Source organism: Marinospirillum minutulum DSM 6287 (assembly GCF_000422325.1).
GTDB lineage: Bacteria > Pseudomonadota > Gammaproteobacteria > Pseudomonadales > Halomonadaceae > Marinospirillum > Marinospirillum minutulum.
The window spans coordinates 57,672-173,014 of the sequence record NZ_AULO01000011.1 but is presented as its reverse complement, the minus strand read 5'-3'; the positions used below and the strand labels follow the sequence as shown (position 1 = coordinate 173,014).

Below are 115,343 nucleotides of genomic sequence, written 5' to 3'. Positions count from 1 at the left end.
TACTTATAGATGCCGCAAGTGCCGACTGGCGTTATGTTGAACCGGCTATATTTGGTACTTTACTAGAAAGGGCATTAGACCCAAGAGAACGCCATAAATTAGGCGCTCACTACACGCCCCGCGCCTATGTCGAACGCTTAGTAATGCCAACCCTAATTAACCCCTTGCGTGAACGCTGGGGCGATATTCGTGCCGCTGCTGAAACCCTGTTGCGCCAAGGCAAACAAGATAAAGCCCTAGAAGAAGTTCAAGCCTTTCATTTTAAGCTTTGCCAAACCCGAGTATTAGACCCAGCCTGCGGTAGCGCCAACTTTCTTTATGTTGCGTTAGAACACATGAAACGTTTAGAGGGTGAAGTGCTTGCCTTTATTGCTGAATTAAGTGGCGGACAAAGCGCCCTAGATGCCGAAGGCTTAACTGTTAGCCCCCACCAGTTTTTAGGTTTAGAAATTAACCCCCGAGCCGCACAAATTGCCGAGCTAGTGCTTTGGATAGGTTATTTGCAATGGCACTACCGTTTAAATGGCAACCTAAACATTCCTGAACCCATTCTTAAAGACTTTAAAAACATTGAATGCCGTGATGCGCTAATTGAATATGACAGCCGTGAACCCAAGCTAGATGCCCAAGGCAAAGTTGTCACTATTTGGGATGGTATAAGCATGAAAGTTAGCCCAACCACGGGTAACTTAATACCCGATGAAACTGGGCAAGCCACGGTTTATCAATACAAAAACCCACGCCAAACCGACTGGCCAAAAGCCGATTATATAATTGGTAATCCGCCTTTTATTGGTGCTTCCACCATGCGCCGGTCGCTAGGTGATGGTTATGTCGATGCTGTTCGAAAAGTGTATAAAAAAGTAGTACCTGAATCTGCCGACTTTGTAATGTTTTGGTGGCATATTGCCGCTGAAAAAGTACGTTTAGGTGAAGCTTTTAGGTTTGGCTTTATTACTACCAATAGTATTAAACAGACCTTTAATCGCCGTGTTATAGAAACGCACCTTAGCAATGCAAAAAAACCGCTGTCTATTTTATATGCAGTACCCGATCACCCTTGGGTAGATGGTAACGATGGTGCCGCAGTAAGAATTGCGATGACTGTAGGTGTTGCAGGTAATTATGCAGGTCAGCTTAATCTTCTAGTTAAAGAATCTTCAACTGAAGAAAAAGAAGCGCGTGATGTACAACTTACGCAGCGAACTGGTAAAACCTATTCAGACCTAACGATTGGTGCTGATGTTTCTAGTGCTTTAGCCTTAAAAGCAAATTTTGATATAAGTAATCGCGGTGTATCATTGTTTGGAAGTGGGTTTATTATTACTAAGCAAGAAGCAAACAACCTAGGACTAGGCATTAAACCTAAAATAGAAAAACATATAAGAGACTATAGAAATGGGCGAGACTTATTACAATCATCACGCAATGTAATGGTTATCGACTTATATGGTTTAGACTTAGATAAAGTAAGGAGTGAATTCCCAGACTTGTATCAGTGGGTTCTAGAAAGAGTCAAACCAGAAAGAGATAATAATAAAAGAGCTAGCCGCAGAAATAATTGGTGGTTATTTGGTGAAACAAACCCTAAATTAAGGAGTCAGCTGGGCGATTTACCACGCTATATAACTACAGTTGAAACAGCTAAGCACCGTATCTTTCAGTTCTTAGATTCATCAATCCTTCCTGATAATAAGCTTATCAATATTGCACTAGCTAAAGCTTATTATTTAGGATTTTTATCTAGTCGTATTCATACCTTATGGGCTTTAGCTAACGGCAGCTCACTTGGCGCAACACCTGTTTACCCTAAAACGCAATGCTTTGAAACCTTCCCCTTTCCTACAACGTCACCAGAACTTTCAGAAAAAATTTCAGAGCTAGCAGAAAGTATCGACAAACACCGTAAGCGCCAGCAAGCCGAATACCCTAATCTAACCATGACGGATATGTATAACGTCTTAGAAAAGCTTAGATTAGGCGAAGAACTAACAGCTAAAGAAAAAACCACCCATCAACAAGGCTTAATTGCTTTATTGGCTGAATACCACGATGAGCTGGATACCGCAGTTTTTGAAGCTTATGGCTGGACAGATTTAGTTGAAAAACTAGTCGGTAAACCTGGTGCAACAACGCCCTACCCCGACAAACCTACAGAGCAAGCTGAAGCAGAAGAAGAGCTGTTAATGCGCTTGGTAGCACTCAATAAACAACGTGCTGAAGAAGAAGCCAAGGGTGTTGTTCGCTGGTTACGCCCAGACTACCAAGCACCTGATGACGCTCAAGAGCAAACTGACCTTGCACTTGAAACGGTTGCAACCAGCAAACCAAAAATAGTTGCAGCCAAAGACAAAGCCACCTTCCCCAAAACCGTGCCAGAACAGTTAAAAGTGCTTAGAGAAACCTTAGCAGAAAGCTCTTATACTCTAGAAAGTTTAGCCGACATCTTTAAACGCAAACCCGTAAAAAGCATTGAAGAAGGCTTACAGTCCTTAGTCGCTGTAGGCTTAGCAGAATACGAAACAACCACCCAAACTTGGCATTTGGTTTAATAAAGCCAAAGTTTTTTAAAGCTCCACTCCCTTCTGCGCTATTACCCCAGCGTGGAAGGCGTGTTTAATTTCTTTATGTTCTGAAACTGTATCGGCAGCGGCGATTAATTCGTCTCTTGCACCACGGCCAGTAATGACTACATGCTGCATGGCTGGGCGATTAGCTAGGGCATCTAATATGTCTTGCATGGCAATGTAGTTATATTTTAAGGCGATATTCAGCTCATCTAACACCACTAAATCAACCTTCTCATCTTCTAAAAAAGCCTTAGCCTGCGCCCAACCTTTAGCAGCGGTGGCTATATCTTTTTCTAAATCTTGCGTATCCCAAGTGTAGCCTTGACCCATTACATGGTAGCTAACTTCGGGGAAACGGCGAAAAAAAGCTTCTTCTCCCGTACTAAAACTGCCTTTAATAAATTGCACTATGCCCACTTGCATACCATGACCTAGCGCACGGGCCGCCATACCAAAGCCTGCGGTACTTTTACCTTTACCATTGCCGGTATGCACCACCACTACACCGCGTTCTGTGGTGGCTTGAGCAATTTTACTATCGACTACTTCCTTGTGGCGTTCCATACGCTTTTTATGGCGCTCGGGTTTGTTTGAATCGGTCATACTCACCTCTGTTAAAAAGCCCTTAACTACTGAGTAATTAAGGGCTTATTTATTTAAGCTTAGAAGTCTAAACGCGCACCTAACTGCCAAGTACGAGTGAAATTAACTGGGTAGATAGCATCATCTTTAACCCAGATACCATTAGCTTTGTCAAAAACATTGTCTACTTGAGCAAACAAAGTAACTTGCTCTAGCTTATGACTATAACCTAGGTTGGTTAGGTTATAAGCTTTTTGCTTCTGACTGAAATTATTAGCAAAGTCTTCTGCAGCATAAGCCTTGCTACGCCAAACTTGCGTTAACATCACAGTAGACTTGTCAGTAATCGCATAGTCTAGGCTTAAAGAAATGTTGTGTTCTGAAACACCTGGTAGGTCTTTACCGTTATAAGCACCAGCAGCTTCATTTTCTTTATCAATTATAGCCTTTAACCAAGTATAGTTAACTGAACCGCTTAATTGACTGGTGAGCTTAAACTTGTCTTGAACTTCAACACCATACTTATAAGATTTATCAATATTAGTATTTTTATCGGCAAAACTTACATTATAGTAATAAATCTCATTTTCTAGCTGGGTGTAAAAAGCAGTAGCTTTTAACTTATTATTTTCTTGCACATGATTAACACCAAGATTAATTGTTTTAGTTTCTGCTGGCTCTATAAAGTCGTTAAAACCACCACCAAATTTAAAGAACCTATCTATATCTGGTGCCTGAAAGGCTTGATTTAAGTTGATAAAACCACTAACTGCTTTACTAAATTGCTGATTAAAACCAACATCCCAAGCGGTTAACTTATGATCATCTTTTAATTGAGTTCCTGTGGTGGGCTTGTATTCATAGGTCACTTTTTCATGGCGCACACCTACACTAACAAGGCTAGAGCCAAACTTATATTGGCTTTGTAAAAAAGCACCTAAATTATCTTTGGTGGTTTCACTACCAAAGGCATCACGCTCACCATCAAAAGCTTGGGCACCAGCAATTAAACTAAAACCATTAGCTGTGTATTTTAATGATAAATCGGTGGAGTTATACTCATAATCTGCACCTTTTGACCCTTTATACTGAGACATTTTATCTTCTCTAGCATGGTCTACAGCTAGTGTTAGAGTGTCTGTTAAATTAACACTTGCACCTAAAGACAGTACATCAGACTCTAAACGCTGTAAGGTAAAAGCATCATCTTCACCGCCCCAAGATGGGTAAGTCATTTGTTCTGGCTTAGCATTAAATTCAGCTTTAGTCATAGGGCTACCATAAGCCGTATCAATTCTAGTTACTGCAGCACCAACTCTTAACTCAAGTATTTCTGTTGGAAAAACCTGTAAGTCGGCCTTTAAATTGTTAGCAGTACTAGCATCTTTTTGACCTTTAGAATTTGCATCACGAAAACCATCATAGCTAGCGTTATCGGCACTTAAATTAAGAGCGTACTTATCTTTAACTACACCTAGGTTAACGCTGCTCGCTAGCTTTCCTTGACTACCAGCAAATACTGATGCGCTACCACCACTGCGTTTACGGGTAACTATATTTAAAGTACCAGCAGTTGCACCATCACCTTGCGCCACTGAACCACTACCCTTAATAATTTCAATTCGTTCAATATTGATTAACGGAATACTGGTTAAAAGCTGTGGTTGCATATCAATATTATTCATACGACGACCATCAATCGTTACAATAATATTTTGATAGCCATCACCTACACCAAAGCCACGCATATCAATTTTTTGAGCAAAAGGATTACCAGAACCAGGCGTAACCATCATAGAGGTATGGCGACCTAGAAAATCATAAATATTGGTTGAGCCTGTTTTCTGTATTTGATCCCAAGTATAAATTTCTGTTGCGTAGGGTGCTTCAGTATCTAGCAGATCAATACGGTTGGCAGTTACTACCACTGGCTCTAGGTTGTTAGCTTTTGTCTCTGCCAAAACTTGGCTGATAGGGCTAAGTACAAATAATCCAAGCGCGGCTGTGCCTAGCCACTTAGAAGAAGTGTGTTTTTTCATGATATTTTCCTGCACGCCGCCCGCATGCATTGGGCTTAGTAATGCTACTCAGTAGCTACTAAGTAATAATTAATTTGGTTTTCTTCTAGGCCGGTCTCCGGGCTTAACTGTGGTCTAATGCACTTTCCTGATTAGACAACCCCTTCTGCCTTCCCATGCGTTAGCACAGTGACTTATATGAAGGTGTTTTGCTTCTTGCTGAAGCAGCACATGAATTACCGTTGCGGGGGCAGCGTCAGACTTACTAGGCTTTACCAAGCTTTAGTGCACTGACTTCCCAAGTACCTCGAAGGTCGCAAAGAATACACGTATAATGCGCGTTTTTCCAATGCGCCAACTTAATAAAGGCTTTTTTATGCATCAATCAAGGTTTTGGGTGGTATTGCCGTTATTAGCTCTACAGCTAGCCCTTGCAGCTAGTGCTTTGGCTGCACCTTTAAAAACTGCTGCTGTAGAAATTACTGATGATACCGGACAGGTTTTACAGCTAGCCAAAACCGCTCAGCGCATGATTAGCCTTTCACCACACATTACTGAAAACCTCTTTGCAATCGGTGCTGGCAATTTAATTGTTGGTGCGGTGGAATACAGCGACTACCCAGAAGCAGCCAAGCAAATTCCATTAATTGGTGGCTATAATCAGTTGGATATTGAAGGCCTAGTAGCGCTAGAACCGGATTTAATTATTGCTTGGCACAGTGGCAATCCCGTTGCTCAGTTAGAACGCTTAGCCGGTTTAGGTATTCCTATTTATTACACAGAACCCCGCAGCTTTGCCGCTGTTAGTCATGAACTACGCCAATTAGGTCGTTTAACGGGCAAAGAAGCCCAAGCAGAAGCAGCAGCCTTGGCTTTTGAAGAAGGTGCGGAACAGCTTAAAGCTGAATATGCCCAGCAGCGTCCGGTTAGGGTGTTTTATCAAGTTTGGGAACAGCCTTTAATGACTTTAAACGGTGAGCATTTAATTAGTGAAGGGCTTAGCTTGTGTGGTGGCGTGAATATTTTTGCTGACTTAAACCAGCTAGTGCCGGTGATTAGCCGTGAAGTGGTCTTAGCCCAAAACCCAGAAGTGATTATGGGCGGTGGCATGGGTGAAGCTACACCGGCTTGGTTAGAAAGCTGGAAGAAGTACAGATCCTTGCAAGCTGTTCAAGAAAAGAAACTGTATTTTATTCCCCCTTCCCTAGTACAGCGCCCAACACCGCGTTTTTTACAAGGTACAAAAATCATCTGCGATAAATTACAAGCGGCTAGAAACTTCTAATGGTTTTAAATTTACTGCCACGTTTAATGCTTTTAGCTTGCATTGCCCTTTTGGTGATGCTCTTGGGCTTGTTGCTGGGTAGCGTTAATTTGCCGCTGGAATCTATAACTGCAGTTTTAACAGGGCAAGGGTCGCCTTTACACAAAACCTTAATTTTAGACCTACGCTTGCCACGCGTTTTAGCGGCTTTTGCAACGGGCGGTTTATTAGCCATAGCTGGCGCTTTAATGCAGGTGTTATTGCGTAATCCTTTAGCAGACCCTTATGTATTAGGTTTATCCGGCGGTGCGGCAGTTGCGGCTTTGTTAGCTATGCTGGCTGGCGTGGGTGTGTTTTGGGTGTCTAGTGCAGCGTTTGGCGGTGCTTTATTTTCTACCTTTTTGGTCTTTGGTTTGGCTTATGGCAGTGGGCAGGCTTCGGCTACTCGCTTGTTGTTAACTGGCGTGGTGGTGGCTTCGGGCTGGGGCGCTTTAATTAGCTTTTTACTAGCCACCAGCCAAGCGCATCAACTCCCAGGCATGCTTTATTGGCTCATGGGTGATTTATCCCACGCCCCTAGCCCGGTGATTCCTTGGTTGGTGTTAGTGGTAGTTTTGTTGCTACTGATTCCTTTAGGGCGAACCTTAAATGTGCTGGCCAGAGGTGCGTTGCAAGCGGCAGCTTTGGGTGTGTCAGTTAAAAAAGTGGAATTAATGATTTTTGGCTTGGCGGCTTTGTTAACTGCCATAGCGGTGACTGTGGCAGGTAGCATAGGTTTTGTGGGTTTAATTGTGCCGCATTTAATGCGTATGGTGTTTGGTTACGACCAACGTATTTTATTGCCTGCCAGCGCTTTAGCTGGTGGTAGCCTGCTGGTGCTAGCCGATACCTTGGCACGCATTGTAATAGCACCCCAGCAACTCCCCGTTGGGGTAATTACCGCCCTGTTAGGTGTGCCGGTATTTTTGTTGCTGCTTTACAGGAACAACCGCTGATGATGCAAACAGACGATTTAATCATGCACATTCCTAGCCGCCCTAAGATGGATGCCTTGAACTGGCAAATAGAAGCGGGGCAAAGCTGGGGCATTTTAGGCCCCAATGGTGCAGGAAAAACCACTTTATTATTAACTTTGGCCGGTTTAAAAGCCCCTCGCAGTGGTCAAGTTTTATTAGCTAAGCAGCCAATTACCAGCTATACAATGCAGCAACGTGCACAACAACTAGGCTTAGTTTTTCAACAGCAGCAAGATGATTTTCCTGCCACGGTATTAGCCACAGCTTTAATGGGTCGGCATCCTTATTTAAGAAGCTGGCAAACCGAAAGCCAAGCCGATATTGATTTAGCTAAACAAGCCTTAGCGCAAATGGAATTAACTGAATTAGAAAACCGTAGCATTCAAACCTTATCCGGCGGTGAAAGGCAGCGTTTAGCCTTGGCTGTGTTGCTTACCCAAAACCCTGCTTTACTGCTGCTTGATGAACCCACCAACCATTTAGACCTGCATCACCAAATGGCGGTGTTAGAAATTATTCACCAACAAGTACAAGCCGGTAAAAGTGCGGTGATGGCCTTGCATGATATTAACCTTGCCGCTCGGTTTTGTAGCCATATTTTGTTGCTCTACCCAGATGGGCAAGCCTGTTGGGGCGAAAAAACTATTATGCTGCAACTGCCCGCCTTAGAAAAACTCTATCGCCAGCGTTTAATCACTACTCAGATAGCAGGCCAAACGCTATTTTTTCCCTATTCATCTATTGGATAAGCCATGTTTACTGCACGTCACCGCCTTGAATTACCCAGCCTACCTACACTGGCTAACCCTAAATTGGAAGCTGAACTAAAAGAACGTATTGACCAAAAAACTAAGCCGCCCGGTTCTTTAGGCCGATTAGAAAGCTTAGCGATACAGCTAGGGTTAATTTTAAATTCCACCAACCCACAAATTGTAGACCCACAAATACGTGTGTTTGCTGCCGACCATGGTTTAACCGATGAAGGCGTTTCAGCCTTTCCTAAAGCCGTTACCCAACAAATGGTGTTGAATTTTTTAGCCGGTGGTGCGGCAATTAATGTGTTTGCTCGCCAGCATGGTATTAGCTTAAAAGTAGTGGATGCCGGTGTAGATGGCGATTTTACAGCCCACCCAGATTTAATTGCCTTAAAAGTAATGCGTGGTACTCGCAACAGCCTACAAACGGCTGCCATGAATGCTGATGAATGCATTCAAGCGGTAGTTTGTGGCATGGGTTTGGTAAGAGAAGCCCCTGGCAACCTGCTCATTGTGGGTGAAATGGGTATAGGCAACACTTCTGCCGCTAGCCTGTTATTAAGCAAACTGGGCGGTGTACCTATCGAAACCTGTGTTGGCCCTGGCACAGGATTACAAGATAACGGTATAAAACATAAAACACAGGTATTGGCTCAGGTTTTACACAAGCACCGCAACCTTAAAAATCCCCTTGAAGTATTAGCTGCCATGGGTGGTTTAGAAATCGCCATGATGGTCGGCGCACTACTGCAAGCTGCTAGCCAGCGACGTATTTTATTGATTGATGGTTTTATTGCCTCCAGCGCTTTGCTAGTGGCAGAAAAATTACAACCTGGCGTAAAAGACTTTGCAGTTTTCAGCCACCATTCAGCAGAGCCTGGGCATAGTCAATTATTGAAACTACTCGAAGCCACACCCCTGTTAGATTTACAAATGTGTTTAGGTGAAGGCACGGGTGCAGTAGTTGCCTTCCCCTTATTAAAATCGGCACTGGGCTTTTTAAATGAAATGGCCAGTTTTTCTACTGCTGGTGTGAGTAATAAAGCCTAATGCCTAGCCTAGTTCAACGCTTAGTTCATGAAGCAAAATTATTCAGCGTGGCAGTGCAGTTTTTAACCCGCTTACCTATGCCAACACTTAACAATTATCAGCCCCTTTGGTTACAGCAAAGTGCGCGGTATTTTCCGTTAACGGGTTTGTTGCTAGGTAGCTTAACCGCTTTGGTATTTGCGGCTTTATTCTGGCTTATTAACCCTTGGGTAGCAGCAATTGGTAGCACGGCTTTTAGTATTCGCTTAACTGGTGCTTTTCACGAAGATGGCCTAGCCGATAGCTGCGATGGTTTAGGTGGCAGCTTCACCCGTGAAGGCGCGTTAACTATAATGAAAGACTCCCGCCTTGGTACTTACGGCACTTTGGGTTTGGTGATGGCTTTAGCGTTAAAAGTTTCACTTCTAGCCAGTTTAAGCCTACCTTTAGCGGTGGTAGCTTTGGTGTTAGCCCAGGGTTTTTCACGCTTTTTTAGCATTCTACTATTAAGCTTTTTGCCCTATGCCGGTGATGTGGAACATGCCAAAGCTAAACCTATGGCACAAAGCCTAGATAAGCGCCAAGCGGCTTTTGCACTGCTTACCCTGTTACCAAGCTTTTTATTGCCTTGGTTATTACTAAACAGCTTTCCTACAGCCAGCTTGCTTTTGGCCTTGCTACTTATGCTGCTTGCTACCAGCTATATGGCTAGGTTACTTAACAGGCGCTTAGGCGGCTATACCGGCGATGGTTTGGGGGCGACCCAACAGTTAACTGAGCTAGCTGCTTACCTAGCTTTTGCAATTTTAGCTGGTGGTCAGTTTTAATTTTAACAAACAGCTAGAGGAATAAGGAAAGAAATAACTATGAGCGTTATTATTTGGCGGCACCCTAAACCCCTTAATGCAGCTGGCATTTGTTTAGGCCATACCGATTTAGCTGTAGACCCTAGGCGTACCAGAAACTTAGCGTATAAAGTGCAACAAGAAGCCAAACGATTAGAGTTAGCGCCTGTGCTGCACGTTAGCCCTTTGCAGCGTTCAAGAGGCGTGGGGGAATTTTTAGCCAAACAAGGCTGGCAGGTAAAAATAGACCCTTTGTTAATTGAGTTTAATTTTGGCACTTGGGATGGTTTACCTTGGGAACAAATTGACCGCCATGAAATGGATAGTTGGTGCAATAATTTTGCTGATTATGCCCCAGGTGGTGGGGAAAATTTAAAACAGCTGTTTAATCGTGTAGAAAGCTGGTTAAGCCGCACAACCACTGAAACACGCTTGGTTGTTGGTCATGCAGGCTGGATAAATGCAGCACGAATGTTAGCCGCTAAAAAACCCTTGCCTAGCGCACCAGAGCATTGGTCTTCAAGCGTTAATTATGGTAAAAAGAGCATCTTAAATCTTGCTTAGCTGGCTGAAAAAATGCCAATCGAGGAACCTATGTCTGAAGCGCCTGCATTACGTTTTTTAGTTGTTGATGACGAGCCTTTAATTCGTGAAATGCTTAACGACATCCTTGTTGATTTAGAATACGAAGTGGTTGGTCAAGCTAACTCAGGTAGTTCAGCAATTGAACTGGCTAACCAACTAAAGCCAGACGTCATTTGTCTTGATATCAACATGCCAGAAGTAAGTGGCCTAGATGCCTTAGCCAGCATAAAAACCAGTAATAAAAATATTATTGTTATTATGGTAACTGCCAATAGCGACACCAGCACCGTACAGCAAGCTATACGCACAGGTGCCGATGGCTATATTTTAAAACCCTTTAATGGTCAGCAAATAGTAAAGGCTGTAAATAAAGCTATAGCTAAACGCTCTAAAAGTTAGTTTATTCTAACAATTAACTGCGCCGCGCCAGCATCACAAACAAGGGGTATTCACGACCATTACGGTGCTGTAGCTGCATAATTTCAGCAAAGCTTACTTCTACAAAACCTATAGCTTCGGCTGTTGCTCTTAGTTCTTCTATATCAAAGCCATGGTGTTTCACGCCCTTGGCTTCGTTGTCACCATGAAAGCTACCATCTTCTGCGTATAAATCGACTAGCGCTAGTTGACCATCATTATTTAAATGCTGGTAGAACTGCTTTAATAACGCTTCGGTTGATTCAACATGGTGCAGCGCCATGCAGCTGACAACACCATCGTAATCACAAGGTAAGCCAGAAAAAACATTTTGGTTTAGCGTTTGAATATTAGCGACACCCTTCTCGGCTAACACTTCCAACATTTTTTCTGATGTATCTAAAGCCGTTACCTGCTCCACCCTTGCCGCAAGCGGCACACTCAATAATCCAGTGCCAGAACCAAAATCTAGCCAGTGCTGGCGGTCATTTAACACCAACTGAGGCAACAATAAATTTGCCACTTCTGCTAGCTGCACCGACATACGGCGTGTATCCCAGTTTTTAGCTGAATTATCGAAAGGGTTATTGGGTGAAGCTGACATAAAAACTCCTAGTCTGACTGTTTAGGTTTCATCTGGCCGGTTTCTTCATAACGCTGGTGCCAGCTTAGGGCTTCGCCTAAAAGGTGGGGTGTGTGCAAGCCACCACCATTGGCGCAGGCGCGTTCAAAGTAATCTAACAATTCGTCACGATAGTCTGGGTGGGCGCAGTTGTTGATGATTTCTAGTGCGCGTTTGCGGGGCGATAAACCACGTAAGTCGGCTAAACCTTGTTCAGTAACTATAATTTTCACATCGTGTTCTGTGTGGTCTACGTGTGAAACCATAGGAACGATGGATGAAATAGCACCGTCTTTAGCAATTGAAGGTGTCATAAAAATGGATAGGTAGCCATTGCGTGCAAAGTCGCCTGAACCCCCTATGCCATTCATCATGCGCGTACCCATAATGTGGGTTGAATTCACATTGCCGTAAATGTCCACTTCAATTAAACCGTTCATGGCAATAATGCCCATACGACGTGCTAACTCTGGGTGGTTGCTAAGGTCTTGCTGACGTAGAATAATTTTTTCGCGGTAAAGGTCTATATTGTCGTCGAATTCTTTTAACCCTTCAGGGCTTAATGAAAAAGCTGTTGCCGAAGCCACATCTAAAGTGCCAGACTTAAGCATTTTTAACATGCCGTCTTGAATTACTTCGGTAAAAGCGGTTAGGTTTTTAAAAGGGCCTGCATTTAAGCCTTCTAATACTGCATTAGCAATATTACCCACGCCTGACTGCAAGGGTAGTAGGTTCTTGGGTAAACGCCCTATTTCAATTTCTTTTTGAAAAAACGCTAGAATATGTTCAGCAATTTTAGTTGAGTCGGCATCAGGAGCTTTAAAAGCTGAATTGCGGTCGGTTGAGTTGGTTTCAACTACGGCAATAACCTTTTCTGCAGGGCAACGCAGGTAAGCTTCGCCAATACGGTCAGCCGGATGAGTCATCATAATGGGCTTGCGGTTAGGCGGCATGGCTGTGCCGTAATAAATATCGTGCATACCTTCTAGCTTAGCGTTTTGTTTAGAGTTCACCTCTAAAATTACCTTGTCTGCCTGCTCTATCCAGGTTTTATTATTACCCAAGGATGAAGACGGAATTAAACTGCCATCTTCTCGAATGCCTGCCACTTCTATTAGAGCAATGTTCATCTTGCCTAAAAAGCCAGACCAGGCATATTGAGAAACTTCAGACAGGTGTAGATCAACGTAATCCATCTTGCCGGTGTTAATACGTTCACGGCAGATGGGGTCACTTTGAAAAGGCAGGCGCATTTCTATGCCATCAACTTCGGCTAGCGTGCCATCTAGCTCAGGTGCTGTGGAAGCGCCTGTCCAAACATTAATACGAAAAGGTTTGTTACCTTCTTGTGCATTGTGCTTACGAATACGTTCAGCCAAGGCACCTGGAACGGCTTTAGGGTAGCCTGCACCAGTAAATCCACTCATACCCACATTAGCGCCAGCTGGTATTAGTTCAGCCGCTTCTTCTGCCGTCATTACTTTTTTTCGCAGCATTGGGCAGTGAATTCTTGTTGCATCAGACATTGTTCAATCTCGCTTAAGGATTTTAATAACCTTGCACTAGCGATCTTGTTATTATTGTTTCATGGCAAGCCAAAGGGCTGGATTATACCAGCAATTTCATAAAACTAGGGTCGTTTAATACTTTTGCCACCTGAGCCTTTTTTCTTCCCTACTAGCTTTTTACCTGAACGCTTGCTAGCCACGGGTTTAGCACCTTTAGAAGATTTGTTTTTTGCCCTTGGCGGTTTATCTACCTTATTTGCACTGGCTGGTTTAAAACGCTTTTTCTTCTGAGGCTCGGCATCAACGGTGGAGCTAGACTCTGCCAACATAGCGGTAATAATAGCCAGTTCTTTTTGATTCAATAACCGCCACTGCCCCACTTTTAAACTACCTAGACTAATATTCATAATACGTACCCGTTTAAGGCGGGTGACGTTATAGCCTAAATACTCTGTCATACGACGAATTTGGCGGTTTAAGCCTTGGTGCAAAATAATGTTAAAACTGGTGGGGGAAAGTTGCCGCACCTTACAGGGCTTGGTAACTGTACCCAAAATAGGAATACCCGATGACATACGGCGCACAAATTCTGCATCAAAGGGTTTATCAACTGAAACGATATATTCCTTATCGTGCGCATTGCCAGCACGCAAAATTTTATTAACGATATCGCCATCATTGGTTAGCAGAATTAAACCCTCGGACGGTTTATCTAACCGCCCTATAGGAAAAATACGCCCTTTTCTGTAATTGACTGCACTAACAATGTTTTCTGGTACTTCTGGGTCGGTCGTACAAGTAATACCCACTGGTTTGTTGTACACCAAGTACACAGGCGCAGGCTTAGCTTTTAAAGGTTTGCCACCCACGGCAATAAAGTCTGCATCGGTTACCCGCAAACCCATATCGGCCACCTTGCCGTTCACCTTTACTCGTCCTTCTTCAATTAAGCGATCGGCTTCCCTGCGCGAGCATATTCCTGTTTCACTGATGTATTTATTAAGGCGTGTACCACTAACTTCTTGAATCATTAAAATAATCTCGGGTCAACTTAAACACCACTGGGCTAAGTAGCGCTAAAGCAACTAGGTTGGGAATCGCCATCATAGCATTTAGGGTATCTGCTAAAAGCCAAATAAAATCTAAACTCACCATGGCGCCCATAGGAATAGCAAGCACCCATAAAACACGGTAAGGCTTAATGGCTTTAATGCCGAACAAAAACTCTGCACAGCGTTCACCGTAAAAAGACCAACCCAAAATTGTGGTAAAAGCAAAAATTGCTAAAGCAAAAGGTACAATGTATTCACCAACAACCGGTAAACTGGCACTAAAAGCCGCACTGGTTAAAGCTGCACCTGATTCACCACTTGTCCAAACGCCAGTTGTTACTATAACTAGGCCAGTAATAGTACAAATAACCAGCGTATCTATAAAAGTACCCAGCATGGCAATTAAACCTTGGCGCACTGGGTCTTTGGTTTGTGCTGCTGCATGAGCAATAGGTGCAGAACCCAAGCCTGCCTCGTTAGAAAAAATACCCCTAGCCACACCAAAACGTATAGCTGCCCACACCATAGCACCAGCAAAACCACCCTGAGCCGCAAGGGGTGTAAAAGCATATTCAACAATCATAGAAAAAGCGGCAGGAATAGCACCAGCATTAAGCACTAAAACAATTAGGCCAGCCGTTAGGTAAGAAACTGCCATAAAAGGAACAAGTGCAGCTGCAACTCGGCCAATTCTGCGAATACCGCCAATTAACACTAGGCCAACCAATAGCATAATAATAAAGCCAGTTACCCAGGTTGGAATTTGAAAGTTAGCATGCAGTACATCTGCCATAGAGTTGGCTTGAACCGTATTACCTATACCAAAGGCAGCCACACCACCAAAAATGGCAAAGGTTGTACCTAGCCAAGCCCACTTAGACCCTAAGCCGTTTTTAATGTAATACATAGGGCCGCCCACATGGTTGCCTCTTGCATCCACTTCACGAAATTTTACTGCTAACACAGCTTCTGAATACTTGGTAGCCATACCAACCAAGGCTGTCATCCACATCCAAAATAAAGCACCTGGTCCACCTAAGAAAATTGCCGTTGCAACACCTGCAATATTACCCGTACCTACGGTGGCAGAAAGCGCCGTCATTAATGCTTGAAAAGGAGGAATTTCACCTGAGTTTTCTTCACCTTGCTTAGCCTTAGTGCTAGCCAGCATTAGGCGAAAACCTGTGCCAATTTTTAAAATGGGCATTAGCTTTAATCCAATGGATAAAAACAAACCCACGCCTAGAATAAGCACCAGCATTAAAGGACCCCATACAACACCATTAATTGCTGTAACTAGGTTATTTAGTATTTCCATTGCTCGCTCTCGCTTTCTTATTATTGATTGATTACAACATCTAAGTAGAAAGTAACCTGTTCAACAGAGTTTTTCACCCTATTTTGTTGATTCACTAGTAATTTCTGCTTCTTCAGTGTGTTCAGTTGCTAATTCTTCTGCAACCACCCAAGGCTCTGCCAGGGGAGCCACCCTTTCACCCGAGCGAGGTGAAAAGCGTTCGCTACGAAGCTCTCTAAGCAAGCCAATAATCATACCTATCACTACCACAGAAAAAGGCAAGGCAGCCGCTATAACCATTGCCTGCAAGGTTTCTAAACCACCAGCCAAAAGTAAAACAGCCGTTAGTAACGCTAAGAAGATACCCCACAAAATACGATGAATAACAGGAGGATCAGCATCACCACCTGATAGCAAAGTATTAATAACCAAAGTACCGGCATTAGCAGAAGTGATTAAATAAGTGCCTAACAAGATTATTAGTAATCCTGAAACAATAGATGTAGCCATGTCTGGCAACTGCATACCAGCAATGGTAGCAAACAAGGCCGTGGCTATGTCTTTATCGACCGCTTCAACAACACCACCACCGGTAAATAATTCTTGATAAAGGGCTGTGCCACCAAACAAACCTATCCAAACAATAGTAATACCCGTAGGTACTAATAGCACCCCTGCAACGTATTCACGAAAAGTGCGACCGCGTGAAATTTGCGCAATAAATATACCTACAAAAGGTGACCAGGCTAACCACCAGCCCCAGAAAAACACTGTCCACTCTGCCTGCCAAGCACTGCCGTGGGTTACATTGGTATGAAAAGTCATGCGTAATAGGTTTTGAATGTAATCACCTGTCGCTTCAATGGTGATACCTATAAGGTACTGGGTAGGCCCTAAAAGCAAAATAAATAACACAGCCGCAATACTCATCCAGAAGTTCATTTCTGAAAGCAGCCTTACTCCGCGTGACAAACCCGAAGCCACGGATAAAGTGGCTATAAACATAATTACGCTAATAATCGTTAATTGCAGCCCGGTTGAATCTGCAAAGCCAAACACTTCTTTTAAACCCGCATTAAGCTGCTGAACACCCAAACCTAAGGTGGTGGCAATACCAAAGACCGTGCCAAAGACTGCTAATAAATCAACAAAATCACCTAAGCGCCCTCTTACCCTTTCACCAAAAAGGGGGTAGAGCACCGAGCGAATGGTTAAGGGTAAATTATGACGATATGAAAAATAGGCTAAAGCTAAACCCACAAAAGAAAAGATAGCCCAGCCATTTATGCCCCAGTGAAAAAATGACAGGCGCATAGCTATCACTGCTGCATCGGCATCACTGGCTGCTAAATCTAAAAAAGGGTTGTTTTGAAACTGCATAATGGGCTGGGCAACGGACCAGAAAAGAATACCGACACCCGTACCTGCAGCAAACAACATGGTGACCCAAGAAAAGAAGGTGAACTCTGGGCGTTCATGCTCCATACCCAAGCGCACGTTCTTATAGCGCCCTACACCTAGCCAAATCATAAAAAAAAGTAAGAAGGCAACGAGTAAAACGTAATACCATTCTAAAAAAGGTGTTAACCAATCCCTTAAAGCCGCTACCCAATAGGCACTTTCTTCAGCATAAAACACGCCTAAAAATACCGTACCCAGCACCATGAAAATGGACACTAGGGTCATAAAAGGGTTCATGCCTTTAAATAAGCCCTTTTGCGCCTGGTCGTAGAGGTAAACCTGCCCTTTCATATTTCACTTCCATAATCTTTTATTATCAATAACTTGGCATTCTTACAAAGAAAGTAATGCAAAGCTAGTGATGCCCCTAAACCCAGTGCTCTTAGCTAGACGCTTTGCCAAGGGTCAGCTAAAGTTGCAAACCTTATGAATTATTAATTACTTAGCTATTGCAAGGAGCTAGCTGAATGAACAAGCAGTTGGTTAAATTTAAGGATTAGTAACCATAAAAAAAGCCACTGAAATTTACTAACAGTGGCTTTTGTGGCTAGTGAGCTTTACAGCGGAATAAACTCTTTGTCATCGCCAGGAATAGTGGGAAAGCGGCCATTTTTCCAATCATCTTTAGGGAGTTACTGACAAATTTCAGCAAGCTTTGCATTTGTTAGTTGCGCTAAATCATCAGGACTCAGTTCTATTTCTAGCCCTCTACGGCCAGCACTAACGTAAATCGTAGAATATTTTTTTGCAGATGAATGAATAATGGTTTTAAGTCGCTTTTTTTGACCCAGTGGACTTACCCCACCTAGAACATAGCCTGTCGAACGCTCAACATCGGATTTGTCTGCCATTGCTGCCTTCTTTGCACCAGCAACCTTGGCGATAAGCTTCATACTTAGCTTAAATGAAACAGGGATTACGCCTACGGCTAATTCCTTGTTGTCCAGAGTTACTACCAAGGTCTTGAAAACCCTTTCTTCTGGTACGCCCATTTTCTCGGCAGCCTCAAGCCCATAGGATTCACTTGAATCATCATGAGTGTACTCATGTATCTTATGAGAAACTTTACTCTTCTTGGTTATATTGATTGCTGGTGTCATTTATATCTCGTATTTATTAATGCCAGTAACAAATTTTACCGCGCTTCATAGCTAAGGTGATGTTTTTACCTAGTGTTTGTAATATTCAAGGGCCCAGTCAAAGGCTCAGTCAAAGGCCCAGTATGAGGGCTGTCGTTAATATTTCTTATCAGTACTTTGTTCTTTTTCATGCTTTAATTTGGACTCAATATGCCCTGAACCTAGCTTTAAGTGCTTAGCACCAGAAACTGGGTTGTTTAAATAAAGCATTTCAGAAGTAAAAGTAAAGCCACCTTTTAGCTAGAAACACCTATTTACAAATAAACTGGGCAGGTTCTGTCCATGTGCGACAAGGCTTCCAGAGAACAAGACTGGCGTAAGGTCGCAAAACGGTCGGCATGGTGGGTAGTAACAGGTAATCGTGGATGCCGATAAAGTGAAGCACCATGAATACGGGTAAGCAGTAGCACTTGCTTAGCTAAATTATCTAACGTCTCATCGCCATAACGCTTACGCAAACGCAAGGGACGTACACTCACCTTTTCTCCCCAAGCCCCCAGTTCTTGACCACTATAAGTCGCTATAATTAATTCATCGAGCCCTAAGTAACGATAAACATCACCCACTTCTGGGTTCCTGTACTGCATCTTTCCTGCTTGTTGGTACTTACGAAACAAAATAGGCGCACCACTTTTAATGACTTCCAACACACTGATATTAATACCATATTGACGCTCTATGGCTTGCACAATATCCAAGCTTTCAAAAAACCGACCATCACGATGAACGACTAGCTTACGAGGCAAAGCACCTTCGTGGTTGCGTGCATACTCCTGAATACTTTTACTTAACAGGTTTTTTAAAGCTTCATCTTCTAGCCGCTCACCCTTTTGTAGATCAGCCAATTGCCAACCTAACTGAGCACCGTTACGAGTAAATAAAAATGCAGACCCTGGTGCTTTTTGAGTTACACCACCCATATCTAAACCAATAAACAAATCAACATCACCTGGCATTTCTTCTAGTCCACAAATCAGCCCACCACCTTTACTAAACACACCAGCTGCCAAATTATTGTAATAGCTGGGTTGATAAGTTTTAGGTTGATGATCTGTCAGCATAAACTGGCAGGCTAACTTATGACGAAAAGCCACATCACGAACTTCAGCTTTATTAACTGTTTTATCAATGGCAATCACTAACAAGGTATTTTTTTGTGGTTTTTTGCTCAGCCGTGCATCTAGCTCCATTGCATCTTTTAGTGGTTGAACTGATGTCACCCCTCGCCATTCTGGTAACGGCTCTCCACTAAGGCGCTGGCAAGCTGCTTGTAGTTTTATAAAATGATTGCTTAAGTTAGCTGGACTGGCTTGAGTGCCAACCGCCAAACAAACAACTTGGCTAAGTGTCATACCTTGAAATGCTTTTAAACGCAGTACATCTTTTTCAGAACTGCCAGGTCGTCCTTGATAAAAACTTAACTTAAAGTTAGGGCAAATATTTTCAACAGCTTGCTCTAAAGGTTTAGCCTGTATCACTTGAGCAGCAAAGCTAGGCAGCATTAAGCCTTTAACCATTTCTCCAGAAGTTCTTAAGCGTTCCATAACGGGCCATTTTAAGCCTTGAGCAATTCGATTAAGCAAAGGGCTATCAATTTTCTGCAAGGTTTCAAAATCAAACATAGGTTCTAGTAATGCTGCTAGGTGCTCATATTTATGTTTAGGTCCATAACCCACACTTACCACCTGGCTAGCACTTACACTCACTTGTTGCTCTGGAGAGAAGTTGTTTTTTGAGGCATGGTATTTATATAGACTTAACTCGGTTCCAGGTACTAATGATTCAGCAGTTTTATCTGCGACTAAGCCATAAAAATCTGCTACAGCAGGTGCTTGACCTTGGTTTGAATAGCGATGACGCACGCGTTTAATATTTGGAAGCCAACCTTTACGATTTTTAATAACCCAATCTAAAGTAATGCCATTACGAGCACATATTTTATGACCTAGTGATAAGCCTAAAATTACCTGACCATTAGGCAGTAATTCTGGAATTAGACGCAGAGTTTTAAATAAATCTAAGTAATCAGAATTAACTCGAATACGCTCTGATGGCTGTGTTTCTTCTATTTCTGCCCAACCAGCCCTATGCCGAATAGCCTTAAAAGGTTTTCCACCTTGTCTACCTCTATCAACTGATAAACGATAAACAGCCGAGTAAAGGTCTTGGTTCAACAAACGTTCAATAGCAGCACGCTCATTTTCTTTCTCTGCATTCAAGGCAAGCTGCCCATCCTGTTTTAACGTAAAATTCAAGCCAAAAGCTTGAATAGTTAGGAGTTTTAATGGCTGTAAGGAAATAATTGAAAAGCTACTTATATCTGTTACTGGTTGCCAACCATTTTTTGAAGCGGTAAGCCTTGCCACTTTTCGTGTTAGTTGTACGCTTGAATCTTTTTCATCAACAGCTGATTCAATAACTACTTGGTAACGGTAAACAGTGACCTGGTTTAGATTTTTATTCAGCCCCATTGCCGACAGACCAATTTGCATTTGTGAGTAAGCCATTCCAGAATATCCCTTTAAACTAACGTTACTAACGAGAATGCCTCAGCCTAGTTTATTGTGCGATACTGAATGAATTTACAATCTGCCTGATTTTCAACCAGACTCAGCTTTATTATGACTAGCAATACTAACTTTGTTCTCAGTTGGGAACGTGCAACACAGTTCCACCTAATGGAAGTTCTTTTACTTTGGGAAGGGCGCTTAACTAGCAATCATCTTCAAACGGCTTTTTCAATTGGTAGAAGTAAAGCCTCAGAGATTATAAGAAACTATCAACAGGTAATGCCTAACAACATATTTCATTGCAATCAAGCAAGGGGGTTCCTTCCAAGCAATACCTTTAAACCTAGCTTTAGTTACGGTGAAGTACATGAGTACCTTGACTTACTGCACAAGGAGAACTTACCAGCAAAACACCTCTACACTCTCCAAGCTAGTCAACCTCCCATAACTAAGCTACAAGCCCTTACTCGCCCAGTTAATCCAGAAGTAGTCCGAGTTATCCTCCGAGCAATAGCAGAAAAACAACGTATTTGTGCCTGTTATCGCTCACTGTCAAAACCTAATGGCGAAGAACGCTTAATCGCTCCACACAGTTTGGTATCAGCAGGCAGTCGTTGGCATGTAAGAGCTTTTTGTGAAAAAAGTCGAAAATTCAAAGACTTTATGTTGCACCGCTTCGAGTCTGTGCCCGAAATTGATAGCGAGCGATTAGCTATAGCAGAACCTAAACTAGATACCGAATGGGCTAAAAAGGTAGAGGTGATTTTAATTCCTAACCCTGCACTAAAAACTGAGCAACAACAGTTAGTAGCAGATGATTACGCCATGGGAGCAAGTAAAAGGCTGAAAGTTAAACTGCGTGCACCACTAGTAAAATATATGGTTGTTGAACTCAGAATTGGGACAGAAGAACAAAGCAAAAATAACCCTAAAGCACACCAAATTGACCTAGCTAACCGTGATCAACTAAGTGATTTTATTCTATAAAGTAAAGCGTTGCTGAAGAAGTTTAAAGGTTGAGTGGGTGCCAACATATGGTTATCACTCATTTACCCAAGCAAAACATCACATAGTGAAGTATTTAATCGGTTATTACAGCCAGTTAAGACCACATCAGCACAACGGCGGCATGAGTCCCAATCAGGCTGAAGAAAACTACTGGAATAACTATAAACCGGTGGCTAGTTTTACTTGACCACTACACTCCACCTAATAGCACCACCTAAAGTGGTTGATGCTATTCGCTCGTATACTGATCAAAGGCGAATTGATTACGATGTGTATTTACGTGATGCAAGAAAGAAAAAGGAAGAAGTACTACTAAGGAAAGAAGTTTATCTGTTAAGTACCACTAGGGACTGCCGCAACAATACAGCTAAAACAGTCGTTAGAGATGCGCTTGTGAACTTAAAAGAACAAGCTGGCCCAGAAGCAGACTTACACTTGCTACGCCACTCATTTGCATCTCACTTATTTCTTCGTTGGTACACTTGCCGCTATCCGGGTTTTAGTAAGCAACTTGCCGATCAATCGCATTGGTTTTTTAAGAAAGAAGGCATAGAAAATTTGCGTATTTTTTTTGGTGAAGCACCTAGAGAACCTGTTTCTGAGGCCAATATCACTGCTTTTATACACATAATCAAACTATTTGGTCATAAAACAACCAACACCTTGTTTCAGGTTTATATTCATTCATTTTATGAAGTAATGCAGCATGCTTTGAAAAGAGTACACAAAAAAGATGACGATGAAATTTTACGCGGCAAGCTTATTACTGAGCTTGTACCCAATATGCGCTCAAGGAAAAGTCAGTTGAAACTGAAAAGTAGAAAGGCAAAAGATTTAGTTAAGTTAATCAACCTATAAGTATAAATTTTAAACAGGGCAGTATTAGACATCATTTGTGTCGAAAACCCCTTAGCAGTATGGCATTATCCATACTCTTTTACCCAAGAATGAGATCCTTGTACTTACGACACCCTACTAAAAAGTGTTAAAAAACATGGAATATGAAATGACTACCACTAAACAGTTATTACAGCTGCCTGAAAGCAAAACGCTAGAATTTAAGCGCGATTTATCTTCACCGCGTAATGTACTAAAAACATTAGTAGGCTTTGCTAACTCTGCCGGTGGTCGTATCATTGTAGGTGTTAATGATGATAAGCAACTCGTGGGCGTTGATGATCCTTTGCTAGAAGAAGAGCGTATTTGTGGCTTAATCGCAGATTCAATTTCACCACGTTTAGTTCCTAATGTTGAGCTCATGAGCTATGACGGATACACACTATTAGCACTTGAAGTATTTCCTAGTGGTATGCGCCCCCATTACCTAACCAAATTAGGTTTAGAGAAAGGTGTATATGTTCGCTTAGGCTCTAGTAATCGTCAGGCGGGTAAAGATTTAGTAGCAGAGCTACAACGCTCAGCTGCTGGTTTAGTATTTGATGAGCTACCTATACCTGAGCTTAGCAAAGAAGATTTAGACCTAGTTGCAATACAAGAACAACTAGGTAAACGGCAACAGCTTAATGATGAAGCATTAATTACTCTTAAATTACTGCGTAAAGAACAAAACCGCTTAGTACCTACCCAAGGTGGGATACTGCTGTTTGGTAAAAATCGGGAAGGTTATTTTCCTGACGCTTGGATACAGTGTGGCCGTTTTCGTGGTGTAGATAAGGTACATATTTTTGATCAAGCTGAAATCCATGAACATTTACCTAATGCCGTTACTGAAATTGAACTTTTCTTAAAGAAACACGCTTTTAAAAGTGCCAAGTTTGGCGCGATGCAGCGTGAAGACGTGTGGAGTATTCCACTGGTGATTTTAAGGGAAGCCATTGTTAATGCCTTAGTCCATAGCGACTACTCGCAGCGTGGCTCACCTATCCGCATTGCTTTTTTTGATGACCGTATTGACATTGAAAGCCCTGGCTTGCTGCTATCGGGTATGACCATAGAAGATATGAAAAGTGGGGTGTCGAGAATTCGTAACCCTGTTATTGCTCGTGTATTTCGTGAGTTAGGTTTAATTGAGCAATGGGGAAGTGGCGTAAAACGTATTTTCTCTGAAGCAGTTACACTAGGTTTACCAGAGCCTACGATTACCGAAATTGCTACCGGTTTGCGTTTAAGAATCTGGCTACATGAACCCATATTGCTTGAATTAGATCAAGGGGCCCAGTCAAGGGCCCAGTCAAGGGCCCAGTCGGAAGTTCAGGCAAAAGCTATCTTACAATGCTTGATTAAAGAACCGTTATCAGCCAATGAGCTAGTTGGTGCTTTGCAGCTACAATCAAAAACAGGTGCATTTAAAAGAACAATTAAAGACTTATTAGATGGAGATTATGTGGAATACACCCTTCCTGATAAGCCAACTAGCCGTCTACAAAAATACCGTATTACTACCAAAGGCTATGAGTTATTCGAAGCAGAATAAATAATGATACCTTAGACTTAATTTTTTAAAGCTTCCAGCCTACTTAACCAAGCATCAAATAAAGTACATTTTTTACGCATTGTACTCAAGCCTACTTCTAGTGCTGTTAAAGTACCCATTAAAGGCTTTTCATAATCATTGATTAAAGCTTCTATACGTTTACTAGGTGCAGTATGAGGGCTGTCGTTAATATGTTCTGGGCTGGTAAATTGTTCAGCAAATCACATGCACACGAATCATCGTGAAGGTCTCCCACCTAAGATATTTTTCTGCCACAGCTCGCCAATAGTGTAATCCTCAAGCCAAGCTGTAAATTCTGCTTCATCAAGGCGCTTAAACACAGAACCACCATCTTCTCGGTCAACAACAATCAGATCATCAATTTCAAACTCATTCAGTAATGCAACGGACTGTGTTGATACTATAACTTGGGTTCGAGTAGAGGCAGAACGTAATAATGCACCCAGCAAGGTAATTGCATAAGGGTGAAGACCCAACTCTGGCTCATCAATAATAATCGTGCTGGGTGGGTTAGGCTGAAGTAAAACCGTGACTAAACATATAAAACGTAAAGAACCATCAGATAACTGGCTAGGCCAAAGCGCATAATCATTGTCTTTTTGCTTCCAAAGCAACCTTACCTGCTGTTCTTCCGTCGGTAAGGTTGTGGGTTTAAGCACAAAGTCATCAAAAAAAGGGACAGCTAGGCGTACCGTTTTACGGATCTGCTGATAAACAGTAGGAAACTCACCTTTTAAGCGCAACAAAAAAGCAGCTAAGTTAGAAGCATCCATCCGTAAAAAGTCATTATCATGCACTGAGCTTTGACGTTTCACCCCTGCTGTATCACTCGTATCGTGAAAGTGGTAAACCTTCCAGCCTAAGATTGCATCGTAACAAAAGCCCGCAATATTCTTATCAGTGCTTTGTTCTTTTTCATACTTTAATTTGGATTCAGTTTGTCCTGAACCTAGCTTTGAGTGCTTAGCACCAGAAGCCGGGTCGTTTAAATAAAGCATTTCAGAAGTAAAAGTAAAACCACCTTCTAGCGTTGGCTCTAATTCAATGGCGTAGCCATTAGTACCAAAACGGATCGAAGTACTTAAGCTGGAGGTTTCTTTAATGCCGTAACTCAATACTCTATCTGCCCCACCCTGCTTACTAACCCAAACTTGCAACCGCCCTTCAACTAATTCTGAAAGCATACGAAAGTAAGCTACAAAATTACTTTTACCCGAACCATTGGCACCAATCAGCACATTTAAGTTAGATAAACGCAGGTTTTCCAACTTACGAATGGACCTGAAACCTGCAATGGATAGTGTATTTATCGCACTCATGGTGTTTTAAGTAACCTATACTAAATTGTATTTAAGTAAGCTTAACATTGCCTAGTTTTGAATCCTAAGCGTATTAAATTAGCGTTAACCCTTCGGTTTCTTTTCAGGCTCTTCAATTTCTATACCACCACTAAAAATAAAGTTGCGCAGTAGGTCGGCTGCTTTAATATTCACTTTAAAAGGCGGAATAGCTTGCCCTTCTAGGAGTTCGAAGTAGGTTTTGGCTTTTTGCTTGTCGATTGTTTCTTTCAGCTCGTCAAAACGGCCATACGCATTCAGGTTTGCTTCTGAGATTTTGGTATTCATAAAGTCGGTAAGTTTATTGGCATCAATGCCCAAATATTCTACCACCGCTTCAACTTCTTTGTTTTTGGCCTTTGCTTGGTAGCTGGTTAGGTAATCTCGAAAGCTTTGCTGGGGGTTAACCTCAATATCGCCACGCTGTATATCGCGTATAAAAATCTCGGCAAACTTTTGTTCTTCTTGTGTCAGGGTTGCAAATGAACGTTGTAGCTCGCTGAGCGTTTCATCTAGCGCGTTTTGGTCACCCATCTGTAAGGCTTTAAGGTATTTCTCAAAATTTGAGTTCATATAGTCGGTATCAATCTTACCCGTATCTATCTCGGTAATATGGGTGGCAAGATCAAAAGCTATGTCTTCATTAGTTGACTCACTTTCGCTACGACGGCTACTAAGCTCTTTATATCGCAGTACTAAGGTTAGGTATTCTTGCTCGTTAGTATTCAGCGTAATTGTGCTTGTGGGGTCATCTTCTAGTGGGTATTCGGTTTGTTCCCAAGTGAAGCCCTGTATTTTGGCTGCTTCAAGGGCTGCATTAAACTCTTGGAAGTGTTTAGCAAACACTGCTGCCTCAGCTTGTTTGCTTGGCAGTTTTTTAAAGTCTTCAATACCTGCACTTTTGAATACAGCATTTATCTCGGCAAAGCTTGTATTTAAGCGCTGTACATTATCTGGTAAGCGGTCTACAAAAAGCCCTATGGGTCTATCACCAGAGTAAAGCTTTACCGCATCCGCCACATTGCGCTTCATGGTGTGCGGTTTACGATAGTAACGGATAGTACCAAAGGGTTTGTCTGGTCCAAACAGGCGGTTAGTACGGGAAAAGGCTTGAATAATATTCTCGTAGGTCAGCACCTTGTCTAAGTAAAGGGTGTTCACCCACTTAGAGTCAAAGCCAGTCAGCATTTGGTCGACCACTATCAATAAATCTAACTGTTTACTGGGTTCTGTTTCTATCCGTGTATAAGGCCGTTTGTGCGCAAGCCTAGCGGTAATGTCTTTTTTAAATTTGCCATGCGTACCTAAGTCAAAGTTTTGATCATAGGCTAAATTATAATCCTCCAGCAGCTCAACCAGTCCGTCAGTTTTTAATGCAACGCTGTCGGCACTGTCATCATCGTAGTCAACGTTAGGATCAAATAACGCGGTAATTTTTAAATCTGGGCACTGGGCTTTAATCAGTCGGTAATAGCGAATGGCTTCTGGAATGCTATGGGTGGCAAAAATTGCATGAAATTTATTGTTTTGGCTAAGGGTAAGCCAGTTATCGGCGATGTCTTTAACCACGGCATTGCGGTGCTTATCACAGCTGTATTGGCTGGCTGGTAAGTAATCTTCTATACCTTTTTGGTACTTGCCAAAAGCATCTTTAAAGCCTGCCATAGGTACTTCTTTCATATAATGGTTAAAAACTTTCTTTTTGCTAGGGTCATCAAAGGCTTCCTCTGCGCTGCTAGCTTTGGCTTTTTCTAACGCGACTGCCTCACGTACATCCCTATCTCGGTAGGTTGCCACCATATAAGGATCAAAACCCAATACGTTTTTATCACGAATACCATCGGCAATACTGTAACGGTGCAGCTCATCACCAAACACATCGGTTGTGGTGGAATCTTTACGGGTATTTTCTTCGTGTATGGGAGTACCACTAAAACCAAACAACACCGCGCCTTTAAAGCTTTGCTTAATGTCGGTCAACATATTGCCAAAGGTTGAGCGGTGGCATTCATCAATAATAAATACTAGGCGCTTGGCACGTATTTTTTCTAAATCATGGGTGTTTAAACCGCCCTCTTCATTTTTTAAGCGGCTCATTTTTTGGATAGAAGTAACAATCAAAGTATCGGCTGGGTTAGTGCTTTTAAGCTTACTCACTAGAATGCCGGTGTGCTCAGTGGCCTGTACGCTGTGGTTATCGCCGGCAAAGTCTCGGTAAGCTTCCAGTGTTTGTGTACCTAGCTCAACGCGATCAAGTAAAAAAATCACTTTATCTGCGTCATTTGAACTAGCAATAAGCTGAGCCGACTTAAAACTGGTCATGGTTTTACCAGAACCCGTGGTATGCCAAATATAACCACCTAAACGGTTTGGGTTTTGCCAATCAGTTTTTGCGATTTTATCGGAGATAGCGTGGGCTGCGTAGTATTGATAACTGCGTAATACTTTTAGTACACCGTCAGATTCATCGGCGACGGTATAAAAGCCGATTAACTGATGCGCCATAGGGATAGACAATAAACTAGAAACAATGGCTTTCCAGTCATTTATTGGTTCGTTGTTAAAGTCTGCCCAGTGAAAGGCGTAATCTTTGTTAAAAGCAGCGTCGGGGCCTGGGTTGGTAAAGTAGAGGGTTTCTTGCGGCTGCATGGCTACAAACAACTGCACTAAAGAAAATAAACCACTAAAAATGCCTTCTCGGGAATAGTTTTGAATTTGGTTATAGGCATGGCTTACCGGTACACCGCTTTTCTTTAATTCAATATGAATAACTGGCATACCGTTAATTAAAAGTAGCAAATCGCCTCGGCGATCATTCAGTAGTTTAGAGCCACGCTCAAATTGTGGTTGCTGAACTATTTGGTAACGACTTTGCCCGGCTGCTATCTCGTGGCGATCATAAATTTTTAAGCTAATCTCTTTACCAAAGTGCAGCTCGTCTGCTGGGTTATCACGGGTAATGGCTACGGTTTTTCCATTGATAAAGCCATTTAACTTCAGCGGTGTGCGCAGCTCGATTACCTGCTCCATAATCTGCTGCATTTCACTGTTGGTTAGGGGAATACCATTGAGGCGGTCTATGCCTTTATTATTCTCAAATAAAATGTTTGCCCAGTTAGTTAACAGGTCTTTTTCATTTGGGTTGGTTATTACTTCTTTTGCCCAGCCACGCTGCGTTAACTCTTTGATTACCGCACGTTCAAAGGTGGCTTCATCTGAAAAAGTAGTCATACCATCTGTCCTTGAATTAAGTTGATTGCACTGGTGTTAAACAAACATTTTTTCTAAGCAGGCTGCTTTAATCTGCTTTAGCTTTTTTAACTGGGTAGCTTGTTGTGAAATAAGTGTGTCTAGCTTACGGAAGTAATTACCGATTTTTTGTTGTTCTTCTGGCTCAGGTATTAGAACAGGTATTTCTATAAAGTCAGAAAAGCTAATATTTAGAAGCCCATCCATTCTTGCGCCAGAAGAAATAAGCTTACTTAACTCATTATCAGGTATTTTTGTATGAAAAAGGTATTCTATAAAAGAAGCTGAGTTATTGTGTAGTATTTTAAAACTGTGATACACCCTAGGAACAAGTGCTTCACTAAAGTTTGTTAACTCAAAAACCACACCAAACTTTGCAGTTTTTGAGTTCCCTTTGTTATATGAGAGCTCACCTTTTTTTAATAAAGTATAGTTTTTTTGCTCAGAACCAGCAATATTGTCAAAAAAGCGCTCACGTTGGTCTAACCACCCTCTAGCAGCTGAAATAGTAAGAGTTGGTAGGCTCATCCTTCCATCATTTCCTTGTGCTCGTTTACTTATATCCTTTAGTTTTTTTATTTTCCAACTATCTTCAAAACCTTTAAAGCGTATTTCAGGGCTAGTAGCACCATTTTGTGGAAACATCTTTTGCAGCATCGCTTTTTTCAGCGTTATCAGCTTTTTATGCTTTTGCTGGTGCAGCTCAATCACTTGATCTAGGTTTTTAAAATAGGTACCGATTTTTATTTCTTCTTTATCTTCCGTGAAATTAAAGCACATTTCTCGAAATGCACCAGTTGTAATTTGGTTAATAGTGGCTCCAAGATTTTTAGCAATCTCACTACTAAATTGAGCAGTATCAAGCAAGGCAGTAATAAAATCAGGCCGTTGTGACTTTATTCCAGTCATGAATGCGCCAATAACTGTGTCCACCATTTCTTTCTTTATTTGTGCATGCTTTCCAATGAGCGATCGCGAACCATTTCGGACAACAACTGCAATATCACCGACTTCAACCTTTTTACAATTAACTATCTCAGAGTCAACGTAAACATTATCAGCATCGATAATCTCACCATTCTTAACGTTAGACGAACGCAGAACAAATGTCCCTACACCTTTTTGTACGTTACTAGGTGAGTAAGTTAAACCACTAAAAAACTCTACTTTATTCTCTAGCTGCTCTTCCTTCCACTCATTAAAAAAACCATGAAATCTAATTTGTGGCACCTTTCTAGCTATTTGCTCCGTCATCTTAGTTACCCACCAACAAGTTCTTAAGCTCAGCCAAGCCTTTAAGGTCAAACTCATTAGCATCCAGTTCATCCATCATGCTGGCCAGTTCATTTTCTGTCTGTTGAATTTCACGGGCATTATCGGCAAAGGTGATTTGGTATTTTTCTGCCAGGGCCTGCAACTTAGTAGTAAAGGTAGCTAGTTGTTGAATCGGTAGTTGATGCAGGGCTTCAGTAAGTGGCGTAATCCATTTACCCTCTAAAAGCTGTTTAACTTGCTCATCATTCAAGGCTTCAATTGTTTCTTTAGTCTGCAAGTGCAGTGCGTCGGCTTCTTTTTTTATCGTGGCTTTAAGCGCTCTTTCTTCAAGAATCCAAGCAGCTAGTTGGATAACCCTTGCTTCGTAAGAGTCCTCCTCAAAGTTGCCAGACTTTTTAGCATCTAACTCGAGTTGTTTAGCTTCTTTAATAACGGCAGCATTTATAAACTTATCACCGGCTTCGTTGAGTATTTCTTGTGCTTGCGCATCTTCTTTTTCTTCTTCACTAAAGCTTTCAAGGGTTTCGTCAAAAGAAGCCGCTATTTCAGCCAAGCGTGTTTCATGGTTATTAAGTTCTGCTAGTTGATCTGCTAAAAGTGTTTTTTGTACTAGCTCAAAGGGTAAAACACGCCCCTTCCAGCCTTCTTGTACTTCAACATCTTTACCTTTTTGCTTTTTATTTACTAAATTAGGGTCGACTACTTTGGCAGCACTTAAACCTTCTGTTTGTAGAATCTCTAAATCAATCGCTATTTCTTGCCACTGGTCATCTAGTAGTTGATAAGCCTGATATTTATCAATCAAGGTAAAGGGTGCAAGGCGTTCAAAAATATTATCGCCTAGCAAAGGCTTTTGGCTAGCTAGGTGTAAAGTTTCTATCTGTTCAATTAGGTGGTTTTTTAAATAGCTTGGGAAGTCAGCAAAGGCTTGGGCAAACTGCTTTTTAAACCCCTGTACCTGATCGTGCTGTTTAATGGCTTGGGCAAGGTCTTCCACCTTAAGTGTTAGGTAAGGTGTATCTAGGTTATTAAAAAGCGCTTCACGCAAACTTGGGAAAGCTTGCCAATAGTGATCTAGTGCTGCTAATTCACTTTGTGGAATGCCACCAAACATAGAGGCGTAAAGATCCCAGCTTTCAGTGGGTTCAGATGAGTCAACGTAGCGCGGAATATTGAGGTTATAGTTGTTGTCTTGTATTTCGCTTTTAGAAACCACACGGCTGTACTGGGGTACATCTTGTCTGCCAATAACGGTATCGCAGATTTTTTTAATATCGCTAGCACGTAACTTGTTGCTCTTACCTTCTTTAGCGAAGCCTTTTGAAGCATCGACGATTAGAACATCATTGTTATTACGCTTTTGTTTAAGCACCAAAATAATGGTTGGGATACCTGTGCCAAAGAAAATATTGGCTGGCAGGCCTATGACGGTGTCTAGGTGATCGTTTTCTATCAGGTTTTTACGTATTTGACCTTCTTCACCACCACGAAAAAGTACACCATGCGGCAAAACAATGGCCATAATGCCATCGGGCTTTAAGTGGTAAAGATCGTGCAGCAAAAATGCATAGTCAGCTTTTGACTTAGGTGCCAGCCCAAAACGTGCATAACGTGGATCAGCTTCTTTATGCTCAGGATCCCACTTTTGTGAGTAAGGCGGATTAGAAACTACTGCATCAAGATAAAGTGGCTGGTAAGAGTTAACAGGGTCATTCTCGTCAAAAAATGGCCAGTCATCTTCTAGGGTGTCACCATTTCGGGTAAAAATATTGTCGGGAAGAATGCCACGCATTACCAAGTTCATGCGGGTAAGGTTGTAGGTGTTTTCTTTTAGTTCTTGAGCGTAGTATTTAATGTTGCCTTTATTGCCCATGTGCTTGGCAATGGACTCACCGATATTTAATAGTAACGAGCCAGAACCACTGGTTGAGTCATAGATATCAATGGTTTCTTTACCCTTTACATGATCGGCAATAATTTCAGATATAAGTACTGAAACTTCATGCGGGGTATAGAACTCACCTGCCTTTTTACCCGCATTAGCAGCGAACATGCTAATAAGGTATTCATAGATAAACCCAAGTACATCATAGCTTTGGCGGCCATCCATAGGGATAACTTTAATAAGCTGAATTAGCTCGCTGATCGCCTTGGTTTGCCTAGCTGCTGTATCACCTAGCTTACTTAACCCTGTTTCCAGCGTTCTGAAAATGCCTTCAAAAAGATTTTTATGACCTGAATGAATGTGACGATTAAAGGCTGATAGAGCATCGCGTACTTGGGAGACTTCAAAGTCACCGCCCTGCTCTATCCAAGTTGAAAAAAGGTTCTCGTGGGTAATGAAGTAACCTAGGTTGCGCTTAATAAAATCTACCGTTTCTGTGTCATCTTCAGAAAGCGCACGAATATCTTCATCACTAAAATCTTGGCTTTTAGCGAACTGTTCTAGCTTGTCTGAAAGGTACTTATAAAAGATAAAACCGAGAATGTAGTCCTTGTATTCATTCGCCTCTATCTTAGAGCGCATTTGGTTAGCAGATTCCCAGATTTTAGCGGCGAGTTGCTGTTTGTTCACGATAGATCCTTTTACTTAAAGCGACTAATTTCGAAGGAACATTGTAAGTGCAAGCCGAGAAAATCGCTAGTTAAGGAGCATTAGGCAAAGCTGTCGCCGTGCTTGGTCCTATAGCTGATAATTATACACAAATCTCAATTATCCGATTCTCACCTGTGGCGAGAGTTTCAGATTTAATATATCCTTTTTTCTCCATATCCTTAATAAGCTTCATAAAGGTTTTATATTCTGTATTTGTTATGCGAAAACTTGGATCAATGGCCTTCATCTTGTCATTTGCAACAGAAACATTATTTGGAAGTTTACTCTGATTCATGTTTCGTACAGCCTGAACAAAAAGCCTTTCTATTTTGCTTGTAATTTTAGGTGTTGTTTCAGGGCAGAAGTCTTCTAAGAAGAGAAGATTATCAAAGGACTTTGTAAGAATTGCACGGTCTTTGTCAGATTTCTTACAGACTAACCACACTTCCTTTCCAAACTTTCTCAATTTATCTGCAACAACAGTAAAGTCAGCATCACTTGTCATGAAGCAATAGCGATCAATTCGAGGGTTATTCAAATATAAAGTTTCAAAAGCATCCAAACTTAAAAGCAAATCTGCTCTATTTTTCTCGCTCCCAATCTTTGGCGTATCAATTATATTGAAATTATGCTCAACGATTTGGTTTTTGAGCGCTTTCTTTGCTGCGCTTTGATTCCCATACGCTGCTTTTATTGCAAATATGCAATTATAATCTTCATCTGTACTTAAAAATGAATTCATCACCTCCTCCAGAACAAAATCAGATGAGGCGACATTTTCCATGTCAATATAAACAGCGATATTCAAATTTTGTTTTCGCATACTGCTCCATTCTATTTTTTTCAGCTAACGCTCCACTCACCGGAACTTTGGGAGCGGAGCGAGTAAAATTCCCGAGTGCAGTGGCTTGTTAGCTCTGCTGCCATTCCTTAACAACTTTATCCCAATCAGCATTTCGCTCGACTACATTCCCATTTTCATCTTTTCTTGTCCAAACATCCCAGAAGTCAGGATCGTCTGAATGTGGTTGCTGCTCTTTTGTTAAGCTCTTCATTTTAACCAAAACAGGAAGCTCAGATGCCCAACCCATAAGTATTGCATGCTGAGATGGCAGAGAAGGCAACTCACGAAGTAGCCCACGTAAATTATCTGGTACCATTTTATGCACCTGTTCCTGATCTCTATCGTTACTAATCCTATGTAGTAAAAAAGTATTACATTGAGATAAAACCGTTGGTGATAACTCCGAAGGGCGCTGCGAAGAAACCACCATACCAAGACCAAACTTTCTCCCTTCACGTGCTATTTTTTCAAAGACTTGGCAACACACAGCTGCAACATCCTGATTTTCAGAATCATCTCGATAACGTTTAATAAATGTATGCGCTTCTTCAGCCACAAGAACTGTTGGTAAGGATTTATTATTTAGTCGTCTATAGCGTTGCAATGATTCAAATATAATCCTTGAAATAACAGCGGTTACAAGGTGGGTGATTTCATTTGGCACTAGAGAAAGATCAATAATTGACACACAACTGTCATCCTCTCCAGTTCCATCCTTACCTATGTAGTTTTCTAACCATTTAGCCAAATCTACTCTTTGTTCTGCATCGTTAGTGATAGGCTTCATTCTTGTATCAGATAGCATTGTCCGTATACGTGCCACTAAATATTCAACATATTGCTCACTGCCATTTTCTTGCGCCAATGCTTCTAAATAGGAAACTAAATTTTCACCTTCAAAGGGAACTGGTATATCTTCGCTTTTGGGAAATAAATCAGCTTCATTTCCTCCGAAAGATTCGAAAGCCAATTTAATAGATTGAATTAATAAATCAATTTCAGGGACGCTGGCTTGCATGGTCACATTTCTTTTAGTCTCAGTCTTAGTTCTCTCATCTATATATGACTGCATATTTAATATTGGATTACTTAATTGTGTAGCACCAGTAAGGTCGCGATAATGCTCTAAGCTTGCTTTCCACTTTTTTAGTAGCTCCCAAAATCCAATAGCAGGACCATATCCGCCAAATGGTTTTCCTGAGCTTTTATCATGTTTTAAAGTTACTAACACATTACCTAGAAATCGTTTTATCTCAATATTTGAATCTGCTTCAAGTTTAAAGTCTTCATTTCGCATTGCTCTTAAAGAGCGCTTTAGCAATGGTAATTGCGCTCTAGGACTTGCTTGCGTGAAAGACGCCCATTCAGCACTGTTCCAGAACCAAGAAGGTACTTGTAGTTGGTTTTCACCTTGCCCAGCTTCAACTTTAAATACTCGGCCTTTAAATTTTGTATCCGGGCCTAAAGCTCGTGTATATTCACCATTTGGATCAAGCACAATAAACCGAGCATTTGGTTTCGATTCTGATTCCATAGCGGCTTCTAACGACCATTGAATAAGACCGGCAACTGAACAAGATTTGCCACTACCTGTATTTCCTAGTACAGCAATATGGCGGCCAAATAAGCGGTCAGGATCGACTGCAACGTTAGCGTTATTCGCAAGCGGGCTTTGTCCGATGACAACTCTACGATTATTGCCAGATTCAACAATAGATCTAAGCTGTAAATCTGTTGGTAGTAAGATAGCAGAACCAATAGATGGAAATGATTCTGAACCTCGCTGAAACTTGAAAGTATCAATACCTTGCTTTGAAACTCGTTTTAAAGTTCCTACAGGATTTAGACTGATTTTTTTTTGTGGGAAAGGTAGATTCACTAAACCAAAATCTTGGATATCCCTTTGTTTAGGATAAGGTGAACGTTCAACGGCTAGCCACTCAATTTGTCCAACTAGATAACCATTATCACAAGATACTAAAACATAACTATTTACTCTTGGGAAGTTTCTCGGAGTTCCCGCATTTAAGGCGACAGAATCTGGTGAATCAATATCAAGGACAGCTCTTATTTCATTTGGTGATACAAAATCAACAGTACCGACTCTTAATTGTTCTCCTTGCTCAACTGGTAGCGAGCTCATGATTCACCACCAATTGTGTTTTGAATTGCAGCTGGATATAAGCCTCTTGATTTCAAAAGTTCAGCCATTCGAATTGAAGTGCGATCGATTGCGGCTTTAGGAAGGTAGTAATCAACTAATGTTTTTAAGTCTCCAAAATGACTGCCTAGTAATAAAGATATTTGAGCCTGACGCCCACTATCCTTTATAAAACTCATTATTCTTCCAAGTGGATCGCCATAGGCAATAATCACGATATGCGTTGAGGGTATTGTTAGCATATCTGTTAGAACTCGATTTATATGCTCGTCACCAAAGCTATAGCCATAGGTGACAAGGGTGCTATTTGGGCGGCATGTTGCTGATGCTAAATCTCTAAACAATTCTACATAGGGGTATTCTGATGTTTCACGATCTTTGACTGAATTTGGATAAATCATCAACTGTTGGTAGTTAGCTGTACCAGCACCTTCGACTTGTAAAAATGGCTCTACAGAAGCCGCTCCAAAAGGTAATCCAAAACGCCTTATAGCCCCTTCGTTTTCATACCAATCTAATGAACCGTGAAGTTTGGTAAAACGAGCTACACCTTCTAAATATCTTGGCTCACCACGTATACCTGGTGGGTTATAATGATAATCAACCTCCAAACGTGATGACCTGAAAATTGGCGCAATACTACCAACAAACCGATCAACCAACCTAAGGCCTGCCAATTCAGCACCCGTTTCAATTATGCGATCATAATTAGTCGTGAAAATATGCAATCTATCACGCGTTGCTATTCGGCTTGAAAAACTCATCAAAAAATTAACTAAATAATTAAACGTTTCAGTTTTTTGTTCACGCTCTGCATCGCGGATTGATTTTTCACCATTGCTAACCGATTGAGCAAACAACTGTAAACATCGTGAAAGCTCTTCTTTTAGCTGATTCAACTCAGTCGGAAAATATCTATAAGGTGGGTTTGGTGGTGGAGGTGGAACTATAGGAGCTGGATTTAACGCGACTAGTATTTCTAAACCTTTGATTAATTCATTAATTGAACGAATTTGGTCTTCAATATTTCCCTTCTCTCTACCCGCAGCTTTAGCGGTTTTTTCTACATAAGCGTCTATCTCTGACTTACAAACTTTAAGATCTTCTATCCACCCCATACCTTGTGGACTTTGCCCTGTTGCAGACTGCTGAACCGCAGTGCTAAGACCTGCACCAAGAAGTAAATTAAGGTGTTCAGATTGAAAAAGTGCAGTTAACCAAGGTTCGATTCTTGAGCGTAAAGAGTCTGGAGTAATTTCATCTTCAGCTTTTGCCCAAACGCAGCCACCTATAACTTTAAAAGCACCATTATCACCGTAAGGAGCTAACTCTACTGGCGATTGGTCATCGCCTAACTTTAAGTATTGAGACAATTTATATACATCCTTATTTATTGGTGACACCTGAATAGGAGCTAACGACCGTTTTCAGCGGCAGCTACGCAGTAGCTGTCCGATGGAGGCCCGCAGGGCCGTAATGTACTGCAAACGCTTGTTAGGCTTGATCTCTTGCAACCACTATTTATCAGCATGATCATTGACCTTAACCTTTTCATCGCGGCGAACTCGTGAACGTTTTACTTTCTCTGGCATAACAAATGTATACATAAAAAACTTCGCCAAAAAATCATGTACTTCTTCTGTATCTTCTGGTTCGACATTCTTCAATTGGTCCACATCCGGATGCGCGCCCCAGTTTCCAAATATTCTTATTTGATGTGCCCAGTCTTTGATATCCTCCGGCAAAGAAGGGAGTGAGTTAATCTGCTTAATAAGATCATCCTTAGGGTTTGCTCCGAGAATTACTAGCGATGACTGGAGCGCACGCCGAAACATAGAGCACGCGGCTCTGTCGGCTCCAATGCTCATACATTTCAATGCCTCTTTATAGTCCAGCAGAACTTCTGGATCAATAAATGCTAGTTCTTCCTCAGTCAATTGGTCATCTATAACAGCGGGGAATTTCTCATCCCACCCCTTAATTTCAAAGTTTTCATCTCTCGAATATTCATTTTGAAGAAGGAAAAAAGTTTTGAGAATTAACCTACGACATGGCTTACATCTAAAAATCACATAAAACTCTGCATTACGATTGGCCAGAATGTGACTGCCTGCCCACTGCCTTTCAATATGTGACTTTGCTCCACAATGTGGGCATATATCTATTAAGTCGTGTACGTGCTTATCTAAACCTTCTTCAGCTTCTGACAATTTCATATGATTCTCTGTATCCTTTTGCAGCCTAACGCCTCAAACACCGGCGCAGCTTACTGCGTCAGCGTGCTTTGACTTGTTATGTGCATGACTAATTTTAAGCGATACTGTTTCTTGTATATCTTGAACTACCCATGAGGGGGCAATGGCAAAAATAAACATCTCTAATAGGTATGGAGCTGTCTTATCTGATGATAGTTGTTTGATCAATTTACAGTATTCATGAAATGCTTCTTTGTGTGAATAATACTCGTAGTGCTTACCAGATAGCCTGAATATTGTTTGCATATCATATTTCGATAGAGCAGCGCTACGACCAACTGGTTGAGGAAAAAGCTTCTTACTATCTGAAAAATTAAATAGTAACCAATTTAAACCATATATTACTCTTGAATCATAAATGACATATTCTTCAGGATGCATGAATGATGCAACTTTTGAAAGAGATGAAATAGCGTCAAAATTTGCTTTAGTAAGCTTTCCATCTTTAAGCTCTTCAAGAAACTTAACGATCCTCTTGTCATTTCGCTCATTTTTCTTAAAAGACCCAATGCCACCCCAATCCTGAATAACCCAATAATGCGTAGATAATGTTTTATCATCGCTAATAATAGATTTTAGATTCTTCTTTAAATAAACATTTTTTTGAAAGCTACTAGCCCTTTTTTCCGGAATTGGCAGTGGACAGCTTCTAGGTATTTCCCATTCAAATTCAGATATGTCGTATATCTCTTTTAGCGCTTCAATTTTTTTTAATAATTCGATCATTGGGAATTCCTAAGTAAGCACATAACGCCAGCCAGCATGCGCGGCTACGGAATGAAGGCGAAGCCGCAATGTAGTAGACGTCGCCGTGACTGGCCTTGTTATGCATTTACCATTGGACCAAAACGTCTTGAACTTTCAGTGTCTCCGAGTCGAATCCAATCGCCCAAAACACTTTGATATCACTTTTGCTGTACTTCGCCTTCCACAACGTCAACTTGGACTCATTTCTCGGTAGGCAATCTATAGACTCGATGCTTTCCAACGCACCCATTTCGTTCTCTATATCCCGACACATATCCAGATACATGTCTTCAGTGATCTTCCCATCGTCATTCGGGTCTTTAGGCAGCGCCGACATTTCTTGGAGTTCCCGATAGCTCCTTCCGTCATGTAGCTTGATTAGTCGCTCAGCCAGTTCAGTTTCTCGGTCAGTGATCACGTAACTTGTCCTCCTTGATTGCATAACAGCGTATTAGTAGGCATGCTCGTTTTGTCGCTTTGGCTTGCTTACTAAAAATTAATGTATGGCTCTGAATACTAAAGGTTTAATCAGTAAAAACAAGCTAGCCATTGGTTACAATTCAAGCACGCCGCCTATCTTGCTAAGAGCAGGCACACTATCCTTCCTGTTTAATATGGAACCGATTGAATTATAAAGCTTAAATCTATTGGTAAGTTAATTAGTGTGCCAAGCCTAAAGGCTAAACGTGCCTTTTTTAGTCCAATAACAAAAATAGACTGTATAAGATCACAAAGGTTAAGTTCTTTAGGTTGCTGTCAAAACTAAAACGGCTTACCCTACTGTACAAACAACCAGCTATCTAGTGGTTAAATAGAGTACAGAGGCCTTTATGCGTGTGACTTACATGGGTGTTAGCGGTGATGCTGTTCAGTTGCAGCAGAATTACCTAGCCATTCCTTTATTTAGTGATGCAATTTCAGCGGGTTTTCCTTCGCCTGCGCAGGACTATATTGAGCAAACCCTTGATCTAAATGAGCTTTGCATTAAGCACCCTGCTGCAACGTTTTTTGTTCGGGTGGAAGGTGACTCGATGATTAATGCGGGTATTTTTCCGAACGATATTCTGGTGGTTGATCGCTCTATTCAGGCGGTTCAGGGCGATATTGTGGTGGCTAGTCTTTACGGCGAGTTTACGGTTAAAGAGTTAGTGCTGGGTGCTAAACCATATTTATTACCCCATAACCCTGCTTACCCACCGATTGATATTCCTGAAGGTGGTGATTTGGAGATTTTTGGTGTGGTGACTAATGTGGTTCGTAACCTGCGTAATCGCACCACTTGCCAACCATGAGCCAAATTTTTGCGCTGGTGGATTGCAATAATTTCTATGCCAGCTGTGAGAAGTTGTTTGCTCCACAACTTAAAAATGTACCGGTGCTGGTGCTTTCCAATAATGATGGTTGTGTTGTGGCAAGGTCTAGGGAAGCAAAAGCCTTAGGCATTAAGATGGGTGTGCCAGTTTTTAAGATTAAGCAGTTAATCGCTAAACATAAGATCCAGGTTTTTTCATCTAATTACCCGCTTTATGCTGATATGAGCAGCCGTGTGATGCGCACCTTAGAGGCTTTAGCACCTAGGGTTGAGGTCTATTCCATAGACGAGGCTTTTTTAGATTTATCAGGGCTTGATAAGCTTTTTGATTTAGAAAGTTTTGGTAAGCAGGTTAAAGCTAAGGTTGATAAAGACACCGGCATTCAAGTCTGTGTGGGTATTGCACCACTAAAACTTTAGCAAAGCTGGCTAATCATGGTGCCAAGCAATACCCAGCAACGGGTGGCGTCGTCGACTTAACTGCAAGAGTCAGGCAAGAAAAATTAATGGCGATTACCCCAGTTGAAGAAGTATGGGGTGTTGGCAGGCAACTGACTAAACGCTTGAATGCAATGGGTATTACAACAGCGTTAGATTTAGCGCAAACCGACCCTCAACAGATTAGAAACCAGTTTTCTATTGTGTTGGAAAGAACAGTCCATGAATTAAACGGCATTGCTTGCCTTGAATTAGAAGAAGTTCCTGCTAAGAGAAAACAGATTATCAGCAGCCGATCCTTTGGTCAGGTGGTTACTGAATTAGATAATATGCGCCAAGCCATAGCTCGGCACGCCGCCCGTGCAGCAGAAAAGCTAAGGGCTGAAGATCAACAAGCTAAGGTGCTGACAGTCTTTATTCAAACCAATCGATTTAAAACCGATCAACCCAGTTATAGCAACTCAGCCACAGGCCAACTCCCCGAGCCAAGTAATGATTCAAGGGCTTTAACGCGTTTAGCCATGCAACTGCTAGAAAGTATTTGGCGAGATGGATACCGCTATAACAAAGGTGGCGTGATGCTGGCTGATTTTTATGACCAGAATGCCAGCCAACCCAGCTTGTTTGAAGATATGACCAAGAAATACCGCAGTAAAAAGTTAATGGCAGCGGTCGATCAAATTAATGAAAGCGGTTTAGGTACAGTGACTTTAGCTAGCCAAGGAAACTGCAACACCAACACTTGGGCAATGAAAAGAGAACACCTCTCCCCAGCCTATACAACCCGTTGGAACGATTTGCCTAAGGTGAAGTGAGGTGATTCTGTAGTTAAAATCAGGTAACTACCCTATTAATTGTGGGCTACTCCAGCTTACTTAACTTTTACCTGACCTTTCATACCTGCTTCAAAATGCCCTGGTAGTAAGCAAGCAAAATCAACAACCCCAGCTTGATCAAACTTCCAGATTAACTCACCCTTTGCACCAGGCTTCAAAGTGATTGCATTAGGGTCGTCGTGCACCATATTAGGCATCATACGCATTTCTTTAGCATGTTCTAAAAGTGACTCCATCTCACCTATAACTAGCTCATGATCTATTCTACCTTCATTAACAACCTTTAAACGTACAGTTTCTCCAGCAGACACCTCTAGTTTCTCAGGTATGAAACGCATATTATCCTTCATCACTAGCTCAATAGTACGAGTCACTTCAGTCGCTAGACCTGGCTGCCCGATACCCTCCATCTTGTGATCATGGCTGCCCATATTATGATTTATGCCTGACATATTATTTTTATGATGATTTCTACGCATCATCTCGTGATTATGCTGTCCACCTTGGTTAGACATTTTATGCCTATGATCGCCGCCATGATGGTTAGTTTGTTCACTCGCTGCTATCGCAAGCATTGGCAATAAAGATAGCAATAAAACGGATAGTACTTTATTCATTTTCTTTCCTTAAAATTTAACAATGTGAATTAATTACTGATTAAATAGTAAACAATAGTCTCTGTCGGTAAGATGACGGCTGCATTACAAACTTGTCATCTATTGCTCCCCTAGATTGATGTAAACTAAGCTTTTATAAGAAGCCTTCGGTATTTAATTAAGGGGCAGCAATGAAAGTTTTAGTAATAGAAGATGAGCAAAAAACAGGTGACTACCTGCAAACAGGGCTTAGTGAAGCAGGCTTTGTGGTTGATCTTTCTAGAAATGGCCTCGATGGGCTTTATCAGGCTATCAACGAACCTTACGACCTTCTTATTGTTGATATCATGCTGCCTGATCTTGATGGTTGGCGTATTGTGGAAACCTTACGCAGCAAAGATAAACAAATACCCATCTTGTTTTTAACAGCAAAAGACAGTGTTGAAGATAGGGTTAAAGGATTAGAGCTTGGGGCTGATGATTATTTAGTTAAGCCCTTCGCTTTTTCTGAGTTACTGGCTCGGGTACGCTCTTTGTTGCGCCGTGGTACACCGCAAGTAGAAAACAACCAACTAGCAGTCGCTGATCTAAAATTAGACTTGCCTCGTCGCCAAGTTACTCGTGCTGGGGGGCTTATTCATCTGACCAATAAAGAATTTACTTTGTTAGAACTGCTGGTTCGTCGCCAGGATGAGGTGTTACCACGCTCTTTGATTGCTTCTTTAGTATGGGATATGAATTTTGACAGTGACACCAATGTTATTGATGTTGCTATTCGTCGCTTACGAGCCAAAATTGACGAGCCTTATGAACTTAAACTTATTAAGACCATAAGGGGTATGGGCTATACCTTAAACCAAGCTAACTAGTTGATAGGTAACACTAGCTCAAAAGTCATGATACCTTTGCTATTTTTAGCAGTAATAGTGCCGCCATGACTAGCAATAATTGACTGGGTTATTGCTAAACCTAGCCCTGTCCCTTCATTTTTACGTTGTCGAGAAGGATCAACACGATAAAAACGGTCAAATAATTTAGGTAAATGCTCTGAACTAACCGGTATCCCTTGGTTAGAAATGCAAATAATGACCTTTGTCTTCTTCTGTTCGAGGTGAACTTTTATTTCCTCGCCTTGAGTGGTATAGCGTATTGCATTAGATAAAATATTACTTAAAGCACGGCGAAGCATAAGACGATCCCCTACTATAAGGGGTACAACCCCTTCACAAGTCAGCGTTATTTGTTGCTCTTCTGCCCAAGCCTCAAAGTAATCAAAGAGTGCCTTTACTTCATCATTTAAACTTACCTTATCAAGCTCTTTTTTAAGTTGATTATTATCAGCTTGAGCTAAAAACAGCATATCGCCAACCATTTTAGCCATCCGCTCATATTCCTCTAGGCAGGAATACAAAACTTCTTGGTATTCTTCATTAGTACGTGGCTTTGAGAGAACGACTTCCGTCTGAGTTTTTAAATTAGTAATGGGTGTTCGCAATTCATGTGCTATATCAGCTGAAAAATTTGAAAGGCGCTGAAATCCTTCTTCAATGCGACTAAGCATGGCGTTAAAAGAGATAGCTAACTCAGTTAATTCTATTGGGACTGAATCAGGATCAAGTCGAATGAATAAATGATCAGACTTTATTTGTTGAATCTCTTGGCTAATACGCCTTAATGGCGCATGACCTAGATAAACAGCCAGCCAAGTTGCAAAAATAGCAATTAGGCTGGCTATTAAAGTTATCAGTTTTAGATAATTCCGAAAGCCCTCTAAATAATGCAGATGAAAATCAATGTCAGTCACCACCGTTAAAATAAGGGGTTGCCTAATTAAAAGAGTAGGAGACAGTAGCTGAACTGCAGCACCTCGATAGGTTTTACCTGCGTTTTGCCAAACTTCAACTGTTTCAGTAATGATATTTGAGTTAAAAAGAACGGCTGGCTGGAAATCATCAAGCTTTAAGTTAGAAGAAGTATAAATTTCCTTATAATTCGCATCGAGGAGACGAAATTGTGCATTATGATGACCTGAAACGGCACCTGCTAAGCGTTGACTTAGCTCTTCATCAAATTCATTGGGTGGTGCCTTCCTAAGCACTTCTGCTACCGCTTGTATAACAGCATTTAGCTCATCAACGTCCTGTTGAATAAAATGCGAATCAATTGAACGCTCGACCACCCAACCAAAAGCAAGTAACACACAAGTAATAACAGCGCCAATGGTAACCGTTAGGTGTAAAGCTAAAGATGCCGGTTTTCTTGCCACAAAATAAACCTCACTAAAAAGCCACTCAATATAACTGATTCAGTGGCTAGCTCACATTACAAAAATGTAATGATTCAGTCATCTAGCCGACAGTTGGGATCTCTACAATTAGTTTAACTTCTAAAAACTAGTCAAATAGAGAAAGCAAAATGGCGATGAGCTTAAAAAAAGTAGCAACACTAGCGGGAGTGTCTGGCGTTTTAATACTCGGGATCAGTGTATTAGTTGGTGGGTTCTCTTTAGGCTTTAAGTCCTCTTATATTAATCCTTCTAACCAAAAACTAGTGACAAAAGGTAAGCAGGTTTATGAGGCTAACTGTGCATCTTGCCATGGTAGAAAGCTAGAAGGAGAACCCAATTGGCAGTTACGTAAAGCTAACGGTCGCCTACCTGCTCCGCCACACGATGAAACGGGCCACACTTGGCATCATCCAGATTCAATGCTATTTGATATTACCAAAAATGGCTTAGTGCCTGGAGTCACCGCACCACCTGGTTATACAAGTGATATGCCAGCCTACAAAAACTTGCTGAGTGATGATGAAATACGCGCAAGCCTTGCCTATATAAAAAGCCACTGGCCAAAGCAGGCCTTAGCTAGACAGAAAGCTATCACTCAGCGGCAGTAGTAAGCAGAAAAGCTGTATTTTCAGGTCAAGTATTTGAAGAACTACAGGCTGTTGCACTAGCAAGTTAAGTTTAGGATATAAAAACACGTCTACTAGAATAGATAGGCATTGATCACTAACGCAACTCTTTGATTATAGAGTATTTTTAAAGATTGGTGGTAATAGCACAGAGGGTTGATTTGCGTTATTGGGCGTAGGCTTGTCTTTTAAGAACAAACCTAGTGTAAAAGAATTGAGAGTATTTGAATCCGTAATAAATTGGAGAGTACTGTCATGATGGACGGGAATATGTTTTTTAATACTATGTGGGTTGGACATTGGCTATGGATGTTGGTCATTGCCATTATTGTCATAATACCTACTTGGCGAATTAGTCAGCGCGCTGGTTATCCTGGCTGGATAGGAGTTCTGGTTATAATACCGATGGTGAACCTAGCATTCTTATACTTCATTGCATTTTCGAATTGGCCAGCAGACAAAGCAAAATCAGGAGTGCAAAATGAGTGAACATAAGCACGATCAAGGTAAGCATCACTCTGAACATGCAGTAAAAGACCCAGTCTGCGGGATGTCTGTAGACCCTCATACGGCAGAGTATCGCAGTCAACATGCTGGCAAAACTTGGTATTTCTGCTCTTCCCGATGCCAGTCAAAGTTTGAAGAGGCTCCAGAGAAGCACCTTGATAAGGCGCAAGTGCCCGCGGAGCCGGTTGCCCCCGGCACTATGTACACTTGCCCAATGCACCCAGAGATCCGTCAATTAGGGTTTGGTGATTGCCCAATTTGTGGTATGGGTCTGGAGCCGGAGCAAGTGAGCCTCGACGATGGCCCGTCGGCAGAGCTTACCGATATGACGCGTCGATTCTGGGTTGGCCTAGTTCTAGCGCTCCCCGTATTTCTGCTTGAAATGGGAGGCCACTTTACCGGCCTTGATCAAATCGTATCGCCACAAGTTTCTAACTGGCTTCAATTGGTACTGGCGACACCTGTGGTTGTCTGGTGTGGTTGGCCGTTCTTTGTTCGAGGCTGGAAATCAGTGCTCAGCCGTAATCTGAACATGTTCACGCTAATCGCTATGGGTACCGGCGTCGCGTTGATCTATAGCTTTGTCGCAACTTTAGCTCCACAAATTTTCCCCGATGCTTTCCGACAAGTGGACGGCTCTGTTGCTGTGTATTTTGAAGCGGCAGCCGTCATTGTGGTGTTGGTATTACTTGGACAAGTACTGGAACTTCGTGCTCGAGAAAAAACCTCGGGAGCGATAAAGGCTCTGTTGGATTTGGCGCCGTCCACCGCAAGAAAGCTAGATGATAATGGTGGAGAGTCTGATGTCTCTCTGGATCAGGTTAAGGTCGGTGACCGCTTGCGAGTCCGCCCAGGCGATAAAGTACCCTTGGATGGCGAGATTCTGGAAGGGCGCTCCAATGTCGACGAATCACTGGTGACGGGTGAACCCTTGGCGGTGAGTAAGCAGGTGGGTGACCAGGTAATCGGTGGTAGCATGAACCAACAGGGCAGCTTTATTATGCGAGCTGACAAGGTTGGGCGCGACACTATGTTGTCGCAAATTGTACAGATGGTAGCCAATGCACAACGCAGTCGTGCGCCGATTCAAGCTTTGGCAGACAAGGTGTCCGGCTGGTTTGTTCCGCTAGTCATAGTCATCGCCGTCATTGCCTTTATTGTATGGTCAGCTATTGGGCCAATACCACCCATGGCATATGGTCTTATAGCAGCGGTGAGTGTACTAATTATTGCTTGCCCATGTGCGCTGGGCTTGGCAACACCTATGTCAATTATGGTTGGTGTAGGGAGAGGCGCTCAGAATGGAGTGCTGATTCGCGATGCTGAGGCGCTGGAACGCATGGAAAAGGTCGATACGGTGGTGGTTGATAAAACCGGCACACTGACCGAAGGTAAACCTCAGGTGACTAAGCTAGTTCCTGCAAATGGTTTCAGTGAGAAAGACCTGATGCGATATGCCGGTGGATTGGAAAAAGGCAGTGAGCATCCACTGGCGCATGCAATTCTTGATAAAGCCAAAGCCATGAAAATCACCTTGCCGGATGCCGAAGATTTTGATTCGCCGAACGGTAAAGGTGTAACCGGCAAGATTGATGGGAAAAGTGTTCTGATTGGTAACCGATTGTTGATGGAGTTAGAAGGCGTTGATACCTCGGCCTATGACGAGGAAGCAGATCAACTTCGCGTGGATGGTGCAACGGTGATCTTCACTGCGGTGGAAAATCAGGTGTGTGGTTTGATTGCCATAGCAGATCCAATCAAAGAAACTACAAAGGCGGCTATTTCTGCGCTGCAAAAGGATGGCATCCGTGTAGTCATGCTGACTGGAGATAACCGGACTTCCGCCGAAGCCGTCGCCCGCAAGCTTCATATTGATGAAGTAGAAGCGGAAGTGCTACCAGAAGACAAAGCGAAGGTAGTAGAGCGCCTAAAAGACGAGGGCCGTATTGTAGTGATGGCCGGTGACGGCGTGAATGATGCCCCTGCGCTGGCTACGGCTGATGTGGGTGTTGCTATGGGCACCGGCACGGATGTGGCTATAGAAAGCGCAGGCATTACCCTTTTACGTGGGGACTTGATGGGTATTGTGGAAGCGCGTCACTTATCAATCGCCACCATGCGTAATATCCGGCAAAACCTATTTTTTGCCTTTATCTATAACGCAGCGGGTATGCCGATTGCCGCCGGCCTACTCTACCCATTTGCTGGGATACTTTTGTCTCCGATTTTTGCAGCTGCAGCTATGTCACTGTCTTCGGTGAGTGTTATTGCCAATGCTCTCCGTTTGAGGGTAATTAAATTGAATTAAGTCAGTTAAAACTTAGCGATTAAGATATAGCCTCGTTGATTAACTGAGCATAATACTCAGTTAATCAGCAGAGGCTAAGTAAGTTAATTTTACCAATCAGCTACTAATTAAAAGTGTCCTATCAAAATCCAAACCCCCACACCTATAAGGGTAAGGCCACCAAAAACCTCTGCACGGTTGCCTAATACCGAACTTACAGTTCCACCAATCATAGCGCCTAATGTCACCATTAATGTTGTTGCTAAGCCTATTAAGGGCTCTGCGCACCCAAAAGGTAACCCTCCTACCTTTTAATTACCTAGCTCTGTCAGCCTAAAACCCTTCACTTATCGGGCTTCTAGGCATTCTTACCTTTATTACCTATTCCCCGTTCCCTTTAGCTAGCTTTGCTTTAAGGGTTTATTTGTATTGGTTTAGCACACTGGCTACTTTTTCATTAAGCTCGGCTTGCATCTTATCTAGGTCGATGGGTTTTAGGCTGGAGGCTTCTACTTCACATAGCTCAAACAGCTCTTCATCAGTTAGCTGTTTGCCGCCCCCTAATTTTTTCATTAGCTCAGGGCTAATTTGCCCAACATTGGGGGCTACTAGGCCGGTCATTGCCCAAAGGGTGTAACGCTTCATTCTTGGGCAATCCAATACCAACTGCAGGTTTTCATAGCTGGTTAGCCCACGCTGTTCTAAATAGCGGTAGGTGCTGTGTGGTATGCCAGCAATGTCAGCTATTTCTACTTGGGTATAACCTTCAGCCTTTCTTGCTTGCTGTATTTTCTTGCCTAAATCATCGTCTTGATTGGACATGCTGCCTCTCTTTAACAGTGTTCAAACTGCTCAATAACCAACACTGAGCAACAATAAACGACAAAACTACTTGTATATTGTTAGTTTGCTGTTAGGATTCACATAAAGAACAACATGTTAGTAATTTTGTAGCTTTCTTCAAATATTGCTCAAATATTAACAATTTTATTAGGTGACTGCATGAAAAAGCCCGACAAAACGGTTAATACTTCATCCCTTGCTGATAACCCTATACCGGTAATGACTTTAAAAAAGTTTGCTGCTGAAACAGGCTTAGCTTTGGCTGGCCCGACGGTGGTGAATGGCATGGTGCAGCGTAAAGCTTTGCCTACAGTCAAAATTGGTAAGCACCGAATGATTGATATGGATGCTTTGCGCTTAATGCTTGAAAAACAGCGTGATTCATCATGTTAGATAAAGATTTAACGCTGGCCATTACTCAGCGCTTAGTCAGTGAGTATCAGTTTAAGCAGCAGGGCGACTATTTACGGGGGCTTTGTCCTTCCTGTGGTAAGGCGGAAGCTTTTACGAAGGTAGATCAACCCTACGTTATTTTCTGTGGTCGTTTAAATAACTGTGGTGCAAGTCATACTGCCCGTAGCTTGTTTGCTGATTTGTTTGCCAACTGGTCAGAACGCTTTCCTGCTTCAGCCAGTGACGCGCTTGCTACTGCCCGTGCTTACTTAAAATACGATCGACAGTTTAATTTAACGCTTTTGGGTAATGTGTGGCAGCAGGGTGCGCTTCCTTTAAAGAATGGCTCTTTTGCTGCCACGGTTAAGTTTCCTTTGTGGGGTAATCACTACTGGCAGCGAGTGCTAGATACCGACCTAATCCCTTTATTAGATGTACCTGAAGGTCAGGCTAAAAAAGCGCGTTTCAGTGCGGGGGTAAAATACTCGGGCAAGTGCTGGGTACCGCCTAATATGCAGCTTCAAAAAGGTGACAGTGTTTATATTGTTGAAGGCATTTTTGATGCGATTGCTTTGTGGATGTACGACATTAAAAGCATTGCTGCCTTTAGCTGTAACAACCTACCAACTGAATTTATTGAACAGCACCAAGCCTTAGACATTGAATGGGTGTTGGCTTATGACGCTGATGCAGCCGGTACTCGAGCAGCACTTAAATTTAAGCAGCAGTTAATTGAACTAGAGCAAAAGGTATCAATTGCCCTCACCCCGTCTAAAGATTTGGATTGGGATGACTGCCACCGTTTAGGCAAGCTTAATGATTCTAGCTTTTGGGAAGCTTGCCATTACCGTGGCAAGCTACTGCAGGCAGAGTCAGCCAGTGGTTATGCAAAAGTCATGTATGAGCATAAAAGCTTTAGCCGCTGTGTATTTGAGTATGCCAAGGCTACTTGGTCAATTAGTGTGGATAGCAATGAGTATGAAAAAGAGCTGCAAGAAAGCACCACCCCTAGCACGGCTTTTCATAAAGCCAGTAAAATTCGCAAAATCAGTAACTGCACTCAAGAGTTTTTGTACATTGAACGGGATGAACTGGCCGATGATCAAAACTATGTGCTTAAACTGCGTTACGAGAACGGCCACCCTGATCAAATCATTCTATTGCCCGGTAGCTGCATTGATTCCCCCAGTAGCCTAAATAAAGCCTTACTCCAAAGGGGTTCAGGTGCGTTATTTACCGGTAACACCCAAGACTTAAATACCCTGCAAAATCGCTGGTTTAAAACCATTCGCACCATTCAAAGCCTGCCTTTTATTGGTTATGACCGCCTTTCTAAAACCTACGTTTATCAAACCTTTGCGGTGCGTGATGGCCGGGTGATTGAACGCAATAACGATGGTTACTTTGAATTAGGTAAGCTAGGGCTAAAAACTAATCTAAAAAGCCCCCACATCAACTATGCCAGTGGTTTTAACCCTGCTTGGGTCAGTGATTTATGGGCGGCCTTTGGTGCTAAAGGACTGATTACTTTGGGCTTCTGGACTGCCACCCTCTTTGCGCAACAAATTCGCAGCCAGCACAAAAGCCTGCCTTTTTTTGAAGTCACGGGTGAGCCAGGGGCAGGTAAATCAACCTTAATCGAAATTCTTTGGGCGGCTTGTGGGCGCGATTATGAAGGTTTTGATCCTGCTAAAGCCAGACCCGCTGCCATTAGGCGTACCTTTAACCAAGTGGCTAACCTACCTGTGGTGTTGATTGAGTCGGATTACACCGAAGAAAAGAAACACTTAGCCCAATTTACCTTTGACTCGATTAAGCCCCTTTACGATGGTCGGGGAACCGGTGCTATCGGTATAGCTAACCGAGGTAATGATACTGAAGAAGCCATGTTCCAAGGAGCAATAGTTATCGCTCAAAACACTGAAGTACAAGGTGAACAGGCAACTTTAGAGCGTATTCTTGCCCTACGTTTTAACCGCGCCAAACGTGAAACCATACCTGCAGCCCAGCGATTAATTAATGCCTCTAAAGAAGATAACTTTGCTAGCTTCTTACCCCAAGTCATTAAACAAGAAAAAGCTTGGCTAGAATGCTTTGAAAAAGGCATGAAAGCCTATGAAGAGACTTTATGGAATGCACCGCTAACAGGACACAACAGCCAAGCCATTAAGAACAACCGCCTAGTACTTAACCATTTACAGCTAATGGCCGCTGTAGCCACGCTACCGATGATTTTTGGTAAGCAATACATCAGTGACGCTATGCTTCAAACCTGTGAAACAGAAGTGCTAACCATGTTAGCTGAACGGCATAAACGCATTGCGGGTGATAACCCTATAATTGAAGAATTTTGGGAAACCTACCATTACATTAACGACCAAGAAAACCAGCTTAACCATAGTAATAGTCCTGATACAGACATCGCCATTAACATTCCGCACTTTATGGATCTTTGCCGTACCTTCAACCAGCCCATGTTTGATCCTAAGGAATTAAAAAAATACCTGCCTAATTCCAGCCGTTACCCCTACAGGGAACAGAAGAAGGTTTGGAGCCGAATTAAAAAACGTACCCTGAGCTGCTGGGTATTCAACGTAAAGCAATAACACGCCTAAAATGCCAATTTTTAGCCCTGCCTAGCCACCTAGGGAAAAGGGTAATAAAGGTAATATCTATTCTAAACAGCCATAAAACAGGGCTTACAGCCTTATATGTATAGTAATAATTAGGTAAGGAAGAAGTAATAACCTTACCTAAACTCCCTTCTTACCCCAGTCCTTTTTTACAGCTTTCACCCCTCTTTTTCAGATTCAGCCAAAACTACCAATATATTATTAATTTGATTGACACTATCTATTTTATAGCTATAAACTAACTCTATATTGTTTATTTAATACAGGCTCAAGCAATACAAACAATATAAAGTCAGTCTATTTGAGCTAGCTATTTGCTAGACAAGAAGTGGACATCAGATAGATACCCAATAGGTATCCAATAGATACGAGGTCGATATGAGCAAGATAGCAGTGGGTTTAGACAGCGGTTGTGCTTTTAACAAAACGGCTTTTCTTAATGAAGAACAGCAATGGGTTGAGAGTTCAACTCCCTCCTTGGTTCGTTCCGGACGTGCCAATATCACGCTAAGTGGTTCTCAAGGTTATAGCTATACCTGCGAAGGTGAACAATGGACTGCCGATGAAAATGCCGTGGATGCAGAAGACACTCGTTTTGATTCTTTCTCCTACTCCACTTTAAATACGGTGCTTACCCATCACACCCTTAATAAGCTGGTAGCAGAGAACAGTTTAAACAATGAAGTCAGCATCAGTACCGGCTTGCCACTGAATCATTACTTCACTGAGCAAGGCATTAATAAAAGTGCCATTCAACGCAAACAAGCTGCACTTCTTAAGCCGGTACAAGGTTCTGGCGTTAATTTGGTTTGTCAGCAAGTCTGCCCTGAAGGTTTAGCCGGTTGGGTGGATGCAAGAATTGATCGCTTAGGTCATGAAAAAGCTTCACAAAGCCATGCTGTTGCCGTGGCTGATATCGGTGGCCGTACCACGGATATTTGTGTAGTGCTGCCGGATTACAGCTTAATAACCGAATACACCAGCACCTTAAACATTGGCTGTTTAGATATAGCTGCAGAAGCCAATCGCTTGATTAGCCAACGTTATGGGGTGGGCACTATCAATATGTTAGCTATGTACCAAGTGTTAGCCAGCGGTAAAATTGATTTAGGCAGGGGCAAGGTGCAGGAAGTCACTGAAGAAACCCAGCAAGCCACCCAAACTATTGCAGGCCGAATTACCCGTGAGATAGAACGTCGAACTGGCAAAGTGCCTCACCTAGAAGGCTTTTGTTATTTAGGCGGTGGTGCCGAACAGTTAAAGCAGTTTATTACTGGTCACAGCATTTTTATTCCCGAAAGACCGCGTTTTGCTAATGCGCGTGGTTTTCTAAAAATCATGCAGTACCTGAGCTGAGTCAGGAGCAAAGACCATGACAGTGACTAGAAACAAAAAAATCACCATTTACCTAGATAACAACATTACCCCTGAGTTAAGAGCATGGCTGGCCAAAAATGGCGATAGCTATGGCGGTCGTCGCTTGTTGCGTATGGGGTATTTACTGGAGCAATCGGGTTTAGCTGATCAAATTATGCTGCTAGCAACACAAAAAGGCATGGCACAAGCCAGTGAGTTTGATTTGGTGGCTAAGGCAGTTGAACTACTAGCACCCCTTCAAACCCCAGTACAGCCAGAACAACCCACTATTGAAGCAGCACCAGAAACAGCAACAACAATAACAGCAATTACAGAACAGGTTAACCAGCCTGAACCGGAAACCAAAATACCTAAAAAATCTTTGTTTGCAGCAGGAAGAAAAGATTAAGGAGACAAAATGCGTGTAACCACACCCACCAATTTAGTTTTTGATGACAGTGACCCACGTTGCTTTTTAAAGCTAGAAACCGGACAGCACGGCCAACACTACGCCTTTGTGCAATGTGTAGACGTTAATACCGGAGAGAAAAGCCGCTACTGGGGAATTTGGTGCCACCAAGAACAAGAAGCAGCCATGAAAGAAATACTTAACTGGGGCGGCAAATGGCCAAACCTACCCAAGTAAAATGCTAAAGCTATTAATAGGAATAAAAAAAGCCATCTAGCTAGAGTTAGGTGGCTTAGGGGGTTAAGTGCAATTAAATTATTTGTACATCCACGTAGATAGTTAAACGCCTAAACAACATCTAGACTTATACTTTACTTACTGCCAAGCCCAATAATTAAGCTTGGAGCATGCCTAAGTATAAAACGTGAAACTTCTACACCAGCAATAATATCAATTGGTTTTCCAAGCCTCTCACTAACAAGATGAGCATATTCCTCTAATTGCTCACTCGTATTACCGGTAGTAATTAATAACCCTCCATCACCATAATACTTGTCAATTCCTTCAGCTATCTGGTTAATAGCAGTCAATTCTGTATGTTCTCCAGCATAGGATTTAACTTGAACAATTAACTTACTAGACAAGCTTAAACATGAAAGTGGATTAAGAAACTCTACAATAAGGTCTGCGCCATGATCTGATTTCCAGCCAAATCCATTCATTGTAGACTCAACGTTGGGTATTGAATTAAAAACAGAATGAAGGAGCTTTTCTAGTTCTTTACTACGGTTCAACTCATGAATATATTTTGTAATTTTGGGAAGTAGGTCTGTATTAAACTTTGCTCTAAGGTGAAGGACTCCCCTCAACTCTCCTTCTAGAATCTCTGTATTTTTACACTTCAAATTTTCTAAGCTTTGTAAGAAGTCTTCAACCTGTTTAACTCGCTGACCACGACGCATGGGACGAAGGTTAACTGAAGGTAAAATCCTTTCATCATTTCGGTCGAACTCCACTATTGTCTCAGGGTTTATCGGTATAAAGTTACAGAAATCGATACCCCAAGAACACTTTAAACCTTCATCGTATTGATAAGTACCTGTCGCCTGTACTGCAACACAATGTCCATATTTTGGAGAGTTAACGTGAACTATCCAATCGCCCGCCTTGATTTTTAGAAGGAACCCGTTGCCACCATGATATTCATTAATAAGTGAAGTTTCTTGATCCCACATTCCAAAACGAGATTTACCTTTCATGATTTCTGCATAGACCATAGCTCTGGCAGAGTCATTATCGACTTTAGCAAAAGCAAAAACTTGTGGCTTCATATTATCCTCAATAAGCTTTATTACCTGTAAACGTATAAGGTCACTAAAAAAATATATGTATACCTAAAATTTATTCCTACTTACTAAACTAAGCCAGTTTTTATTCATTACCCTCCTCCTTAAAAGTTATTTTTTTGAGCGTACAGAAGTGATACTTCCGTCACTTCTGCTTCAGGCGAGTTAAAAAATGCGATATTGAGCAGAGTTTTTTTGTCAGCCTGATTTGATATAGCTTCTGCAATAGCCTGAAACTCTTCCAGTGAAATATCTGCTGCATTAGCTATATAAGCAAGAGTATTAGAGGTGCTAGCTACCCCTTCTAAAGCATTACTACCCTCAAGTATTTCTGAGGCAGCAATGGTTTTAAAGACAAATCGATGTTTTTTTTGTGACTTCAAGTGTTTCAACTAAATCATTAAAGTCTAATGAAATTAGACCCGAGTTGTTGGTGACGTTGAAGGTTTTAATGGCACGCTCAGCCCAGCTGTTAAATATTTTGTTGCTGCAAAGCTTATGGCATTGAATTTGATAGTTATTTTCAGCTAAGTCCCGCTCAACACCTTGCTTATCTAAAAACACACTGATTACTTCAGGATCAGTATTCTGGTAATCGGCTGGTGCAGCAACTAAAAACTCTAACCCAACAGTTTTTCGTTCTTCACCCTCCTGATTCAGTAAAGGCGAAACAAAAAGGTTATTGCCGGTTAAGAAGTTTTTAGTAATCAAGTAATACTCAGGTCTTACATATTTATTTGGGTATACGGATTTAATGGTTGATGGGGCACCTTCACCCCATCAATCTGATACCACCCTCAGATGGTTGATAGATCGACTCCGTAGTTGAGTTCCTCTGCGAAGTCCGGCAGTCCGTAACCGATGGATCAGCTTGATCAGAAAAATCGAGACCACTACCGCGATTCCGATAAAAAAGTAGCGCTGCCAGCCTCCACCATTCGCAAAAAGACTGAATGCGGCACCGGTGTTCCATAGGTGCACCCAGTTAAAGAACGGGGTCACCGAAACATACTCGCCATAGGCCATTGATTGCTGCACCAGCCACTTTACAGCCTGATCAGACGCTGCCAGCAGGCCCGATATGGACAATAGGGCATACGGCGAGAGCTTTTTGCCAATAATGAGCATTATTTAACCCTTCAACGCCAGAATGCGTCTGGCACCGTTAAGTACAATGCCCCCCGCGATGGTGCCGATAATCAGATCCGGATAATTGGACCCGGTCCACGCGACCAGGGCGCCGGCGGTGATGACCCCCAGGTTGATCACCACGTCGTTGGCCGAAAATATCCAGCTAGCCTTCATGTGCGCCCCGCCTTCCCGATGTTTGGATATGAGCAGCAGACAACTGGTATTGGCAATCAATGCGACGAATGCGATAGCCATCATCACCAGCGATTCAGGCTCACTACCGAATACAAAGCGTCTCACGACCTCTACGAGTACGCCAACAGCCAAAACCAGTTGGACCACACCAGCAACGTGCGCAACACGGACCTGCCTTTTCACGCTATGCCCAACCGCATAAAGAGCGAGTCCGTACACTGCCGCATCAGCAAAATTGTCCAGGGACTCTGCAATGAGGCCAGTTGACTGAGCCATCAGACCGGCAGTCATTTCCACCACGAACAGAAGTGCATTGATACCGAGCAACCAGCGCAGGGTCCCGGATTCTTGCTCAGCAGAAGCTGCCGAGAACTCGGCGGCCTTGATGGTCTCCGGATTTGCAGCAACGCTTTCCTGAAGCGCGGCGCCTAGCCCCAAGGTCTTCAGTTTCGATGTGACGGGCTCGACCTCGCCGTCATGCACGACCTTCAGCCGGCGGTTCGACAAGTCGAAGGACAGCGCTCGAATCTCCTCAAAGCCGCTCAGGGCTAGGCGAATCATTCGTTCTTCTGATGGACAGTCCATCTTCGGCACGGCATAAACACTGACCCATCTCCCTGGCGCCTCGGAGGAGGCCTGTATATCGGTATCCGCTGCGGACGTTGCATCACCGCCACAGGCGCCACCACAGGATTTGCTCATGATACGACTCCACTTGAACAATGTTGTGGTACCATTTTAAACTATAAAGCTACTATAAGGTCAATAGAGTAAAGAATCCGTTGGGGAGGAGGCTGATGCGCATTGGTCAGTTGGCGCAGTTGGTAGGGGTCGAAACACAGACGATCCGCTTCTATGAACAGCAGGGCTTGTTGCCGCCGCCTGATCGGCAGGACAACGGTTACCGTGTCTATACCGAGAAGCATGGTGAGGGGCTGGCCTTCATCCGTCGCTGCAGAATCCTGGGCCTGTCACTGGCTGAGATTCACGAACTACAGAGCTATCAGGACGACCCTCATCAGCCTTGTACCGCCGTCAACGCCTTGCTCGATGATCACATCTCTCATGTGCGGTCGCAGATAACCGCTCTGCAAGCGCTTGAGAAACAACTCGTTTCACTGAGAGCGAGTTGCAACGATGACCGGGAAGTTGAGGCGTGTGGGGTTCTTGCTGGAATTAGCGAAGGAAACATGCACCAGCAGTAGGTGAAGCATCAACCAGATAATCCGATGAGATGCCGGTCTGTCTCACTCTCATGCAAAGGTAAGATCAACCATTTAATCCGCTTACCCATTTATTTTTCATCAGGCACTTCCTTCCATAGTTTTAAGTACCCTAAAGGGTTTGAAATACTGGATGGGGGTGGTTCATTGTGTAGGATTTTTGTAACAGGGCGTAAGCTGGCTAGATAAAATACTCAACTTGCTTCAAATGGCGTTTGTACAACCACCAAGTAACTAACGTATCAACGAATATCCCTATACCGAAAAGTAGAACAATGCCAATCAGTGTTGGTTGGATAACCCCTTGAAGGTATAGAAAATAAGCGCTTCCATAAACAGTTACATTGGTAATCAGTGACTGTAAAGCGAGGTAGCTAGTTCTACCTTGGCCATAAAGTACGCTATCCATGGTGGTATTCAGCATGAAAAACAAATAAAAAGGTAAAAATAAAACCACTAATTTCACATGAACCTTAGATTCTACGTTTAGTACTTGCTCAAAAAACCAGCCAAAGCCAGGTATTAAAATTAACCAGCAACTAGCAATAAAAATACAGGCTGCAAAATAACCTAGCATTTTTTTCTGGTGAGGTAATCGCTGGCCTTGCGCCGTATCTTGTTTAACTAAATCAGCTAGCGGTAAGAAAGGTAAAAGCAACCAACCCCAAATAAAACCATTTACAACCCAGAAGGTGCCTTGCTCTTCTACTACATTAATCATCCGGATAATAAATACCAAGAAAAAAGCATTGCGAATCAATGAATCGACACCACTCCACTGGCCGACAGTCCACCACTCTCTTAACCAACTAAAATCAGGCTTTGCAAACCAAGCAGTTTTATTCAATCTATAGTGTTTATAGATGACTAATAATGAAAAAGCCAAAGTAGCGAGGCTTGCAACAATGTTGCTGTATGCAATCCCATTAACACCCATTTGATAGCTAAATTCAAACTTGCTGAGTAGCAAGGTATCAAGCGTAATACTTGTTATAACTTGAATGCCCAAAATAGAGTAAATGACCTTTTGCCAGCTCAGCAGAACAAAAAAAATCATCAAAAAACGAACCGAGTTAAAAAGGGTGGCGGCAATCATTTCAAGGCGGATATATTCAATGGTTGCTGGCACTTGCTCTGTGGCCTGTGCCATTGCATTAACAAGTAGCTCTGCAAAAATCACGATCAAACCTGCAGCTAAAGCAAAAACTATAAAAGTCACTAAGAGCCCAGTTTTAAGCTTATTAATCGTAGCTTTAGAGTCATGTATGCTTTTGCCTAGTAAGTAGAAAAGGGGCAATAAGATAGCTTCTTGAATTACTTCTAAACCTAAATTAACCCAAGCAAGCTGAGAGGCAATATTAAAACCCCACTCATTAGGTAGATCACCTAAAAAGTGGATTCTTGTTGTTGTATAAATGATCGGAAATGCTGCTGTTATTAAAAGGGTCAGATATAGACGCCAGTTGATCCGGCAAAATGAAGTTTTTGTTTCACCTAAAAGCTGCATCATCTATCTGAACCTCTCCTTGGCGTACTTAGCCTCACTCTTCAGGCTTTTCTCTAACCCTTTCGGCGATGTCCCCTACCTCGCAGTCAAAGTACTCACATAAAGCGCCCAACACATCTGTTGAAGTGCTATAGCCCTGTTTATTGGCAATTCTAGATAAGGTTGTTCTGTGTACATCAGTAGCGGCCGATATTTCATCCATAGTAATCCTACGGTTTTCTTTAAAGGCTTTATCAGCCATCAGCTCTTTTAGACGAAAACGAATCATAGCCACTCTCACATTAAATTTCGTTAATTATCCCTTATTTACCTCATTAGTAGCAAATATGCTAAAAACAAGTTGACTGACGTGTCATTTATGGCACTATAGAAGCATATTAAGCACCAGCGGAGGCAGCAAATGAGCACATATATCACAGCGAATCAATTAGCAGAGCGGTTGCACTATCACCCTCGTTACATCAACCAAGCCCTTAAAGATAAGGTTTTGTTTGAGGGTAAGCATTATATCCGTCCCTTTGGTGGACGCCGTGTTCTTTATATTTGGGAGGCTATTGAAGAAGAAATGATGCGTTATTCAGAAGAGGAAACTAGCACAGCTATTCCTATGAGCAACGGAGGTGTCTGCTATGGCTAGCATACGATCACGCCAAGATAATGATGCGTTATTTTTTGACTTTCGTTACCGAGGAGTTCGCTGCCGTGAACAAACTTTACTAAAAGACACGGTGGTAAACCGGCGCAAACTTCAAACTGTTTTGAATCGTATAGAGAAGGAAATTAACGAAGGCACTTTTAATTACCGCAATTTTTTTCCTAATAGCCCTATAGCTGAAAAATTTGAAGGAGTAGTTACCAGCATAGAAGAGCACGAAACACCCCTGTTTAAAGAATTTTGTGAGGAATGGTTTGATGAAAATACTATTCGCTGGAAGGAGTCTTACAGGAAGGTGGTTAGAATTACACTAGACAAATACCTGATCCCCAGTTTTGGAGATCAGGCAGTCAGCAAAATTACTAGAGCTAGCATTTTGAAATTCCGAGCCTCACTCGCCAAAGGTCAACTCGGAGATCAAGAAGTCACCATTTCAAACGATAGGGTTAATCATATAATGACGCCCTTACGAATGATTCTAGATGAAGCTGCCGACCGTTACGAATTTAACACGCCCTACAGAAACATCAAGGTATTGAAGGTTGTTCATAGGGATATTGAACCCTTCTCGTTTGCTGAAGTACATCAAATTTTAACAAATGTACGGCCTGATTACCGCGATTATTTTTTGGTGCGCTTTTTTACTGGTTTAAGAACAGCTGAAATAGATGGCTTACAGTGGAAGTACGTAGACTTAGCCAATAAAGTGATATTAGTACGCGAAACAGTGGTTGAAGGTAAGGTCACTACGACTAAAACGCCCGAATCACGTCGTGGCGTGCAAATGTCACAGCCTGTTTATGATGCCTTTGTACGCCTTAATGCTAGCAAAAAAAGTAGCTGCAAATTTGTTTTCCCTAATTTAAAGGGTAATCCACTTAATCACCGCAACGTAACTCAACGTGTGTGGTACCCGCTTCTTGATACCTTAGGACTAAAAAGAAGAAACCCCTACCAAACTCGGCATACCGCTGCTTCTTTATGGCTAGCTGCAGGTGAAAACCCTGAGTGGATTGCACGACAAATGGGGCATACAACCACACGCATGCTGTTTACTGTTTATTCTAGGTATATACCTAACCTAACGCGTACCGATGGTGCCGCGATGAACTCTTTACTTACAACGCAGGGGTTTAGCGAAGATGAATAACGACAACAAGAATTTATGCCCTGTTTGTCAATACTTCAAAAGCTATGATTTAAGCCAATGGCAAACTTACCAGCTCAATAATTTTGCTAAGTGGTTTATTAAAGAAAATAAAATTGAATCTGGCTACGGCCTATCAAAATACCTAGATCTCTCAGTAGGCATAGATAATCATGCCAGTGTTGGTGAGTGGCTAAAGTTATTGATCAGGGAAAAAAGCTATACAATTAAAGAACTCAAAACAGAACTACAAAAAAAAGTACCATTACGTTTTTTTAGAAAGGCTATAAAAAACAGCAAGTAGCTGAAAACATTCGTTGAGTGCAAAATACAACTAAAAGTCTGTAGTATTGACAGCTTATCTACTATTTTAAACAATACACTCACTAAGCCTCTTCAAGAAAGAGGCTTAGTGTTTTTTAAACAGGAAGCTTGTTTATTTTGGCCCAACTCTAGAGTTAACCTATGCACTGTCTAAATTGTGATGAAGCTATTGTTTTTGACGACCAACTGGATAATAACGAACCTTTTCAGTGTGAGCATTGCGACCAGTGGATGGTTATTGAGCTAGATGAAGGGTCTTATGAAGGCGCAATTAAGCAAAACGTTATTATGCTCGATGAAAATAATTTAGAGGACTATTCTTGAGATCAAAAAAATCAACTACTAAGCAAGAAGCTAGCAATATAATCCAGCTAAACCTACCCGAACTTTTAGGTGAAGCGTTTCAAGACTTTATCCATATTGATAATGACTGGAGAACTGTACCCAAAACTGCGGCGAAAAAATGCCCGAAGTACAAGGTATGGATATCTAATACTTCATGGGATTTAGTTTTACCAGGTGTTAAAAGTGAATTGGAAGTATTTGGTAAAACTAAAGCCATATTGGAACACCTAGTTAGCTTTGGTGGAAATATTGCTGATATTCTTAAACCCGGCTGGGAAGTGTCAATCTTTGCAGGGTATTTAGATGGTGAACAGCTTTTCTTACGCTGCATGAGGGTTAAAGAAGGCTTTTACCTAGATCTCTAGCTACTCATCATCAAACCCTACCAATTGCCCTTTTATTTTTTGGTGTTGGCCTTGGCTGCCACAAACATAATAATTTTTTCCATCATAAGCTGAAATCTTGCGTACAAGGGTATCGGCATCCTGCGTATAAAACACTCCAGGCCTACCCAAATGCTTGGTTAAGGGTTGATTTAAGTATTTCTCTAATAAGCTGGCCATTTTTAAACTAGGTTCAGTTAGGGTGTAACGGTCGGCACATAAACGTTGATAATCATCACACATTAAGCTGCTAACATTTACTTGCATGTAAGTAGCATCAAACTCTGGAGGCAACTTTAGCCTTGCTGCTAATTCGGGTGACTCAATAATGACTGGTGAGTGAATAAAAAAATGACAATATTCAACCTTTAAACCCAGTTTACTAGCAACGGCTGGGGCATAGTATTCAATACCCCAAGTAATGGATTTACCCATATTTGAGCTAAGCCCTGTCAAAATAATAATTGAACCTAAATCCAGTGGTACATACCTAACCCACAAGGTGGCATTAAATGTTTCTTTATCTGGCATTTCATTCAAGGTGGTTGTTATCAGTTGCTGATTCATTGCTAGCCTTATTTTAATTAACTTAACCTAGCTCACTAAAAAGTAAGCTAGGTTAAAGACCTTATTTATTAAACGCTATTGATTAGTAAAGAAAATCATCTAAGGGTGGGTTTATAACTACCCTTTCAAATTGCCCATCTCGAGCAAGCACAATAGCTTCAGCAACTTGGGCAATGCTTAGATCACTAATGGATTCAACATTAAAGGCGGGTAAAACATAGTTGGCATTCATGTTGATAGCATCCATAATTTTATCAAACTTTATATTATTAATTGCTGATAAAATAACATCCATTTCGTGAATGACTTTCGTGTTCAAGTCTGGCTCCGTAGCTGGGTCTACTAGGCAAACAGGATTAATTGATTTCATTTTCATTCTCCGTTTCATTGTGTCGTCCTAAATTATTAACACAAAAAAACTTATGCGCAACTAGTAAAAATAAAACTATTTTATAGTTTTAAGAAAAAAATTCTATTTTGTTTACTCTGATATTCTAGCTATAAAAATAGAGCCGCTTCTAATTAGAGTTACGATTTACACTAGCAAGATAATAAGCTACTAATAGCGCTGTAATTTAAAAGCTTGAAGATAGGAGCCGTCTTTTATTAAAATAACTAAGGCGGACAATAAGTTACCTTTACTTCTTCCTGTAATTTACCGTTCTAAATCACAGAAAGAAAATCACTAAGAAATTCGGGTTAATATTTTAGAGAAAACTAAGGACAAAAAAATCAAAATAAAATATTTAAAACAGCTTTCTTAGACAAAAAAGATCTAAATGCTTGTAGGTAGTCCGCAAGAATCCATTAATTTAGGAAAAGATAGTACTCAGAAAATAAAGGTCAGACATGCAGGTTTTGGGCACAAAGTGGGCACAGAATGGGCACGGAGCCAAAAAAAGACCAAAAAAAACTCAACCTAGTTAGTTGAGCTTGACTGTAAGCACTTGATTTTACTGAAGAATTTCTTGGTAGAACTACCCGGACTCGAACCGGGGACCTCTACCATGTCAAGGTAGCGCTCTAACCAACTGAGCTATAGTCCTATTTAAGATGCGACATTATAGCCGCTGATTTTGTAAATGCAAGAATTTAGACGAGCCAGCATAGTTTTTCTTAGAGGCAGCGTAGAAAACTAAATTAGAGTTGTGAGCTTTTATTGAGTACCTTAGACTTATCTCATATTTTAAGTTTTATTTTGCTAAGGAAAAATAATGCAACCCATACGACTACCACTTAAAGATTACACCACAGAAAACCCTATTACTGTAACTGAAGATACCGCCATAGATGAGCTAATGATGCTTATGGAAGGTGCGGGTGTGCGCCATTTACCCGTTGTTGGTCAGGGTCAAGTGGTTGGCATTATTAGTGACCGTGATATCCGTCTTTTTGCTGGGCTGTCTGATGCTGAAAAATATCAGGTAAATGCGGGCGAAATCATGTCACCTAACCCTCTAACTTTAAGCAGCACTACGCCTCTAGAAGAAGTTGCGCTTATTATGTCTGAGAAAAAAGTAGGTAGCATTATAGTGGTAGAAGAAGATCAGCTTTACGGCATTTTTACAGCCACTGATGCCTTGAATGCACTCATTGAAGTTATTCGCAAAGATAAGTAAAACAGCCTAGCCAAACAAAAAGAGCGCCTAGTTTTGATTAACTCAAAATTAAGCGCTCTTTTTTTATTCAGCTAACTTTAGTTGTATAGCTCAAATACACCTAAAATATTACCTAACCAAAGGTGTACCAGCATACTCGCCACGTAACCTAAGAAAATAACAGGTGTCCAACGTAGATGGCTCATAAATGTATAGTGACCACGCGCCGCACCCATCAGTGCTACACCAGCCGCCGAACCAACTGAAAGCAAGCTACCGCCCACACCAGCAGCTAAGGTTACTAGCAACCAATGACCATGACTAATAGTAGGGTTCATTTCTAACACAGCAAACATTACCGGAATGTTATCAACAATTGCAGAAATAACGCCAACTCCAAAGGCTGCCCAGGTTGCACCTACATCTTCAAACAAGAAAACAGAAACCAATTGTAAGTAACCAAAGTAGCCCAAGCCACCTACACACATCACAACACCATAGAAGAATAAAAGCGTATCCCACTCAGCGCGAGCAACGTTTCTAAAAATATCAAAAGGTACAACGCCACCAAGGTAACGCAATTTTTCTCGGTCTGCTTTTTCTTCTGCAACGGTACGCTTTCTTTCTAACGACTTTGGCAAACTTACACGTAAGAAGTAACCAAAGAACTGTAAGTAACCTAAACCAACCATCATACCAAATACTGGGGGTAAGCCTAAGAATTGGTGACCACAAACTGCAGTAGCAATGGTTAATAAAAACAGAACCATAATTCGCTTAGAGCCACGTTTCAACTCAACTTCTTCTGAAATACTGGCAGGTTTTCCCTTGGGTAAAAATAGAGTCATGATTAAAGCAGGAACTGCAAAGTTAACAACCGAGGGTAAGAAAAGGTCAAAAAACTCTAAGAACTGTACCTTACCCGCCTGCCATACCATTAGTGTGGTTATATCACCAAAAGGACTAAAAGCACCGCCAGCGTTAGCTGCTACTACAATGTTTACACAGGCCATGGCTATAAAGCGCTTTTGACCTTCAGCCACTTTAAGAACCACTGCACACATTAAAAGCGCAGTTGTTAAGTTATCAGCGATGGGAGAAATTAAAAAAGCAAGAATACCGGTAATCCAAAACAAAGACTTATAGCTAAACCCTTTTTGTACCATCCAAGCTCGTAAGCCTTCAAAGATACGACGCTCTTCCATGGCACTTATATAGGTCATAGCAACTAATAAAAAGAGCATTAGCTCACTAAAATCTAAAAAGTTTCTACTAAAGGCTGCCTTGGTTGCCGTATGATCAGTACTGACTATTCCAACTAGAACCCAGATAATACCGGCGGCGATTAAGACTGGTTTTGACTTGCGAAGCTGGAGTTTTTCTTCACCTACAACAACTAGGTAAGCAATAGCAAAAACAAAAACTGCTAAATACCCTGCAAGGGTACCCGTGGCATTTAGATGATCCACCGCTTCAGTGGAACCACTAGCAAAAACTGGTGCAGAAACCAACATTGCAACAATCAATGCAAATAAAGTTCGTAGCATAGAGTTCTTCTCACAATTAGCTAAAAGAATGGAAAGCAGCAAGGGCAGCGCCTTCGCAGCCGACAGTAAACTTGCACATTGTACAGTGGCACAAGCATCCGCGTACAGAATTACAATTGCCTGTATAAGATGTAATTATTTCACCCACAACAAGGTTTGAATATCAGTGCTAAACTGGCACTTATTCGTCTAGTATTCACAGCAATGCCCTTTAAAGGAAAATTACATGACTAAGCCTGAAACCCTTAAAAACGTTGATCTAGGTGAAGTAGCTAAATTTGAAGCCCTAGCCTCGCGCTGGTGGGATCCAGAAAGTGAATTCAAGCCCTTACATGATATCAACCCACTAAGAGCTAACTGGATAGACAAACACGCTGCGGTTGCGGGTAAGCGTGTCGCCGATATTGGTTGTGGCGGTGGTTTGTTATCAGAAGCGCTGGCTCAGCGCGGTGCTGAAGTAACAGGTATAGATATGGGTGAAGCACCACTGGCTGTTGCGCGTTTACACCAGCTAGAATCTGGTTTGCAAGTTGATTACCGCCAAATGACTGCCGAGCAACTAGCCGAAGAAGCTCCCAATAGCTTTGATGTGGTTACTTGTTTAGAAATGCTTGAACACGTACCCGACCCAGCAGCCGTTATTCAAGCCTGTGCAACTTTAGTGAAGCCAGGTGGTCAAGTATTCTTCTCTACCCTTAACCGCAACCCTAAGTCTTATTTATTTGCGATTATTGGTGCAGAATATGTCATGCGTATGCTGCCTCGTGGCACGCACGAATACAGCAAATTTATTAAACCCTCCGAAATGGGGCAATGGGCGCGAGAAGCCGATTTGAATGTCGCAGAGTTAATGGGCATGACTTACAACCCTTTAACCAAACGCTACAAGTTAACGCCTAATGATGTACAGGTAAACTACCTAATGCGCTGCACTAAGCCTGAATAACTAACCGAACCTAAAGAAATATAAGTGAGTCAACTTTGTTGAAACAACTAATTGCACCCGTAACCGCTCTTATTACTGCTTTAAGCTTAGCTGGTTGTAGCGCCATGAATGATAAGCCAGCCGATTATGCTACTAGCGATATCATTAGCCCTAGCCTACCATTCAAAGCCCAAAGCAATGAACCTGCTTGGCAGCTAACAATTACGGCTTCTCACCTTGAATTAGTCCAAGGCTACGAACAAAAGTCTCAACAATTTACACTAGTTGAACAACGACAAGCTGGCAGGGTGGTTATAACAGCAGGCGATAAAAAAGAGTTAACTGCTGCCTTAACACCCAACATTTGTCATGATTCCATGACAGGTATGCCCTACCCTTGGCAAGCAGAAGTAACGGTTGCAGGTAAAACCTTACAAGGTTGTGGTGGTAACCCACTTGAATTATTGCTTGGCGAATGGCAAATAGAAGACATTAACGGTGAAGGCATTATTGACAGCTCTCACTTAACCATTACGTTTGATGATAAAGGCCAAGTGTATGGTAGTGCCACTTGTAACCGCTATGGCAGCAGCTATGAACTGACCAGCGAAGGTTTAACTTTTGGACAGAGCCTAGCCACTAAAATGGCTTGCCCAGAAGCCTTGATGAATCAAGAACAGAAGTTTTTAGAAACATTCAATGAAATCAGTCAGTTTGATATTAACGAAAACGGTGCTTTAATTCTTAAAAGCCATAATGGCAAAACACTTAGAGGTTATTTGCTTGGACAGTGATACTCAACAGCCGTCCGCAGTGCGGGCGGTGCTTTTTGATCTTGATGGAACCCTAGTCGATTCAGCCCCCGATTTAGCGGCAGCTTTAAACCGCTTATTAGTCGAAGAAGGCAAAGCAGAACTGCCTTATGCTGTTATTCGCGATCAAGTCTCTAACGGTGGCAATGCATTAGTCGAGCTAGGTTTTGGTGTCAAACTAGGCGAGCCTAATCAGCCAGAGCTGCGCCAGCGTTTACTCAACCTCTATCAAGAAAATGTTGCTGAACACAGCAGTATCTTTACTGGTTTAGAAGAACTTTTAAAAGAGTTCGATCGCCAGCCTGTGCCTTGGGGCATAGTGACTAACAAGCCGCGTATTTATACCGATTTACTACTGCGCGAATTACGCATCAACGCTGCTGCAGTGGTTTGCCCAGAGGACTTAGGTGTTAGCAAACCAGACCCAGCACCACTTTTACTAGCAGCTAGGCAGTTGGCAACACCGCCAGAGCAATGCCTTTATGTAGGCGACCATGTGCGTGATATAGAAGCAGGTCGCCGAGCCGGTATGCAAACGCTAGTAGCAGGCTTTGGTTACATAGGCATTCACGAACAGCCTAGTAGTTGGGGCGCAGATTTTATTGCTAATACTGTGCCCGAACTCAATGCTTGGATTAGGCAAAGAATCGCATAATCAAAGGTATTAAAAAAGCACTCAGTAACCCGGTTACGCCCATTGCTAAACCGGCAAAAGCGCCAGCAAGGTTGCTGAGACTAAAGCACTGGGCCGTACCAAACCCATGCGCCGCCAAACCCATCGCAAAGCCTTGCACAGCATGGTCTTTTATTTTTAATAGCTTAAAGATTGGCGGACCCAACAAACAACCTATAGCACCAGTAATTAATACGATGCCAGCAGCTAAGGCTGGAAAACCACCAATTTGTTCAGCAATACCCATGGCGATAGGTGTTGTTACTGATTTTGGCACTAAAGAAAGCATCGTATCTTCACGCCCACCCAACAGCCGCACCAGTACCACTGTGGAAATAACCGCAGTAAAAATTCCAGCCACACATGCCAGCATTAAAGGAATAAATTCACGCCTAATTCTTTCACGGTGTTCAAACAAGGGTACCGCCAAAGACACTATCGCCGGCCCCATTAAAAAGTGAATAAACTGCGCACCTTCAAAATAGGTAGCGTAAGGCGTGTTGGTTATAAGTAAGAAACCTACTAGAAGAGCAATGGCAACTAATACAGGGTGAAGCAAGGGCGAGCCACCCGCACGGCGATTAATCCACTGCGCCAAAAAGAAGGCCAACAAGGTTAAAAGTAGGTGTAGCAAAGGGCTAGCCGCCATATACACCCAAAGCTCAAAAATCACTTCAGGCATCTTTTTCTATCCCCCACAGCTTCTTTAAACCCTGTAAAACCAATACGGTTACTATTAGGGTTAAAATAGTACTCACCACCAAAGTAATACTAATTACCCAAATGTCTTGCTTTAACAGCAGGCCATGGTTAATTAGCCCTACCCCAGCCGGTACAAATAAAAGTGGTAGGTAGCGCAACAACCCTTCTGAAGCACTACGCACACCGCCTGGCACTTTCTTTAGTAGTAACACAGCTAAAAGTAACAGCGCCATACCCAAAACTGGGCCAGGTACAGGAATGCCAGATAAGCGAGTGATTAACTCACCGATTAACTGAAATAATAAAAGAACTGCAAAACCTTCTAACACGCCACTCCTCCCTAGTTATTTTGTTAAGGCCACTTAGTTAAACACGACCGTTTTGTTGCCATACACCAGCACTCGGTCTTGTAAATGCCAAACCAAGCCACGTGCTAATACACTTTTTTCAACATCACGCCCTAAGCGCACCATATCTTGTGCTGTTTGACGATGATTCACTCGCACTGTGTCTTGGTCAATAATGGGGCCTGCATCGAGTTCTTCGGTTACATAATGGCAGGTAGCACCAATGAGCTTCACCCCTCGCTCATAAGCTTGGTGATAAGGCTTAGCACCTGCAAAAGAAGGTAAAAAACTATGGTGAATATTAATAATTTGATGTTGGTATTTTTGGCATAAAGCTGGGGGAATAATCTGCATATAGCGGGCTAACACCACGCAATCGGCTTGGGCTTCATCAATTAGGCGTTCAACTTCTGCATAGGCTTCTGCTTTGTTTTCTTTATTTACGGGCACATGAACGTAAGGTATACCATGCCATTCAACTAGTTCACGTAAATCATTGTGGTTAGAAATAACCAAAGGAATATCACAAGCCAGCTCACCACTTTGCCAACGGTGCAATAAATCAACCATGCAATGCGAGTCTTTAGAACACATCAGCACCACACGTTTTTTAATTTCAGAGTCGCTAATATCCCAATCCATATCGTATTCACGGGCAATAGGGCTAAAAGCAGTACGAAATTCATCTAAACCAAAAGGTAGAGTAGTAGCACGTATTTCGTGGCGCATAAAAAAGCGATTTACGTCTAAATCGGAATGGTGGTTAGCTTCAGTGATCCAGCCACCATACATTGCTAAAAAGTTACTCACCTTGGCGACAATGCCTATTTTATCAGGGCAGGAAATAGTCAGAGTATAGGTATGTTCCATGGATTACTTAGCTACCTTCTTTATAATCAGGTTAAATGAAAAAAGTCATTCTAGGCTTAGAAGCGAGTTAGTGCCAATGTAATTGCTGCATCTGCGGTGTATTAATAACATAGAAAACGCCTTGCCACACCTAGTCAACTGCTTCTAATATAAATATAAGTTTTTGTTCAATAAGGATTTTACATGGTTGCTGCTTTAGCATCAGATGGTTTGGCTTATCCACTTAAAGCTGTACGTTTGGGTATAGATACCCACCAAGAGCTGGTTGTTTACCTGCGCCGCAATAGCCATGTATGCCGATCAGAAGGCTTTACCTCAAGTAATCGAGTTCATATTCGCATAGATGACCGCTGGATACTTGCCACGCTGTGCATTATTGATAATGACCAACTGCTTCAACCGGGTGAAATGGGTTTATCTGAGTCAGCCTGGAAAAAACTTAACCCAGCACCCACTAGTGAAGCGCAAATTAGCCACCCTAACCCTGTAGTTTCTTTAAGTCACCTAAGGCACAAAGTTTACGGCCACCGTTTAAATGAAGTTCAAACCCAAGCCATTATCGACGATATAGTGGCTGGTCGCTACGCCGATGTTCACCTCTCAAGCTTTGTTACTAGCTGTGCTGGTAATGCCATGAATTTAGATGAAATTATTGCATTAACCAAGGCCATGCTTAAATCGGGACAGCAACTAAAGTGGGATAAAAGCTGTGTGGTGGATAAGCACTGTGTTGGTGGTTTAGCCGGTAATCGCACCACACCTATAGTTGTTGCTCTAGTGACGGCTTGTGGTGGCGTTATGCCTAAAACCTCATCACGTGCCATTACTTCACCTGCAGGTACTGCCGATACCCTGGCAACCATGACGCAAGTAGATTTAAAGCTAACGACCTTGCAAAAGGTAGTCAAAGAACAAGGGGGCTGCCTTGCTTGGGGTGGTTCGATTAACCTGTCACCAGCCGATGACATTCTTATCCGTATAGAGCGGATGTTAGATTTAGACAGTGAGGGACAAATGGTTGCTTCAGTGCTCTCTAAAAAAGCTGCTGCAGGTTCGACGCATGTACTTATTGATATTCCCATTGGACCCACCGCCAAAGTGCGTTCACAAGAAGCAGCCGATCTCTTGAGTGAATACCTAATTAAAACGGGACAAGCCTTGAATTTAGATGTACGCATTCTGTACACCGATGGTACTCAACCTGTGGGTCGTGGCATTGGGCCGGCTTTAGAAGCACACGATTTATTGGCGGTGCTACGTAACCAAGCAGACGCACCTAAAGATTTACGCAACCGCTCGTTAACCCTAGCCGCAGAACTATTAGAAATGGCTAACCTAAGTGAACCTGGTCAAGGGTTAGCCCTAGCAACTGCAACCTTAGATTCTGGTTTAGCTTTAACAAAATTCATGGCAATTTGTGAAGCCCAGGGTGGCTTTAAAGAACCTGGTGTTGCGCCTTACAAGTACAATTGGGTTAGCAAAGTTGCTGGTAGAGTTGCCAGCATAGATAACCGCCAGCTTTCGCAGCTAGCAAAACTGGCTGGAGCACCTGAAGACCCAACAGCGGGTGTTACCTTGCACCTAGAGTTAAATCAAACCATTAAGCCTGGCCAGCTAATTCTAACCCTTCATGCTGAAAGCCCCGGTGAATTGCAGTACGCTATTAACTTTTTAGAAACTCAAGCCAAAATAATTGAGATTATTCATGAATAAACCCAACAACCCGCCACTGGTTTTTAATTTAGATGCGCTCTTTGAAGAAGCCAACACGCCCACTTCAAGCCTTGCACCTAAACTGGTTAGGCTACTTAATGCAGAGGCAGGAGCCTTGGAGTATCGCCAATTTCCAGACGGTGAAAGCTACCTACGTCTTCTTAGCCAAGCTGCAGGACGTGATTGCCTTCTTGTCTGTAGCCTTTACAATCCTAACCCACGTTTTCTACCGCTTATCTTTGTTGCCGAAACATTAAAAGAGCTAGGTGCTAAGCGGGTTGCTTTAGTTGCACCCTATTTAGGTTATATGCGCCAAGATAAACGCTTTAAAACCGGTGAAAGTATTACTTCACGGCATTTTGCTAGCCTTATTTCCCGCAGTTTTGACTTTTTAATTACTGCAGACCCTCACCTTCACCGCTATCAAAGCTTGGATGAAATCTATGGTATTCCTAGCAGGGTAATGAGCTCTGTCAGCAGCATTGCTCAGTGGCTAGAAGAAAATACCACTAAGCCTTTATTATTAGGCCCAGACAGTGAAAGTGAGCAATGGGTTGCTGAAGTGGCAGAGCTTGCCAAGGCACCTTTTGAAATACTCGAAAAAGTACGCAGTGGTGATTTAGACGTAGCAGTTTCCGTTCCTCAAGTAGACGCTTACAAGGAACATACACCCGTATTAATTGACGATATTATTTCTAGTGGGCGTACCCTGTTAAGCACCTTAGAGCACCTAAAGAAAGCAGGAATGAAACCTGCCGTTTGCATAGGTACTCATGGCTTATTTGCAGCCAAGGCTTGGGAGCTACTAAAAGAATCCCACACCAAGGCGGTAATCACTAGCAACTCCGTCCCCCATCCTTCCAACGCGCTAGACCTTTCGCCTACCTTGGCAAAAGGTTTACAAGAATGGTTAGCAACAAGTTAAACAAAAAGTGCAACAGCTGCTGCAAGAATAATAACCGGCCAAGCCATTAAAGTGACCCAGCCACCATTCACTAGCATGTCTTGCTGCTTAACCTTACCACTACCAAAAATAATGGCGTTGGGTGGTGTTGCAACAGGCAGCAAGAAAGCACAAGAAGCGGCAACCGCAACAATAACAGCAACAACACTTGGGTCTATATTGGGTGTCATACCAATAAACAAAGGCACTAACAAGGCTGCACTCGCAGTATTACTGGCTAGTTCGGTTAAGGCCATAGTAAAAAGCGCCATTAGCGCCAGCACGACTAAAGCAGGCATAATCGCAAAACCACCACCTACCAAAGCAGCTAACCACGCACCAGCGCCACTAGCAGAAAGCGCGGCACTCAGCGTAATGCCACCCCCAAATAAAAGTAATACACCCCAGTCTGCGCTTTTTTCTATCTCGCGCCAGCTTGCCAAATTAAAGGTGTGTAGAAGCAATAAAGCTAAGAGAGCAACCGCAGCATCATAACCTTTACTTATACCTAAAGCCGCACCCAAAGGCGCTCCAAAAACCCATAGCAAAACCGTTAATGAAAAAACCAACAGCATACCGGTATGTGAAGGCGTCCAAGCCATTTCTACATCAACAACGCTAACCTCTGCTGTCAATGCAGGCTTCAAAACCTTGCGTAAAACCCAATCCATAAGGGGCAAGAGCACAAGAACAAGTGGCACACCCCAAATTAACCATTGCCCAAAACTCAAACCTACAGCCGCAGCAGCAATCGCGTTTGGTGGGCTACCCACTAAAGTACCTATGCCACCAATATTGGCACTAAAAGCCACGCCTAAAAGCACGTAAACCCAAGTATTACGGAAGCGGTTATAATCCAAGGGTGCTAGCAAACCCAAAGCCAAAGGCAGCATCATAGCTGCTGTGGCAGTGTTGCTTATCCACATAGATAACACGGCAGTTAACGCAAATAGCCAACGTGCAGCACGACCTAACTCGCCACCAGCACGTTGCATTACCCAAGCGGCCATCCACCGATCAAGCTTTTGCTGCCTTAGGCCAGCGGCCAAGGCAAAACCACCTAAAAATAAGAAGATAATAGGATCAGAGAAATGGGATAAAGCTTTAGGTAGGGTAAAAATACCAGTTACTGTTGCTAAAAAAGGCACAAGTAAGGCAGTAACACTGACATGCAAGGCTTCGCTTAGCCATAACCAAGCGATAACAGCAACCAAGGCTAACCCAGCAGCAACCTCTGCTTCTAGGGGTAACCAAAAGCGTATAACTACAAAAGCTATAGCTGCTAACAGACAATGAACTAGGCGCACAAAAACTCCTGATTAAATAACACACACCAAAAACAGCGTGAATTCTAGCCTTTGGCTGCATTAAATACAGAGTTAAATTGTTTTTATTTATTACCTACAGCTGTTAGCAACGGCTAATGTTTTAAATCATTCAATAAATACGCTTAGGCTTTAGGCAGTGTCACACCCTGTTGCCCTTGATACTTACCGCCTCGGTCTTTATAAGACACATCACACACTTGATCACCACCAAAAAACAGCATTTGGGCAACACCTTCGTTAGCATAAATAACAGCGGGCAAGGTGGTGGTATTAGAAAACTCCAACGTCACATAACCTTCCCACTCTGGCTCTAGTGGTGTGACATTCACAATAATACCGCAACGGGCATAGGTGCTTTTACCCAAACAAACCACTAACACATCACGCGGAATTTTAAAGCGTTCCACCGTGCGAGCTAAAGCAAAAGAGTTGGGCGGAATAATGCAACGGTCGCCTTTGAAGTCGATAAAGTTTTTTTCATCAAAATTCTTTGGGTCAACTATGGTGGAGTTAATATTGGTAAAAATCTTAAACTCATCCGCACAGCGCACGTCATAACCATAGCTTGATGTGCCGTAAGAAATGATTTTCTCGCCTTCTGCTTCACGTACTTGCCCAGCTTCAAAAGGCTCAATCATGCCTGTTTCTTGTGACATACGGCGAATCCAGTGATCCGATTTGATACTCATAAAACGTCCCCAACTCAGCCGAAAAAAGTTTAAATAAAAACCTAGGCATTCTAACAGAACAAAGATGTTAAAATCTCTCTTATTCTATTTCCCCAGAAGGGGCAAATCTTATTTTAGAAGGAAGTTACCCTGTGATAAAAGTGGTTAGTTTTAATATCAATAGCCTACGTGCTCGCCCCCACCAAATGGAAGCACTGGTTGAGGCTCACCAGCCAGAAATTATTGCTCTGCAAGAAACCAAGGTGAATGACCCTGACTTTCCACATGCAATGATTGAAGACTTGGGTTATCACGTTGAATTTCACGGTCAAAAAACGCACTACGGTGTAGCTACCCTTTCAAAAAAGCCACCCTTAAGTGTGCAAAAAGGTTTTGTAACCGACGATGAAACTTCACAAAAACGCTTAATCATTACTAGCCATGAGTGTCCTGATGGTAAGCCTTTAACAGTGATTAACGGCTACTTTCCTCAAGGTGAAAACATTAAGCATGAAGTTAAGTTTCCTGCTAAACGTAAGTTTTATAACGATCTACAGCAGCTTTTAGAAAATAGTTACACGCCAGATCAGCGAGTATTAGTGGTGGGTGACTTTAATATTTCTAGTACAGACTTAGATATAGGCATAGGCGATAAAAACCGTAAGCGCTGGCTACAAACAGGTAAAACCAGCTTCCAACCCGAAGAACGTGAATGGATGGATCGCCTAATGGCTTGGGGGTTTACCGATAGTTACCGTGAACAAAACCCTACTTGCAATGAATTTTTTAGCTGGTTTGATTACCGTAGTAAAGGCTTTGAAGATGACCCTAAGCGTGGCCTTCGTATTGACCTACTCTTAGCAAGTAAGGGCTTAGCACCTTTTTGTGTGAATACCGGTATAGATTACGCAATACGGGGCATGGAAAAACCTTCTGACCATGCGCCCGTTTGGAGTGAGTTTAAGTTTTAAAAAAATTAAACTTGAAGAAAGTCAGTAATGGTTTTTAAGTGTCTATCAAAACCTATAAAACCATGATTCCCCCCTTCTTCAACTAGTTGCTTTGCCGCTGAGTAGTAGTCTACTGCTTGGCGGTAATCAAGTAGCTCATCACCTGTTTGCACCATTAACAAACAACCTTCCATGTTGGGCTTAGCGACCTTAAACTGCAACAAACTCTCAGTGTGCTGTGCATTCCATTCATAACTACTTTGGTCATGAAAGTTAACGCCCTGACCGATTGCCCGCTCCAAGGTGATATAAGGCTCTACAGAAGGGTTCACCAATACATAAGGCAAGTTGTAGTGGTTAGCCAGCCAGGTTGCATAAAAACCACCCAAAGATGAACCAACCAAACCGACTGGCTCATGCTTTTGTATGACTTCTATTATTTCCTGCAAAGTTTCTATGGCTAATTCAGGGATATTCGGTAAAGAAGGCGACATAAAATGAATGCCTTGTTCTTGGCACCAAGCTTTCAACATTTGCGCTTTATCACCCCGACCACTAGAACCAAAACCATGAATAAATAGCAGCACTTTTTAGTCTTCCATGCTTTGTGGGCGAATAAGCAGTTCGCTAACATCAACATGTGCAGGTTGAGAAACCGCATAAAAGATTGCTTCGGCTATATCTTCAGGTTGCAATAAAGCCTTAGGGTCTGCATAGAGATTAGCTTTTACCGCATTACGTATTTTGTCATGCTTAATTGAATCAGGCAGTTCGGTAGCAACCGAGCCAGGCTGAATATCGGTAACACGAATTCCATAGCGTAGTGCTTCTTTACGCAAGGTATCAGAAATGGCTCTAACTGCGTGTTTAGTGCCTGCATAAACGCCCGCACTTTGGAAGGTAATACGTGCCGCCACTGAGCTAATATTAACAATATGCCCTTGTTTGCGTTCAACCATGCCAGAATAAACCGCATGAATAGCGTAAAGAACGCCCTTAATATTCACATCAATCATCTGCTCCCACTCATCTACCCGACCCGAAAGAATGGGGCTAATGGGCATGGTTCCGGCATTGTTGATGAGTAGGTCGACACCACCCTGAGCAGCAAGGCGTTCACCCACTGCTGCCATGGCTACACGGTCCGACACATCGACCGGCTCTAGGGTTACTTCAACACCCTTGGCTTTTAATTCAGCCGCCAAGGCTTCTAAGCGTTCAATACGGCGGGCAGATAATACTAGATTCACGCCAGCAGAGGCTAAACGCCGAGCAGTAGCGGCACCGATGCCAGAACTAGCACCGGTAATCCAAGCTTTTTTACCTTGTAATATTTGAGTCATTAGAGCGCCAATTCACGATCGCTTGCATTAATAAAAGCTTTCTTTAAGTCTTCAAATGTTTGCACTGCTGGGAACTGTGGAAATTCTTCAATCACATTTTTGGGTGCGTGGAAAAGAATGCCCTGCTCCGCTTGTTTCAACATGGTAGTGTCGTTATAAGAGTCGCCTGCGGCAATTACACGGTAGTTCAATAGCTGCAAGGCTCTAACGCTTTGGCGCTTGGGATCACGCTGACGTAGTTTATAATCAACCACTCGACCTTCTTCATCTACTTCCAGCTTATGGCAAAGCAGGGTAGGAAAACCTAGCTGACGCATCAGGGGTTGTGAAAACTCATAAAAAGTGTCGGATAAAATAATGACTTGGAAGCGCTCTCTAAGCCAGTTGATAAACTCAACTGCTCCAGGTAGCGGCTCTAATTCAGCAATGACTGCTTGAATATCGGGCAGTTTTAAATTGTGTTCATCTAAAATGCGTAAACGCTGACGCATAAGCACATCATAATCAGGAATATCACGCGTGGTTGCTTTTAGTTCATCTATGCCAGTTTTTTCAGCAAAAGCAATCCAGATTTCGGGTACCAAAACCCCTTCTAGGTCTAAACAAGCCAGTTCCATAACAATCCTTAAACAGTAGCAGGGTTAAAAAATTAATTATAAAGGTTTATTAGCGTGTCGGCAGCTCTAGCTTTGTAAACAGCTGATCAACTTCTTGCTTATTGGCAGCCATTAAACCTTTATCTAGGGTTTCTTTATCTAAATGAGCAGCTAGCTTTTCAATAAAATGATAGAGGTAACCTCGCATAAACGTACCCCGGCGTATGCCTAAGCGCGTAATGCTTGGCTCAAATAAGTGGCTAGCATCAATTACTTCCAGGTCATCATCACGCTTATCAGCAGCCATGTGCGCCACTATACCCACGCCTACACCAAGACGCACATAGGTTTTAATAACGTCAGAGTCAGCGGCAGTAAAAACAATTTTTGGTTCTAACCCTGCTTTAACAAAAGCTTCATCTACCTTAGCGCGTCCAGTAAAACCATTAATATAAGTAACCAGTGGATAATCGGCTAGATTTTTGAGCGTCAGTTTTTTCACTTTTGCTAGGGGATGTTTTTTAGGTACTAGAATACAGCGGTTCCATTGGTAACAAGGAAAGGTTACTAGATCACTAGTATTGGCAATGGACTCGGTGGCCACGGCTAAATCAGCTTCCCCCTCTGCAACCATTTGCGCAATTTGTGGTGGTGTTCCTTGCTTTAAACTGAGTGTTACATCTGGGTACCTTTCCATAAACTGCTGAATAACTTCAGGAAGAATATAGCGAGCCTGAGTATGGGTGGTTGCTAAAACTAAACTTCCTCGTCGCTCATTACTAAAATCAAAAGCAACTTTTTTAATGTTCTCAGCTAGTTGTAAAATTTGCCCTGCCATATCAATGACAGCTTGGCCTGCAGGTGTTATTCGAGTGAGGTGTTTGCCACTTCGCACAAAAATCTCAATGCCTAACTCATCTTCTAGCAAACGGATTTGCTTACTAACACCTGGCTGAGAAGTAAATAGGTTTTGTGCTGTGGCGGACACATTTAAATTATTGTGTGCCACTTCCCAAATATACCGTAATTGCTGCAATTTCATGGCAAAGTCTCCAACAAGGAAAAGGTTATAAGAAAACCCCTATAAATTACCTTTAAGAATATAGAGAAATGCTTTTTAGGGCAAGCGTCCTTGTGCAATCATTTTTCGCCAATCTAAAACCCAAACATCTTGGGCTTGCAACTTACCTTTTAACTCTAGGCCAATTACCGGATAACAAGGCAACCTATCTTTAACTGCCGCAAAGGTTTTTTCGCCAATAATTATATCTACGGTTTCACAGGGCTTAACTTCACCTGCCTGCTTGCTAGCCTGCCAATTACAGTTAACTTCTTTGGTCATGCTTTCTAAGCGTGCTGCAGTATTTACCGCATCACCTATGGCAGTAAAATTAAAGCGGTTAGCAGCACCAATATTACCAACTACAGCCTCGCCGGTATTAATGCCTATACCCATTCTTAAGTAATGAGGATCATCCACCGAATAGGGTAGATTAAAAGCATCTAAAGCTTGCATCATTCCGGCAGCTGCTAAACAAGCGTGGTAGGCGTGGTCTTCATCAGCTAAGGGCGCATTAAATAGTGCCATAACAGCATCGCCCATTAGTTTGTCTAGAGTACCGTTATAGCGGTGCACTTCTTCAATCATTGATCCAAAGTAACGGTTAAGATGACTAACTAATTCCTCGGTTTCTAGTAACTCGGTGGTCGGTGTGAAGTCTCGTAAATCACTAAACAAAACGGTTAGCTGTTGGCGCTTACCACCCAACTGCAACTCATCACCTTGTTTAACCAACTTATCAACCAAGGCAGGTGCCACATAACTACTAAAAGCAGACCTTAGATAAGCAGTTTCTGCTCGGCTCATAACAAAGAACCATACCTCTCCAACTAGTACAGTAAGTAGTAAGAACACTAGTGGGTAAAAAATCTCTAGCCAAAGGTTAAAAAAAGCATAGCCAGCAACACCTATTCCAGCAATGCTTAAACCCAGCAAAAAAAACAAGAGCAAACGCAACCAAGGCTGGCTGAATTGCCAAATAAAAATTACAAAGATAAAGACAGCCAGTAGGACAGCTAATAACTCCCAACCGTTAATATCTGTTAGCAAACTGTTGTCCAAAAGATTGGAGACAAAAGTTAGATGTATCAGAGGACCGGGCAATTCTCCTAAAGGAGTCACACGCATATCGGTAACACCTGCCTCGCTTACCCCAACCAGTACCCAGCGCCCAGCCAAGCGCTGTGGATCCCAATCAGGCTGAAGCAGTTCAGTAAAAGCGATTCTTTGCCAAGTACCTACTGGATAGTAGTTAATTCGGGCACGTGTTTTTTTATCTACTGCAAGTGGCTGCTCACCTAATAAAGCTTGAGTGCCATTTAATTCTAAATCTACAAAGTGACCTAAACGCCACATTTGTACGCCCATATTAGGTATAGCCGCATCTTGCAACCAAAAAGCTAAAGGATAATGACGAATTTTTTGATCTGCATCTGGGCTGGTATTGAGTGCTGCCAATAAAGGAAAAGCTTCGCGTATTTTTGTTATAGGTATTTCTGCTCGTTGACTATCAATTAATTGAGCATTTTCTGTACGATTTAAAGATGAATAAAGTAAATGTTGATAGCCTGCATTATCTTTTGTGAGTGTTTCTGCTTGTGGGCCATTTAAAAACACACCACCTATAACTTTATTTTCTAAACGGCTAATTGCATTGGAAAGCGCTTGATCATGTGTAGCTACCGTAGGTTCAGAAAACAATATATCGAGACCTATTACTTCCGCAGTATTTAGCTGCGCAACCCCTTTGGCAACTAAATCACGTGACCAAGGCCAACGTCCATGAGCTCGAACACTGGTATTTTCTATATCAATAAACACTAGTTTTTCTGATGGCTTACGCTTATTCCAATGAAAGTAATCATCGGTTAGCGCACTTGCTAAAGATTGAATTATCAAAGGCGGGTGCAAAGCTAGCTGATAAGTTAGTAGCAATAAAATAAAACCTAATAGGTAAAACCCATGTTTTTTTAGCAGGCTAATCCCGTTCTTTTTAAATAAACCCAAGCTATTTATTACTCTAACCATAAATGTAGCTGTTTCTGTAGCTGTTCTACCGCCTTATTGACAGGAGCATCTATAGCTTCAGGTTTTTCACCATCACTATTAAGAGTTAACTGGCGACCTGTTTGTAGATCAACACCGCTGACATAAGCTTTAAATTCAGCCATTTGCTGCTCTTTATAGTCATTAAAAGCTTGATCTAAACTATTCTTATACTCTGAAAAAGATTTTTTTTGATACGCCTGATACTCCTCAAAACTCATTTCAGAAACTGGCTTGGTACGAAAGTAAGCCATCGCTTGACCATCTTGGCGCTCTACACCCACTGCACCTTTAAACAAAGCCACATCATTCCGTGCTGTTTGACTACTTACTAAAAATTCAGTGCCTTTAACGCCTATGACAATTAAAGGGGTTTTAGCAACAAACCTATGCCCTTCACGCTGAGCAATTTGAAATAAAGCAGCTCCTTCAGCTAAAGATAAGCTGTCGGCATCTAACACTTCTAAACGGCTGTTTTCTGCTAGCACCACTTCTCCACCCACATGACTAATAAGTGCTTGTGCTTTAGAAACAGTTTGTACTAGATCACCCGTGCAAAGTGCATAAGGTAATTCAGGGTTACGCACTGGAAAGGGCGAGTTAGCTTTAACCAGCTGCACCTGACCTTCCATACGCTTTAATGAAGCATAGGAGTCACAGGTTTGGGTGGTTGCTAAACCTAAGGATGAATAGGTAAAAACTGACAATAAAAAAGCTGCGGATAGAAAACGCTGATGTGTTTTCATTGATTATAACCCTGCTAGTATCATTTATTATTTGGCGTATGTTACTACATGCCGCGGTTGATGTGAGTATAAATAAAAAAGACCTGCCAGTTGCCTGGCAGGTCAAACAAGGGCACAGAGAGTGACCCACAGAGCTACATAAAAAAAGCTAGATGTTACTTAAAGTTCTTTTTAGCGAACTTTTGAAGCTCACCTACAATACCAGCACGGAAAGCCATAACACAGGCCACAAACACCACACCAAGAATGACGTTAACCCAATCACCCAAAGCACTTTGTGCTAATTGGTGAGTAAGTGTTAATACAAAGGTAGCACCAACAATGGGTCCAACCAAAGTACCTACACCACCTACCAAGGTCATTAGAATAACTTCACCTGACATGTGCCAATGTGCATCGTTTAAAGAAGCTAGCTGGAACACAACTGTTTTAGTGGAGCCAGCTAAACCCGCCAAACCTGCAGAAATAACAAAGGCAACCAACTTATAAGCATCTACGTTGTAACCTAGTGAAGTTGCACGTGGCTCATTTTCACGAATGGCTTTTAATACCTGCCCAAAAGGCGAGTGAATAGTCCGCTGAATAAGCATAAAGCCGATCAAGAAAACAGCCAGTACAAAGTAGTACATAGATAGGTTATTTTCTAAGTCAATAAAGCCAAATAGGTAGCCACGAGGTACACCCTGCATTCCATCTTCACCACCAGTAAAGTCAGCCTGGAGATAGAAGAAGAATACTAGCTGTGCCAAAGCTAGGGTAATCATTGCAAAATAAATACCCTGACGACGTATCGACAGCAAGCCAAAGAAAGTACCTAAAATAATTGCCGCTAGTGTACCTACAAGAATACCTACTTCAGGCGTTACAGCATGTTGGCTAAGCAGGTAGCCAGTGAAGTAACCACCGGTTGCTAAAAAGGCAGCATGGCCAAAAGACAGCAACCCTGTATAGCCAAGCACTAAATTAAAAGCACAGGCAAAGAGTGCAAAACACAGTATTTTCATTAAAAAAACTGGGTAAGCAAGAAAAGGCGCAATCAATGCAACAGCTAGTAGAGCAAGGTAAATCATTATGCGTCTGCGGTTAGCAGCCTTTTTAGACTCCTGCACAGCACTCACTCTAGCTTTTGTAGTTTCGGTCATAGCCATGATCTATGCCTCCTTACCAAATAGTCCTGCTGGACGAAGCAGCAGTACAAATATCATTACAAGGAAAATTACCGTATTTGAAGCCTCTGGGTAATAAACCTTGGTTAAACCTTCAACTATACCCATGGCTAGGCCAGTCACTATGGCACCCATAATGGAACCCATACCACCAATAACAACCACGGCAAACACCACTATAAGTAGGTTAGCACCCATACCCGGAGCAACTGAGTAGATAGGAGCGGCTAACACACCTGCAAAAGCGGCCAAGGCAACACCAAAACCATAAGTTAGGGTTACAAGGAGCGGTACGTTGATACCAAAGGCCTGCATTAAGGCAGGGTTTTCAGTACCCGCTCTTAAATAACCACCGAGTTTAGTTTTTTCAATTAAGAACCAAACCGCAATACAAACCACCACAGCAATAGCTACTATCCAGCCACGGTAGAAGGGCAAGAACATAAACCCAAGATTAATACCACCACTTAGCTCGCTAGGAACTGGGTAACGGTTACCAGAAACCCCAAACAAATTGGTAAACAAACCTTGAATAATTAGCGCTAGACCAAAGGTAAGTAGCAGGCCATAAATATGGTCAATGTGTGTAATACGGCGTAGTAGGTAGCGTTCGATTAGTGCGCCAATAATACCCACTATAAGCGGTGCTAAAAACAAGGCAGCCCAATAGTTGATACCCAGTAAATTTAGCAACAGATAAGCTGCAAAAGCCCCCAGCATGTACTGGGCACCATGCGCAAAATTGATTATCTTGAGTAGGCCAAAAATAATTGCCAACCCTAGGCTCAGGAGAGCGTAAAAAGCGCCGTTGATCAGACCTAGCAGCAACTGACCGAAAAATGCGGCTGCAGGCACTCCAAATATCATGGTCATCTGCGTACCATCCTTTAACAAAATTCTTATTTATAAAGCGGGATCAGAAGGATCCCGCTAGTCTGTAGCTTAATGACTTACTTCTTTACTAAAGAGCACTTACTCTCAGACAAAGGACGGAAAGCGCCATCGGCTGGAATAGTACGTACGATCTTGTAAAGGTCCCACTCATTTTTAGACTCAGCAGGCGTTTTAACCTGGGCTAGGTACATATCGTGAACCATACGACCATCTTCACGGATGTAACCACCCTTGGTGAACATGTCGTTAACCTTGTTTTTAGCCATTTCAGCGCGTACTACCTTGGCATTATCACTACCTGTCGCTTCAACGGCTTTTAGGTAATGCATGGTGCTTGAGTAGATACCGGCATGAACCATGCTAGGACGTGCATTGGTACGCTTGTAAAACTTGTCTGACCAAGCGCGTGCATCTTTATCTTTATCCCAGTACCAACCAGTAACTAGCTGAATACCTTGGGCCGTTTGTACACCTAAGGCGTGAACGTCAGTCAAGAAGAAAAGTAGTGCAGCAACGGTTTGACCTGATTGCGCTAAACCAAACTCACCGGCAGTGATTACCGAGTTAACGGTATCGCCACCAGCGTTGGCAAAACCAACCACCTGAGCGCCAGAAGCTTGTGCCTGTAAAATATAAGAAGAGAAGTCACTTGTTGCTAGCGGGTGACGAACTGTATCAACAATTTTTCCACCTTCACGCTCAACAACCGTACGCACGTCATTTTCTAGCGAGTGGCCAAAAGCATAGTCAGCAGTCACTAGAAACCAGCTTTTACCGCCTTCAGCAACAATAGCTGATGCTGTTGAGTTAGCTAGTGGGTAGGTATCATAAGCCCAGTGAATATGGTTAGGGGTACAGTGTTCGTTAGTAATACTAGAAGCCGCAGAACCGTTTACCAGACCAATAGCATCTGAACCGTTCAACACCTTAGTAGCAGCAATAGTTACAGAGGAAGCAACCAAACCTGCAACCATGTCTACCTTGTCACTATCTAGCCACTGGCGAACAGTACTAGAAGCAACGTCTGGGCTGTTACGGTCATCAGCACTCATCACCACAACTTTTTTACCTTTAACCGTACCACCAAAGTCTTCAACCGCCATACGCAAGGCTTCTAAACCATTAGGACCTGCTAAATCACGGTAGGTACCTGACATATCTGCCAAATAACCAATACGCACTTCGTTATCGGTGATTGCTGCCTGAGCAGCCCCTGCGGTCATTGCTGTTGCAACTGCAGCTGTTAGTACTTTTTTTATTAGTTTCATTCGTCTACTCCGATGCCTTGCCGGCTTTTGTTGTTGTTTTGTTTATCATCCATGAATAGCTAAGTGCTAAGTGTTCCAGTCCAACTTTTTACAGCAACACCTAGGTAGTTAAACGCCTAAATAGGTGTTAAGTATTTCTTTCTTACTTTCTAATTCGTCTTTTTTAACTTCTTCTACAATTTGACCGTGTTCCATTAGGTAATGACGATCAGCAATCGGTGCTGCAAAGCGGAAGCTTTGCTCTACCAGCAAAATAGTTAACCCTTTTTCTTTAAGCTGGGTTAATACTTCGGCCAGTTTTTGTACAATAACGGGTGCCAAACCTTCGGTAATTTCATCTAGCAAAAGCATGTTTGCACCAGTACGTAAAATACGTGCTAAAGCCAACATCTGCTGTTCACCACCAGAAAGACGTGTACCTACACTCTTACGACGCTCATAAAGGTTAGGGAACATATCGTAGATTTCATCAAGTGACATACCACCACTACGTACCGTCGGTGGTAACAACAAGTTTTCTTCTACATTAAGGCTTGAAAAAATACCCCTTTCTTCTGGGCAGTAGCCCACACCTAAACGTGCAATATGGTGAGGAGCAGTTTCAATGGTTTCATTACCATTGATAACGATGGAACCAGTACGGCGACCCACCATATTCATAATGGATTTAAGCGTTGTACTACGTCCTGAACCATTGCGACCAAGCAGGGTAACTAGCTCACCTCGGTTTATTTGCAAGTCAATGCCATGCAAAATATGCGATTCACCGTAATAAGCATGTAACTCAGTAATATTTAACTGCTCGTAAGTTTTACTCATGATGCAGTCTCCTGCTCTTCATCGGCTTCTGAACCCATATAGGCCTCTTTAACCTGAGGGTTAGCAGAGACACTTGCATAATCACCCTCAGCAATAACCGTGCCGCGAGCTAATACAGTTACCTGGTTACAAAGTTTGCTAACCACACGCAGGTTATGTTCTACCATCAAGATAGTACGACCCACGGCTGCTTTACGAATAAGCTCCGTTACGCGATCAACATCTTCCAAACCCATACCCTGCGTTGGCTCATCTAACAACATAATGGTGGGTTCCATTGCCAAGGTGGTTGCTAGTTCCAAAGCACGCTTACGACCATAGGGTAATTCAACCGTAATATTGTCGGCATACTCTTCTAAGCCTACGGACTCAAGTAAGTCCATCGCACGATCATTTAACTGATTTAGAACTTTTTCATGTTTCCAAAAGTGGAAAGAGTTGCCCATAGGACGCTGTAGAGCTACACGCACGTTTTCCAATACAGTCATGTGTGGGAAAACAGCCGAAATCTGAAAAGAACGTACCACGCCTAAACGCGCTATCTCGCTGGACTTCATCTTAGCTATGGACTTACCACGGTATAAGATATCGCCACGTGTAATAGGTAGGTATTTAGTTAGAAGGTTAAAAAGTGTTGTCTTACCTGCACCGTTAGGGCCGATAAGCGCATGAATATTCCCTTCTTTCACTTGCAGGTTAACCGAGTCAACAGCAGTGAAGCCGCGAAACTCTTTAGTCAGACCTCGCGTTTCTAACACGAACTCCTGGCTCATTGTAAATCCTCTTGCTGTGGGCTTAGCCCTGTTGTTTTTATACCAGCTTGTCGTTGACCTTGTAGAACCTGTCTTTCTTCAAGATCTTTTTTGTGACCTTGACGTAAACGTAAACCAAAAAGACACATCCTACAAGCTCTGATTTAGATTATTTTGCGTTTTTTAACTTATATCAAGTTTTTGTTATACCTGCTGCCTTTAATGACTCACCTATTTCAGGAAGAATGGATAAATCATCAATGGTTGAGGGGGGCGCATAATCTTCACCTTCAGCAATCTTACGCAAAATAGCACGCAAAATTTTGCCTGAACGTGTTTTTGGTAAACGCTTAACGATTAACGCTTTTTGGAAGCAAGCCAACGCACCAATTTTTTGCCTAACTAAAGCAACCAGCTCTTTTTCTAAGGCATCTTGCTCAATGGTCACACCATCTTTTAGAAGAATCAGTCCAATAGGTAACTGACCCTTAACCTCGTCAGAAACGGCAATCACAGCACATTCAGCTACCGCCGGGTGAGTGGCTACCACTTCTTCCATTTCGCCCGTAGACAAGCGGTGACCAGAGACGTTAATAACATCATCTGTACGGCCCATAATGTAAACAAAGCCGTCTTTATCGATGTAACCACCATCACCCGTGTGGTAATACCCCTTAAAGGTTTGTAGGTAAGAGCTTAGGTAACGCTGGTGGTCACCCCAAAGTGTTTGCGCAACACCGGGTGGTAAAGGCAGCTTAATAACAATTGAGCCCATTTCATCGGCATCAGCCAAAGAGCCATCGGGGCGCAAAACTTGCACGTTATAACCTGGCACACCACGGTTGGTTGAGCCGATACGTAAATCACTTTCACCCATACCCGTTAAGGGTGCCGTTACAGGCCAGCCAGTTTCTGTTTGCCACCAGTGATCAAATACTGGCTTCTGTGACATTTCACGCAGCCAATGGTAGGTCGGTGAATCAAGCTTTTCACCGGCCACAAAAATGTGTTTGAGTGAAGAAACATCGTATTTGCGGAATAACTCACCTTCTGGGTCTTCTTTACGAATTGCACGGAAAGCAGTAGGCGCACAGAAGATACCGTTCACACCATATTCCTGAATAACACGCCACAAAGCGCCAGCATCAGGTGTACGAACAGGCTTACCCTCATAGAAAACGGTTGTACAGCCACCCATTAAAGGCCCATACATAATAAAGGAATGACCCACAACCCAACCGATATCAGAAATACCCCACCAAACATCGCCTTCTTGCATGTTGTATATATTGCGTAAGGCAAAGTTAAGTGCCACGGCATAGCTGCCATTATCACGCAGTACGCCCTTAGGTTTACCCGTAGTACCCGAGGTGTACATGATGTACAAAGGGTCGGTGGCGGTCATAGGCTCGCAAGCAGCAGGCGCTACACCTTGTTGAATTTCATACCAGTCTAAATCACGACCAGCAATCATTTCTGCTTTAGCTTCTGGGCGTTGCAGCATAATGACCTTTTCAGGTTTGTGCGTCGCCTGTTCTATAGCTGAATCGACCAGCGGCTTGTATTCAATGATTTTAGTGAACTCAATACCACAAGAGGCAGACAAAACAATTTTTGGTTTAGAGTCATCAATACGCACACCCAGCTCGTGGGCTGCAAAACCACCAAACACAACTGAATGAACTGCACCTATGCGAGAACAAGCCAGCATCGCTATGCCCGCCTCTGGTACCATTGGCATATAAATAACCACACCATCGCCCTTGCCTACTCCCTGTGCTTTAAGTGCGCCAGCAAACAAGGCAACGGCATCTAAAAGCGCTTTGTAGGTGTAGGTTTTTTTAGTATTGGTAACCGGTGAATCGTAAATTAAGGCAATACGATCACCTTTACCGGCGGCAACATGGCGATCTAAGGCTAAAAAACAAGAATTCAGTTCACCATCAGCATACCAAGTATGCGTACCATCAGCGTTTTCTTGCAGAATTTGAGTCGGTTTTTTAAACCAGTCAATCTGATCAGCCTGCTCGGCCCAAAAGGCGCTAGGATTTTGAAGTGCACGCGCACGTGCGTCCTTTGCTTGCATAATAAAACCCCATATCTGTTTATTTTTGTATAGAGGCAAAGCGAGGCAAACTACTTTGCCTCTTTCTAAAATTTTAATTTCTAACTTTAACCACCACTAGTCAGCAAACATTTGCTGAATACTAGAAAAATCTAGTGCGCCATTACCTTTTTGGGCATGAAGTGCAAACAGGTTACGCGCCAAAGAACCCATAGGAATAGACGACTTGCTGTTTAGTGCTGTTTCCCAAGCTAAACCTAAGTCTTTAGTCATTAGATCAACCTGAAAACCACCCTGATAATTATTAGAGGCAGGAACACCCTCCATCACACCAGGCCAAGGGTTGTAAACATTCAGTGCCCAGTTACCACCAGAGCTTTGCTTCATAATTTCAGATAAAACAGCAGGGTCTAAACCATTTTTTACACCTAAAGCCAACGCCTCAGTAGTACCTGCCATTAAAATAGATAGTAACATGTTGTTACAAACTTTCGCTACCTGACCTGCACCGGTTTCACCTGCATGGAAAATATTCTTACCCATGCTTTCTAGTAGGGGTTTTGCTTGAGCAAAGTCATCTGCGCTACCGCCTACAATAAAACTTAAAGTTCCGGCTTTAGCTCCACCCACACCACCAGAAACGGGCGCATCAATAAACTTAATACCCTTCTCTGCTGCTGCCTTTCCTACTTCACGAGAAGTGTCTGAAGCGATAGTAGAAGAGTCGATAACCAAAGTACCAGCAGGCATCTGGCTAAATAAGCCGTTTTCACCTAAATAAAGACCGGCAACATGATGGCTAGCAGGCAACATAGAAACCACAACTTCAACACCCGTAACGGCTTCAAGTGCAGAAGCAGCCGCTTTGCCACCTGCTTCTTCTAATGCCTTTAATGCATCAGCACTTAAATCGAAGCCAGTCACTGTATGGCCTGCTTTAACTAGGTTGTGCGCCATAGGGCCGCCCATGTTACCTAAACCTATAAATGCAATTTTACTCATAAACTAACTCCATCTTATTGTTTTACTTAGAAAGTTTGCAAAGGACTAACCGACCAAAGCGGCTCAAAAAAACTATCAATCCACTGCTGTTCAACCGCATCAATAGTAGGATAATTCCAACGAGGGTTTTTATCCTTATCAATTAGCAAGGCACGGATACCTTCAGCAAACTCACCCTTTAAACTTGCTTGGACGGAAAGATTAAGTTCTTGCTGAAATACTTCCTGCAAAGAGGCATGGCGAGTGCGGCGTAATTGTTCTTGAATTAGCAACCTGGCCGTAGGTGATCCAGCAGCAAGGCTGGCAGCAGCACGCTTTAACCACTTATCTTCACCAGCATAAGCCGCTATTTTTTTGGCTCGCTCTAAGTCAGAATCAGCATCTGTTAACTGTTGAATTTCAGCAAAGTTAGTCTCAACCTGAGCAGCCGGTAATTCAGTAAGGCTTTCTGCTTCAAATTTACGCAGCACTTGGCTAACAGTACGGAAATGATCTTTACGCCAAGGTGCTTCTTCTAAAGCGGCAAGCACCTTATTACGTTTGTCATTAGTAATAAAACGGTCTGCTAAGCCTACAAACAAAGCATCAGTCGCATTAAAGTGCGCACCAGTTAAGCCTAAAAATAAACCACAACGCCCTGGCATACGGTTTAAGAACCAGCTACCACCCACATCGGGATAAAGACCGATAGTAACTTCTGGCATAGCTAAGCGTGAAGACTCAGTGACTACCCGGAAGGCCGCACCGGCAAAAAGCCCCATACCACCGCCCATCACTATGCCGTTACCCCAAACAATTAAGGGCTTAGGATAGGTATGAATTAAATAATCTAACTTATACTCAGTAGTAAAGAACCTTTCTGCATAAGGGTTTTCTTTTGCTGGGTCAGTACCACCTGTGTATTCAGTCATAGAGCGGTAAAGTGCAACTATATCGCCACCGGCACAAAAGGCTTTGTCGCCTGTACCCTCTAACCAAACGGCTGCAATTTGCTCGTCAACAGCCCAGTTTTCAAACTTAGCTAAAAGCTGGTCTATCATTTCTAAAGACAAGGCATTTAAAGCACGGGGGGCATTCAAGGTTGCCACCCCAATTTTCTGGCCATTGTTCAGCGGTAATTCGCTAAACAGCACGGGTAGATCACTCATACATCACCTCAGCGGTTTTTCCATTGGGCGGTACGCTTCTCTAGAAAAGCCTGTACACCTTCTTTTTGGTCTTCAGTATCGAAGAGGTCAACAAACAACTCACGCTCTAAACGCCAGCCTTGTTCGTGACTGCTAGACTCACGCGAATGCATTACTAATTGTTTACAAGAAGCAATGGAAGAAGGCGACTGCTGGCAAGCCATTTCGGCTAGCTCTAAGGCACGCTCTAAGGATTTACCCTGAGGCACTACTTCTTCAACTAAGCCAATTTCTAGGGCTTTATCGGCTTTAATACGCTCACCACATAGAATTAAACGCTTCGCCCAACCTTCACCCACTATCCAAGGCAGGTTTTGTGTACCACCAGCGCAGGGCAAGAGGCCTACTTTTGCTTCAGGCAAAGCCATTTGTGCTTGTTCTTCAGCAACACGCAGGTCGCAAGACAGAGCGCACTCCAAACCACCACCCATGGCATAGCCATTAATTGCTGCAATAGAAACACCACGGAAATTAGTAAGTGCTTCAAATGCTAAACCAAAATGACGCGCCATATCACGTGCCACGGCTTTATCGCCATCAGCAAACTTGTTTAAATCTGCACCAGCAGAGAAAAACTTTTCACCCTGACCAGTAATGACAAGTGCATAAATGTCACGGTCTTCATTCAAACCTTCTACTAAGCTTTTTAAGCCAGACAAAGATTCTTCATTCCAAGTATTAGCCGGTGGGTTGTTAATCGTAACAACAGCAATGTGGCCACGTTTTTCATACTTTAATAAAGGGGTCATTAGTAGATAGCCTCCAAAACACCTTCTTCAAGAACTCGACGCGCTACAATTAAGCGCATCACCTCATTTGTGCCTTCTAGAATGCGATGTACACGCGTATCACGCAAGTAACGCTCTAAAGGGTATTCACGAATATAACCATAACCACCATGCAATTGCAGGGCATCGTCTATTACTTGGAAGCAGGCATCGGTTGCAAAACGCTTGGCCATAGCACAGAAAAGCGTTGCTTCTGGGTCAGCTTCATCTAGTTTAAAGGCGGCTAAACGAACCATTTGTCTAGCTGCTGTAAGTTCAGTTGCCATATCTGCAATTTTGAATTGTAACGCTTGGAAGTCAGCTAACTCTTTACCAAACTGTTTGCGCTCATGCAGGTAGTTACGCGCTAAAGTAATGGCTGCTTGGGCTGCACCCAAAGAACAGGTAGCAATATTTAAGCGTCCACCATCTAAACCCTTCATTGCGAACTTAAAGCCTTCACCTTCTTTACCTAATAAATTTGCAGCAGGTACGCGAACTTTATCAAAGGTAATTAAACGCGTTGGCTGACTATTCCAACCTAATTTGTCTTCGCTCTTACCGTATTCAATACCAGCAGTTTTAGCATCCACAACAAAGGCAGAAATACCGCGAGCACCCTCTTCTTGGCTGCCAGTGCGTGCCATAACTACAAGAATATCGGTACTACCTGCACCTGAAATAAACATTTTCGAGCCTTCTAGCACATACTCGTCGCCTTCTTTTACGGCTTTAGTACGCAGGCTAGCAGCATCAGAGCCAGCACCAGGTTCGGTTAGGCAGTAGGAAGCTAGCAGCTCACCACTAGCTAGGCGCGGTACAATAGCCTTAGCTACTTCAGCTTGGGCAAAGCTAGCCACCATCCAGCACACCATATTATGAATGGTGAGATAAGCAGCTGTAGAAGGACAAGCCGCGGCTAGCTCTTCAACTATTACACTGGTATCTAGGCGAGATAAGCCCATACCACCTAAATCTTCAGGTGTGTACATACCACAAAAGCCCATTTCTCCGGCTTCACGAATAACATCAACAGGAAAAATATGCTCGGCATCCCATTCTGCTGCATGGGGCGCCATTTCATTCTGAGCAAAAGCTTTAGCTGCATCACGAAAAGCAACCTGGTCTTCTGTTAAGTTAAAATTCATTCGCCTTCCTCTTAGTTCTTTTTGTCAGTATCGACCCTATTTAAGGCCATTTAGCTTGGGTTATAAAACCAAGCATCTGCTAGGTTGTTTGAAAATTTAACAAGTCTTAACACTTAGGTAAATTGACTAAGTTGTGCAACAGATGGATTATATTGCGATCAAGGCAAAGGAACTCATCATGTCACAGACTTCTGATTGGCCGCTACCCGCTGGCAGTTTGCGCTACATTATTCCGCAGCGCCTAATAAAACTATTAGAAAAACACCCGCTTACCCGAGAGCTTTACCCTATTTCTTTTGGGCATTATCAAAGAGCCAAGGGACACACCATGCATAGAAGCCAGCATAAGGACGAGCTGCTTATCTACTGCACCGAAGGCGAGGCAGAGGTAACAACTGGTCAGCAAACACTCACTATCGTGGCAGGTGATCTACTTTATTTACCCGCTGGCGAAGCGCATCGTTACACTACGCTAGACAGCAACCCTTGGACTATTCACTGGGTACACTATTCAGGCCCTTTAGCGAGTTATTTCCGCCAATACTTAGGCTTTAGTGGCATGAACAGGCGCATTAGTCTAGGTCGTCAGCCACGCTTACTTGTTGATTTTAATGGGCTGTTATCTGTTCAAGACAGTGGCTTCCAAGAACAGCCTTTAATTCATGCTAGCAACCGCTTAAGGCAACTTTTAACCGCCCTGCCTTTATCACATAAAAGGCCACAAATTAAGCAACAAGCGGAATTAAACCTACCCCTACTACAAGAACAAATGCGAGATCATCTAAATTCACGATTAGACCTCGATAGCCTAGCTGCAACTGCTGGCCTATCAAGGTATCATTTCATCGCTCGCTATAAGCAAATAACGGGTGAAACACCCATACAGCACTACCTACACATGAAAATTGAACGTGCCTGCTACCTGCTAGATACTGGTGAATCCAGCATTAGCAGCATAGCTGAGCAACTAGGCTATGAAGACAGCTATTATTTCTCACGATTATTTAAAAAAGTTATGGGCGTTAGCCCCGGAAATTACCGACGTGTTAATCGTTATTAAAAATAATAGCACATTTTCCTTTACGTAAACGTCAACCTTGATTAGAGTTGATCTATAAGAATTTTGGAAATTACACATAATGAACAAACAGGTGAAGATTCGTACCTTTAGTATCAGTGATCTTGCTAAAGAATTTGATGTAACTACACGAACCATCCGCTTTTATGAACAGCAGGGTTTACTTAATCCTGCACGCCAAGGTCAAACACGCATTTACAGCCCCAAAGACCGGGTTAGGTTAATGCTAACTTTGCGTGGCAAGCGTTTAGGTTTTAGCCTGGCCGAAAGCAAAGAACTGTTTGATATGTATGATTCCACTACGCAAGGCAATGAAAAACAGCTGTTGTACATGCTCGATATTTTATCTAAAAAGCAAGCCGACATGCGCCAACAGCTAAGCGATATTCAACGTCTGCAAAAGGAACTCGATATTGCTGAATCGCGTTGCCAAGATGCACTAGTAAAAGTGCGCCAACGTGATAAGAAAAAGGCTTCATCACCAGAACGAAAAGTAGGGTAATACGTTTTTCTGCTTACCCTACTGTTCAAAACCAACACACAACAAAGACAATATTAAGAGGTGGGTTTATGAGCAAGCAGCTAAGCTACGTCAGTGGTACCAGTGAACGTCCTTTAATTGGAATGACCATTGGTGATCTTTTTGACCAAACAGTGGCCAGCTTCCCTAATAATGATGCGCTAATTTCGCGCCATCAAAACCTTCGTTATACCTATAAAGAGCTACAGGAAGAAGTTAATCGCTGTGCTCGTGGTTTATTAAAAATGGGGGTTACCAAGGGCGAGCGTGTTGGTATTTGGTCACCCAACAATGCCCAGTGGTGCATTACCCAGTTTGCCACAGCAAAAATTGGTGCCATTTTAGTTAACATTAATCCTAGCTACCGCACCCACGAGCTAGAATACGCCCTTAAACAGTCGGCAACTAACACCTTAATTCTTGAAGGTGAGTTTAAACAGTCTCAATACGCCAAAATTATTTGTGAGCTAGTACCTGAACTCCTGACTAGCACACCACAAAACCTAGTTAGCAAAAAACTACCTGAGCTTAAGCGGGTTGTTTGTTTGGATGAAGACCTAGCAACCGAAGGTATGTACACCTGGTCTGATTTAATGGCTATGCATGATCAGGTAACTGAAGCAGCCCTTGCCGATGTTCAAAAAACGCTCCAGTTTGATGACCCAATCAATATTCAGTACACCTCAGGTACCACTGGCGCACCTAAAGGCGCAACCCTTTCGCACCACAACATTTTAAATAATGGTTACTTTGTAGCCGAGGGCATGGACTTAACCGACCAAGATCGCGTTGTTATTCCTGTACCGCTTTATCACTGCTTTGGCATGGTGATGGGTAATTTGGGCTGCATTACGCACGGCGCAACCATGATCTACCCTTCGGATGGTTTTGACCCAGAAATTACCCTGCAAACGGTTGCAGAAGAAAAAGCCACGGCACTTTACGGCGTACCCACCATGTTTATTGCCGAACTGGAACACCCCAACTTTGCTAACTATGACCTTAGCCACCTACGCACAGGCATTATGGCTGGCTCTAACTGCCCGATAGAGGTGATGAAAAAAGTCATCGACCAGATGAATATGAAAGATGTCACCATCTGTTACGGCATGACGGAAACCAGCCCAGTAAGCTTCCAAACCCGTATGGATGCACCGCTTGAAAAACGTGTATCTACCGTTGGCACTATTCACCCTCACCTAGAAGTAAAACTGGTTGACCCTGAATCAGGTGCTGTAGTTGAACGGGGTGAAAAAGGCGAGCTATGCACGCGTGGTTACAGTGTGATGCTGGGTTATTGGAACAACGAACAAGCAACTCAGGAATCCATTGTTAATGGCTGGATGCACACAGGTGACCTAGCTGAAATGGATGAAGAAGGCTATGTTGCTATTACTGGACGCATTAAAGACTTAATTATACGTGGCGGTGAAAATATCTACCCACGTGAGCTAGAAGAGTTTTTCTACACCCACCCAGCAATTTCTGATGTACAGGTGATAGGTATTCCAGACCAGAAATACGGTGAAGAAGTCATGGCTTGGGTTAAAGTCCATGAAGGCAAATCGTTAGATGAAGAAGAGCTTAAAGCCTTCTGTAAAGGAAAAATTGCCCACTACAAAGTGCCGCGCTACTTTAAATTCACCCAGGAATTCCCTATGACAGTTACAGGTAAAATTCAGAAATTTAAAATGCGTGATTTAAGTATGGAAGAGCTAGGCATACGCTAAACCTTAAAAACAGAAAGCAAAAACGGGGCTAAAGCCCCGTTTTTTGTTTCTCTAGCCTAAAGCTTCGTTAACCCATGCCACGCATTAAATCCGCCTTAATATCGGCTACATCTTCTAAGCCGACCGATACACGAATAAGGCCTTCTGCAATGCCTACTTCAGCACGCGCCTCAGGTGTTAACTTACCATGAGTGGTCGTTGCAGGGTGAGTAATGGTTGTTTTTGCATCACCCAAATTACCAGTAATAGACAGCATTTGGGTGTTATCAATCACCTTCCAAGCCGCTTCTTTACCACCAACCATCTCAAACGATAACACGCCACCAAAACCACGCATTTGTTTTTTAGCCAGCTCATGCTGCGGGTGACTGGTTAAACCAGCATAGTGCACCTTAGCAACGCTTGGCTGCTGCTCTAACCAGATGGCTAGCTCTAAGGCACTAGCAGAGTGGGCATCCATACGTAGGCGTAAAGTTTCTAAACCTTTCAAAAATACCCAAGCATTAAAAGGACTCATGCAAGGGCCAGCGGTGCGGACCACACTAAATACTTCTGCCATGTCTTTATCACTGCCCACCACTGCACCACCTATCATCCGGCCTTGACCATCTAGGTATTTGGTCGCTGAATGAACGACGATATCGGCACCTAGCTGTAAAGGCAGTTGTAGCGCAGGCGTACAAAAGCAGTTATCGACGACTAAACGCAAGCCTTTGCGTTTTGCCAAAGCAGACAAAGCAGCTAAATCAGCAATTTCACTTAAAGGGTTAGAAGGTGTTTCAACAAAAAGCAGACGTGTTTTATCATTACAAGCCGCTTCCCAAGCAGCTAAGTTTTGCAGCTCAACAAAGTGGGTAGTAATGCCAAAGCGGTTCATCATGCGGCTAAACAAACCAATGGTTGAACCAAACACACTGCGTGAACAAACAATTTCATCGCCCTGCTGCAAAAAAGCCATACAAACTGACAAGATAGCCGCCATACCTGAACTAGTAGCTATCGCCCGTTCACCGCCTTCTAAAGCCGCTAAACGGTCTTCAAAGCAACGCACGGTTGGGTTAGTAAAGCGCGAATAAATGTTGTGCTCACCTGTTTCATTGGCAAAGCATTCAGCAGCATGAGCCGCTGATTCAAAAATATAGCTAGAGGTAGTAAAAATAGGTTCTGCATGTTCACGTTCTGCAGTGCGCTGCTGACCCGTACGCAAGGCAAGGGTGCTTAAACCCCAGGATGCTTTATCTGTCATGTTTTTATCGTTCATGGTTTTATCTTTTATAGCTTAATCTTCAGTTTCTGCAGAGTTATCGTTATGCAACTCAATGGCAGAGTCAGCAGAATCCTTTTCTTTATTAGCAGAATCGCTCCGCTGTTTTTCTAAGTTATTAAGGTAGGCTTGATCTATACCGCCGGTAATGTATTCACCATTAAAAACCGAACAATCAAACTGCTTAACTTCAGGATTTAGCTCTTTACAAGCATCAATCAAATCATCTAAATCTTGGTAAACCAACCAGTCAGCACCAATTAACTTACAAATTTCATCTTCCGTACGTCCATGAGCAATCAACTCTTTGGCCGCTGGCATATCAATACCATACACATTCGGATAGCGAACAGGCGGTGCTGCAGAAGCAAAATAAACCTTATTTGCACCCGCATCACGCGCCATCATAATAATTTCATTACAGGTGGTGCCGCGCACTATGGAGTCATCAACTAGTAAAACATTTTTGCCTTTAAACTCCATACCGATAGCGTTTAGCTTTTGGCGAACCGATTTTTTACGAAGGGTTTGCCCAGGCATAATAAAGGTACGGCCAATGTAACGGTTTTTAATAAAGCCTTCACGGTAGGTAACACCTAGGTGCTGAGCTAATTCTAAGGCAGAAGTACGGCTGGTATCTGGAATAGGAATAACCACGTCGATATCGTGGTTAGGCATGACACGCATAATTTTTTCAGCAAGCTTTTCACCCATCTGCATACGTGCATGGTAAATATTAATACCATCCATAATGGAGTCAGGACGAGCTAAATAAACATGCTCAAAAATACAAGGTGCTAGCTGAGTTTTGCTAGTACAAATACGCGTATGAAGTTGGCCTTGGGTATCTAAATAAACGGCTTCACCCGGCTGCACATCACGAATCAACTCAAAGCCCACTACGTCTAACGCAACGCTTTCCGAGGCAATCATATACTCCATGCCTTGCGCTGTTTCACGCTGACCTATGACTATAGGACGTATGGCGTTAGGGTCACGGAAACCAACCAAGCCATAACCACTAATCATGGCAACAGCGGCATAACCACCTTCACAACGCTCATAAAGACGACCAATAGCAGCAAAAATATCATCAGGTGTTAAGCTCATACCCTGTTTGCTTAGCTCGTGTGCAAACACATTCAGCAGCACTTCAGAATCTGAATTGGTATTAATGTGGCGAAGGTCGGCACGAAAAACTTCATCACTTAATGCTTCTGAATTGGTTAGGTTGCCATTGTGTGCTAGCGCAATACCATAGGGTGAGTTAACGTAAAAAGGCTGGGATTCAGCTTCTGTTGAAGAACCGGCAGTAGGATAGCGAACATGCCCTATTCCCATATTGCCTATTAGGTTTTTCATGTGACGTGTACGAAAAACGTCCCTAGCCAACCCATTGCTTTTACGCAGATAAAAACGCCCTTTATCACAGGTCATGATACCCGCGGCATCTTGGCCCCTATGCTGTAACACGGTCAGACTGTCAAACAATAACTGATTCACTGACTCATGAGCCATAATGCCTGCTATTCCACACATGAAGCTTTCACCTATCTCTTTGAATAATCGTCAAATTGCCCAGCAGTCCAATCGCGAATTTGCTCCATATAAGGCATTAGTTGTGATTCTTGCCATGCCGCACTTTCACGTAACCCCGTTAAACTAAACACAGCGACTAGCAGCACAACAATAATCACGCCACGCAAACCACCAAAGACAACGCCTAGCAGCCTGTCTAAATACCCCAAACCTATTTTTTGCACCAAGGTTCCAAAAGCACTAGAAACCACCTTAGTTGCAAGAAGAACAACCATCGTGATAACGACATAAGCAGCCGCTAACTGAAATTTTTGATCAGCAAAAATTGAAGCAAATAAGGGTGCTAGTTCTTTAGCTAATAAGCGAGCAGCTAATAAAGCAACGACCCAACCTGCTAAAGAAATGGCTTGTTGAACAAAGCCCTTCCAGAAAGCCAATAAGATTGAAGCAAAAACAATTACTAAAATACCTATATCTATCATATTCATTCTTCTGCTCCTTAAGAAGTTAGCTAGTCATCACTAGTAGGCAAACTGCCCTGAATTCTTGCTTCATACTCGGGTACATAGCTGGTTAAGAGTGTTTTTAGTCCTTGCTGCTGCAATAATTTATCTTGCACTTCTCGCCCTTCATTTTGACTGATATAAGGGCCAACAAACACCACCGCCATACCGTTTATTTTGCGCCAATAAGCGTGGTATTGCTTTTTCTCTAATTCGCTAAGCAAACGCTTAGCGTTGGTAGAATCACCAAAAGATGCTACCTGTATGGCCCAAGCATCAACACCGCCTTCAGGGTTAAGTGTTAAACCAGAGTTAGGTAACTGACTATTATTAGAAGCAATTTGCTGTTTTTGCTGCTCATTAAGACTAGGAGGTAATTTGGGTGCAACAGGCTTTTCTACGACAGATTTTACTGGTGCTGGTGGTTCTGGTGTGATGATTTTATCAGAAATTGGTGCAGAAGGACGCTTTTCTTCTAAAAGAAAAGGTACAAAAATAACTGCCAAAGCAATTAAAACCAATGCACCTAAGAGGCGTTCTTTTAAGCCATAACGCATACTAGGCCTCCGTCTTTTGTAACTGACGCAGCACCTGCGCTAGTGTAAAGAAAGAACCCATGACTAAAACCTCATCATAGCCTTCAAGCAGTTGTTGTTGAGCAGTAGCAAAAGCCAAGTTGCCTTGCTCATCTGAATCAGCTAATAGCACCCTAGCCCCTAGTTTGGCAATTAAAGCGGCTAGTTTTTCTGCCTTAATTGCTCTGGGTAAAGGCAAGCTAGTAACCACCCAAGCATCTATCAATGGCAACAAGGGTGACAGGGTTGCAGGAATATCTTTATCAGCCATCATCCCCACCAGCGCTAGGCGCTTTTTACCTGGCTGCTCTGCCAGCCTAGCAGCCAAATAACTTGCTGCTTCAGGGTTATGAGCAACATCTAAGAGCCAAGCACCTTCACGCTGCATACGACCCGTTAGCTTCGCTTGCGCTAATCCTTGTTTAATGGCCTGCTCACTTAATTGAGGATAGACCAGCAGCAAGGCTTGAACTGCTGTAGCAGCATTATTAGCAGGCAAGGCAGTAAGGGGTAGGTCTGTTAGATAAATAGCTTTTAACTGGTTAGTTAAACCCTGCCATGCCCATAAACCTTCTGCTTCAACACCACGCTGAAAATCTTTACCCAATTGAAATACAGGGCAATTCAATTGCTCAGCAGTTTTATAAACGCTAGCAGGAAGGTTGTTACTACCCAAAACCACAGGGCAGTTTTGACGAAAAGTACCGGCTTTCTCTTGCCCTATCACTTCTAAATCTGCACCTAAATACTCGGCATGGTCTTGGGCAACAGTCACAAGCACCGCAAGGTTTGCATCAACAATATTCACTGCATCTAGCCGACCACCTAAACCGACTTCTAGCAACCATAAATCAACCGCTGCTTCTTCAAAAATTAGCAAGCCAGCTAGGGTAGCAAATTCAAAATAACTCAGTGAAACAGGTTCGCTTTCCAACCTTGCCGCTTCAATACGAGTAAAGGCAGCAGTTATCGCTTCATCACTAACCGACCTGCCATTTATTTTAATGCGTTCATTAAAGTGCAAAAAATGCGGTGAAGTATAACTGCCAACCGTTAAACCTTGAGCAAGCGCCATAGATTCAGTCAGCGCAAGTGTGGAGCCTTTACCGTTAGTACCAGAAAAGACTATAACTTGCTGTTTACGTTGCTCAGACGTTAAGGGCAGCTTCAAGCGTTGCGCTACTGCGCTTACCCTGGCTAAACCCAAGTCTATTTCGCGGGAATGCAGGTTTTCTAAATGCTTAAGCCAGGTGTCCAAACTTGTGGAAGCACCCAGCTGTAATTTTGAGGTCACTAGTGTTTTCAGCAGGCTGTAGGTTGTTGGGTCATTTTACGTAATAAGCCACCGAGTTTTTCAGCTAGCTCATGACGATGAATAATCATATCAACCGTACCATGCGAGAGTAAAAACTCGGCACGCTGGAAGCCTTCAGGTAGTTTTTCACGCACGGTTTGCTCAATTACACGCGGGCCAGCAAAACCACACAAGGCATAAGGCTCAGAAACGTTCAGATCACCTAACATAGCTAAGGAAGCAGAAACACCGCCATAAACGGGATCAGTTAACACAGAGATATAAGGCACACCCGCTTGCTTCATGCGCTCTAGGGCTGCCGAGGTTTTTGCCATCTGCATTAGCGAGAAAAGTGCTTCTTGCATGCGTGCACCGCCAGAAGCAGAAAAACAAACTAAAGGAATGCGTTCTTTTAGTGCAAGCTCTGCAGCACGAACAAACTTCTCACCAACCACAGAACCCATAGAGCCGCCCATAAAGTTAAACTCAAAGGCAACCGCCACCACTGCTATACCCGTTAACTCGCCACGCATAGCAACCAATGCATCTTTTTCACCTGTTGCGCGTTGTGCAGCAGTTAAGCGGTCTTTGTATTTTTTTGAATCACGGAATTTCAAACGGTCTACTGGTTCTAAGTCAGCAAAAAGCTCACTACCCGTATCCTTATCTAAAAAACTTTCTAAGCGCTTGCGTGCTGAAATACGCATGTGGTGATCGCACTTAGGACAAACTAGCTGATTTTTTTCTAGTTCAGGACGGTAAATAGCTGAGATACATTTAGGGCAGTTGCGCCATAAACCCTCAGGTACATTCGCTTTACGGTCACTCGCTTCAGAACGGATGATGGATGGAACAATTCGGTTTAACCAGCTCATAATAAACTCTGTAATCTAAATTTAATAAGGACAGTTTAACCCAGACCTAAGACTGGGTTGTAATTTATTTAGCCTGGCAATTTATCCAAGGCTTGACGCATTTCATTCAGCACCTTACTCATGGCCGGTGCAATTTTTTCTGGTTCAGCTTCTAGTTCGGCAATTTTTCCAACTAGTGCGCTGCCAACTATGACTCCATCAGAGACTGCGCCTAAAGCAGCTGCTGTAGCACCATCACGAATACCAAAGCCTACTGCTAGAGGTAAATCGGTAATTCCAGCAAATACTTTTAATTTTTCTGCTACTGCAGCCACGTCTAGTGTAGCAGAACCAGTCACCCCTTTAAGAGAAACATAGTACAAATAGCCTGTGGTAGCAGCACAGATTTTCTTGGCTCTCTCTAAGGTTGTTGTTGGTGCTAATAAGAAAATTGAATCCATTTCTTGGGCGGTTAATAAAGCTGAAAACTCTGCTGCTTCTTCGGGTGGTAAGTCAACAATAAGCGCACCGTCTAAGCCTGCTTTTGCCGCTTCATTCACAAAGTTTTCATAACCTAGCGCTTCTACTGGGTTCAAATAACCCATTAAAACGACTGGCGTGGTATCGTTCGTTTTACGGAATTCAGCAACCATGCCTAGCACATCAATTAAGCGTGTACCGTGCAACAAGGCCCTTTCACAAGCTTTTTGAATAACCGGCCCATCAGCCATAGGGTCTGAAAAAGGGACACCCAGTTCAATAATATCTGCACCAGCTTCAACTAAAGCGTGCATGTAACCTAGAGTGGCATCGGGTTTAGGGTCGCCAGCGGTAATAAAAGGAATTAATGCTTTGCGTCCTTGCTGCTTTAACTTAGCAAAGGTGGTTTTAATACGGCTCATGCTTTTCTCCATCAGACGCAGTTAAAGGGTGATACCTTGCATTTTAGCAACGGTCATGATGTCTTTATCGCCACGGCCAGACAAGTTCACAATTAGGTGTTTGTCTGTACCTAAGGTGGGCGCTAAACGTTTAGCAAAAGCCAAAGCATGGCTAGATTCTAGCGCTGGAATAATGCCTTCAAAAGCACACAAGTCAGCAAAGGCTTCCATCACCTCAGCATCCGTAGCTACTTCATACTTAACACGACCAACATCTTTCAAATAAGCATGTTCAGGACCAACACCTGGGTAATCTAAGCCAGCAGAAATAGAGTGAGTTGGGGTAATTTGTCCTGCATCGTCTTCCATTAAATAAGTACGGTTGCCGTGCAATACACCGGGACGACCTGCATTTAAAGGCGCAGCATGACGACCCGAAGCGATACCTTCACCACCGGCTTCCACACCGTACATTTCTACGTCATCGTCGGTTAAAAAAGGATGGAACAAACCTAGAGCATTAGAACCGCCACCAATACAAGCAATAAGCGCATCGGGTAAACGGCCTATCTGCTTAAGTGATTGCTCACGTGCTTCACGCCCTGCCACTGAGTTAAAATCACGCACTAACATAGGGTAAGGGTGCGGACCGGCAACAGTGCCAATAATGTAGAAGGTATCATCTACGTTAGTTACCCAATCACGCATGGCTTCGTTCATGGCGTCTTTTAAGGTTTTAGAGCCTGATTCAACTGCAATAACTTCGGCGCCTAAAAGCTTCATACGGTAAACGTTAGGTGCTTGGCGTTTTACATCTTCTGCACCCATATAGACTTGGCATTTAAGGCCTAAACGCGCTGCAACCGTTGCTGTAGCCACACCATGCTGCCCTGCACCGGTTTCTGCAATAATGCGTTTTTTTCCAGAGTATTTGGCAAGTAAAGCCTGCCCCACAGTATTGTTAACCTTGTGAGCGCCCGTATGGTTTAAATCTTCACGCTTAAGCCAAATTTGCGCACCACCTAGGTGGTTAGACCAACGCTCAGCATGATAAAGCGGCGAAGGACGACCTACATATTGTGCTAGGTCTTTATCAAACTCGGCCTGAAAAGCAGGATCAGCACTTAAACGAGCATACTGCTCTTCTAACTGTTCCAAAGCATAGCTCAGGGTTTCTGATACAAAACGACCGCCATAAGGACCAAAGTGGCCTTTAGCATCTGGCAGGTTTAGCAAATCAGCATATTTAGACACGCTTTATACCCCTTAACTTCTAGCAGCCTTAATAAAGGCATGAATTTTTGTCGGACATTTTATACCCCGACTGCTTTCAACTCCACCGGAAACATCGACCGCATAAGGTTGGGTGATGCGGATTGCTTGGGCAACATTCGTTGGTGTTAGGCCTCCAGCAAGAATCCAACTGGGCGATTCACTTGCTGGAAAGCGCTGCCAATCAAAAACCTCACCTGTACCACCCGGAATACCGGGTGTGTAAGCATCAAGTAAAAAGCCTCTGGCACTAGGCCAACCTGCTGCTGCCTGTTCAGGGTCAAAATCAGGTTTCATTCGCAGTGCTTTTATATAAGGCCGACCAAAACTTTGACAAAAAGCTTCAGGTTCATCGCCATGAAACTGTAATAAATCTAAAGGTACTTGCTTAAGAACTTCCGTTACCCATTCTGGCTTAGGGTCTACAAATAGGCCGACCATCATCACAAAAGGGGGTAGCTGTTGAATAATTTTAGCGGCTTGTTCGGGTGTAATGGCTCTTGGGCTGGGTGGATAAAAAACAAAACCTAGGGCATCTGCACCTGCTTTAACAGCTATTTGAGCATCTTCTAACTGAGTTAAACCACAAATTTTAATTCGCACTTTAACCTACCTCTTTTTGTGGGTAGGTTATTTTTTGCTGCGAACGGGTTAAGTCACTTCGATACCATTCAGGCAAAAACTTAGGGTAAGGATCATCAGGGTGTTCAGCCGCTAACAAGTGCATAAAGTGCGGCCCTAGTGGTTCTAGCGGCAAACCAAACTTCTCTGGGTAGTGCACAGCTGTCATGTATAAGCCTTGGGCTGGTGCGGTTATACCGGCTGCGGCTCTTTGCTTTGCTTCTAACAATTCAGTTAACCATTCAGCGGGTTGCAAGCCTTCACCCACTTCCATTAAAGCACCGGCAAGGTTGCGTACCATGTGGTGTAAAAATGCATTGCCTTGAATATCAATTATAATTAGCTGACCACGGCGATACACACGTATAAAGTGTAGATGCCGCCAAGGTGTCGATGACTGACAGCGTACAGAACGAAAAGCAGAAAAGTCTTTTTCACCCACCAACAACTGAGCCGCCAAGTGCATTTTCTCAGCATCTAGGGGCTTCATGTGCCAAGTAAGCTGGTCGTGCATTTGTGCAAAAGGCACGGCGCTATTGTAAATAACATAACGGTAACGCCTAGCTAAAGCAGAGTGACGTGCATGAAAGTCATCAACTACTGGCTTAGACCAACGAATACGTATATCGGGTGGTAGGTTATTATTCGTACCTAATACCCAAGCTCGACTTGGGCGGGCGGCTGAAGTATCAAAATGAACCACCTGACAGCAAGCATGCACTTCGGCATCGGTACGGCCAGCACAATGCACTGTAATTGGCTCTAAGGCAATTTTTTGCAAAGCTTTTTCAACCAGCGGTTGAATACTGGGCACACCAGCCTGCTGCGTTTGCCAACCACGGTAGTTGCTGCCTAGGTACTCTACACCCAAGGCTATCCGCCCGGGTGTAGCATTATCAATAGCATATAAAGCAAAAGGATCAGACAAGCGCATGTTAGTTAGCTAAGGTCTCTAACATTTGTTGTGCCGTAGCTTTTAAATCTGCATCGCCCTCTTTTGCTACCTTTTCTAAAATTTCTCTAGCACCTTCTTTGTCACCCATTTCTATATAGGCCGTTGCTAGGTCTAACTGAGTGGTCATACTGCCTTCAACGTCATCTAAATCTAAGTCTTGGTCACCCAAATCACTTAAATCGTCTAGATCAGCTAAATCATCCAAGCCACCCAAGTCATCTAGGTCACTTAAGTCATCAGTAACAGCTGGCTGACTTTCTGTAAAGGCTTCTAGCTCGGCAAAATTTTCATTTAGCTCAGCGAGTTCTTCATCAACGCCAGGTGCTTGTTGAGGGTCTTGCTGTTCAGTTTCAGAAGCAGTTGTTTCAGGTTCGTCATTTAAATTCAAGCTATCTAAAGCCTGCATAAAGTCGTCAGCATCAGACTTGTAATCGACGGGTTCAAAGTCTGCTGAATCATCACCTTGATCTTCTAACTCCTGTGCATCCAAGGGTTTTTCAAGGTCAAGTTCTAACTCCAAGTTCTCTAGGCTGGATTCATCTAACTCATCAAAATCAAAGTCATCTTCTTCTACTGGCTCTTCTACACTTGGCTCTACTGGTTCTTTGCTTGCTATCAAACCATCTAAATCAGCTTCTAAGGAATCTAAATCAGCTAAGTCGTCAGTTGAGTCATCAATCACACCGTCTGCAACTAATTCTGTTGCAGGCACTTCAGCTGCGGCAGGTGTTTTAGCAACTTCCTCTTCACCTGGGAAGATTAAATCTAAGTCGTCTAAATCATCTAAATTCATTTCGCCTAAATCTAACTCGCCTAAATCTTCTTCAGTTACTTCAGACGAGGCTTCAGGTGAAGCTGTAGCCGTTGGTGTGTTAGCAGCAACAAACAATGACGCCAACTCCTCTGCTCGTGCTAAGCCAGCAGTAGATGCTGAATTAGCTTGGAGTTGCTCTTGCTGCTGGCGGAAGGTTTCTTCATCGTTTAACTCAACCAAAACCTCTAAAAGCTTAATACGCAAGTCTTCACGTGCAGGCTCTTGAGCCAAGGCAGTTTGTAAGAAACCAGCGGCTTGTTCTAAACGCCCATAAGCAATGAAGGTTTCTGCTTCTTCTAGCGCATCTTTGGGTTTTGCCTGGCTAGGCGCTACCGTCTCAGGTTTAGAGCTGGCTGTTTCTAGTGCTTCATCTAGGTCACCTAGGTCATCTAAGCTAAGGTCAGAGGTTAAGTCATCATCAAAGTCTAGCGACTCAAGTTCTTCTAAACCTTCAAGTGGTTGTGCATTCAGGTCTAAATCAAAATCTTTGGAACTGGCCTGATCTTCAGCAAAAGCAGATGTTAAACCTGTATCACTGCCAGCTTGTTGCTGGTTGGCTTTTTTAAGCTTTTTACGCGCTGAAAGTAGAGCAAAAAATAAAATTAATAAAAGAAAAACAGACCCCGCCAAAGCACCATAAAGTTCTGGCTGACGTTTTATTTGACTCGCTAAATCTTGTGGTTCTGGTGCTTTGGGTAGAATTGTACGGCTAGCCCCTGGCTGGGCTTGCTCTAAAGCTAGCTGCTCTTCCATGTCAGCTAACTGCTTATCTTTTAGCTGAATAAGCTGTTGTAGTGTACTGACTTGCTGCTGCATATCAGAAATACGCTCGGCTAGCTCATCTTTTTCACGCTCTGCAATTTGCAGGTTTTCTTCACTGCTGGCTAAATCATTTTCTAAGTCATTAATACGTTGCTGCTGGGCTTCATTAACTTTTGGGGTAACTAGGGTTAGGTCTTGCTGATTAGGTGTGTTATCAGGCAAATCAAGTGTTTTGCTAGGTGTTACAGGCTCGGGCTTAGGTTTAGGTACTTCGGTTATAACAGGCGCTTTGGGTTTGGCTACAGGCTTTTTAGCAACAGGTGCAGCACGACTAGCAACCCAAGCTTGGTTTTGACGCCTAACTTCTTGCTCTGCCTGCATAGCGCTACGGCTAGTCATTGCCTTATTTGAAGGAATAACTAAACGCACACCCATTTCCATTTCATTAATATTACCCGTAGGAAAAGCAGTGGGGTTAGCATCACGTATAGCTAGCATAGCCTGTTTGATAGTGACGCTATTATTAGGACGGGTGGTGCGAGCGATACTCCATAAAGTATCTCTTGGTCCAACTTGAACTGTACGCTGACGATTAGTAGTAGCAGAAGTAGATGCATAAGCAGTGCGTAATTCTTCATTACTAAGTGCTACCGACCAAGAAATGGATGGCACTGCTACAACAACAGCTGTCAAACCTGCTAGCAACCAAGAACTTACTCCGCTCAACTTACTCTCCATACCCTGCCTCTTAGCTTACCCAATTTTTATTAATAAGCGTTTTTAACAGTTTTTACGCACTTTGTCATTGCTGATTTAAAAAACGGCAGTCAAAGCTGCCGTTTTTTTATGCTTATTAACTTATTTACGCTCTAAAAGAATGCGTAACATTCTTCTTAACGGTTCTGCAGCACCCCACAACAGCTGGTCACCCACAGAAAATGCCGATAGGTATTGAGGACCCATATTCATTTTTCTTAAACGACCAACTGGAACAGACAAGGTTCCTGTCACTGCGGTTGGACCTAGGTCACGAATCGACGCTTCACGTTCGTTAGGCACTACTTTCACCCAGTCATTATGCGCTGCTAGCAGGCCATGAATTTCATCCATAGGCACATCTTGCTTTAACTTAATGGTGAAGGCTTGGCTATGGCAACGCATCGCACCAATACGCACACAAAGACCATCAATAGGAATAGGATTGTTGGCTAAACCTAAAATTTTATTGGTTTCGGCATGGCCTTTCCATTCTTCACGGCTTTGCAAGTTATCTAGCTGAGTGTCTATGTAGGGAATCAAGCTTCCCGCCAAAGGCATTCCAAACTTGTCGGTTGGGAAGTCTTTAGAGCGCATAGCCGCAGCAACTTTACGGTCGATATCTAAAATCGCTGAAGCTGGGTCTGCCAATTCACTAGCCACTGAATCACGCAAAGCGCCCATTTGGTTAAGCAATTCACGCATATTTTGAGCGCCAGCGCCTGAAGCTGCTTGATAAGTCATGGAGGTCATCCACTCAATCAAGCCTTTTTCAAACAAGCCGCCCAAACCCATAAGCATTAAACTTACGGTGCAGTTGCCGCCAACAAAGGTTTTTATGCCTTTTTGTAAGCCAGCATCAATTACCCTACGGTTTACTGGATCTAACACAACAATGCTATCGTCTGCCATACGCAGGCTAGAAGCTGCGTCTATCCAATGCCCCTGCCAGCCAGCAGCACGTAAAGGACCATAGACTTCTTTAGTGTAATCACCACCTTGACAGGTAAGCACTACGTCTAGTTTTTTTAGTGCGTCTAGGTCTGTAGCGCTTTGTAAAGGCTGACCATCAGGACCCGCTTTACCTGCCTGAGAGGTTGTAAAATAAACCGCCTCAATCAAGTCAAAATCATTTTCTTCCTGCATCCGCTGCATTAGTACCGAACCGACCATTCCGCGCCAGCCAACTAAACCTACCGTGAGTTTACTCATAGTATCCTCTTATTTAAGTGCTTTTAGGGCTTTAACAACAGCGGCACCCATTTCAACTGTGCCTACTTTTGTCATGCCAGCAGAGAGTATATCAGCAGTACGCAAACCTTCATCTAGCACATCGCTAACTGCCTGCTCAATTTTACCTGCTACCTCTGCCTTGTCGAAGGAATAGCGTAGCATCATGGCAATGGATAAAATACACGCCAAGGGGTTAGCCATATCTTTACCAGCAATATCGGGCGCTGAACCGTGGCAAGGCTCGTACATACCCTTAGCATTTTCATCTAAAGAAGCCGAAGGCAACATACCGATTGAACCGGTTAGCATGGCCGCTGCATCCGATAAAATATCACCAAACATATTACCTGTGACCATTACATCAAACTGCTTAGGCGCACGCACTAACTGCATGGCCGCGTTATCAACGTACATGTGTGACAGCTCAACGTCTGGGTAGTCTTTAGCGACTTCTTCCATCACATCACGCCATAGCATGGTCACTTCTAACACGTTGGCTTTATCGACCGAACATAAACGCTTGTTACGCTTACGTGCCATTTCAAAAGCCACTTTAGCGATACGGCGAATTTCACTTTCAGAATAAACGTAAGTATTAAAGCCTTCTTTTTCGCCATTTTCTAGGGTACGAATGCCGCGTGGCTGACCAAAGTAAATGCCACCCGTTAGCTCACGAACGATCATAATGTCTAAACCTGACACCACTTCAGGCTTAAGGCTAGAAGCATCGGCAAGCTGAGGGTATAAAAGTGCTGGGCGCAGGTTACCAAACAGCGCTAACTCTTTACGAATACCTAGCAGGCCACGCTCTGGACGCAAACTAATGTCTTCTAGCTTATCCCACTTAGGGCCACCCACCGCACCTAGAACTATCGCATCAGCCGCTTTAGCCTTGGCTAGCGTTTCAGGCGGTAAAGGATGACCCGCTGCATCATAACCCGCACCACCGACAGGGGCTTCTTCCCAGCTAATATCCACACCAAAATCATCACGGCAAACTTCCATTACCTTGACTGCTTGGGCAGTAATTTCTGGACCAATACCGTCACCGGGTAACACTAGAATATGTTGAGTCATTACAAAATCTCTATTTTAGAAAACTGTTATTTTACTAACTTATTGATTACCAACGCCCTATCACCAATTGCGTAACCGAGGACGCTAGCACAAGGCAAAAAAATGCAAGAAAGCGCAGTTTACGTGTTTGTAAATGAGCATTTTGAGCAGATTTTTAACACAGTGCTAGCTACGCAGGTAGCAATTTAGGCAAAAATCCACGGGGTTACTTTAGCGCGTGCTTCTTCATAAGCTTTAATATCGGCTGCATCTTTCAGCGTTAAGCCAATATCATCTAAGCCTTCAATTAAGCAATGTTTACGGAATTGATCCATTTCAAAGCTTAAAACTTCACCGCTTGGCGTAGTCACTGTTTGCGCTGGTAAATCGACTAATAAACGGTAGCCTTCTGTGGCTTCTACTTCGTTAAACAGGCGATCAATAATTGCATCGTCTAGCTGAATTAACAGCAAGCCATTTTTGGGTGCGTTATTAAAGAAAATATCCGCAAAGCTGGGTGCAATAATGGCTCTAAAGCCATAGTCAACCAAAGCCCAAGGTGCGTGCTCACGTGAAGAACCACAACCAAAGTTAGCACGTGATAAAAGCACTTCACTATTTTGGTAGCGCGGCTTATTCAGTACAAAATCTTGGTTCAGTGGGCGATTGGTTACATCTTGCCCAGGAAAGCCTTCGTCTAAATAACGCAGTTCATCAAACAGGTTAGGACCAAAACCTGTGCGTTTAATGGATTTCAAAAACTGCTTAGGAATAATTAGGTCAGTATCGACGTTGGCTCTGTCTAAAGGCGCAACCAAACCATTTAATTGGGTAAACTTTTGCATTTTTAACTCCACTCACGCACATCAACAAAGTGACCGGCAATTGCCGCCGCTGCTGCCATAGCTGGGCTAACCAAGTGGGTACGACCACCGTAGCCTTGGCGACCTTCAAAGTTACGGTTAGAGGTAGAAGCACAATGCTCACCCTGCCCCAACTTATCGGCATTCATCGCTAAACACATAGAACAGCCCGGCTCACGCCATTCAAAGCCCGCTTCAATAAAGATTTTATCTAAACCTTCGTCTTCGGCCTGCTTTTTAACCAAACCAGAGCCAGGAACAACCAAGGCCTGCATTAAGGTGGGCGATACTTTACGGCCTTTAGCCACTTCAGCCGCAGCACGTAGGTCTTCAATACGTGAGTTAGTACAAGAGCCAATAAAAACTCTGTCTAGTTTAATATCCGTAATGGCCTGATTAGCTTTTAAACCCATGTATTTTAAAGCTGACTCCCAGCTTTTACGTAGGTTTTCATCACCGGCCTTAGCAGGATCAGGTACAAGGCTGTTCACTGAGCCAACCATTTCAGGTGAAGTACCCCAGCTAACCTGTGGCTCAATAGCCGCAGCATCTAACTTAACCACTTTATCAAACTTAGCATCGGCATCAGAATGCAGTGTTTTCCACCACTCAACCGCCATATCCCAATCTTTACCCTTAGGTGCAAAAGGACGGCCTTCTACATAATCAATCGTGGTTTGGTCACAACCCACTAGGCCAACCCTTGCGCCTGCTTCTATGGCCATATTACAAATGGTCATACGGCCTTCCATCGACAAGTCGGCAATGGCTGAGCCAGCAAACTCCATGGCGTAACCGGTACCACCCGCTGTACCTATCTCACCAATAACTGCCAATACGATATCTTTAGCGGTCACGCCCTTTTGTAACTTGCCATCGACTTGAATCAGCAAGTTTTTCATTTTGCGCTGAATTAAACACTGGGTTGCTAATACGTGCTCAACCTCAGAAGTACCCACACCGTGAGCTAAGGCAGCAAAAGCACCATGAGTGGCTGTATGGGAATCACCACACACTAGCGTCATACCCGGTAATGTTGCGCCCTGTTCTGGGCCAACCACATGAACAATACCTTGGCGAGGGTCATTAATTTTAAATTCAGTAATACCAAATTCTTCACAGTTATCATCCAAGGTTTGCACTTGAATACGTGAAGTTTCATCTTCAATACCGCTCACACCCTGCGCACGTTCTTTAACTGTCGTAGGCACGTTATGATCCGGCGTAGCTAAGTTAGCTGAAATACGCCACGGCTTACGACCGGCCAAACGCAAGCCTTCAAAGGCTTGGGGCGAAGTTACTTCATGCAATAAATGACGGTCAATATAAATAAGTGCCGTACCATCATCGCGCTGCTTAACTAGGTGGGCATCCCACAATTTGTCATATAGGGTTTGAGCCATTTTTTTCTTCTCCTCAAATGGGTAGCCTTTATTTAGGCTTGCTAACATCTTAATGGTTAGGCTTTAATAAAACCAATTCATAGCATTCATATTAAGCATAACTTTTTGGAATACTGATTAAAGTGGACATTCAAGCACTACAAGCGTTTGTTGCAGTGGCAGAACAAGAATCTTTTTCTCGTGCTGGCGATGAGCTGCATTTAACCCAGCCAGCAGTAAGCAAGCGTATTGCTAGCCTAGAAGAACAACTCAACCAAAAGTTGTTTGATCGCATAGGGCGTAATATTAAATTAACCCAAGCCGGTAGTGCACTCTTACCTAGAGCTAAGCATTTGTTAGCTGATTTAAAAGACACTCGCCGGATGCTGGCTAACTTAAGTGGTGAAATTCAAGGCTCGCTTATACTGGCAACCAGCCACCACATTGGCCTGCACCGCTTACCGCCCTTATTAAAAGCCTTTACCCAAGCCCACCCCCAAGTAAAGCTCGATATGCGCTTTCAAGACTCTGAGCAAGCCTATGCTGGCGTATTAACCGGTGATTTAGAATTAGCCATCGTTACCTTAGCCCCCCTGCCCGACCCAGCATTAGTAGTAGTACCAGTGTGGCAAGATCAACTGCGTTTTGTGGTGGCTAAAGACCACCCTTTAAGCCAGCAAGCTAATTTAAAATTAGAAGATTTAACCCAGCACGATGCAGTATTACCAGGGCAACAGACTTTTACGCGTGGCATAGTAAGCAAGGTGTTCAAAGAACAGGGATTGGAATTAAACGTAACGCTTTCGACCAACTACATGGAAACCATAAAAATGATGGTCTCGATAGGTTTGGGTTGGAGTTTGCTGCCTGAAACGCTGATAGATAAAAGCCTAGCAGTATTAAAAATTAATCATTCACCCATAACCCGTCCGCTGGGTTTTTTATATCACCGTGAGCGCACCTTATCGAATGCAGCCCGCCAAATGATTCAGCTGCTTAAAGCGACTTAAGTAGTTTTACCAGCTCCTTCTCAGGTAAGGGTTTGTAATATAAAAAGCCCTGCGCCTGCTGACAACCCATGGTTAAAAGTTGTAGCGCTTGCGCTTCTTCTTCAACCCCTTCCGCCACTAAGTCTAGTTTTAAGTTATGCGCCAGCTGCACAATTGTTTTTACTATGCTCAGGCTAGCATCATCACTTCCCATGTCTTGTATAAAAGAACGGTCTATTTTTAAGGTAGATAGCGGTAACTTACGTAGGTAAGACAGACTAGAATAACCTGTACCAAAATCATCTAAGGCAATACGGAAGCCTTTTTGCTTTAACATGCTTAAGGTATCTAAAGCACACAGCTCATTCTGCATTAATCCTGTTTCAGTGATTTCTAACTCAAAGTTATCTAAACCCAAGTTATAATGCTTAAGCAAGCTTTCAAACCAGTCAGGAAAAGCTGCGTTATCTAATTGCTGTACAGCAATATTAATGGCAACCCTAGGTAGAACTAAACCTGCATCACGCCACCTTACTAGGGCACGGCAAGTTTCCTCAACTACCCAAGCCCCTATTTCTATGATTAAACCCGACTCTTCAGCTAGAGGAATAAAAACAGCAGGAGACAGGCTACCTAATTCAGGGTGCTGCCAACGTATTAAAGCCTCAACACCATAAATTTGTTGATCAATTAGTTGCACCTTAGGCTGAAAATGCAAGCTTAAACCCTTACCCTCAATAGCGGTTCGTAGAGCCTGTTCAAGATTAAGCAGGTTACGCGCTTCTTCAGTCATTTTATGGTCAAAAAAACGAAAGGCATCACGCCCTGCATTTTTGGCTTCACTTAATGCTGCTTGAGCATTGCTTAATAGGGTATCTGCATCTAGGCCATCAACTGGAAAAAACGCCACGCCTATGGAGGGGCTTAATGCCACCTGTTTACCTTCAATAACTACCGGCTTTTGCAGAGTATTTTTTATATCGTTGGCTAACTGGGTAATATCATGAACCAGATCATAATCTTCAACCAGCAAGGCAAACTCATCAGCACCAACACGCACTAGCATATCGGCATCGCCTACGCGTTTGCGTAACTTTTTACTTTGCTCGCTAATTAACTTATCGCACCAGTTATGACCAAAGGTTTCGTTAATAATTTGAATATGGCCTAAATCAACTAAAAGCAAAGCCAGCTCTTCTTGCTGGCTTTTAGCTTGGCGCACAGCATGATTCAAGCGTTCATTCAGCTGGTGGCGATTACCTAACCCAGTTAAAACATCGTGATGAGCTAAATGTTGTATTTGTGCTTCTTTAGCACGTAATTCACTTAGGTCATGAATAATAGAAATGTAGTTTTCAATTTCGCCTAGTTCATTACGTACACAGTTAATGGACAGCCATTGTAGGTAAACACTGCCATCTTTACGCCGGTTCCACACCTCACCTTTCCAGTGATCTACCTCTGCAATGCTATCCCACATAGCTTTATAAAAAGCTTTGTCATGGTGTTTGGATTGCAAAACCTTAGGCGTAAGCCCTAGTACTTCTTCTGGCTGGTAGCCTGTTATATCTGTAAAAGCAGCATTTACCTGCTGAATTCTAGCTCGACCATCAGTCACCATTATGCCCTCAATGGTTGACTCAAAAACCCGCATGGCTAAACGTCTTTGTGCCTCAAATTCTTTTCTGCGGCGTAAATCCCTAAAGATGCCTGTAATCCACAAGACCTCATCCTTAGCCTCAGAGGTATGGGGAACAAGTGTCAGATGAGCAGGAAACACTTCACCCTTTAAATTACGTAGCTCTAACTCACCCTCCCAAGTTTCACAACTAGCGACAACTTGAGGAAAAATTTGTTCGTTAAGTAGCTGATAGCTGTCGGAAGGATGAAAGTCTCTAACATGGAGCCTTTCTAGGTCTAAATTTAACGAAACTGGAATACCAAGCATTCGACGACCTGCCAAATTGATATAGGTTAGGCGCTGATCCATCGAAACAGTCGCTATTAGTTCATTAGCGGCTTCTAGAATTGCTTGCTGACGGTTTAAGGTTTCAACACTCAAGTTAGTTTCTCATGATATTCAAAATGCGTTATAGAGCTAGCGTAGATTGCTTGCCTAGATTAGAACTAGATCAAAAAAATAACAACAGCAAGACTAAGGTTTTTAATTCCTTTATAAAAATGACGTTTCAGTCAGAAAATTTAGCTTTACGTTAACGTCAACTTACCCTAAAGTTAGCTTAATAAATAACAAAGCACTCATATAAAACACCAGCAGAGGGACACACCATGCAATCCATCTTTAAAGATATGAACTTCGGCTTAGACGATGACTTAAATATGCTGCGCGAATCAATCAACGCTTTCGCTGCTGCTGAAATTGCGCCTCGTGCTGCTGAAATAGATAAAACCAACGAATTTCCTATGGACTTATGGAAAAAGTTTGGCGATATGGGCTTACTTGGCATTACTGTACCAGAAGAGTTCGGCGGTTCAGGCATGGGCTATTTGGCTCACTGTATCG

109 protein-coding genes, 1 tRNA gene, 3 pseudogenes and 1 riboswitch (2 of these 114 cut by a window edge) are annotated in these 115,343 nt (G+C 42.9%); of the genes and pseudogenes, 41 read left to right on the top strand and 72 right to left on the bottom strand.

Features of this window, described 5'->3' with window-relative positions; all coding sequences use genetic code 11:
- Positions 1-2,552, top strand: the 3' portion of a protein-coding gene (locus H571_RS14405; RefSeq protein ID WP_211219764.1) for a class I SAM-dependent DNA methyltransferase. 109 nt of this gene lie to the left of the window's left edge; the window shows 2,552 of its 2,661 coding nt (coding positions 110-2,661); its start codon lies off the left edge, out of view; the stop codon is at positions 2,550-2,552.
- Positions 2,553-2,567: 15 nt separating this feature from the next.
- On the opposite strand, the gene cobO is transcribed toward H571_RS14405, so the two are convergent.
- A complete protein-coding gene (gene cobO, locus H571_RS0106105) occupies positions 2,568-3,173 on the bottom strand; it encodes a cob(I)yrinic acid a,c-diamide adenosyltransferase (protein WP_027848536.1) in 606 nt (201 codons plus the stop codon).
- A 59-nt stretch (positions 3,174-3,232) separates the two neighbouring features.
- A complete protein-coding gene (locus H571_RS0106100) occupies positions 3,233-5,191 on the bottom strand; it encodes a TonB-dependent receptor (protein ID WP_036217783.1) in 1,959 nt (652 codons plus the stop codon).
- Between the two features lie 71 nt (positions 5,192-5,262).
- A riboswitch (cobalamin riboswitch) is annotated at positions 5,263-5,507 on the bottom strand.
- On the opposite strand from H571_RS0106100, the gene H571_RS0106095 reads away from it, so the two are divergent.
- The 7 genes from H571_RS0106095 to H571_RS0106065 all read left to right on the top strand — a co-directional run bounded on the left by H571_RS0106095 (position 5,505) and on the right by H571_RS0106065 (position 11,063).
- The gene (locus tag H571_RS0106095) at positions 5,505-6,455 is read left to right on the top strand and encodes a cobalamin-binding protein (protein WP_245562327.1); all 951 of its coding nucleotides are present in this window, start codon (positions 5,505-5,507) and stop codon (positions 6,453-6,455) included. (Overlaps the previous riboswitch by 3 nt.)
- The gene (locus H571_RS0106090; RefSeq protein WP_027848533.1) at positions 6,455-7,429 is read left to right on the top strand and encodes a FecCD family ABC transporter permease; all 975 of its coding nucleotides are present in this window, start codon (positions 6,455-6,457) and stop codon (positions 7,427-7,429) included. Before H571_RS0106095 ends, H571_RS0106090 begins: the two co-directional genes overlap by 1 nt.
- Positions 7,429-8,199 (top strand): ABC transporter ATP-binding protein, encoded by a 771-nt coding sequence (locus H571_RS0106085; RefSeq protein WP_036217780.1) that lies wholly within the window; start codon positions 7,429-7,431, stop codon positions 8,197-8,199. Before H571_RS0106090 ends, H571_RS0106085 begins: the two co-directional genes overlap by 1 nt.
- 3 nt (positions 8,200-8,202) lie before the next feature.
- Positions 8,203-9,255: a nicotinate-nucleotide--dimethylbenzimidazole phosphoribosyltransferase gene (gene cobT, locus H571_RS0106080; protein ID WP_027848531.1), complete on the top strand. Its 1,053-nt coding sequence runs from the start codon at positions 8,203-8,205 to the stop codon at positions 9,253-9,255.
- Entirely contained in the window at positions 9,255-10,061 is an 807-nt protein-coding gene (gene cobS / locus H571_RS0106075) for an adenosylcobinamide-GDP ribazoletransferase (protein ID WP_027848530.1), read from the top strand. Before cobT ends, cobS begins: the two co-directional genes overlap by 1 nt.
- 39 nt (positions 10,062-10,100) lie before the next feature.
- Positions 10,101-10,643, top strand: coding sequence for a histidine phosphatase family protein (locus H571_RS0106070; protein WP_027848529.1), 543 nt, complete (start codon positions 10,101-10,103; stop codon positions 10,641-10,643).
- A gap of 12 nt (positions 10,644-10,655) precedes the next feature.
- Positions 10,656-11,063, top strand: coding sequence for a response regulator transcription factor (locus tag H571_RS0106065; RefSeq protein WP_027848528.1), 408 nt, complete (start codon positions 10,656-10,658; stop codon positions 11,061-11,063).
- Positions 11,064-11,076: 13 nt separating this feature from the next.
- Here the strand turns inward: H571_RS0106065 and H571_RS0106060 are convergent, their stop codons facing one another.
- From H571_RS0106060 to H571_RS0106025, 7 genes are all read right to left on the bottom strand, one after another.
- Entirely contained in the window at positions 11,077-11,685 is a 609-nt protein-coding gene (locus H571_RS0106060) for a class I SAM-dependent methyltransferase (protein WP_027848527.1), read from the bottom strand.
- Positions 11,686-11,693: 8 nt separating this feature from the next.
- On the bottom strand, positions 11,694-13,229 hold the full coding sequence (gene scpC / locus H571_RS0106055) for a succinyl-CoA:acetate CoA-transferase ScpC (protein WP_027848526.1): 1,536 nt from the start codon (positions 13,227-13,229) through the stop codon (positions 11,694-11,696).
- 104 nt (positions 13,230-13,333) lie between these two features.
- Complete coding sequence (rluF, locus tag H571_RS14400) at positions 13,334-14,242, bottom strand: 23S rRNA pseudouridine(2604) synthase RluF (RefSeq protein WP_084482703.1); 909 nt, start codon at positions 14,240-14,242, stop codon at positions 13,334-13,336.
- Positions 14,226-15,581 (bottom strand): alanine/glycine:cation symporter family protein, encoded by a 1,356-nt coding sequence (locus H571_RS0106045; RefSeq protein WP_027848525.1) that lies wholly within the window; start codon positions 15,579-15,581, stop codon positions 14,226-14,228. Before H571_RS0106045 ends, rluF begins: the two co-directional genes overlap by 17 nt.
- 78 nt (positions 15,582-15,659) lie before the next feature.
- The gene (locus H571_RS14395) at positions 15,660-17,312 is read right to left on the bottom strand and encodes a BCCT family transporter (RefSeq protein ID WP_036217776.1); all 1,653 of its coding nucleotides are present in this window, start codon (positions 17,310-17,312) and stop codon (positions 15,660-15,662) included.
- A 341-nt stretch (positions 17,313-17,653) separates the two neighbouring features.
- Positions 17,654-18,121, bottom strand: a complete 468-nt coding sequence (gene ybaK / locus H571_RS0106035; protein WP_027848524.1) for a Cys-tRNA(Pro) deacylase — start codon at positions 18,119-18,121, stop codon at positions 17,654-17,656.
- Positions 18,122-18,414: 293 nt separating this feature from the next.
- On the bottom strand, positions 18,415-20,667 hold the full coding sequence (locus H571_RS0106025) for a Piwi domain-containing protein (RefSeq protein WP_051168181.1): 2,253 nt from the start codon (positions 20,665-20,667) through the stop codon (positions 18,415-18,417).
- 114 nt (positions 20,668-20,781) lie between these two features.
- Here H571_RS0106025 and H571_RS0106020 point away from each other — a divergent pair, with 114 nt between their 5' ends.
- From H571_RS0106020 to H571_RS0106010, 4 genes and pseudogenes are all read left to right on the top strand, one after another.
- A complete protein-coding gene (locus tag H571_RS0106020; protein WP_027848522.1) occupies positions 20,782-21,657 on the top strand; it encodes a WYL domain-containing protein in 876 nt (291 codons plus the stop codon).
- A gap of 16 nt (positions 21,658-21,673) precedes the next feature.
- Positions 21,674-21,865, top strand: a pseudogene (locus tag H571_RS16095) (IS3 family transposase); the annotation flags it as partial.
- Complete coding sequence (locus H571_RS0106015) at positions 21,862-22,536, top strand: site-specific integrase (protein ID WP_027848521.1); 675 nt, start codon at positions 21,862-21,864, stop codon at positions 22,534-22,536. The pseudogene H571_RS16095 and the gene H571_RS0106015, both read left to right, overlap by 4 nt.
- 148 nt (positions 22,537-22,684) lie before the next feature.
- A complete protein-coding gene (locus H571_RS0106010; protein WP_027848520.1) occupies positions 22,685-24,112 on the top strand; it encodes an AlbA family DNA-binding domain-containing protein in 1,428 nt (475 codons plus the stop codon).
- Positions 24,113-24,129: 17 nt separating this feature from the next.
- On the opposite strand, the pseudogene H571_RS16300 reads toward H571_RS0106010, so the two are convergent.
- The 11 genes and pseudogenes from H571_RS16300 to H571_RS0105955 form a co-directional block, all read right to left on the bottom strand.
- Positions 24,130-24,318: pseudogene (locus H571_RS16300) on the bottom strand (DUF4276 family protein); the annotation flags it as partial.
- A gap of 30 nt (positions 24,319-24,348) precedes the next feature.
- Positions 24,349-25,452, bottom strand: a complete 1,104-nt coding sequence (locus tag H571_RS0106000) for an AAA family ATPase (RefSeq protein ID WP_027848519.1) — start codon at positions 25,450-25,452, stop codon at positions 24,349-24,351.
- A gap of 84 nt (positions 25,453-25,536) precedes the next feature.
- Entirely contained in the window at positions 25,537-28,701 is a 3,165-nt protein-coding gene (locus tag H571_RS0105995; protein WP_027848518.1) for a type I restriction endonuclease subunit R, read from the bottom strand.
- A gap of 36 nt (positions 28,702-28,737) precedes the next feature.
- Positions 28,738-29,973 (bottom strand): restriction endonuclease subunit S domain-containing protein, encoded by a 1,236-nt coding sequence (locus H571_RS0105990; RefSeq protein WP_027848517.1) that lies wholly within the window; start codon positions 29,971-29,973, stop codon positions 28,738-28,740.
- A 1-nt stretch (position 29,974) separates the two neighbouring features.
- Complete coding sequence (locus H571_RS0105985; protein WP_027848516.1) at positions 29,975-32,569, bottom strand: type I restriction-modification system subunit M; 2,595 nt, start codon at positions 32,567-32,569, stop codon at positions 29,975-29,977.
- Between the two features lie 121 nt (positions 32,570-32,690).
- Positions 32,691-33,413 carry an NYN domain-containing protein gene (locus tag H571_RS0105980; protein WP_027848515.1) on the bottom strand — a complete coding sequence of 241 codons (723 nt, stop codon included), beginning with the start codon at positions 33,411-33,413 and terminating at the stop codon, positions 32,691-32,693.
- A gap of 88 nt (positions 33,414-33,501) precedes the next feature.
- Entirely contained in the window at positions 33,502-35,577 is a 2,076-nt protein-coding gene (locus H571_RS0105975; protein ID WP_027848514.1) for an ATP-binding protein, read from the bottom strand.
- Positions 35,574-36,968, bottom strand: a complete 1,395-nt coding sequence (locus H571_RS0105970; RefSeq protein ID WP_027848513.1) for an SIR2 family protein — start codon at positions 36,966-36,968, stop codon at positions 35,574-35,576. Before H571_RS0105970 ends, H571_RS0105975 begins: the two co-directional genes overlap by 4 nt.
- A gap of 144 nt (positions 36,969-37,112) precedes the next feature.
- On the bottom strand, positions 37,113-37,811 hold the full coding sequence (locus tag H571_RS0105965; RefSeq protein WP_027848512.1) for a DUF4145 domain-containing protein: 699 nt from the start codon (positions 37,809-37,811) through the stop codon (positions 37,113-37,115).
- A 33-nt stretch (positions 37,812-37,844) separates the two neighbouring features.
- A complete protein-coding gene (locus H571_RS14390) occupies positions 37,845-38,576 on the bottom strand; it encodes a hypothetical protein (protein ID WP_036217771.1) in 732 nt (243 codons plus the stop codon).
- Positions 38,577-38,682: 106 nt separating this feature from the next.
- The gene (locus H571_RS0105955; RefSeq protein ID WP_027848511.1) at positions 38,683-39,015 is read right to left on the bottom strand and encodes a hypothetical protein; all 333 of its coding nucleotides are present in this window, start codon (positions 39,013-39,015) and stop codon (positions 38,683-38,685) included.
- A 412-nt stretch (positions 39,016-39,427) separates the two neighbouring features.
- On the opposite strand from H571_RS0105955, the gene H571_RS0105950 reads away from it, so the two are divergent.
- From H571_RS0105950 to H571_RS16290, 3 genes are all read left to right on the top strand, one after another.
- Positions 39,428-39,889 carry a LexA family protein gene (locus tag H571_RS0105950; protein WP_027848510.1) on the top strand — a complete coding sequence of 154 codons (462 nt, stop codon included), beginning with the start codon at positions 39,428-39,430 and terminating at the stop codon, positions 39,887-39,889.
- Positions 39,886-40,329: a Y-family DNA polymerase gene (locus tag H571_RS16295; RefSeq protein WP_425411349.1), complete on the top strand. Its 444-nt coding sequence runs from the start codon at positions 39,886-39,888 to the stop codon at positions 40,327-40,329. Before H571_RS0105950 ends, H571_RS16295 begins: the two co-directional genes overlap by 4 nt.
- Before the next feature lie 86 nt (positions 40,330-40,415).
- Positions 40,416-41,162, top strand: coding sequence for a DinB/UmuC family translesion DNA polymerase (locus tag H571_RS16290; protein WP_425411348.1), 747 nt, complete (start codon positions 40,416-40,418; stop codon positions 41,160-41,162).
- Positions 41,163-41,218: 56 nt separating this feature from the next.
- Here the strand turns inward: H571_RS16290 and H571_RS0105940 are convergent, their stop codons facing one another.
- On the bottom strand, positions 41,219-41,800 hold the full coding sequence (locus H571_RS0105940; RefSeq protein ID WP_027848509.1) for a cupredoxin domain-containing protein: 582 nt from the start codon (positions 41,798-41,800) through the stop codon (positions 41,219-41,221).
- 170 nt (positions 41,801-41,970) lie between these two features.
- On the opposite strand from H571_RS0105940, the gene H571_RS0105935 reads away from it, so the two are divergent.
- Positions 41,971-42,648: a heavy metal response regulator transcription factor gene (locus H571_RS0105935; RefSeq protein WP_027848508.1), complete on the top strand. Its 678-nt coding sequence runs from the start codon at positions 41,971-41,973 to the stop codon at positions 42,646-42,648.
- On the opposite strand, the gene H571_RS0105930 is transcribed toward H571_RS0105935, so the two are convergent.
- Positions 42,645-44,045 (bottom strand): Cu(+)/Ag(+) sensor histidine kinase, encoded by a 1,401-nt coding sequence (locus H571_RS0105930; RefSeq protein WP_027848507.1) that lies wholly within the window; start codon positions 44,043-44,045, stop codon positions 42,645-42,647. The two genes, H571_RS0105935 and H571_RS0105930, sit on opposite strands and share 4 nt — an antisense overlap.
- A 149-nt stretch (positions 44,046-44,194) precedes the next feature.
- Between H571_RS0105930 and H571_RS0105925 the strand changes: the two genes are divergently transcribed.
- On the top strand, positions 44,195-44,674 hold the full coding sequence (locus tag H571_RS0105925) for a c-type cytochrome (RefSeq protein WP_051168180.1): 480 nt from the start codon (positions 44,195-44,197) through the stop codon (positions 44,672-44,674).
- Between the two features lie 499 nt (positions 44,675-45,173).
- A complete protein-coding gene (locus tag H571_RS0105915) occupies positions 45,174-47,507 on the top strand; it encodes a heavy metal translocating P-type ATPase (RefSeq protein ID WP_027848504.1) in 2,334 nt (777 codons plus the stop codon).
- A gap of 107 nt (positions 47,508-47,614) precedes the next feature.
- Here H571_RS0105915 and H571_RS15790 read toward each other — a convergent pair whose 3' ends face one another.
- Together H571_RS15790 and H571_RS15490 are read right to left on the bottom strand one after the other, a co-directional pair.
- On the bottom strand, positions 47,615-47,758 hold the full coding sequence (locus H571_RS15790; protein WP_281167274.1) for a manganese efflux pump: 144 nt from the start codon (positions 47,756-47,758) through the stop codon (positions 47,615-47,617).
- Positions 47,759-47,906: 148 nt separating this feature from the next.
- Positions 47,907-48,308, bottom strand: coding sequence for a helix-turn-helix domain-containing protein (locus tag H571_RS15490; RefSeq protein WP_051168179.1), 402 nt, complete (start codon positions 48,306-48,308; stop codon positions 47,907-47,909).
- 180 nt (positions 48,309-48,488) lie between these two features.
- Between H571_RS15490 and H571_RS14375 the strand changes: the two genes are divergently transcribed.
- The 5 genes from H571_RS14375 (at position 48,489) to H571_RS0105880 (ending at position 53,357) form a co-directional block, all read left to right on the top strand.
- The gene (locus H571_RS14375; protein ID WP_036217768.1) at positions 48,489-48,722 is read left to right on the top strand and encodes a helix-turn-helix domain-containing protein; all 234 of its coding nucleotides are present in this window, start codon (positions 48,489-48,491) and stop codon (positions 48,720-48,722) included.
- The gene (locus H571_RS0105895) at positions 48,716-51,328 is read left to right on the top strand and encodes a toprim domain-containing protein (protein WP_027848503.1); all 2,613 of its coding nucleotides are present in this window, start codon (positions 48,716-48,718) and stop codon (positions 51,326-51,328) included. Before H571_RS14375 ends, H571_RS0105895 begins: the two co-directional genes overlap by 7 nt.
- 405 nt (positions 51,329-51,733) lie before the next feature.
- A complete protein-coding gene (parM, locus tag H571_RS0105890) occupies positions 51,734-52,711 on the top strand; it encodes a ParM/StbA family protein (RefSeq protein ID WP_027848502.1) in 978 nt (325 codons plus the stop codon).
- Between the two features lie 16 nt (positions 52,712-52,727).
- Entirely contained in the window at positions 52,728-53,120 is a 393-nt protein-coding gene (locus H571_RS0105885) for a hypothetical protein (RefSeq protein ID WP_027848501.1), read from the top strand.
- Between the two features lie 9 nt (positions 53,121-53,129).
- On the top strand, positions 53,130-53,357 hold the full coding sequence (locus H571_RS0105880; RefSeq protein WP_027848500.1) for a hypothetical protein: 228 nt from the start codon (positions 53,130-53,132) through the stop codon (positions 53,355-53,357).
- A 134-nt stretch (positions 53,358-53,491) separates the two neighbouring features.
- Here the strand turns inward: H571_RS0105880 and H571_RS0105875 are convergent, their stop codons facing one another.
- From H571_RS0105875 to H571_RS0105855, 5 genes and pseudogenes are all read right to left on the bottom strand, one after another.
- A complete protein-coding gene (locus H571_RS0105875; RefSeq protein WP_036217766.1) occupies positions 53,492-54,451 on the bottom strand; it encodes a restriction endonuclease in 960 nt (319 codons plus the stop codon).
- A 119-nt stretch (positions 54,452-54,570) separates the two neighbouring features.
- Entirely contained in the window at positions 54,571-54,849 is a 279-nt protein-coding gene (locus H571_RS0105870; protein WP_027848498.1) for a hypothetical protein, read from the bottom strand.
- Positions 54,815-55,177, bottom strand: a complete 363-nt coding sequence (locus H571_RS0105865; RefSeq protein WP_027848497.1) for a hypothetical protein — start codon at positions 55,175-55,177, stop codon at positions 54,815-54,817. Before H571_RS0105865 ends, H571_RS0105870 begins: the two co-directional genes overlap by 35 nt.
- A 204-nt stretch (positions 55,178-55,381) precedes the next feature.
- A pseudogene (locus H571_RS16285) lies at positions 55,382-55,492 on the bottom strand (signal peptidase II); the annotation flags it as partial.
- A gap of 105 nt (positions 55,493-55,597) precedes the next feature.
- Positions 55,598-56,494, bottom strand: a complete 897-nt coding sequence (locus H571_RS0105855) for a cation efflux transmembrane domain-containing protein (RefSeq protein ID WP_027848496.1) — start codon at positions 56,492-56,494, stop codon at positions 55,598-55,600.
- A 95-nt stretch (positions 56,495-56,589) separates the two neighbouring features.
- Between H571_RS0105855 and cadR the strand changes: the two genes are divergently transcribed.
- Positions 56,590-56,997, top strand: coding sequence for a Cd(II)/Pb(II)-responsive transcriptional regulator (gene cadR, locus H571_RS0105850; RefSeq protein ID WP_004364961.1), 408 nt, complete (start codon positions 56,590-56,592; stop codon positions 56,995-56,997).
- A 199-nt stretch (positions 56,998-57,196) separates the two neighbouring features.
- Here cadR and H571_RS14365 read toward each other — a convergent pair whose 3' ends face one another.
- A complete protein-coding gene (locus H571_RS14365; protein WP_051168178.1) occupies positions 57,197-58,525 on the bottom strand; it encodes an MATE family Na+-driven efflux transporter in 1,329 nt (442 codons plus the stop codon).
- 31 nt (positions 58,526-58,556) lie between these two features.
- On the bottom strand, positions 58,557-58,790 hold the full coding sequence (locus H571_RS0105840) for a helix-turn-helix domain-containing protein (RefSeq protein ID WP_027848495.1): 234 nt from the start codon (positions 58,788-58,790) through the stop codon (positions 58,557-58,559).
- A 132-nt stretch (positions 58,791-58,922) separates the two neighbouring features.
- On the opposite strand from H571_RS0105840, the gene H571_RS0105835 reads away from it, so the two are divergent.
- The 5 genes from H571_RS0105835 (at position 58,923) to H571_RS0105815 (ending at position 61,358) form a co-directional block, all read left to right on the top strand.
- Positions 58,923-59,159, top strand: a complete 237-nt coding sequence (locus H571_RS0105835) for a hypothetical protein (RefSeq protein ID WP_027848494.1) — start codon at positions 58,923-58,925, stop codon at positions 59,157-59,159.
- A complete protein-coding gene (locus H571_RS0105830; RefSeq protein WP_027848493.1) occupies positions 59,152-60,327 on the top strand; it encodes a site-specific integrase in 1,176 nt (391 codons plus the stop codon). Before H571_RS0105835 ends, H571_RS0105830 begins: the two co-directional genes overlap by 8 nt.
- Positions 60,320-60,628, top strand: a complete 309-nt coding sequence (locus H571_RS0105825) for a hypothetical protein (RefSeq protein ID WP_027848492.1) — start codon at positions 60,320-60,322, stop codon at positions 60,626-60,628. The genes H571_RS0105830 and H571_RS0105825 overlap by 8 nt, the downstream gene beginning before the upstream one ends.
- Before the next feature lie 161 nt (positions 60,629-60,789).
- Positions 60,790-60,972 (top strand): hypothetical protein, encoded by a 183-nt coding sequence (locus H571_RS0105820; RefSeq protein WP_027848491.1) that lies wholly within the window; start codon positions 60,790-60,792, stop codon positions 60,970-60,972.
- Positions 60,969-61,358 carry a hypothetical protein gene (locus H571_RS0105815; RefSeq protein ID WP_027848490.1) on the top strand — a complete coding sequence of 130 codons (390 nt, stop codon included), beginning with the start codon at positions 60,969-60,971 and terminating at the stop codon, positions 61,356-61,358. The genes H571_RS0105820 and H571_RS0105815 overlap by 4 nt, the downstream gene beginning before the upstream one ends.
- Here the strand turns inward: H571_RS0105815 and H571_RS0105810 are convergent, their stop codons facing one another.
- The 3 genes from H571_RS0105810 to H571_RS0105800 form a co-directional block, all read right to left on the bottom strand.
- Positions 61,359-61,943: a hypothetical protein gene (locus H571_RS0105810; protein WP_027848489.1), complete on the bottom strand. Its 585-nt coding sequence runs from the start codon at positions 61,941-61,943 to the stop codon at positions 61,359-61,361.
- A gap of 82 nt (positions 61,944-62,025) precedes the next feature.
- Complete coding sequence (locus tag H571_RS0105805) at positions 62,026-62,313, bottom strand: hypothetical protein (RefSeq protein WP_027848488.1); 288 nt, start codon at positions 62,311-62,313, stop codon at positions 62,026-62,028.
- 599 nt (positions 62,314-62,912) lie between these two features.
- Positions 62,913-62,989 (bottom strand) — tRNA-Val (locus tag H571_RS0105800).
- Positions 62,990-63,157: 168 nt separating this feature from the next.
- On the opposite strand from H571_RS0105800, the gene H571_RS0105795 reads away from it, so the two are divergent.
- Positions 63,158-63,562 (top strand): CBS domain-containing protein, encoded by a 405-nt coding sequence (locus tag H571_RS0105795; protein WP_027848487.1) that lies wholly within the window; start codon positions 63,158-63,160, stop codon positions 63,560-63,562.
- 77 nt (positions 63,563-63,639) lie between these two features.
- Here the strand turns inward: H571_RS0105795 and nhaD are convergent, their stop codons facing one another.
- Positions 63,640-65,088 (bottom strand): sodium:proton antiporter NhaD, encoded by a 1,449-nt coding sequence (gene nhaD / locus H571_RS14360; RefSeq protein WP_051168177.1) that lies wholly within the window; start codon positions 65,086-65,088, stop codon positions 63,640-63,642.
- A gap of 226 nt (positions 65,089-65,314) precedes the next feature.
- Between nhaD and ubiG the strand changes: the two genes are divergently transcribed.
- The 3 genes from ubiG to H571_RS0105775 are packed head-to-tail and all read left to right on the top strand — an operon-like array spanning position 65,315 to position 67,480.
- Positions 65,315-66,034, top strand: a complete 720-nt coding sequence (gene ubiG, locus H571_RS0105785; protein ID WP_027848486.1) for a bifunctional 2-polyprenyl-6-hydroxyphenol methylase/3-demethylubiquinol 3-O-methyltransferase UbiG — start codon at positions 65,315-65,317, stop codon at positions 66,032-66,034.
- Positions 66,035-66,069: 35 nt separating this feature from the next.
- On the top strand, positions 66,070-66,807 hold the full coding sequence (locus H571_RS15485; RefSeq protein WP_051168176.1) for an META domain-containing protein: 738 nt from the start codon (positions 66,070-66,072) through the stop codon (positions 66,805-66,807).
- Positions 66,797-67,480: an HAD family hydrolase gene (locus H571_RS0105775; protein ID WP_245562325.1), complete on the top strand. Its 684-nt coding sequence runs from the start codon at positions 66,797-66,799 to the stop codon at positions 67,478-67,480. The genes H571_RS15485 and H571_RS0105775 overlap by 11 nt, the downstream gene beginning before the upstream one ends.
- Here H571_RS0105775 and H571_RS0105770 read toward each other — a convergent pair.
- Genes H571_RS0105770 through purU form a run of 3 tightly spaced genes read right to left on the bottom strand, consistent with a single transcriptional unit; the run spans position 67,461 to position 69,417 of the window.
- Positions 67,461-68,180 (bottom strand): LrgB family protein, encoded by a 720-nt coding sequence (locus tag H571_RS0105770; RefSeq protein ID WP_027848484.1) that lies wholly within the window; start codon positions 68,178-68,180, stop codon positions 67,461-67,463. The two genes, H571_RS0105775 and H571_RS0105770, sit on opposite strands and share 20 nt — an antisense overlap.
- Entirely contained in the window at positions 68,173-68,529 is a 357-nt protein-coding gene (locus H571_RS0105765) for a CidA/LrgA family protein (protein WP_027848483.1), read from the bottom strand. Before H571_RS0105765 ends, H571_RS0105770 begins: the two co-directional genes overlap by 8 nt.
- Positions 68,530-68,562: 33 nt before the next feature.
- Positions 68,563-69,417 carry a formyltetrahydrofolate deformylase gene (gene purU, locus H571_RS0105760; protein ID WP_027848482.1) on the bottom strand — a complete coding sequence of 285 codons (855 nt, stop codon included), beginning with the start codon at positions 69,415-69,417 and terminating at the stop codon, positions 68,563-68,565.
- A 183-nt stretch (positions 69,418-69,600) separates the two neighbouring features.
- Between purU and H571_RS0105755 the strand changes: the two genes are divergently transcribed.
- Positions 69,601-71,130 (top strand): thymidine phosphorylase family protein, encoded by a 1,530-nt coding sequence (locus H571_RS0105755; protein ID WP_051168175.1) that lies wholly within the window; start codon positions 69,601-69,603, stop codon positions 71,128-71,130.
- Positions 71,123-72,055: a ribose-phosphate pyrophosphokinase gene (locus H571_RS14350; RefSeq protein ID WP_036217764.1), complete on the top strand. Its 933-nt coding sequence runs from the start codon at positions 71,123-71,125 to the stop codon at positions 72,053-72,055. The genes H571_RS0105755 and H571_RS14350 overlap by 8 nt, the downstream gene beginning before the upstream one ends.
- On the opposite strand, the gene H571_RS0105745 is transcribed toward H571_RS14350, so the two are convergent.
- Both H571_RS0105745 and dcd read right to left on the bottom strand, forming a co-directional pair.
- Positions 72,052-73,380: an SLC13 family permease gene (locus tag H571_RS0105745; RefSeq protein ID WP_027848480.1), complete on the bottom strand. Its 1,329-nt coding sequence runs from the start codon at positions 73,378-73,380 to the stop codon at positions 72,052-72,054. The genes H571_RS14350 and H571_RS0105745 overlap by 4 nt on opposite strands.
- A gap of 143 nt (positions 73,381-73,523) precedes the next feature.
- Positions 73,524-74,090, bottom strand: a complete 567-nt coding sequence (gene dcd, locus H571_RS0105740) for a dCTP deaminase (RefSeq protein WP_027848479.1) — start codon at positions 74,088-74,090, stop codon at positions 73,524-73,526.
- A 134-nt stretch (positions 74,091-74,224) separates the two neighbouring features.
- Here dcd and xthA point away from each other — a divergent pair, with 134 nt between their 5' ends.
- Complete coding sequence (xthA, locus tag H571_RS0105735) at positions 74,225-75,040, top strand: exodeoxyribonuclease III (protein WP_027848478.1); 816 nt, start codon at positions 74,225-74,227, stop codon at positions 75,038-75,040.
- 5 nt (positions 75,041-75,045) lie between these two features.
- On the opposite strand, the gene H571_RS0105730 is transcribed toward xthA, so the two are convergent.
- The 16 genes from H571_RS0105730 to H571_RS0105650 all read right to left on the bottom strand — a co-directional run bounded on the left by H571_RS0105730 (position 75,046) and on the right by H571_RS0105650 (position 91,878).
- Positions 75,046-75,606, bottom strand: coding sequence for a YqiA/YcfP family alpha/beta fold hydrolase (locus tag H571_RS0105730; RefSeq protein ID WP_027848477.1), 561 nt, complete (start codon positions 75,604-75,606; stop codon positions 75,046-75,048).
- Between the two features lie 3 nt (positions 75,607-75,609).
- Entirely contained in the window at positions 75,610-76,362 is a 753-nt protein-coding gene (locus tag H571_RS0105725; protein WP_027848476.1) for an SDR family oxidoreductase, read from the bottom strand.
- On the bottom strand, positions 76,362-76,979 hold the full coding sequence (thrH, locus tag H571_RS0105720) for a bifunctional phosphoserine phosphatase/homoserine phosphotransferase ThrH (protein WP_027848475.1): 618 nt from the start codon (positions 76,977-76,979) through the stop codon (positions 76,362-76,364). Before thrH ends, H571_RS0105725 begins: the two co-directional genes overlap by 1 nt.
- Before the next feature lie 49 nt (positions 76,980-77,028).
- Complete coding sequence (gene cysB / locus H571_RS0105715; RefSeq protein ID WP_027848474.1) at positions 77,029-78,000, bottom strand: HTH-type transcriptional regulator CysB; 972 nt, start codon at positions 77,998-78,000, stop codon at positions 77,029-77,031.
- Positions 78,001-78,075: 75 nt separating this feature from the next.
- A complete protein-coding gene (locus H571_RS0105710) occupies positions 78,076-80,046 on the bottom strand; it encodes an adenylate/guanylate cyclase domain-containing protein (protein ID WP_027848473.1) in 1,971 nt (656 codons plus the stop codon).
- Complete coding sequence (locus tag H571_RS0105705; RefSeq protein WP_027848472.1) at positions 80,034-80,810, bottom strand: FecR domain-containing protein; 777 nt, start codon at positions 80,808-80,810, stop codon at positions 80,034-80,036. The genes H571_RS0105710 and H571_RS0105705 overlap by 13 nt, the downstream gene beginning before the upstream one ends.
- Positions 80,811-80,965: 155 nt before the next feature.
- Positions 80,966-81,958 carry a branched-chain amino acid ABC transporter permease gene (locus H571_RS0105700; RefSeq protein ID WP_027848471.1) on the bottom strand — a complete coding sequence of 331 codons (993 nt, stop codon included), beginning with the start codon at positions 81,956-81,958 and terminating at the stop codon, positions 80,966-80,968.
- Between the two features lie 3 nt (positions 81,959-81,961).
- Complete coding sequence (locus H571_RS0105695) at positions 81,962-82,849, bottom strand: branched-chain amino acid ABC transporter permease (protein ID WP_027848470.1); 888 nt, start codon at positions 82,847-82,849, stop codon at positions 81,962-81,964.
- Positions 82,850-82,926: 77 nt separating this feature from the next.
- A complete protein-coding gene (locus tag H571_RS0105690) occupies positions 82,927-84,138 on the bottom strand; it encodes an ABC transporter substrate-binding protein (RefSeq protein ID WP_027848469.1) in 1,212 nt (403 codons plus the stop codon).
- A gap of 108 nt (positions 84,139-84,246) precedes the next feature.
- Positions 84,247-84,957 (bottom strand): ABC transporter ATP-binding protein, encoded by a 711-nt coding sequence (locus H571_RS0105685; RefSeq protein WP_027848468.1) that lies wholly within the window; start codon positions 84,955-84,957, stop codon positions 84,247-84,249.
- A complete protein-coding gene (locus H571_RS0105680) occupies positions 84,954-85,730 on the bottom strand; it encodes an ABC transporter ATP-binding protein (protein WP_027848467.1) in 777 nt (258 codons plus the stop codon). The genes H571_RS0105685 and H571_RS0105680 overlap by 4 nt, the downstream gene beginning before the upstream one ends.
- Before the next feature lie 172 nt (positions 85,731-85,902).
- Entirely contained in the window at positions 85,903-87,795 is a 1,893-nt protein-coding gene (locus tag H571_RS0105670; protein ID WP_027848466.1) for a propionyl-CoA synthetase, read from the bottom strand.
- 96 nt (positions 87,796-87,891) lie between these two features.
- A complete protein-coding gene (mmsB, locus tag H571_RS0105665; protein WP_027848465.1) occupies positions 87,892-88,776 on the bottom strand; it encodes a 3-hydroxyisobutyrate dehydrogenase in 885 nt (294 codons plus the stop codon).
- A gap of 26 nt (positions 88,777-88,802) precedes the next feature.
- The gene (locus tag H571_RS0105660; RefSeq protein ID WP_027848464.1) at positions 88,803-89,924 is read right to left on the bottom strand and encodes an enoyl-CoA hydratase/isomerase family protein; all 1,122 of its coding nucleotides are present in this window, start codon (positions 89,922-89,924) and stop codon (positions 88,803-88,805) included.
- Positions 89,925-89,932: 8 nt separating this feature from the next.
- Positions 89,933-90,712, bottom strand: a complete 780-nt coding sequence (locus H571_RS0105655; protein ID WP_027848463.1) for an enoyl-CoA hydratase — start codon at positions 90,710-90,712, stop codon at positions 89,933-89,935.
- Positions 90,712-91,878, bottom strand: coding sequence for an acyl-CoA dehydrogenase family protein (locus H571_RS0105650; RefSeq protein WP_027848462.1), 1,167 nt, complete (start codon positions 91,876-91,878; stop codon positions 90,712-90,714). Before H571_RS0105650 ends, H571_RS0105655 begins: the two co-directional genes overlap by 1 nt.
- Positions 91,879-92,056: 178 nt before the next feature.
- Here H571_RS0105650 and H571_RS0105645 point away from each other — a divergent pair, with 178 nt between their 5' ends.
- The 3 genes from H571_RS0105645 (at position 92,057) to H571_RS0105635 (ending at position 95,206) form a co-directional block, all read left to right on the top strand.
- A complete protein-coding gene (locus tag H571_RS0105645; protein ID WP_027848461.1) occupies positions 92,057-92,938 on the top strand; it encodes an AraC family transcriptional regulator in 882 nt (293 codons plus the stop codon).
- Between the two features lie 79 nt (positions 92,939-93,017).
- Positions 93,018-93,458: a MerR family transcriptional regulator gene (locus H571_RS0105640; protein WP_027848460.1), complete on the top strand. Its 441-nt coding sequence runs from the start codon at positions 93,018-93,020 to the stop codon at positions 93,456-93,458.
- 68 nt (positions 93,459-93,526) lie between these two features.
- A complete protein-coding gene (locus H571_RS0105635; protein WP_027848459.1) occupies positions 93,527-95,206 on the top strand; it encodes an AMP-binding protein in 1,680 nt (559 codons plus the stop codon).
- 67 nt (positions 95,207-95,273) lie between these two features.
- Here the strand turns inward: H571_RS0105635 and H571_RS0105630 are convergent, their stop codons facing one another.
- The 15 genes from H571_RS0105630 to leuC form a co-directional block, all read right to left on the bottom strand.
- Positions 95,274-96,467 carry an O-succinylhomoserine sulfhydrylase gene (locus H571_RS0105630; RefSeq protein ID WP_027848458.1) on the bottom strand — a complete coding sequence of 398 codons (1,194 nt, stop codon included), beginning with the start codon at positions 96,465-96,467 and terminating at the stop codon, positions 95,274-95,276.
- An 18-nt stretch (positions 96,468-96,485) separates the two neighbouring features.
- The gene (gene purF, locus H571_RS0105625; RefSeq protein ID WP_027848457.1) at positions 96,486-98,009 is read right to left on the bottom strand and encodes an amidophosphoribosyltransferase; all 1,524 of its coding nucleotides are present in this window, start codon (positions 98,007-98,009) and stop codon (positions 96,486-96,488) included.
- An 11-nt stretch (positions 98,010-98,020) separates the two neighbouring features.
- Positions 98,021-98,497: a CvpA family protein gene (locus tag H571_RS14345; protein ID WP_051168174.1), complete on the bottom strand. Its 477-nt coding sequence runs from the start codon at positions 98,495-98,497 to the stop codon at positions 98,021-98,023.
- Between the two features lie 23 nt (positions 98,498-98,520).
- A complete protein-coding gene (locus H571_RS0105615; RefSeq protein ID WP_027848456.1) occupies positions 98,521-99,069 on the bottom strand; it encodes an SPOR domain-containing protein in 549 nt (182 codons plus the stop codon).
- Between the two features lies 1 nt (position 99,070).
- A complete protein-coding gene (folC, locus tag H571_RS0105610; RefSeq protein WP_051168173.1) occupies positions 99,071-100,381 on the bottom strand; it encodes a bifunctional tetrahydrofolate synthase/dihydrofolate synthase in 1,311 nt (436 codons plus the stop codon).
- An 8-nt stretch (positions 100,382-100,389) separates the two neighbouring features.
- Positions 100,390-101,256, bottom strand: a complete 867-nt coding sequence (gene accD / locus H571_RS14340; RefSeq protein ID WP_036217761.1) for an acetyl-CoA carboxylase, carboxyltransferase subunit beta — start codon at positions 101,254-101,256, stop codon at positions 100,390-100,392.
- A gap of 68 nt (positions 101,257-101,324) precedes the next feature.
- Complete coding sequence (gene trpA, locus H571_RS0105600) at positions 101,325-102,137, bottom strand: tryptophan synthase subunit alpha (protein ID WP_027848454.1); 813 nt, start codon at positions 102,135-102,137, stop codon at positions 101,325-101,327.
- 21 nt (positions 102,138-102,158) lie between these two features.
- Positions 102,159-103,370 carry a tryptophan synthase subunit beta gene (gene trpB, locus H571_RS0105595; protein WP_027848453.1) on the bottom strand — a complete coding sequence of 404 codons (1,212 nt, stop codon included), beginning with the start codon at positions 103,368-103,370 and terminating at the stop codon, positions 102,159-102,161.
- Positions 103,371-103,382: 12 nt separating this feature from the next.
- On the bottom strand, positions 103,383-103,991 hold the full coding sequence (locus tag H571_RS0105590) for a phosphoribosylanthranilate isomerase (RefSeq protein ID WP_027848452.1): 609 nt from the start codon (positions 103,989-103,991) through the stop codon (positions 103,383-103,385).
- Between the two features lies 1 nt (position 103,992).
- Positions 103,993-104,943, bottom strand: a complete 951-nt coding sequence (truA, locus tag H571_RS14335; protein ID WP_084482693.1) for a tRNA pseudouridine(38-40) synthase TruA — start codon at positions 104,941-104,943, stop codon at positions 103,993-103,995.
- Position 104,944: 1 nt separating this feature from the next.
- Positions 104,945-107,266 carry a FimV/HubP family polar landmark protein gene (locus tag H571_RS0105580; protein WP_036217759.1) on the bottom strand — a complete coding sequence of 774 codons (2,322 nt, stop codon included), beginning with the start codon at positions 107,264-107,266 and terminating at the stop codon, positions 104,945-104,947.
- A 132-nt stretch (positions 107,267-107,398) separates the two neighbouring features.
- Complete coding sequence (gene asd / locus H571_RS0105575; RefSeq protein ID WP_027848450.1) at positions 107,399-108,508, bottom strand: aspartate-semialdehyde dehydrogenase; 1,110 nt, start codon at positions 108,506-108,508, stop codon at positions 107,399-107,401.
- A 9-nt stretch (positions 108,509-108,517) separates the two neighbouring features.
- A complete protein-coding gene (gene leuB / locus H571_RS0105570; protein WP_027848449.1) occupies positions 108,518-109,606 on the bottom strand; it encodes a 3-isopropylmalate dehydrogenase in 1,089 nt (362 codons plus the stop codon).
- A 185-nt stretch (positions 109,607-109,791) separates the two neighbouring features.
- Complete coding sequence (gene leuD, locus H571_RS0105560) at positions 109,792-110,430, bottom strand: 3-isopropylmalate dehydratase small subunit (RefSeq protein ID WP_027848448.1); 639 nt, start codon at positions 110,428-110,430, stop codon at positions 109,792-109,794.
- A 2-nt stretch (positions 110,431-110,432) separates the two neighbouring features.
- Positions 110,433-111,851 (bottom strand): 3-isopropylmalate dehydratase large subunit, encoded by a 1,419-nt coding sequence (gene leuC, locus H571_RS0105555; RefSeq protein WP_027848447.1) that lies wholly within the window; start codon positions 111,849-111,851, stop codon positions 110,433-110,435.
- Between the two features lie 122 nt (positions 111,852-111,973).
- Between leuC and H571_RS0105550 the strand changes: the two genes are divergently transcribed.
- Complete coding sequence (locus H571_RS0105550; protein ID WP_027848446.1) at positions 111,974-112,840, top strand: LysR family transcriptional regulator; 867 nt, start codon at positions 111,974-111,976, stop codon at positions 112,838-112,840.
- Here H571_RS0105550 and H571_RS14330 read toward each other — a convergent pair.
- On the bottom strand, positions 112,827-114,881 hold the full coding sequence (locus H571_RS14330) for a putative bifunctional diguanylate cyclase/phosphodiesterase (protein WP_051168172.1): 2,055 nt from the start codon (positions 114,879-114,881) through the stop codon (positions 112,827-112,829). The genes H571_RS0105550 and H571_RS14330 overlap by 14 nt on opposite strands.
- A gap of 227 nt (positions 114,882-115,108) precedes the next feature.
- Between H571_RS14330 and H571_RS0105540 the strand changes: the two genes are divergently transcribed.
- Positions 115,109-115,343 carry the beginning of an isovaleryl-CoA dehydrogenase gene (locus tag H571_RS0105540; RefSeq protein WP_027848445.1) on the top strand. 935 nt of this gene lie beyond the right edge of the window, so 235 of the gene's 1,170 nt are visible here — the first part of the coding sequence; the start codon lies at positions 115,109-115,111; the stop codon falls past the right edge of the window.

What these genes read in the sequence shown, in the direction of transcription:
- cobO (WP_027848536.1), bottom strand. Translation starts at nt 3,173, where the DNA reads ATGACCGATTCAAACAAACCCGAGCGCCATAAAAAGCGTATGGAACGC.
- H571_RS0106100 (WP_036217783.1), bottom strand. Translation starts at nt 5,191, where the DNA reads ATGAAAAAACACACTTCTTCTAAGTGGCTAGGCACAGCCGCGCTTGGA.
- H571_RS0106095 (WP_245562327.1), top strand. Translation starts at nt 5,505, where the DNA reads ATGCGCGTTTTTCCAATGCGCCAACTTAATAAAGGCTTTTTTATGCAT.
- H571_RS0106090 (WP_027848533.1), top strand. Translation starts at nt 6,455, where the DNA reads ATGGTTTTAAATTTACTGCCACGTTTAATGCTTTTAGCTTGCATTGCC.
- H571_RS0106085 (WP_036217780.1), top strand. Translation starts at nt 7,429, where the DNA reads ATGATGCAAACAGACGATTTAATCATGCACATTCCTAGCCGCCCTAAG.
- cobT (WP_027848531.1), top strand. Translation starts at nt 8,203, where the DNA reads ATGTTTACTGCACGTCACCGCCTTGAATTACCCAGCCTACCTACACTG.
- cobS (WP_027848530.1), top strand. Translation starts at nt 9,255, where the DNA reads ATGCCTAGCCTAGTTCAACGCTTAGTTCATGAAGCAAAATTATTCAGC.
- H571_RS0106070 (WP_027848529.1), top strand. Translation starts at nt 10,101, where the DNA reads ATGAGCGTTATTATTTGGCGGCACCCTAAACCCCTTAATGCAGCTGGC.
- H571_RS0106065 (WP_027848528.1), top strand. Translation starts at nt 10,656, where the DNA reads ATGCCAATCGAGGAACCTATGTCTGAAGCGCCTGCATTACGTTTTTTA.
- H571_RS0106060 (WP_027848527.1), bottom strand. Translation starts at nt 11,685, where the DNA reads ATGTCAGCTTCACCCAATAACCCTTTCGATAATTCAGCTAAAAACTGG.
- scpC (WP_027848526.1), bottom strand. Translation starts at nt 13,229, where the DNA reads ATGTCTGATGCAACAAGAATTCACTGCCCAATGCTGCGAAAAAAAGTA.
- rluF (WP_084482703.1), bottom strand. Translation starts at nt 14,242, where the DNA reads ATGATTCAAGAAGTTAGTGGTACACGCCTTAATAAATACATCAGTGAA.
- H571_RS0106045 (WP_027848525.1), bottom strand. Translation starts at nt 15,581, where the DNA reads ATGGAAATACTAAATAACCTAGTTACAGCAATTAATGGTGTTGTATGG.
- H571_RS14395 (WP_036217776.1), bottom strand. Translation starts at nt 17,312, where the DNA reads ATGAAAGGGCAGGTTTACCTCTACGACCAGGCGCAAAAGGGCTTATTT.
- ybaK (WP_027848524.1), bottom strand. Translation starts at nt 18,121, where the DNA reads ATGACACCAGCAATCAATATAACCAAGAAGAGTAAAGTTTCTCATAAG.
- H571_RS0106025 (WP_051168181.1), bottom strand. Translation starts at nt 20,667, where the DNA reads ATGGCTTACTCACAAATGCAAATTGGTCTGTCGGCAATGGGGCTGAAT.
- H571_RS0106020 (WP_027848522.1), top strand. Translation starts at nt 20,782, where the DNA reads ATGACTAGCAATACTAACTTTGTTCTCAGTTGGGAACGTGCAACACAG.
- H571_RS0106010 (WP_027848520.1), top strand. Translation starts at nt 22,685, where the DNA reads ATGACTACCACTAAACAGTTATTACAGCTGCCTGAAAGCAAAACGCTA.
- H571_RS0106000 (WP_027848519.1), bottom strand. Translation starts at nt 25,452, where the DNA reads ATGAGTGCGATAAATACACTATCCATTGCAGGTTTCAGGTCCATTCGT.
- H571_RS0105995 (WP_027848518.1), bottom strand. Translation starts at nt 28,701, where the DNA reads ATGACTACTTTTTCAGATGAAGCCACCTTTGAACGTGCGGTAATCAAA.
- H571_RS0105990 (WP_027848517.1), bottom strand. Translation starts at nt 29,973, where the DNA reads ATGACGGAGCAAATAGCTAGAAAGGTGCCACAAATTAGATTTCATGGT.
- H571_RS0105980 (WP_027848515.1), bottom strand. Translation starts at nt 33,413, where the DNA reads ATGCGAAAACAAAATTTGAATATCGCTGTTTATATTGACATGGAAAAT.
- H571_RS0105975 (WP_027848514.1), bottom strand. Translation starts at nt 35,577, where the DNA reads ATGAGCTCGCTACCAGTTGAGCAAGGAGAACAATTAAGAGTCGGTACT.
- H571_RS0105965 (WP_027848512.1), bottom strand. Translation starts at nt 37,811, where the DNA reads ATGAAATTGTCAGAAGCTGAAGAAGGTTTAGATAAGCACGTACACGAC.
- H571_RS14390 (WP_036217771.1), bottom strand. Translation starts at nt 38,576, where the DNA reads ATGATCGAATTATTAAAAAAAATTGAAGCGCTAAAAGAGATATACGAC.
- H571_RS0105950 (WP_027848510.1), top strand. Translation starts at nt 39,428, where the DNA reads ATGCGTGTGACTTACATGGGTGTTAGCGGTGATGCTGTTCAGTTGCAG.
- H571_RS16295 (WP_425411349.1), top strand. Translation starts at nt 39,886, where the DNA reads ATGAGCCAAATTTTTGCGCTGGTGGATTGCAATAATTTCTATGCCAGC.
- H571_RS16290 (WP_425411348.1), top strand. Translation starts at nt 40,416, where the DNA reads ATGGCGATTACCCCAGTTGAAGAAGTATGGGGTGTTGGCAGGCAACTG.
- H571_RS0105940 (WP_027848509.1), bottom strand. Translation starts at nt 41,800, where the DNA reads ATGAATAAAGTACTATCCGTTTTATTGCTATCTTTATTGCCAATGCTT.
- H571_RS0105935 (WP_027848508.1), top strand. Translation starts at nt 41,971, where the DNA reads ATGAAAGTTTTAGTAATAGAAGATGAGCAAAAAACAGGTGACTACCTG.
- H571_RS0105925 (WP_051168180.1), top strand. Translation starts at nt 44,195, where the DNA reads ATGGCGATGAGCTTAAAAAAAGTAGCAACACTAGCGGGAGTGTCTGGC.
- H571_RS0105915 (WP_027848504.1), top strand. Translation starts at nt 45,174, where the DNA reads ATGAGTGAACATAAGCACGATCAAGGTAAGCATCACTCTGAACATGCA.
- H571_RS15490 (WP_051168179.1), bottom strand. Translation starts at nt 48,308, where the DNA reads ATGTCCAATCAAGACGATGATTTAGGCAAGAAAATACAGCAAGCAAGA.
- H571_RS14375 (WP_036217768.1), top strand. Translation starts at nt 48,489, where the DNA reads ATGAAAAAGCCCGACAAAACGGTTAATACTTCATCCCTTGCTGATAAC.
- H571_RS0105895 (WP_027848503.1), top strand. Translation starts at nt 48,716, where the DNA reads ATGTTAGATAAAGATTTAACGCTGGCCATTACTCAGCGCTTAGTCAGT.
- parM (WP_027848502.1), top strand. Translation starts at nt 51,734, where the DNA reads ATGAGCAAGATAGCAGTGGGTTTAGACAGCGGTTGTGCTTTTAACAAA.
- H571_RS0105885 (WP_027848501.1), top strand. Translation starts at nt 52,728, where the DNA reads ATGACAGTGACTAGAAACAAAAAAATCACCATTTACCTAGATAACAAC.
- H571_RS0105880 (WP_027848500.1), top strand. Translation starts at nt 53,130, where the DNA reads ATGCGTGTAACCACACCCACCAATTTAGTTTTTGATGACAGTGACCCA.
- H571_RS0105875 (WP_036217766.1), bottom strand. Translation starts at nt 54,451, where the DNA reads ATGAAGCCACAAGTTTTTGCTTTTGCTAAAGTCGATAATGACTCTGCC.
- H571_RS0105855 (WP_027848496.1), bottom strand. Translation starts at nt 56,494, where the DNA reads ATGAGCAAATCCTGTGGTGGCGCCTGTGGCGGTGATGCAACGTCCGCA.
- cadR (WP_004364961.1), top strand. Translation starts at nt 56,590, where the DNA reads ATGCGCATTGGTCAGTTGGCGCAGTTGGTAGGGGTCGAAACACAGACG.
- H571_RS14365 (WP_051168178.1), bottom strand. Translation starts at nt 58,525, where the DNA reads ATGATGCAGCTTTTAGGTGAAACAAAAACTTCATTTTGCCGGATCAAC.
- H571_RS0105840 (WP_027848495.1), bottom strand. Translation starts at nt 58,790, where the DNA reads ATGATTCGTTTTCGTCTAAAAGAGCTGATGGCTGATAAAGCCTTTAAA.
- H571_RS0105835 (WP_027848494.1), top strand. Translation starts at nt 58,923, where the DNA reads ATGAGCACATATATCACAGCGAATCAATTAGCAGAGCGGTTGCACTAT.
- H571_RS0105830 (WP_027848493.1), top strand. Translation starts at nt 59,152, where the DNA reads ATGGCTAGCATACGATCACGCCAAGATAATGATGCGTTATTTTTTGAC.
- H571_RS0105825 (WP_027848492.1), top strand. Translation starts at nt 60,320, where the DNA reads ATGAATAACGACAACAAGAATTTATGCCCTGTTTGTCAATACTTCAAA.
- H571_RS0105820 (WP_027848491.1), top strand. Translation starts at nt 60,790, where the DNA reads ATGCACTGTCTAAATTGTGATGAAGCTATTGTTTTTGACGACCAACTG.
- H571_RS0105810 (WP_027848489.1), bottom strand. Translation starts at nt 61,943, where the DNA reads ATGAATCAGCAACTGATAACAACCACCTTGAATGAAATGCCAGATAAA.
- H571_RS0105805 (WP_027848488.1), bottom strand. Translation starts at nt 62,313, where the DNA reads ATGAAATCAATTAATCCTGTTTGCCTAGTAGACCCAGCTACGGAGCCA.
- H571_RS0105795 (WP_027848487.1), top strand. Translation starts at nt 63,158, where the DNA reads ATGCAACCCATACGACTACCACTTAAAGATTACACCACAGAAAACCCT.
- nhaD (WP_051168177.1), bottom strand. Translation starts at nt 65,088, where the DNA reads ATGCTACGAACTTTATTTGCATTGATTGTTGCAATGTTGGTTTCTGCA.
- ubiG (WP_027848486.1), top strand. Translation starts at nt 65,315, where the DNA reads ATGACTAAGCCTGAAACCCTTAAAAACGTTGATCTAGGTGAAGTAGCT.
- H571_RS0105770 (WP_027848484.1), bottom strand. Translation starts at nt 68,180, where the DNA reads ATGCCTGAAGTGATTTTTGAGCTTTGGGTGTATATGGCGGCTAGCCCT.
- purU (WP_027848482.1), bottom strand. Translation starts at nt 69,417, where the DNA reads ATGGAACATACCTATACTCTGACTATTTCCTGCCCTGATAAAATAGGC.
- H571_RS0105755 (WP_051168175.1), top strand. Translation starts at nt 69,601, where the DNA reads ATGGTTGCTGCTTTAGCATCAGATGGTTTGGCTTATCCACTTAAAGCT.
- H571_RS14350 (WP_036217764.1), top strand. Translation starts at nt 71,123, where the DNA reads ATGAATAAACCCAACAACCCGCCACTGGTTTTTAATTTAGATGCGCTC.
- dcd (WP_027848479.1), bottom strand. Translation starts at nt 74,090, where the DNA reads ATGAGTATCAAATCGGATCACTGGATTCGCCGTATGTCACAAGAAACA.
- H571_RS0105725 (WP_027848476.1), bottom strand. Translation starts at nt 76,362, where the DNA reads ATGACTCAAATATTACAAGGTAAAAAAGCTTGGATTACCGGTGCTAGT.
- thrH (WP_027848475.1), bottom strand. Translation starts at nt 76,979, where the DNA reads ATGGAACTGGCTTGTTTAGACCTAGAAGGGGTTTTGGTACCCGAAATC.
- cysB (WP_027848474.1), bottom strand. Translation starts at nt 78,000, where the DNA reads ATGAAATTGCAGCAATTACGGTATATTTGGGAAGTGGCACACAATAAT.
- H571_RS0105710 (WP_027848473.1), bottom strand. Translation starts at nt 80,046, where the DNA reads ATGGTTAGAGTAATAAATAGCTTGGGTTTATTTAAAAAGAACGGGATT.
- H571_RS0105705 (WP_027848472.1), bottom strand. Translation starts at nt 80,810, where the DNA reads ATGAAAACACATCAGCGTTTTCTATCCGCAGCTTTTTTATTGTCAGTT.
- H571_RS0105700 (WP_027848471.1), bottom strand. Translation starts at nt 81,958, where the DNA reads ATGGCTATGACCGAAACTACAAAAGCTAGAGTGAGTGCTGTGCAGGAG.
- H571_RS0105695 (WP_027848470.1), bottom strand. Translation starts at nt 82,849, where the DNA reads ATGACCATGATATTTGGAGTGCCTGCAGCCGCATTTTTCGGTCAGTTG.
- H571_RS0105690 (WP_027848469.1), bottom strand. Translation starts at nt 84,138, where the DNA reads ATGAAACTAATAAAAAAAGTACTAACAGCTGCAGTTGCAACAGCAATG.
- H571_RS0105685 (WP_027848468.1), bottom strand. Translation starts at nt 84,957, where the DNA reads ATGAGTAAAACTTACGAGCAGTTAAATATTACTGAGTTACATGCTTAT.
- H571_RS0105680 (WP_027848467.1), bottom strand. Translation starts at nt 85,730, where the DNA reads ATGAGCCAGGAGTTCGTGTTAGAAACGCGAGGTCTGACTAAAGAGTTT.
- H571_RS0105670 (WP_027848466.1), bottom strand. Translation starts at nt 87,795, where the DNA reads ATGCAAGCAAAGGACGCACGTGCGCGTGCACTTCAAAATCCTAGCGCC.
- mmsB (WP_027848465.1), bottom strand. Translation starts at nt 88,776, where the DNA reads ATGAGTAAAATTGCATTTATAGGTTTAGGTAACATGGGCGGCCCTATG.
- H571_RS0105660 (WP_027848464.1), bottom strand. Translation starts at nt 89,924, where the DNA reads ATGAGTGATCTACCCGTGCTGTTTAGCGAATTACCGCTGAACAATGGC.
- H571_RS0105655 (WP_027848463.1), bottom strand. Translation starts at nt 90,712, where the DNA reads ATGACCCCTTTATTAAAGTATGAAAAACGTGGCCACATTGCTGTTGTT.
- H571_RS0105650 (WP_027848462.1), bottom strand. Translation starts at nt 91,878, where the DNA reads ATGAATTTTAACTTAACAGAAGACCAGGTTGCTTTTCGTGATGCAGCT.
- H571_RS0105645 (WP_027848461.1), top strand. Translation starts at nt 92,057, where the DNA reads ATGTCACAGACTTCTGATTGGCCGCTACCCGCTGGCAGTTTGCGCTAC.
- H571_RS0105640 (WP_027848460.1), top strand. Translation starts at nt 93,018, where the DNA reads ATGAACAAACAGGTGAAGATTCGTACCTTTAGTATCAGTGATCTTGCT.
- H571_RS0105635 (WP_027848459.1), top strand. Translation starts at nt 93,527, where the DNA reads ATGAGCAAGCAGCTAAGCTACGTCAGTGGTACCAGTGAACGTCCTTTA.
- H571_RS0105630 (WP_027848458.1), bottom strand. Translation starts at nt 96,467, where the DNA reads ATGAACGATAAAAACATGACAGATAAAGCATCCTGGGGTTTAAGCACC.
- purF (WP_027848457.1), bottom strand. Translation starts at nt 98,009, where the DNA reads ATGTGTGGAATAGCAGGCATTATGGCTCATGAGTCAGTGAATCAGTTA.
- H571_RS14345 (WP_051168174.1), bottom strand. Translation starts at nt 98,497, where the DNA reads ATGAATATGATAGATATAGGTATTTTAGTAATTGTTTTTGCTTCAATC.
- H571_RS0105615 (WP_027848456.1), bottom strand. Translation starts at nt 99,069, where the DNA reads ATGCGTTATGGCTTAAAAGAACGCCTCTTAGGTGCATTGGTTTTAATT.
- accD (WP_036217761.1), bottom strand. Translation starts at nt 101,256, where the DNA reads ATGAGCTGGTTAAACCGAATTGTTCCATCCATCATCCGTTCTGAAGCG.
- trpA (WP_027848454.1), bottom strand. Translation starts at nt 102,137, where the DNA reads ATGAGCCGTATTAAAACCACCTTTGCTAAGTTAAAGCAGCAAGGACGC.
- truA (WP_084482693.1), bottom strand. Translation starts at nt 104,943, where the DNA reads ATGCGCTTGTCTGATCCTTTTGCTTTATATGCTATTGATAATGCTACA.
- asd (WP_027848450.1), bottom strand. Translation starts at nt 108,508, where the DNA reads ATGAGTAAACTCACGGTAGGTTTAGTTGGCTGGCGCGGAATGGTCGGT.
- leuB (WP_027848449.1), bottom strand. Translation starts at nt 109,606, where the DNA reads ATGACTCAACATATTCTAGTGTTACCCGGTGACGGTATTGGTCCAGAA.
- leuD (WP_027848448.1), bottom strand. Translation starts at nt 110,430, where the DNA reads ATGCAAAAGTTTACCCAATTAAATGGTTTGGTTGCGCCTTTAGACAGA.
- leuC (WP_027848447.1), bottom strand. Translation starts at nt 111,851, where the DNA reads ATGGCTCAAACCCTATATGACAAATTGTGGGATGCCCACCTAGTTAAG.